Source organism: Streptomyces sp. NBC_00223 (assembly GCF_036199905.1).
Lineage (GTDB): Bacteria > Actinomycetota > Actinomycetes > Streptomycetales > Streptomycetaceae > Actinacidiphila.
The window spans coordinates 1,258,955-1,372,592 of sequence record NZ_CP108109.1 but is presented as its reverse complement, the minus strand read 5'-3'; the positions used below and the strand labels follow the sequence as shown (position 1 = coordinate 1,372,592).

Annotated in this window: 106 protein-coding genes and 1 pseudogene (2 of these 107 cut by a window edge); 63 read left to right on the top strand and 44 right to left on the bottom strand. The window is 72.1% G+C overall.

Annotated features, from left to right (window positions below):
* A protein-coding gene (locus OHA30_RS05800) for a TOMM precursor leader peptide-binding protein (protein ID WP_328912715.1) crosses the window boundary here: on the top strand, positions 1-1,757 show its 3' portion. 175 nt of this gene lie to the left of the window's left edge; only the last 1,757 of its 1,932 coding nucleotides appear in the window; the start codon falls outside the window, past its left edge; it ends in the stop codon at positions 1,755-1,757.
* Between the two features lie 626 nt (positions 1,758-2,383).
* Here the strand turns inward: OHA30_RS05800 and OHA30_RS05795 are convergent.
* A complete protein-coding gene (locus tag OHA30_RS05795) occupies positions 2,384-2,563 on the bottom strand; it encodes a thiazolylpeptide-type bacteriocin (protein ID WP_405786147.1) in 180 nt (59 codons plus the stop codon).
* Between the two features lie 228 nt (positions 2,564-2,791).
* Here OHA30_RS05795 and OHA30_RS05790 point away from each other — a divergent pair, with 228 nt between their 5' ends.
* From OHA30_RS05790 to OHA30_RS05760, 7 genes are all read left to right on the top strand, one after another.
* Complete coding sequence (locus OHA30_RS05790; protein ID WP_328912714.1) at positions 2,792-4,090, top strand: amidohydrolase; 1,299 nt, start codon at positions 2,792-2,794, stop codon at positions 4,088-4,090.
* Positions 4,091-4,339: 249 nt separating this feature from the next.
* Positions 4,340-4,591, top strand: a complete 252-nt coding sequence (locus OHA30_RS05785) for a hypothetical protein (RefSeq protein WP_328912713.1) — start codon at positions 4,340-4,342, stop codon at positions 4,589-4,591.
* Positions 4,592-4,836: 245 nt separating this feature from the next.
* Positions 4,837-5,199, top strand: coding sequence for a helix-turn-helix domain-containing protein (locus tag OHA30_RS05780; RefSeq protein ID WP_328912712.1), 363 nt, complete (start codon positions 4,837-4,839; stop codon positions 5,197-5,199).
* 99 nt (positions 5,200-5,298) lie between these two features.
* Positions 5,299-5,805, top strand: a complete 507-nt coding sequence (uraD, locus tag OHA30_RS05775) for a 2-oxo-4-hydroxy-4-carboxy-5-ureidoimidazoline decarboxylase (protein WP_328912711.1) — start codon at positions 5,299-5,301, stop codon at positions 5,803-5,805.
* Positions 5,802-6,137 carry a hydroxyisourate hydrolase gene (gene uraH / locus OHA30_RS05770; RefSeq protein ID WP_328912710.1) on the top strand — a complete coding sequence of 112 codons (336 nt, stop codon included), beginning with the start codon at positions 5,802-5,804 and terminating at the stop codon, positions 6,135-6,137. Before uraD ends, uraH begins: the two co-directional genes overlap by 4 nt.
* A 5-nt stretch (positions 6,138-6,142) precedes the next feature.
* A complete protein-coding gene (gene pucL, locus OHA30_RS05765; protein WP_328912709.1) occupies positions 6,143-7,033 on the top strand; it encodes a factor-independent urate hydroxylase in 891 nt (296 codons plus the stop codon).
* A gap of 12 nt (positions 7,034-7,045) precedes the next feature.
* Entirely contained in the window at positions 7,046-8,455 is a 1,410-nt protein-coding gene (locus OHA30_RS05760) for an 8-oxoguanine deaminase (RefSeq protein WP_328912708.1), read from the top strand.
* A gap of 258 nt (positions 8,456-8,713) precedes the next feature.
* Here OHA30_RS05760 and OHA30_RS05755 read toward each other — a convergent pair whose 3' ends face one another.
* Complete coding sequence (locus tag OHA30_RS05755; protein ID WP_328912707.1) at positions 8,714-9,352, bottom strand: nucleotidyltransferase family protein; 639 nt, start codon at positions 9,350-9,352, stop codon at positions 8,714-8,716.
* Between the two features lie 117 nt (positions 9,353-9,469).
* On the opposite strand from OHA30_RS05755, the gene OHA30_RS05750 reads away from it, so the two are divergent.
* Together OHA30_RS05750 and OHA30_RS05745 are read left to right on the top strand one after the other, a co-directional pair.
* Positions 9,470-11,587 (top strand): serine/threonine-protein kinase, encoded by a 2,118-nt coding sequence (locus tag OHA30_RS05750; protein ID WP_328912706.1) that lies wholly within the window; start codon positions 9,470-9,472, stop codon positions 11,585-11,587.
* A gap of 202 nt (positions 11,588-11,789) precedes the next feature.
* Positions 11,790-12,131, top strand: coding sequence for a DUF5955 family protein (locus tag OHA30_RS05745; protein ID WP_328912705.1), 342 nt, complete (start codon positions 11,790-11,792; stop codon positions 12,129-12,131).
* A 356-nt stretch (positions 12,132-12,487) separates the two neighbouring features.
* Here the strand turns inward: OHA30_RS05745 and OHA30_RS05740 are convergent, their stop codons facing one another.
* From OHA30_RS05740 to OHA30_RS05725, 4 genes are read right to left on the bottom strand one after another with little or no spacing between them, the layout of a single operon-like run.
* Positions 12,488-13,843, bottom strand: coding sequence for a GH1 family beta-glucosidase (locus OHA30_RS05740; RefSeq protein WP_328912704.1), 1,356 nt, complete (start codon positions 13,841-13,843; stop codon positions 12,488-12,490).
* A 19-nt stretch (positions 13,844-13,862) separates the two neighbouring features.
* A complete protein-coding gene (locus OHA30_RS05735; RefSeq protein WP_328917745.1) occupies positions 13,863-14,702 on the bottom strand; it encodes a carbohydrate ABC transporter permease in 840 nt (279 codons plus the stop codon).
* 22 nt (positions 14,703-14,724) lie between these two features.
* The gene (locus tag OHA30_RS05730; RefSeq protein WP_328912703.1) at positions 14,725-15,726 is read right to left on the bottom strand and encodes a carbohydrate ABC transporter permease; all 1,002 of its coding nucleotides are present in this window, start codon (positions 15,724-15,726) and stop codon (positions 14,725-14,727) included.
* Between the two features lie 16 nt (positions 15,727-15,742).
* Positions 15,743-17,077, bottom strand: coding sequence for an ABC transporter substrate-binding protein (locus tag OHA30_RS05725; RefSeq protein WP_328912702.1), 1,335 nt, complete (start codon positions 17,075-17,077; stop codon positions 15,743-15,745).
* Positions 17,078-17,225: 148 nt separating this feature from the next.
* Between OHA30_RS05725 and OHA30_RS05720 the strand changes: the two genes are divergently transcribed.
* From OHA30_RS05720 to OHA30_RS05700, 5 genes are all read left to right on the top strand, one after another.
* Positions 17,226-18,527 carry an ROK family transcriptional regulator gene (locus tag OHA30_RS05720; RefSeq protein WP_328912701.1) on the top strand — a complete coding sequence of 434 codons (1,302 nt, stop codon included), beginning with the start codon at positions 17,226-17,228 and terminating at the stop codon, positions 18,525-18,527.
* A 77-nt stretch (positions 18,528-18,604) separates the two neighbouring features.
* A complete protein-coding gene (locus OHA30_RS05715; RefSeq protein WP_328912700.1) occupies positions 18,605-19,423 on the top strand; it encodes an AIM24 family protein in 819 nt (272 codons plus the stop codon).
* A 211-nt stretch (positions 19,424-19,634) separates the two neighbouring features.
* A complete protein-coding gene (locus OHA30_RS05710; RefSeq protein WP_328912699.1) occupies positions 19,635-20,261 on the top strand; it encodes a bifunctional 4-hydroxy-2-oxoglutarate aldolase/2-dehydro-3-deoxy-phosphogluconate aldolase in 627 nt (208 codons plus the stop codon).
* Between the two features lie 705 nt (positions 20,262-20,966).
* Positions 20,967-22,202 (top strand): 3-phosphoshikimate 1-carboxyvinyltransferase, encoded by a 1,236-nt coding sequence (aroA, locus tag OHA30_RS05705; RefSeq protein WP_328912698.1) that lies wholly within the window; start codon positions 20,967-20,969, stop codon positions 22,200-22,202.
* 147 nt (positions 22,203-22,349) lie between these two features.
* A complete protein-coding gene (locus OHA30_RS05700; RefSeq protein ID WP_328912697.1) occupies positions 22,350-22,697 on the top strand; it encodes a hypothetical protein in 348 nt (115 codons plus the stop codon).
* A 34-nt stretch (positions 22,698-22,731) separates the two neighbouring features.
* Here the strand turns inward: OHA30_RS05700 and OHA30_RS05695 are convergent, their stop codons facing one another.
* A complete protein-coding gene (locus tag OHA30_RS05695) occupies positions 22,732-23,520 on the bottom strand; it encodes an arylamine N-acetyltransferase family protein (protein ID WP_328912696.1) in 789 nt (262 codons plus the stop codon).
* A 180-nt stretch (positions 23,521-23,700) separates the two neighbouring features.
* Between OHA30_RS05695 and OHA30_RS05690 the strand changes: the two genes are divergently transcribed.
* The gene (locus tag OHA30_RS05690; RefSeq protein ID WP_328912695.1) at positions 23,701-24,462 is read left to right on the top strand and encodes an SDR family oxidoreductase; all 762 of its coding nucleotides are present in this window, start codon (positions 23,701-23,703) and stop codon (positions 24,460-24,462) included.
* A 43-nt stretch (positions 24,463-24,505) separates the two neighbouring features.
* Here the strand turns inward: OHA30_RS05690 and OHA30_RS05685 are convergent, their stop codons facing one another.
* Together OHA30_RS05685 and OHA30_RS05680 are read right to left on the bottom strand one after the other, a co-directional pair.
* Positions 24,506-24,979 (bottom strand): hypothetical protein, encoded by a 474-nt coding sequence (locus OHA30_RS05685; RefSeq protein ID WP_328912694.1) that lies wholly within the window; start codon positions 24,977-24,979, stop codon positions 24,506-24,508.
* Positions 24,980-25,045: 66 nt separating this feature from the next.
* On the bottom strand, positions 25,046-25,270 hold the full coding sequence (locus tag OHA30_RS05680) for a hypothetical protein (RefSeq protein ID WP_328912693.1): 225 nt from the start codon (positions 25,268-25,270) through the stop codon (positions 25,046-25,048).
* A 903-nt stretch (positions 25,271-26,173) separates the two neighbouring features.
* Between OHA30_RS05680 and OHA30_RS05675 the strand changes: the two genes are divergently transcribed.
* Positions 26,174-27,565 carry an IS4 family transposase gene (locus OHA30_RS05675; RefSeq protein WP_328912530.1) on the top strand — a complete coding sequence of 464 codons (1,392 nt, stop codon included), beginning with the start codon at positions 26,174-26,176 and terminating at the stop codon, positions 27,563-27,565.
* Between the two features lie 172 nt (positions 27,566-27,737).
* On the opposite strand, the gene OHA30_RS05670 is transcribed toward OHA30_RS05675, so the two are convergent.
* On the bottom strand, positions 27,738-28,616 hold the full coding sequence (locus OHA30_RS05670; RefSeq protein WP_328912692.1) for a LysR family transcriptional regulator: 879 nt from the start codon (positions 28,614-28,616) through the stop codon (positions 27,738-27,740).
* Between the two features lie 169 nt (positions 28,617-28,785).
* Here OHA30_RS05670 and OHA30_RS05665 point away from each other — a divergent pair, with 169 nt between their 5' ends.
* The 6 genes from OHA30_RS05665 to OHA30_RS05640 all read left to right on the top strand — a co-directional run bounded on the left by OHA30_RS05665 (position 28,786) and on the right by OHA30_RS05640 (position 36,535).
* Positions 28,786-30,018 (top strand): MFS transporter, encoded by a 1,233-nt coding sequence (locus tag OHA30_RS05665; RefSeq protein ID WP_328912691.1) that lies wholly within the window; start codon positions 28,786-28,788, stop codon positions 30,016-30,018.
* A gap of 491 nt (positions 30,019-30,509) precedes the next feature.
* On the top strand, positions 30,510-32,318 hold the full coding sequence (locus tag OHA30_RS05660) for a GH3 auxin-responsive promoter family protein (protein WP_405786149.1): 1,809 nt from the start codon (positions 30,510-30,512) through the stop codon (positions 32,316-32,318).
* Positions 32,315-33,178 (top strand): alpha/beta hydrolase, encoded by an 864-nt coding sequence (locus tag OHA30_RS05655; protein WP_328912690.1) that lies wholly within the window; start codon positions 32,315-32,317, stop codon positions 33,176-33,178. Before OHA30_RS05660 ends, OHA30_RS05655 begins: the two co-directional genes overlap by 4 nt.
* Positions 33,175-34,419, top strand: a complete 1,245-nt coding sequence (locus tag OHA30_RS05650) for an enolase C-terminal domain-like protein (RefSeq protein WP_328912689.1) — start codon at positions 33,175-33,177, stop codon at positions 34,417-34,419. The genes OHA30_RS05655 and OHA30_RS05650 overlap by 4 nt, the downstream gene beginning before the upstream one ends.
* Positions 34,416-35,678 (top strand): aminotransferase-like domain-containing protein, encoded by a 1,263-nt coding sequence (locus OHA30_RS05645; RefSeq protein WP_328912688.1) that lies wholly within the window; start codon positions 34,416-34,418, stop codon positions 35,676-35,678. Before OHA30_RS05650 ends, OHA30_RS05645 begins: the two co-directional genes overlap by 4 nt.
* A gap of 56 nt (positions 35,679-35,734) precedes the next feature.
* On the top strand, positions 35,735-36,535 hold the full coding sequence (locus OHA30_RS05640) for a carbon-nitrogen hydrolase family protein (RefSeq protein ID WP_328917743.1): 801 nt from the start codon (positions 35,735-35,737) through the stop codon (positions 36,533-36,535).
* Positions 36,536-37,030: 495 nt separating this feature from the next.
* Here OHA30_RS05640 and iolD read toward each other — a convergent pair whose 3' ends face one another.
* From iolD to OHA30_RS05615, 5 genes are all read right to left on the bottom strand, one after another.
* Complete coding sequence (gene iolD / locus OHA30_RS05635; protein WP_328912687.1) at positions 37,031-38,878, bottom strand: 3D-(3,5/4)-trihydroxycyclohexane-1,2-dione acylhydrolase (decyclizing); 1,848 nt, start codon at positions 38,876-38,878, stop codon at positions 37,031-37,033.
* Complete coding sequence (gene iolB / locus OHA30_RS05630) at positions 38,875-39,750, bottom strand: 5-deoxy-glucuronate isomerase (protein ID WP_328912686.1); 876 nt, start codon at positions 39,748-39,750, stop codon at positions 38,875-38,877. Before iolB ends, iolD begins: the two co-directional genes overlap by 4 nt.
* 1 nt (position 39,751) lies before the next feature.
* Positions 39,752-40,750 carry a 5-dehydro-2-deoxygluconokinase gene (gene iolC, locus OHA30_RS05625; protein WP_328912685.1) on the bottom strand — a complete coding sequence of 333 codons (999 nt, stop codon included), beginning with the start codon at positions 40,748-40,750 and terminating at the stop codon, positions 39,752-39,754.
* Between the two features lie 110 nt (positions 40,751-40,860).
* Positions 40,861-41,709 carry a TIM barrel protein gene (locus tag OHA30_RS05620; protein ID WP_328912684.1) on the bottom strand — a complete coding sequence of 283 codons (849 nt, stop codon included), beginning with the start codon at positions 41,707-41,709 and terminating at the stop codon, positions 40,861-40,863.
* On the bottom strand, positions 41,706-42,833 hold the full coding sequence (locus tag OHA30_RS05615; RefSeq protein WP_328912683.1) for a Gfo/Idh/MocA family protein: 1,128 nt from the start codon (positions 42,831-42,833) through the stop codon (positions 41,706-41,708). Before OHA30_RS05615 ends, OHA30_RS05620 begins: the two co-directional genes overlap by 4 nt.
* Before the next feature lie 105 nt (positions 42,834-42,938).
* Between OHA30_RS05615 and OHA30_RS05610 the strand changes: the two genes are divergently transcribed.
* The 11 genes from OHA30_RS05610 (at position 42,939) to ligD (OHA30_RS05560) (ending at position 53,509) form a co-directional block, all read left to right on the top strand.
* On the top strand, positions 42,939-43,718 hold the full coding sequence (locus OHA30_RS05610) for a GntR family transcriptional regulator (RefSeq protein WP_405786151.1): 780 nt from the start codon (positions 42,939-42,941) through the stop codon (positions 43,716-43,718).
* 362 nt (positions 43,719-44,080) lie between these two features.
* On the top strand, positions 44,081-45,229 hold the full coding sequence (locus OHA30_RS05605) for an ROK family glucokinase (RefSeq protein WP_328912682.1): 1,149 nt from the start codon (positions 44,081-44,083) through the stop codon (positions 45,227-45,229).
* Positions 45,226-45,849 (top strand): hypothetical protein, encoded by a 624-nt coding sequence (locus OHA30_RS05600; RefSeq protein WP_328912681.1) that lies wholly within the window; start codon positions 45,226-45,228, stop codon positions 45,847-45,849. The genes OHA30_RS05605 and OHA30_RS05600 overlap by 4 nt, the downstream gene beginning before the upstream one ends.
* 242 nt (positions 45,850-46,091) lie before the next feature.
* Positions 46,092-47,315: a bifunctional 3-oxoadipate enol-lactonase/4-carboxymuconolactone decarboxylase PcaDC gene (gene pcaDC / locus OHA30_RS05595; RefSeq protein ID WP_328917741.1), complete on the top strand. Its 1,224-nt coding sequence runs from the start codon at positions 46,092-46,094 to the stop codon at positions 47,313-47,315.
* Positions 47,316-47,352: 37 nt separating this feature from the next.
* Complete coding sequence (locus OHA30_RS05590) at positions 47,353-47,985, top strand: MBL fold metallo-hydrolase (RefSeq protein WP_328912680.1); 633 nt, start codon at positions 47,353-47,355, stop codon at positions 47,983-47,985.
* A 42-nt stretch (positions 47,986-48,027) separates the two neighbouring features.
* The gene (locus OHA30_RS05585) at positions 48,028-48,807 is read left to right on the top strand and encodes an exodeoxyribonuclease III (RefSeq protein ID WP_328912679.1); all 780 of its coding nucleotides are present in this window, start codon (positions 48,028-48,030) and stop codon (positions 48,805-48,807) included.
* Between the two features lie 190 nt (positions 48,808-48,997).
* Entirely contained in the window at positions 48,998-49,249 is a 252-nt protein-coding gene (locus OHA30_RS05580) for a TfoX/Sxy family DNA transformation protein (protein ID WP_328912678.1), read from the top strand.
* Between the two features lie 70 nt (positions 49,250-49,319).
* The gene (locus tag OHA30_RS05575) at positions 49,320-50,048 is read left to right on the top strand and encodes an amino acid ABC transporter ATP-binding protein (protein ID WP_328917740.1); all 729 of its coding nucleotides are present in this window, start codon (positions 49,320-49,322) and stop codon (positions 50,046-50,048) included.
* Between the two features lie 598 nt (positions 50,049-50,646).
* Positions 50,647-52,509, top strand: coding sequence for a transketolase (locus tag OHA30_RS05570; RefSeq protein WP_328912677.1), 1,863 nt, complete (start codon positions 50,647-50,649; stop codon positions 52,507-52,509).
* Between the two features lie 41 nt (positions 52,510-52,550).
* The gene (ligD, locus tag OHA30_RS05565; protein ID WP_328912676.1) at positions 52,551-52,913 is read left to right on the top strand and encodes a non-homologous end-joining DNA ligase LigD; all 363 of its coding nucleotides are present in this window, start codon (positions 52,551-52,553) and stop codon (positions 52,911-52,913) included.
* Between the two features lie 251 nt (positions 52,914-53,164).
* Positions 53,165-53,509, top strand: a complete 345-nt coding sequence (ligD, locus tag OHA30_RS05560; protein ID WP_328912675.1) for a non-homologous end-joining DNA ligase LigD — start codon at positions 53,165-53,167, stop codon at positions 53,507-53,509.
* A gap of 137 nt (positions 53,510-53,646) precedes the next feature.
* On the opposite strand, the gene OHA30_RS05555 is transcribed toward ligD (OHA30_RS05560), so the two are convergent.
* A complete protein-coding gene (locus OHA30_RS05555; protein ID WP_328912674.1) occupies positions 53,647-54,048 on the bottom strand; it encodes a DUF6479 family protein in 402 nt (133 codons plus the stop codon).
* Between the two features lie 329 nt (positions 54,049-54,377).
* Between OHA30_RS05555 and OHA30_RS05550 the strand changes: the two genes are divergently transcribed.
* A complete protein-coding gene (locus OHA30_RS05550) occupies positions 54,378-55,298 on the top strand; it encodes an SGNH/GDSL hydrolase family protein (RefSeq protein ID WP_328912673.1) in 921 nt (306 codons plus the stop codon).
* Positions 55,299-55,377: 79 nt separating this feature from the next.
* A complete protein-coding gene (locus OHA30_RS05545; protein WP_328912672.1) occupies positions 55,378-56,130 on the top strand; it encodes a ZIP family metal transporter in 753 nt (250 codons plus the stop codon).
* On the opposite strand, the gene OHA30_RS05540 is transcribed toward OHA30_RS05545, so the two are convergent.
* A complete protein-coding gene (locus tag OHA30_RS05540; RefSeq protein WP_328912671.1) occupies positions 56,099-56,854 on the bottom strand; it encodes a hypothetical protein in 756 nt (251 codons plus the stop codon). The two genes, OHA30_RS05545 and OHA30_RS05540, sit on opposite strands and share 32 nt — an antisense overlap.
* Positions 56,855-57,103: 249 nt before the next feature.
* Between OHA30_RS05540 and ggt the strand changes: the two genes are divergently transcribed.
* Positions 57,104-58,972, top strand: a complete 1,869-nt coding sequence (gene ggt / locus OHA30_RS05535; RefSeq protein WP_328912670.1) for a gamma-glutamyltransferase — start codon at positions 57,104-57,106, stop codon at positions 58,970-58,972.
* Positions 58,973-59,114: 142 nt separating this feature from the next.
* A complete protein-coding gene (locus OHA30_RS05530) occupies positions 59,115-60,209 on the top strand; it encodes a transcriptional regulator (RefSeq protein WP_328912669.1) in 1,095 nt (364 codons plus the stop codon).
* A 34-nt stretch (positions 60,210-60,243) separates the two neighbouring features.
* Here OHA30_RS05530 and OHA30_RS05525 read toward each other — a convergent pair whose 3' ends face one another.
* The 4 genes from OHA30_RS05525 to OHA30_RS05510 form a co-directional block, all read right to left on the bottom strand.
* Positions 60,244-60,915: a hypothetical protein gene (locus tag OHA30_RS05525; RefSeq protein WP_328912668.1), complete on the bottom strand. Its 672-nt coding sequence runs from the start codon at positions 60,913-60,915 to the stop codon at positions 60,244-60,246.
* A 91-nt stretch (positions 60,916-61,006) separates the two neighbouring features.
* The gene (locus OHA30_RS05520) at positions 61,007-61,276 is read right to left on the bottom strand and encodes a hypothetical protein (RefSeq protein WP_328912667.1); all 270 of its coding nucleotides are present in this window, start codon (positions 61,274-61,276) and stop codon (positions 61,007-61,009) included.
* Positions 61,273-62,094, bottom strand: coding sequence for an ATP-binding protein (locus tag OHA30_RS05515; RefSeq protein WP_328912666.1), 822 nt, complete (start codon positions 62,092-62,094; stop codon positions 61,273-61,275). Before OHA30_RS05515 ends, OHA30_RS05520 begins: the two co-directional genes overlap by 4 nt.
* 26 nt (positions 62,095-62,120) lie before the next feature.
* Entirely contained in the window at positions 62,121-62,534 is a 414-nt protein-coding gene (locus tag OHA30_RS05510) for a hypothetical protein (RefSeq protein ID WP_328912665.1), read from the bottom strand.
* Between the two features lie 251 nt (positions 62,535-62,785).
* On the opposite strand from OHA30_RS05510, the gene OHA30_RS05505 reads away from it, so the two are divergent.
* The 5 genes and pseudogenes from OHA30_RS05505 (at position 62,786) to OHA30_RS05485 (ending at position 65,269) form a co-directional block, all read left to right on the top strand.
* Complete coding sequence (locus OHA30_RS05505) at positions 62,786-63,673, top strand: helix-turn-helix domain-containing protein (protein ID WP_328912664.1); 888 nt, start codon at positions 62,786-62,788, stop codon at positions 63,671-63,673.
* Positions 63,666-63,872: a DUF397 domain-containing protein gene (locus tag OHA30_RS05500; protein ID WP_328912663.1), complete on the top strand. Its 207-nt coding sequence runs from the start codon at positions 63,666-63,668 to the stop codon at positions 63,870-63,872. Before OHA30_RS05505 ends, OHA30_RS05500 begins: the two co-directional genes overlap by 8 nt.
* Positions 63,873-63,997: 125 nt before the next feature.
* Positions 63,998-64,739 (top strand): annotated as a pseudogene (locus tag OHA30_RS05495) (5-formyltetrahydrofolate cyclo-ligase).
* A 49-nt stretch (positions 64,740-64,788) separates the two neighbouring features.
* Positions 64,789-64,995, top strand: coding sequence for a DUF397 domain-containing protein (locus OHA30_RS05490; protein ID WP_328912662.1), 207 nt, complete (start codon positions 64,789-64,791; stop codon positions 64,993-64,995).
* Between the two features lie 64 nt (positions 64,996-65,059).
* Positions 65,060-65,269 (top strand): DUF397 domain-containing protein, encoded by a 210-nt coding sequence (locus OHA30_RS05485; RefSeq protein ID WP_328912661.1) that lies wholly within the window; start codon positions 65,060-65,062, stop codon positions 65,267-65,269.
* Between the two features lie 345 nt (positions 65,270-65,614).
* Here OHA30_RS05485 and OHA30_RS05480 read toward each other — a convergent pair whose 3' ends face one another.
* The 4 genes from OHA30_RS05480 to OHA30_RS05465 all read right to left on the bottom strand — a co-directional run bounded on the left by OHA30_RS05480 (position 65,615) and on the right by OHA30_RS05465 (position 68,767).
* Positions 65,615-66,271, bottom strand: a complete 657-nt coding sequence (locus tag OHA30_RS05480) for an O-methyltransferase (RefSeq protein WP_328912660.1) — start codon at positions 66,269-66,271, stop codon at positions 65,615-65,617.
* Positions 66,272-66,365: 94 nt separating this feature from the next.
* Positions 66,366-67,025 (bottom strand): NADPH-dependent F420 reductase, encoded by a 660-nt coding sequence (locus OHA30_RS05475; RefSeq protein WP_328917739.1) that lies wholly within the window; start codon positions 67,023-67,025, stop codon positions 66,366-66,368.
* 78 nt (positions 67,026-67,103) lie between these two features.
* Positions 67,104-68,042: an SDR family oxidoreductase gene (locus OHA30_RS05470; protein ID WP_328912659.1), complete on the bottom strand. Its 939-nt coding sequence runs from the start codon at positions 68,040-68,042 to the stop codon at positions 67,104-67,106.
* 92 nt (positions 68,043-68,134) lie between these two features.
* Positions 68,135-68,767, bottom strand: a complete 633-nt coding sequence (locus OHA30_RS05465) for an NADPH-dependent F420 reductase (protein WP_328917738.1) — start codon at positions 68,765-68,767, stop codon at positions 68,135-68,137.
* Between the two features lie 267 nt (positions 68,768-69,034).
* On the opposite strand from OHA30_RS05465, the gene OHA30_RS05460 reads away from it, so the two are divergent.
* From OHA30_RS05460 to OHA30_RS05445, 4 genes are all read left to right on the top strand, one after another.
* A complete protein-coding gene (locus tag OHA30_RS05460) occupies positions 69,035-69,946 on the top strand; it encodes a LysR family transcriptional regulator (protein ID WP_328912658.1) in 912 nt (303 codons plus the stop codon).
* A 328-nt stretch (positions 69,947-70,274) separates the two neighbouring features.
* Entirely contained in the window at positions 70,275-70,820 is a 546-nt protein-coding gene (locus OHA30_RS05455) for a Uma2 family endonuclease (protein ID WP_328912657.1), read from the top strand.
* Positions 70,821-71,149: 329 nt separating this feature from the next.
* Complete coding sequence (locus OHA30_RS05450) at positions 71,150-71,785, top strand: hypothetical protein (RefSeq protein ID WP_328912656.1); 636 nt, start codon at positions 71,150-71,152, stop codon at positions 71,783-71,785.
* Between the two features lie 102 nt (positions 71,786-71,887).
* The gene (locus OHA30_RS05445; protein WP_328912655.1) at positions 71,888-72,271 is read left to right on the top strand and encodes a hypothetical protein; all 384 of its coding nucleotides are present in this window, start codon (positions 71,888-71,890) and stop codon (positions 72,269-72,271) included.
* Positions 72,272-72,805: 534 nt separating this feature from the next.
* On the opposite strand, the gene OHA30_RS05440 is transcribed toward OHA30_RS05445, so the two are convergent.
* The gene (locus OHA30_RS05440; RefSeq protein WP_328912654.1) at positions 72,806-75,037 is read right to left on the bottom strand and encodes an ATP-binding protein; all 2,232 of its coding nucleotides are present in this window, start codon (positions 75,035-75,037) and stop codon (positions 72,806-72,808) included.
* A gap of 458 nt (positions 75,038-75,495) precedes the next feature.
* Between OHA30_RS05440 and OHA30_RS05435 the strand changes: the two genes are divergently transcribed.
* The 4 genes from OHA30_RS05435 to OHA30_RS05420 all read left to right on the top strand — a co-directional run bounded on the left by OHA30_RS05435 (position 75,496) and on the right by OHA30_RS05420 (position 77,509).
* Positions 75,496-75,711, top strand: coding sequence for a hypothetical protein (locus OHA30_RS05435; RefSeq protein ID WP_328912653.1), 216 nt, complete (start codon positions 75,496-75,498; stop codon positions 75,709-75,711).
* Entirely contained in the window at positions 75,698-76,225 is a 528-nt protein-coding gene (locus OHA30_RS05430) for a DUF6879 family protein (RefSeq protein ID WP_328912652.1), read from the top strand. The genes OHA30_RS05435 and OHA30_RS05430 overlap by 14 nt, the downstream gene beginning before the upstream one ends.
* A gap of 62 nt (positions 76,226-76,287) precedes the next feature.
* Positions 76,288-77,169 carry a methionyl-tRNA formyltransferase gene (locus tag OHA30_RS05425; RefSeq protein WP_328912651.1) on the top strand — a complete coding sequence of 294 codons (882 nt, stop codon included), beginning with the start codon at positions 76,288-76,290 and terminating at the stop codon, positions 77,167-77,169.
* A 103-nt stretch (positions 77,170-77,272) separates the two neighbouring features.
* On the top strand, positions 77,273-77,509 hold the full coding sequence (locus tag OHA30_RS05420; protein WP_328917737.1) for a DUF4253 domain-containing protein: 237 nt from the start codon (positions 77,273-77,275) through the stop codon (positions 77,507-77,509).
* Between the two features lie 171 nt (positions 77,510-77,680).
* On the opposite strand, the gene OHA30_RS05415 is transcribed toward OHA30_RS05420, so the two are convergent.
* Positions 77,681-78,307, bottom strand: a complete 627-nt coding sequence (locus OHA30_RS05415) for an NAD(P)-dependent oxidoreductase (RefSeq protein WP_328912650.1) — start codon at positions 78,305-78,307, stop codon at positions 77,681-77,683.
* Between the two features lie 129 nt (positions 78,308-78,436).
* Positions 78,437-79,276 carry an inositol monophosphatase family protein gene (locus tag OHA30_RS05410; protein ID WP_328912649.1) on the bottom strand — a complete coding sequence of 280 codons (840 nt, stop codon included), beginning with the start codon at positions 79,274-79,276 and terminating at the stop codon, positions 78,437-78,439.
* A gap of 112 nt (positions 79,277-79,388) precedes the next feature.
* On the opposite strand from OHA30_RS05410, the gene OHA30_RS05405 reads away from it, so the two are divergent.
* The 7 genes from OHA30_RS05405 to OHA30_RS05375 all read left to right on the top strand — a co-directional run bounded on the left by OHA30_RS05405 (position 79,389) and on the right by OHA30_RS05375 (position 88,479).
* Entirely contained in the window at positions 79,389-80,315 is a 927-nt protein-coding gene (locus tag OHA30_RS05405; RefSeq protein ID WP_328912648.1) for a LysR family transcriptional regulator, read from the top strand.
* Between the two features lie 908 nt (positions 80,316-81,223).
* Positions 81,224-82,066, top strand: coding sequence for a nitrilase-related carbon-nitrogen hydrolase (locus OHA30_RS05400; RefSeq protein ID WP_328912647.1), 843 nt, complete (start codon positions 81,224-81,226; stop codon positions 82,064-82,066).
* A 4-nt stretch (positions 82,067-82,070) separates the two neighbouring features.
* Positions 82,071-83,408, top strand: a complete 1,338-nt coding sequence (locus OHA30_RS05395; protein ID WP_328912646.1) for an aspartate aminotransferase family protein — start codon at positions 82,071-82,073, stop codon at positions 83,406-83,408.
* Positions 83,405-84,811, top strand: a complete 1,407-nt coding sequence (hydA, locus tag OHA30_RS05390) for a dihydropyrimidinase (protein ID WP_328917736.1) — start codon at positions 83,405-83,407, stop codon at positions 84,809-84,811. Before OHA30_RS05395 ends, hydA begins: the two co-directional genes overlap by 4 nt.
* Positions 84,812-84,935: 124 nt before the next feature.
* Positions 84,936-85,949: a TIGR03842 family LLM class F420-dependent oxidoreductase gene (locus OHA30_RS05385; protein WP_328912645.1), complete on the top strand. Its 1,014-nt coding sequence runs from the start codon at positions 84,936-84,938 to the stop codon at positions 85,947-85,949.
* 224 nt (positions 85,950-86,173) lie between these two features.
* Complete coding sequence (locus OHA30_RS05380) at positions 86,174-87,049, top strand: inositol monophosphatase family protein (RefSeq protein ID WP_328912644.1); 876 nt, start codon at positions 86,174-86,176, stop codon at positions 87,047-87,049.
* A gap of 11 nt (positions 87,050-87,060) precedes the next feature.
* Positions 87,061-88,479, top strand: a complete 1,419-nt coding sequence (locus OHA30_RS05375) for a phytoene desaturase family protein (RefSeq protein ID WP_328917735.1) — start codon at positions 87,061-87,063, stop codon at positions 88,477-88,479.
* Between the two features lie 22 nt (positions 88,480-88,501).
* Here OHA30_RS05375 and OHA30_RS05370 read toward each other — a convergent pair whose 3' ends face one another.
* Both OHA30_RS05370 and OHA30_RS05365 read right to left on the bottom strand, forming a co-directional pair.
* Positions 88,502-89,245 carry an SIR2 family NAD-dependent protein deacylase gene (locus OHA30_RS05370; protein WP_328912643.1) on the bottom strand — a complete coding sequence of 248 codons (744 nt, stop codon included), beginning with the start codon at positions 89,243-89,245 and terminating at the stop codon, positions 88,502-88,504.
* Positions 89,246-89,377: 132 nt separating this feature from the next.
* Positions 89,378-89,656, bottom strand: coding sequence for a hypothetical protein (locus OHA30_RS05365; RefSeq protein ID WP_328912642.1), 279 nt, complete (start codon positions 89,654-89,656; stop codon positions 89,378-89,380).
* A gap of 349 nt (positions 89,657-90,005) precedes the next feature.
* Between OHA30_RS05365 and OHA30_RS05360 the strand changes: the two genes are divergently transcribed.
* Entirely contained in the window at positions 90,006-90,530 is a 525-nt protein-coding gene (locus tag OHA30_RS05360; RefSeq protein WP_328912641.1) for an NUDIX hydrolase, read from the top strand.
* 7 nt (positions 90,531-90,537) lie between these two features.
* On the opposite strand, the gene OHA30_RS05355 is transcribed toward OHA30_RS05360, so the two are convergent.
* A complete protein-coding gene (locus tag OHA30_RS05355) occupies positions 90,538-91,068 on the bottom strand; it encodes an NUDIX hydrolase (RefSeq protein WP_328912640.1) in 531 nt (176 codons plus the stop codon).
* Between the two features lie 201 nt (positions 91,069-91,269).
* Here OHA30_RS05355 and OHA30_RS05350 point away from each other — a divergent pair, with 201 nt between their 5' ends.
* Positions 91,270-92,421, top strand: a complete 1,152-nt coding sequence (locus tag OHA30_RS05350) for a glycerate kinase (RefSeq protein ID WP_328912639.1) — start codon at positions 91,270-91,272, stop codon at positions 92,419-92,421.
* Positions 92,422-93,043: 622 nt separating this feature from the next.
* Here OHA30_RS05350 and OHA30_RS05345 read toward each other — a convergent pair.
* The 11 genes from OHA30_RS05345 to OHA30_RS05295 form a co-directional block, all read right to left on the bottom strand.
* Complete coding sequence (locus OHA30_RS05345) at positions 93,044-94,279, bottom strand: IS30 family transposase (protein WP_443045125.1); 1,236 nt, start codon at positions 94,277-94,279, stop codon at positions 93,044-93,046.
* Positions 94,280-94,516: 237 nt separating this feature from the next.
* Positions 94,517-95,371, bottom strand: a complete 855-nt coding sequence (gene pssA, locus OHA30_RS05340; protein WP_328912638.1) for a CDP-diacylglycerol--serine O-phosphatidyltransferase — start codon at positions 95,369-95,371, stop codon at positions 94,517-94,519.
* Positions 95,358-96,005: a phosphatidylserine decarboxylase gene (locus OHA30_RS05335; RefSeq protein WP_328912637.1), complete on the bottom strand. Its 648-nt coding sequence runs from the start codon at positions 96,003-96,005 to the stop codon at positions 95,358-95,360. Before OHA30_RS05335 ends, pssA begins: the two co-directional genes overlap by 14 nt.
* A gap of 181 nt (positions 96,006-96,186) precedes the next feature.
* Positions 96,187-97,401, bottom strand: a complete 1,215-nt coding sequence (locus OHA30_RS05330) for an acyl-CoA dehydrogenase family protein (RefSeq protein WP_328912636.1) — start codon at positions 97,399-97,401, stop codon at positions 96,187-96,189.
* A 1-nt stretch (position 97,402) separates the two neighbouring features.
* Positions 97,403-97,924, bottom strand: a complete 522-nt coding sequence (locus OHA30_RS05325) for a MaoC family dehydratase (RefSeq protein WP_328912635.1) — start codon at positions 97,922-97,924, stop codon at positions 97,403-97,405.
* A gap of 1 nt (position 97,925) precedes the next feature.
* Complete coding sequence (locus tag OHA30_RS05320) at positions 97,926-99,926, bottom strand: protein meaA (RefSeq protein ID WP_328912634.1); 2,001 nt, start codon at positions 99,924-99,926, stop codon at positions 97,926-97,928.
* Positions 99,923-101,275, bottom strand: a complete 1,353-nt coding sequence (gene ccrA / locus OHA30_RS05315) for a crotonyl-CoA carboxylase/reductase (protein ID WP_328912633.1) — start codon at positions 101,273-101,275, stop codon at positions 99,923-99,925. The genes OHA30_RS05320 and ccrA overlap by 4 nt, the downstream gene beginning before the upstream one ends.
* Before the next feature lie 395 nt (positions 101,276-101,670).
* Positions 101,671-102,462 (bottom strand): TetR family transcriptional regulator, encoded by a 792-nt coding sequence (locus OHA30_RS05310; RefSeq protein WP_328912632.1) that lies wholly within the window; start codon positions 102,460-102,462, stop codon positions 101,671-101,673.
* Between the two features lie 97 nt (positions 102,463-102,559).
* A complete protein-coding gene (locus tag OHA30_RS05305) occupies positions 102,560-104,377 on the bottom strand; it encodes a 3-hydroxyacyl-CoA dehydrogenase family protein (protein ID WP_328912631.1) in 1,818 nt (605 codons plus the stop codon).
* A 977-nt stretch (positions 104,378-105,354) separates the two neighbouring features.
* Positions 105,355-105,870: a GNAT family N-acetyltransferase gene (locus OHA30_RS05300; RefSeq protein WP_328912630.1), complete on the bottom strand. Its 516-nt coding sequence runs from the start codon at positions 105,868-105,870 to the stop codon at positions 105,355-105,357.
* A gap of 19 nt (positions 105,871-105,889) precedes the next feature.
* Positions 105,890-106,960 carry an Rv2578c family radical SAM protein gene (locus OHA30_RS05295; RefSeq protein ID WP_328912629.1) on the bottom strand — a complete coding sequence of 357 codons (1,071 nt, stop codon included), beginning with the start codon at positions 106,958-106,960 and terminating at the stop codon, positions 105,890-105,892.
* Positions 106,961-107,087: 127 nt separating this feature from the next.
* Here OHA30_RS05295 and OHA30_RS05290 point away from each other — a divergent pair, with 127 nt between their 5' ends.
* Together OHA30_RS05290 and OHA30_RS05285 are read left to right on the top strand one after the other, a co-directional pair.
* Entirely contained in the window at positions 107,088-107,546 is a 459-nt protein-coding gene (locus tag OHA30_RS05290) for an SRPBCC family protein (RefSeq protein ID WP_328912628.1), read from the top strand.
* Between the two features lie 159 nt (positions 107,547-107,705).
* Positions 107,706-110,198, top strand: coding sequence for an MFS transporter (locus tag OHA30_RS05285; protein WP_405785787.1), 2,493 nt, complete (start codon positions 107,706-107,708; stop codon positions 110,196-110,198).
* Positions 110,199-110,306: 108 nt separating this feature from the next.
* Here OHA30_RS05285 and OHA30_RS05280 read toward each other — a convergent pair whose 3' ends face one another.
* Both OHA30_RS05280 and OHA30_RS05275 read right to left on the bottom strand, forming a co-directional pair.
* The gene (locus OHA30_RS05280; protein ID WP_328912627.1) at positions 110,307-112,028 is read right to left on the bottom strand and encodes an MFS transporter; all 1,722 of its coding nucleotides are present in this window, start codon (positions 112,026-112,028) and stop codon (positions 110,307-110,309) included.
* A 671-nt stretch (positions 112,029-112,699) separates the two neighbouring features.
* Positions 112,700-112,843: a hypothetical protein gene (locus tag OHA30_RS05275; RefSeq protein ID WP_328912626.1), complete on the bottom strand. Its 144-nt coding sequence runs from the start codon at positions 112,841-112,843 to the stop codon at positions 112,700-112,702.
* Between the two features lie 55 nt (positions 112,844-112,898).
* Here OHA30_RS05275 and OHA30_RS05270 point away from each other — a divergent pair, with 55 nt between their 5' ends.
* Positions 112,899-113,638, top strand: partial view of a M55 family metallopeptidase gene (locus OHA30_RS05270; RefSeq protein ID WP_328912625.1) — the 5' portion only. It continues 94 nt past the right edge of the window; 740 of the gene's 834 nt are visible here — the first part of the coding sequence; its start codon is at positions 112,899-112,901; its stop codon lies off the right edge, out of view.

The following is a 113,638-nucleotide window of genomic DNA, read 5'->3' as shown; positions in this document are numbered from 1 at the left end:
GGGCCGCGGCGACCGTGCACCTGACACCGGACGCCGTGCTGATCGGCCCCTGGGGAGGCGAGGAGGCCGACTCCGCCGACCTGGCGTGCGGCGGCTGCCTGGCCGTCCGCTGGCAGCGGCTGCGCACCCGTACCGAGCGCGAGGCGCTGGAGACCGGCCTCACCGTGACCGCCGCGGGCGCCTGGCCGGTGCTGCCCGACTACGCCGTGGACGCCGTATGGGCCCTGTACGCCCGGGCGTTCGGCCCCGGCGCCCCGCGTACCACCGGCCCCGCCCGGGTCACCCGCCACGACCCCGAGACCGGCCGGTCGTACACCGTTCCGCTGCTCGCCGAACCGCTCTGCGACCGGCACCCCCGGCCGGCCCCCGCCGACTTCCGGCTCACCGCGCGCCCGAAGCCCGCCGCCGACCGCTACCGGCTGCGCGGCCCCGCCTCCTACGCCCTGCCGACCGACGCCCTCGCCAACCCGGTGTGCGGGGCGCTCGGCGCCGGGACCTGGAACGACGTCACCTCGCCGACCACCGCCCCCGTCGCGGGCAGCGTCTTCATGCGCGGCTACGCAGGACTGACCGACGTCACCTGGAGCGGCCAGGCCAACTCCTTTGCCGCGAGCCGCGATCTGGCCTTCCTCGAAGGGCTCGAACGCTACGCGGGCACCCACCGCCGCGACCCGGGCGCGCTGCCGGTCGAGTCGTACGACGCCCTCGTACGGTCCGGCGTCGCCGCCCTCGACCCGCGCGAGTGCGGGCTGTACGCGCCCGAGACCTACCGCGACGACCCGATGGTCACCCCCTTCGACCCCGCGCGCCCGATCCCCTGGGTGCGCGGCCACTCGCTGCGCGACGACCGGCCGGTGCTGGTCCCGGCCCGCCTCGCGTACTACAGCGCGGGCACCGCGGCCGACGACTTCGTCTACGAGTGCTCCAACGGCTGTGCGATCGGAAGCTGTCTGGAGGAGGCGATCCTCTTCGGCCTGCTCGAACTCATCGAGCGGGACGCCTTCCTGCTCGCCTGGTACGGCAACGCGCGGCTGACCGAGATCGACCTCGATTCCTGCGACAGGACGGTCGTACGGGCGATGACCGACCGCGCCGCGCTCTGCGGCTACGACGTGCACGTCTACGACAACCGGATCGACCTGCCGGTACCGGTCGTCACCGGTCTCGCCGTACGCCGCGACGAGGGGCCCGGCACGCTCGCCTTCGCCGCCGGGGCCGCCTTCGACCCGCTGACCGCCGTGGAGTCGGCGCTCTCCGAGATCCTCACGTATCTCCCGCACCTGCCCCGGCAGGTCGCCGAGCGGCCGGACGAACTCGCCGCCATGGCCGAGGACTTCGGCCTCGTCCGCCGACTCCCCGACCACGCGGCGCTGTTCGGGCTTCCGAGGATGCGCGAGCACGTGGGCGGCTATCTGGAACCGGCCGCCGTACGGTCGTTCGCGGACACCTACGACGACTGGTCGCGGCGGCGGCCGCGCGGACTCGATCTGCGCGACGACGTGCTGTGGTGCACGGGAGAGCTGGCCGCCGCCGGGTTCGATGTCGTCGTGGTCGACCAGACCACCCCGGAACAGCGGCGGTTGGGCCTGAGCACGGTCGCCACGATCGTGCCGGGACTGCTGCCGATCGACTTCGGCTGGTCGCGGCAGCGGGCGCTGACCATGCCCCGGCTGCGCACCGCGCTGCGCCGCGGCGGCCTGCGGGCGGACGACCTGCCCGAGGAGGAGGTGCGCCGGGTGCCGCACCCCTTCCCGTGAGCGCGCGAAGCCCCTCCGGGGCGGACACACGAAAGGCCCGTGCGGGCCAGGGTGAACCGGCCGCGCGGCACGCGGCGGCCAGTGCGGGTCGGGGGAGTGGTCACCGGCCGGTGCTCCTGCCGGGCGGGGGCCGTTGCCCGGGGTTCCGGCGGGCGGGGGCGCGCGGGGCTGGCCTTACAGGTCGGCGGGTGTGGGGCCGTGCGAAAGGCCCGTGCGGGCCGGGGAACCGGCCGCGCGGCACGCGGCGGCCCGTGCGGGCGGGGGGAGTGGTCACCGGCCGGTGCTTCCGCTGGGCGCGGGGCCGTTGCCCGGGGTTCCGGCGGGCGGGGGCGCGCGGGGCTGGCCTTACAGGTCGGCGGGTGTGGGGCCGTGCGAAAGGCCCGTGCGGGCCGGGGAACCGGCCGCGCGGCACGCGGCGGCCCGTGCGGGCGGGGGGAGTGGTCACCGGCCGGTGCTTCCGCTGGGCGCGGGTCCGTTGCCCGGGCTTCCGGCGGGCGTGGGCACACGAGGACGCGGGGTACGGGCCGCCGGCCGGTGCGCCCGGCGGAGCTTCCGGCGGGCGTGGGTCCATGCGAAAGGCCCGCGCGGACGGGAAGGACCGGCCGCGCGGGCCCCGACCGGGGAGGTCAGGCGGTGCAGCTGGTGGTGCTGGTGGTGCTTGAACACGTGCTGGTGCTGGAGCAGCTGGTCGACGAGCCGAGCATGACCTCGCTCGCGTCGGAGTAGTCGGTGATCTCGAACGTCTCGGACTCCAGCTCCAGGATTTCCTGGGCCAGGGAGGCGAGCGGCGTGTCCAGCTTGGAGATGTCAGCCACGGTGACTCCTTCTCGGCATGGTCGGGAACGGGCTTCGCGGGCACGGCCCGCTCGGGGCCGCGTCATCCTTTCTACGCGCGTCCACTGGCGAATCCGCTGCCCGACCGCTGTCACCCCGCTGTCACGCCGGCCCGCCGTCTGTCGCGCACGCCACTGAACTCCCCGAACTCCCCGGCCCACTTACCTGAACGTCCAGAACTCCCGTGAACGGAGAAGCCGTTGACCGCCCAGCCGGCCCCGACCGCCGCCGATGTGCTCGGCCCCGTCGCCGAGTTCTATCTCGATCTGCACCAGCACCCGGAGCTGTCCGGCGCCGAGGAGCGCACCGCCGGGCGGCTGGCCGACCGGCTGGCCGCCGACGGCTACCGCGTCGAGCGCGGTGTCGGCGGCCACGGTGTCGTCGGCGAACTGCGCAACGGCCCCGGCCCCGTCGTCCTGCTCCGCGCCGAACTCGACGCGCTGCCGGTCCGCGAGCGGACGGGCGTCCCGTACGCGAGCACGGTCACCGCGCCCGGGCCCGACGGCTCGCCCGTCCCCGTCATGCACGCCTGCGGCCACGACGCGCACCTGGCGTGCGCGGCGGGCGCCGCGACCCTGCTCGCCCGGACGGCCGAACGGTGGCGCGGCACCGTGCTGGTGGTCGGACAGCCCGCCGAGGAGACCCTCAGCGGTGCCGAGGCGATGCTCGCCGACGGGCTCTACCGGCGCTTCCCGGCCCCCGAGGTCGTGCTCGCGCAGCACGCCGTACCGCTGCCCGCGGGCATGGTCGCGCACACCGAGGGGCCGCTGCTGGCGTGCAGTGCCCTCGTGGAGGTGGTGCTGCACGGCCGCGGCGGGCACGCCTCCTCCCCGCAGCTCGCCGTCGACCCCGTGGTCACGGCCGCCGCCACCGTTCTGCGGCTCCAGACGATCGTGTCCCGCGAGACCGTCCCCGGCGAACCGCTCGTGGTCACGGTCGGCGCGCTGCGGGCCGGCGCCACCGGCAATGTCATCGCGGACCGGGCGACCCTGGAGGTGACCGTACGGGCCTTCTCGGAGACCACGCTGGAGCGCGCCCTGACGGCCGTACGGCGGATCGTACGGGCCGAGTCGGCCGCGTCCGGCGGGGACCGCGAGCCGGAGATCCGCGTGCTGCGCAGGTCCGGGGTCACCGTGAACGACCCCGGGGTCACGGAGGCCGTACGGCGGGCGCACGAGGGGGAGTTCGGGCCGCACCGGGTGGCCCGCTGGCAGCCGTCGACGGCCACGGAGGACTTCCCGCTGTTCGGGGAGGCGGGTGTCGGTCTGCACGGGGTCACCGGGATCAGGACGGGGTACTGGATGCTCGGCATGGTCGGCCCGGAGGAGTGGGCGGCGGCCGGGAAGAACACGGCGGAACGGCTCGCCGCGCTCCCGGGCAACCACTCGCCCCGCTTCCGGCCGCATGTGCGGCTGACCCTGGAGACCGGGGTGACGGCGCTGACGGCGGCGGCCCGCGCGCATCTCGCGCCCGCGCCGGGGCCGGCCGGGGTCGGCTAGTGCCGTGGCCGGAAAGGTGTGCCTGGTTCGCGGCGTCCGGTGCGGTGCATCGCAAGGCGGTGGGGGCGCCTCCCGGCCCCCAGGCTGGTGGAGCCCTCGTGCCGGGCGTACTCGGGCGACTTCGACAACGCCGGGGGCGCCTCCCGCCGAAGGCAGGAGGAGAGGTGCCGCGCTAGGGTCGCGTCGTCGGAGCCGCCCTCCGCGGGGGAGGGCTGACGGTTACCGCCGCTTGCCGCCGTGGGGGCCCTGGTGAGACTGAGGCTGGAGTTCACGACCGAGCCGTTCGACCTGGACGAGCCGCCCGCGCACGCGGTGGTGGCCCGCGAGGTGGTGGAGCGCGGAGCGCTGGAGGCGGTGGACGTCGGGCCCTTCGGCAACACGGCGGAGGGGTCGGCGGACGCGGTGGTGGAGGCGGTGGGCACGCTTCTCCGCGAGACGCTCGCCGCCGGGGCCACGCGGGTCTCCCTCCAGGTCAACGTCCTCCCGGAGCGCCCCCGATGACGGCCCCTGACCCCCGGCTCCCGCCTCCGGCACCGGGCCCATCGGCGGGTCCCGCTTCGGGGACCGGCGAGCCTGCGGGGCCCGTCTCCGGGACGAGTGAGCCCGAGGGGGTCTCCCGACCCGGCCCGGCGGCCGGCGAAACCGCGCTGCCCGGTCCCGCGCCGGGTGCGCCCGAGGGACCGGCCCCGGGGGCAGGCCGGTCCGCGCGCCTCGCCCGCCCGGGATCCGGGGCAGGCGAGCATGCGTTGGTCGGCGCTGTGGGGCCGCTGGTCGAGGCGATCGGGGCGCGGGTCGTCGCGCCCGGCGAGGCGCGCGCGGACGACATCGTGCTCAGCTGGGAGGGCGCGCCCGTGCTCGCCGTCCGGCTGCCGCGGCTCGCGGACTCCCTCGATCACCTCCTCGCCGACCTGCGCCGCCGCCACGGCCCCCTGGCGGAGCTGAGCCGCAAGGAGAAGCAGACCGTCGTCCGCGTCCTGGAGGAACGCGGCGCGTTCGAGGTCCGGCACGGCGTGGAGACCGTCGCCGCGGCGCTCGGCGTCAGCCGCTTCACCGTTTACAACTACCTGAACAGGGAGAACGCCTCCCGCGCGCCCGAAGGAACCGGCTGACCCCCACCCGTACGCCCGGGGCCGCGGGCCCACTCGCCCACCCGGGCGAACCTTCAACAAACTGTTGACGTCCCCTTCGACGGCTCCTAGCGTGCGAGTGTGACTCCCCGCGTCCCGCCGGGTCTGGCCCGGCTCAACGCGGCCCCGGCCCCCGCCGCGGCCGCCACGCTGCACGCGGTGTGCGGCAGCCGGACGTGGAGCGCCGCAGTGGCCGCCGGCCGCCCGTACGCCCGGCTCGGAGACCTGCTCGCGGCGAGCGACACTGCCACCGCCGCACTGACCCCCGCCGACCTCCGCGAAGCACTGGCGGGCCACCCCCCGATCGGCCGCCCGACCCCCGGCGACCCGGCGTCGGCACGCGAACAGGCCGGCGTCGAGGCGTCCGCCCGCGCGGAGTTGCTGCGCCTCAACCGCGCGTACGAGGCCGCCCACGGCCAGGTCTTCCTGATCCGCGCCACGGGCCGTACGGGGGCCGAGATGCTGGCCGCCCTCAAGGAGCGCGCCGGCAACGACGCGGACACCGAACGCGCGCTCGTCCGCGCCGAGTTGGCCGGGATCAACCGCCTGCGGCTCACCCGGCTGGCCGAGGAGGAGGACCCCGGATGACCACCGTGTCCACGCATGTCCTCGACACCGGCGCCGGCCGCCCCGCCGCCGGGGTGCCCGTGACGCTCGCCGTCCGCGCGGGCGCGGACAGCCCCTGGACCGGCCACGGCACGTCCACCACCGACGCCGACGGCCGCTGCGCCGACCTGCCCGCGCTGCCGCCGGACGCCACCCACGCGCGGCTGCTCTTCGACGTCGAGCCTTACCTCGGGCGGGAGTCGGGGGCCTTCTTCCCCGAAGTGGCCGTCGTCTTCGCCGTCGTGTCGGGCGGGCACCTCCATGTCCCGCTGCTGCTCAGCGCGTTCGGCTACTCCGTCTACCGAGGGAGCTGACCCGTATGCCCCGGCTCGGCCAGAACCAGTACGGCAAGGCGGAGACCCGCGTCGTGCGGGTCGTGCGCGAGGGCGCCGTCCACCGACTCAGGGATCTGAACGTCTCGGTCGCGCTGTCCGGCGACATGGACGAGGTCCACCTGTCCGGTTCCAACACCCGTGTCCTGCCGACCGACACCGTCAAGAACACCGTCTACGCCTTCGCGCGGACCCACGGCATCGAGTCCGCCGAGGAGTTCGGCACCCTGCTGGCCCGGCACTTCGTCGACAGCCGCCCGGCCGTCCACCGGGCGCGGGTCCGGATCGAGGAGTACGCCTGGGACCGGATCGGCGACCGGGACACCGGCGCGAGCGACGGCACGGGCGGCCACTCCTTCGTGCGCGGCGGCCGCGAGACCCGTACCGCCGAGGTCACCTACGACGGCGGGCGGCCGCGGGTGATATCCGGGCTCAAGGACCTGGTCGTGCTCAACTCCACCGACTCGGAGTTCCGCGGCTTCGACCGGGACCCGTACACCACCCTCCAGGAGACCGGCGACCGCGTCCTGGCCACCGAGGTCACCGCGCGCTGGCGGTTCGGCGGGGCGAGCGCACCGGACTGGGAGGCGGCCTACGGGCAGGTGCGCGGACATCTGCTCACGGCGTTCGCGGACACGTACTCGCGGTCGTTGCAGCAGACGCTCTACGCGATGGGCGCGCGGGTCGTCGAATGGGTGCCCGGGGTGGAGGAGATCCGGCTGTCGCTGCCCAACAAGCACCATTTCCTGGTGGACTTGACGCCCTTCGGCCTCACCAACGACAACGAGGTCTATCTCGCCGCCGACCGCCCGTACGGACTGATCGAGGGCACGGTGCTGCGCGACGGCGCCGAGGCCGCCATCGCCGTCACCGACTGAGAGGCCGACCCCATGACACAGCCGGTCGCGCGCAAGGTCATCGAGCACTGCGCGGTCGCCACGGTCGACGCGCACGGCACCGAGTACGACCACGGGCATGTCGTCGTCGCGGGCAACCTCATCGAGGCGGTCGGCGCCGGGCCCGCGCCCGCCGGGCTGGAAGGCGTCACCCGCCGGATCGATGGCACCGGCCATCTCGTCACGCCGGGCCTGGTCAACACCCACCACCACTTCTACCAGTGGCTCACCCGCGGCCTCGCCCAGGACAGCGACCTCTTCCACTGGCTCACCGAGCTGTACCCGACCTGGGCGCGCATCGACGAACCGATGGTGTACGCCGCCGCGTCCGGCTCGCTGGCGATGATGGCCCGCGGCGGGGTCACCACGGCGATGGACCACCACTATGTCTTCCCGCGCGGCGCGGGCGACCTGCTCGGCGCGGGCATCCGGGCCGCCGCCGGGATCGGGGTGCGCTTCACCGCCGCGCGCGGCTCGATGGACCTCGGCGAGAGCGACGGCGGGCTGCCGCCCGACTTCGCGGTGGAGAGCACCGAGGACGCGCTGACCGCGACCGAGGCGGCCGTCGACCGGTACCACGACGCCTCCTTCGGCTCGATGCTGCGGATCGCCGTCGCGCCCTGCTCACCGTTCTCAGTCTCCACCGAACTCCTGCGGGAGGCCGCGCTGTTGGCCCGGCGCAAGGGCGTACGGCTGCACACGCACGGCAGCGAGACACGGGAGGAGGAGGCGTTCTGCCGCGAGCGGTTCGGGGCCGGGCCGACGGACTACCTCGCGTCCACCGGGTGGCTCGGCGAGGACGTGTGGATGGCGCACTGCGTCCACATGAGCGACGCCGACATCGCGGCCTTCGCCCGTACGGGTACGGGCGTCGCGCACTGCCCGTCCTCCAACGCCCGGTTGGCCGCCGGGATCGCCCGGGTGCCGGACCTGCTGGCCGCCGGGGTGCCGGTCGGGCTCGGGGTGGACGGCACGGCGTCCAACGAATCGGGCGAGCTGCACACGGAGTTGCGGAACGCGCTGCTCATCAGCCGACTGGGCAGCGGGCGTTCGGCGGGTTCCGATGGTTCCGGTGGCGCGAAGGCGCTCACCGTCCGTCAGGCCCTGCGCCTCGGCACCTACGGAGGTGCCCAAGTCCTGGGCCGGGGCGCGGAGATCGGCTCCCTGGAGGCGGGCAAGCTCGCCGACCTCGTGCTGTGGAAGCTCGACGGCCTCGGGCACGCGTCCATCGCCGACCCGGTCGCCGCGCTCGTGCTCGGCGCCCCGGCCCCCGTGACGCTCTCGCTGGTCAACGGCGTCCCCGTGGTCGAGAACGGCCGTCTCACCCGCGCCGACGAGGACGCCGTCGCCCGCCTCACCCGTACCGAGGCCCGCCGGCTCGCCCGTCTCGCCGGCCTGGCGTGAGCGAACCCGGCCTGAGCGGGACGGACTTACGGCGTCCGCCGTGCGGAACCGCCTGTCGGCCGTCCAGTTGGTCGTCGGCGTAGGCGTATGGGGGCGGGGTGAGGGCCGTGCGCGGCAGCGGCTCGTACGCCTTCGCCCGCCGCGTGTGCTGCCGGGCGGTCGCCTCCTGGCGTATGCCGGTGGCACTGGATGCCATCCGGCGGTGCCGGGGCTCGGGCGCTTGCACGGTGTGGAGTACAGTTCCCCCCTCGCGGGACCTCAGCATTCCGCGGAAGGCCGCCCGGTCCCGTCGAGCAGCCCGAGGTCGGCGGGCGTGTCGATGTCGGCCGGGTCGCCGACGTCCCCGCACTCCACGAGTACGGTCCGCCGCGCGTGCTCCCGCAGATACACGCGGGCCCCGCGGTCGTCCGTCGCGCCGGCCGCGACCCCCGCCCAGTGGCTCGCGCCGAGCAGCACGGGGTGGCCGCGGACCCCGTCGTACGCGGCCGCGACCAGGGCCGCGCGCGGGTCACCGGCCGCGGCCGCGAGCACCCGGGCGACCGCCGCCGGGCCGACGCCCGGCTGGTCGACCAGGCCGATCACCGCGGCGGCGGTCGTACGCGGGTCGAGGGAGGCCAGCCCGGCCCGCAGCGAGGTGCCCATGCCGTCCGCCCAGCGCGGGTTGTCCACCAGTGCGCAGCCCCTCAGATCCGCGCGCTCGCGCACCTCGGCCGCCGCCGCGCCCAGCACGACGTGCACGTGGTCGCAGCCGCCCGCGCGCAGCGCCCGTACCGCGTGCTCCACCAGGGGGCGGCCGCGGTACGGCAGCAGCGCCTTCGGCCGGCCGCCCAGCCGCCGTCCGCCACCGGCCGCGAGCAGCACCGCGGCCACTTCGCCCGTCGTACCCGCTGAGTCCATAGCCCCTGCATACCGCGTGCGTCGTGACTCTGGAACAGGCCGCTTTCGGCGTGGCGTGTTCCGGTATCGTCGGGCCGTGTCCCGGGAGGGGCGGTGTCAGGGGAGGTACGGGGACTGATGGGCGTACCGCACACCGGTCCGGTCTTCGGGGGGCCGGCCTTCCTGCCGACGTCCGGCGACGATCCGGCGACGGTGTCCGGGCACCGGGTCGCCGCGCGGCTCGTGGGACGTTTCGAGGGGACGCCGGACGAGGCTTCCGGGGCGGCTTCGGGTACGTCTACGGCTTTTGGCGGGCGCTCCGGTACGGCTTCCGGCGGCGGGGCGCTGGGCCGGGTGTACCTCGCGTACGCGCCCGGCGGGCAGCCGGTCGCGCTCACCGTGATCCGCGAGGAGGCGGCCGGGCGGCCGGACTTCGGGCCGCGCTTCCACCAGGACGCGGAGGCCGCGGGGCGGGTGCGGGGACCGTACGTCGTGCCGGTCGTCGGCAGCGGCAAGGAGGGCTCCCGGTACTGGTTCGCCACCGCGTACGTGGCCTCCGTCTCGCTGCGGGACGCGGTCGCCGGCGGCGGGCCGCTGCCCACGGGCGTCGTACTGCGGCTGGTCGCCGGGCTGGCGGAGGGCCTTCAGTCGCTGCACCACGCGGGCGTCGTGCACGGGGACCTGCGGCCCTCGCATGTGCTGCTGGCCGCGGACGGGCCGCGGCTGAAGCAGTACGGGTTCGCGGGGCTGGGGGAGGGGCCGACCGGTGCGTTTCTCGGGCCCGAGCAGGCCGCGGGGCGGGCGGCCGTCGCCGCGACGGATGTCTTCGCGCTCGGGCAGATCGCCGCGTACGCCGCGATCGGGGCGGCGCCCTTCGGGGACGGGGCGAAGGTGCGGCAGGACGAGCCGGATCTGTCCGAACTCCCGGGGGAGTTGCGGGAGATCGTCACGCGGTGTCTGATCAAGGATCCGGCGTTGCGGCCGTCGCTGGCGCAGATCACGACGATGTGCGCGCAGATCGCTCCCGCGTCGACCCAGCCACTCGCCCTCCCCTGGCTCCCACCCCACCTCCTCTCCGCCCTCGCATCCGCGCCGGGCTTCCCTGCAGGACCCGGGGCGGCCGGCGAGTCCGCGCAGGGGACGCCTCCCTCGACAACACCTTTGCCCGGCACACCAGTTGCGCCACCGCCGCCGTCCTTCGCCCCCGCCCCGGGAACGCCGGGCGCGCCTCTGCTTCCGCAGGCGCCGACCGCATCCGTACCCGGCCCGGGTGGGTACTTCGCGCCGCCGGTACCGGGCGTATCCGGGCCGGGACCAGGCCCGGCTGCCACCGGCCCGGCATCGGTGCCGGGCTTCCCTGCCGGCTCCGGCCCCGGCGCGGCCGCGATGCCGCAGGCGCCCATCACCGGCTCAGGCGGTGGGACTTTCGGGAGCTCGCAGGGGTTGGCCGGGGCGTCCGAGGCGGGGGCGGGGGGCGCGGCCGCGATGGCGCAGGGGCCCGTCACCGGCTCAGGCGGTGGGACTTTCGGAGGCCCGCGGGCGCCGGGGGCCGGGTCCGGTGGGGCGTTTGCCGGGGCGGAGTCGGCGTATCCGCATCCGGCCGGGGGGAAGGCGCGGCGGCGGGGCGGCGTCGTGGGTCTGGCCGTCGTTGCCGCAGGCGTGATCGCGGGGGTCGCGCTCGCCGGGGGGTTCGACGGCGGTGGCCGTGACGTGCGGGGTCGGGTGCCCAGCGGCGCACCGACCGCCGCACACCCCGCGCCCGTCAGGCCGCCCGCAGGGCGACCGCCGGGCGGCGGCGGAGGAGGCGCCGGAGCCACCGGATCGGCGGAGACCCCGGGCGAGACGGTCTACCGGGACGTCCGGCTGCCCGCCGGATACGGGCTGTCGCTGCGCGACGACCCGCCCACCGCGCTGTCCGGCACGTACAGCGGTGACCTCGGCTTCACCGACCAGGCCGACGCCTTCGCCGTGGACGCCCACCACGGCACCCTGGCGCTCGCGGCCCCGGCCGACCCGGCCGATCCCACCGGCCCGGCCGCGCCGGAGATCTGCACGTCCGCCGCCACCGCCCAAGTCGCCTCGGTGCCAAGGCGGTCGGTCACCACCGGCACCCGGCTGTGCGTACGTTCGATCGACGGCACCGTCGCACTCGTGACGTTCCGTCAGCTCACGCCGCCCGGCGCACCGCAGGAGTACGCCACGGTCGATCTGACCGTCTGGCGGCTGACCGGCCGCAGCGCCGAGAGCGACCAGTAGACCACACGCGAAACCCTCCGCCGAATCGGCCCCCACAGCGTCAACTCGCCGTCAAGAAGGCAAAGTCAGCGCAATTTTCGGCGCCGATGTGGCGCGAACGTCACTGAGTGCCGTTTACTGATCGGCCCCGGGCGCCGTGGGCCGGCAACCCGCCCGGGCCAAGCACGAACGACGAGCATGAGGCAGGGGTGGGCTGTTGTACATGGTGGGGGAGACACAGGTGCTCGAAGAGGACCGAGGGAGAACGGCCGACGCGGGGACGGGGCTGCGCGAGGCCATAGGGCGCTTGGAGTGCGAACTGACCGCCTACCGGCGGCAGTTACCGGATCGTGCGGTCGCCGAGGACGAACTGCGTGAACTTGCCCGCCTCGCGGCGGACACCGACCGGGTGCTGGAGCGCCCGGACACCGAGAATCTGCGGCACTCCCTGTTGCTGGTGACCGGCGCCCTGGGCTCGGTCAGCGCGCTCAGGGCCCCGCTCGACGCCCTGCGCGAGGCGGTGGAACGGCTGGCCCCGACTCCGTTTCCGCGGCCGTACCGATAGCGGCGGCCCGCCCCCGGGACACGGCTGCCCCCACCGGCCGCCCCGGACGGCGGAGCCCGCCACACAGTAAGGTTCGCCACACAGCAAGGTCCGCCGGTCAGGAAAAGTCCGGCGGCACGAAAACCTTCCGACCCGAAAGACCCCGCCGACCGGCTCAACCAACGGCCGGCCGACGGAAGATGGACGGGCGCCCCCGAGGGCCCTCCCGGCCGGGCGTCCCTGACAACGCCCCGGGAGGGCCCCCGGGAGCGCCCCGACAAGGCGCCCCCGAAGGAGCGGGAGAAACGCCCCCCGAAAAAAAGGGGGACAAGAGGGGTGCCGCATCCCCCGAGCGGCACCCCGGCTCACGGCGGCGGTCAGGCCGCGCGGCTCGCCCTGCGACGGTGTGCCTCGATGATCTCCGCGTAACGGCGACCACTGGTCTTCATCGTGCGCTTCTGCGTGTCGTAGTCGACGTGCACAAGCCCGAAGCGCTTGTCGTAGCCGTACGCCCACTCGAAGTTGTCCAGCAGCGACCAGGCGAAGTACCCGGCCAGCGGGACCCCTCGGCCGACCGCGCGGGCGCAGGCGGCCAGGTGCTCCTCCAGGTACGTGGCCCGCTCGGGGTCGTGGACCTCGCCCTCGGGGGTCACGGTGTCGCGGTAGGCGGAACCGTTCTCCGTGACGTACACGCGCTGGGCGCCGTAGTCCTCGGAGAGCCGGACCAGCAGCTGCTCCAGGCCGTCGGCGTTGACCTCCCAGTCCATCGCGGTGCGGCGCACGTCCGGCAGGTAGACCGCCTTGGCGTGCGGCACGGGACCCGTGGGGTCGTCCGTGATGACATTGCGGAAGTAGTAGTTCAGGCCCAGCCAGTCCAGCGGAGCCGCGATGGACTCCAGGTCGCCGTCCTTGATCGGCAGGTCGACCCCGTACAGCTCCACCATGTCCTGCGGGTAGCCGCGGCCGTGGATCGGGTCCAGCCACCAGCGGTTGGTGTGGCCGTCGGCGCGCCGGGCGGCCGCGACATCGGCGTCGCTGTCGGAGGCGGGCTCGCACGGGCTGAGGTTGTTGACGATGCCGATCCGCAGGTCGGAGTGGGCCGCCCGCAGCGCCTGCACGGCCAGGCCGTGTCCGACGTGCAGATGGTACGAGGCCCGTACGGCGGCGTTCAGATCGGTCCAGCCGGGGGCCATGGTGCCTTCGAGGTGGCCGATCCACGCTGAGCACAGCGGCTCGTTGAGGGTCGCCCAGTCCTTGACGCGGTCGCCGAGCGCCTCCGCGACGACGGCCGCGTACTCGCCGAACCGCTCGGCGGTCTCCCGCTCGGGCCAGCCGCCGCGGTCCTGCTGGGCCTGCGGGAGGTCCCAGTGGTACAGCGTGGCGTTGGGGGTGATGCCCGCTTCGAGCACCGCGTCGACCAGCCGGTCGTAGAAGGCGAGCCCGGAGGCGTTGACCGCGCCCGAACCCTCGGGGATGATGCGGGGCCAGGCTATGGAGAAGCGGTAGGCGTCCAGGTTGAGGGACTTGGCCAGCTCCAGGTCCTCGGGCCAGCGGTGGTAGTGGTCGCAGGCGACGTCGCCGGTGTCGCCGCCGTCGACCTTGCCGGGGGTGTGGGAAAAGGTGTCCCAGATGGACGGGGCCCGGCCGTCCTCGTCCACCGCGCCCTCGATCTGGTAGGCGGCGGTAGCCGCTCCCCAGAGGAAATCGGCGGGAAGAGCGCTCAGGTCGTTCACAAGCAGCCTTTCGATGGGGTTACTTGACGGCGCCGGCTGTCAGCCCGGCGACGAGGTAACGCTGGAGAAGCAGGAATCCGGCGACCACAGGCACGCTCACGACGAGCGAGGCGGCCATGACCTGGTTCCAGTAGACGTCGTTCTGGGTGGCGTACCCGCGTAGACCGACGGCGAGCGTACGGGTGCTGTCATTGGTCATGACGGAGGCGAAGAGGACCTCGCCCCAGGCCGTCATGAACGCGTAGACGCACACCGCGACGATGCCGGGGATGGCGGCCGGCACGACGACGCGGAACAGCGCTCCGAACGGACCGCAGCCGTCGACCTTCGCGGCCTCGTCGAGGTCGCGCGGGATGGAGTCGAAATACCCCACCAGCATCCAGATGGAGAACGGAAGCGAGAAGGTGAGGTAGGTGATGATCAGACCCAGCCGGCTGCCGTACAGCTGGATGCCGGTGGTGTTCCCGATGTTCACGAAGATCAGGAACAGCGGCAGCAGGAAGAGGATGCCGGGGAACATCTGGGTGGACAGCACCGTGACGGTGAAGAACCGGCGGCCGGCGAAGCGGTACCGGCTCACGCCGTACGCGGCGAAGATCGCCACCGCCACCGACAGCAGGGTCGCGCTCACCGACACGATGAGCGAGTTCATGAAGTAGTGCGCGAGCGGGACGGTCTTCCAGATGTCGATGTACGGCCGGAAGGTGATCCCGCTCGGGATCCACCTGAACGAACCCTGTACGTCCTGGAGCTTCTTCAGCGACGAGCTGAGCATCACGTACACGGGGGTGAGCACGAAGAGCAGCAGCAGGGTCAGGATGACCCGCCGGGTCCACAGAAAGGACTTCGGCGAGGCCATGGGTGACGGCTGCACGGGCATCTTAGGCATCCGGCTCCCCCTTCCTGGACGTGAACAGCAGGTAGATCGCCGTCACCAGCAGCAGGAAGAGCAGCAGGAGTACGGACATGGCCGAGCCCGAGCCGAAGTTCCAGGTGATGAACGACGACTGGTAGATGTGGATCGAGATCAGGTCGGCCGCGTGCGGCGCCGACTGCCCGAACATCACGTACGGCGTGTTGAAGTCGTTGAACGTCCACAGGAAGAGCACCAGGACGAGCACCTGGTTCACCGGCCGCAGCGACGGCATGGTGATCTTCCTGATCTGCTGCCAGACTCCGGCGCCGTCCATCGCGGCGGCCTCGTACAGCTCGCGCGGGATGTTCTGCAGACCGGCCATCAGGCACAGGAACGCGAACGGCCAGGACTTCCAGACCGAGACGATGACCAGCGCCCAGAAGCTGTTGGGGCCGATCAGCCAGAACGGCTTGTCCGAGGTCAGATGCAGCTGGTCGTGCAGGACGTGGTTCACCAGACCCGTGTCCTGCTGGAACATGAAGGTCCAGGTGATCACGGCCGCGTAGACCGGCAGCGCGTACGGCACCAGGAAGATGGCGCGCAGCACCGCCCGGCCGCGGAAGGTGTCCTGCATCAGGATCGCCGCGGCCGTGCCGATCAGCCAGGAGAAGCCGACCGACAGAATGGTGAAGAACACGGTCACCCAGAACGAGTGCAGCAGCGCCTCGCCGACGGGCTGGTTGAACTTGACCGCGAGGCGGTAGTTGCCCAGCCCGGTCCAGGGCGCGCTGCCCCAGTCACGGATGAAGAACTGGGTCAGGCCCTTGAAGCTGATCACGACGCCGACCACCATCGGGATCAGGTGGATCAGCAGTTCGAGTATCAGGGCGGGGAACAGCAGAAGGTACGGCAGGCCGATCCGGCGCAGCCGGTCGGGGACACGCGGCCGGAGCCGGCCCCTTCCAGCGGACTTGCCGCTGGAGGGGCCGGCCTCGGGGGTGCTCCGGGGAGGGGCGGTGGCAGTCATGGATGAGAGCCGATCCTTACGATGCGGGCATCTGCTGCTGCGCCTTGGTCAGCGCGGCCTTGACGGAGTCGGTCGTGATGCTCTTGCCCGCGGCGGCGTCGGCGAACAGGTCCTTGATCGCGGTGCCGACCAGCGTCTCGAACTGGCTCTCGTTGGCGACCTGCGGCAGCGGGGCGGCCGAGGTGCTGAGCACCTGCGCCAGGACCTTCAGGTCCGGGGTCTGGAAGGCCGGGTCGCTCTGGGCCTCCTTGACCGGCGGCAGGGAGCCGTAGGTGGAGTTGAGGATCTTCTGCTCGTCCGTGCTCGTCATGAACTTGACGAACTTCAGGGCGGCGTCCTGGTGCTTGGTGTTCTTGAACACCGCCAGGTTGATGCCGGCCACCATGGAGGTGACGCCCGCGTCGCCGGTGGCGCCCGCGGTCAGCGTCGGAACCGGCGCGACACCGTACTGGTCGGGGTTCATCCCGTGCGCCTTGATGGAGGTCGCGGCGGACTGCCACATCATCATCGCGGCCTTGCCGGTGGCGAAGTCGGTGATGGTCTGGTTCTGCGCGTACTCCGCGTCGCCCTTGGCGGCGATCTTGTCCTTGGCGATGAAGTCGACGTAGCTCTTGACGGCCTCGACGTTCGCCGGGGTGTCGAAGGTCGCCTTGCCGGAGGCGTCGAACCAGTCCGAACCCCGCTGCTTGGCCAGCACGAAGGCGTGGTGGATGCTCTCGGTGCCGTTGCCGCCCTCGACCGCGAGGCCGTACTTGCCGCCCGTGGTGAGCTTCTTGGCGTCGGCGACCAGCTCGTCCCACGTGGCCGGCGGGTTGGCGATCCCGGCGTCCTTGAACATCTGCTTGTTGTAGTACAGGCCGTAGGCCATGGAGTAGATCGGCACCGCGGCCGGGTCCTGGCCGGCCGCGCCGGCGGAGGCGATGGCGGCGGGCGCGAAGCGGTCCTTGCCGCCGATGGCGGTGAAGTTCGCGTCGTTGAACGGCAGCAGCGCGCCGGTGGCCTGGAGCGAGGCGGACCAGGTGTTGCCGATGTTCAGGATGTCCGGGCCCTGGCCCGAGGTGGTGGCCGCGAGGATACGGTTCAGCAGGTCGGGCCAGCCGATGACCTCCAGCTTGACCTTGATGCCGGTCTGCTGCTCGAACTTCTTGAGCTCCGGGGTGAGCACCTGCTTGTCGTTGTCCAGGCTGGTGCCCTGGTTGCTCGCCCAGTACGTCAGAGTGACGCCCTTGTCGCTGCCGCCGGTGCTGCCACCGCTGCCGCTGCTCTTGTTGTCGGAGCCGCCACAAGCGGCGACGGTGAGGCCGAGCGCGGCCACGAGGGCGGTGGCCGCGAAGACTCTGTTGGTGCGCATACGGGTTCCCTCTCAGGGGTGGGATCGCTTCAGGAAGTGAACAGCGCCTGTACCTTAATTCAGGCCGTGATTTAACTTGTGAGAAAAGGTGGCGTCAAGACCTTGCGCAGCGATAGATTCACGGCGGACGGGCTGAGAGGGAGATCCGATGGCTGAGCGGGGCAAGCGGACCGTGCGTGACCTGCGGCGCGGCAACCGTGCATCGCTTCTGCGTCATTTGTATTTCGAAGGGCCCCTGAGCCGCCAGGAGCTGGGCCGGGACACCGGCCTGAGCGCCGGGTCCATCAGCAACGTCGTCGGCGAGCTGATCGCCGACGGCATGGTCGAGGAGGCCGGAGCCGTCGAGTCCGACGGCGGCCGCCCGCGCATCCTGCTCCAGGTCTCGGCCGGGTACGGGTACGTCGTCGGCGTCGACGTCGGCGAAACCCGGGTCAGGGTCGAGCTGTTCGACCTCGCGCTGACCGAACGGGCCTCGGCCGACCTGCCGCTGTCCGACAGCGGCCACGACGTCGACCATGTCGTACGGCTCGCCCTCGAAGGCATCGCGACCGTGGTCCGCGAGGCCGGCGTGGACGACAGCGAGGTGCTGGGCGTCGGCATCGGCGTACCCGGCATCGTCGAGCAGGGCGACACCGCGCCCGGCGAGGGCGACGGCGTCGTCGTGCACGGCCAGACCATCGGCTGGGAGGCGGTGCCGCTGGGCCGGCTGCTGCGCGCGGGCACCGCCCTCCCGCTCTACATCGACAACGGCGCGAAGACCCTGGGCCAGGCCGAGATGTGGTTCGGCGGCGGCCGCGGCTCCGGCAATGTCGTCATCGCGCTCATTGGCTCCGGCGTCGGCGCCTGCGTGGTCGCCGACGGGACCCCGTACCGCGGCGCCAGCAGCAGCGCGGGGGAGTGGGGGCACACCACGCTGCGGGTCGGCGGGCGCACCTGCCGCTGCGGCTCGCGCGGCTGCCTGGAGGCGTACGTCGGCGCCGAGGCGCTGCTCGGCCGCTGGCCCGGCGCGCCCGAGGGGGTCAGCGAGGAGACCGGGCTCGCCGCGCTGCTCGCCGCCGCCGACGACGACCCGGAGGCCGCCGCCCTGCTCGCGGAGGCCGCGGAGTACCTGGGCGCGGGCATCGCCGACCTGATCAACCTCTTCAACCCGCAGCGCATCGTGATCGGCGGCTGGGCCGGGCTCCAGCTCGGCCCCCGGCTGCTGCCCGCGGTCCGCGAGGTCGCCGCCGCGTACGCCCTGCACCACCCCTGCGCCCAGACCTCCATCGAGCTGGGACGGCTCGGCGCCGACGCGGTCACCGTCGGCGCGGCCACCCTGCCGCTGGCCCGCTTCCTCGACGCGGGCGGCGAGCGCACGGTACGGCTCCCGGCCCAGGACGCGGGTCCGGGCGGCGCTCCGAACGGCGGACGGGAATCGGTACGGAACCGCATCGCGCGGGCGGTACGTTGAGCGGGTGGCGCACCGCCTGAGCGGGCGGCGCGCCGCGCCCACCGTCTCGCACCTCCGCATGCCCTGAGGAGCCCGCTGTGACCCTGCGGCAGCAGATCGTCGGCAACGCCATGCAGATGGCCGTCTGCACCCTGGACCCGGGCCAGACGGTGTACTGCGAGGCGGGCAAGTTCCTGTTCAAGACCGCCAATGTCTCCATGCAGACCCGGCTCGGCGGCCCCGGCAACCAGAGCGGCGGTCAGCAGGGCGGCCAACAGGCGGGCGGAATGGGCGGGTTGCTGCGGCAGGCCGTGGGCACGGCCATGCAGGTCGGCCAACGCGCCCTGGCCGGCGAGTCGCTGGCCTTCCAGTACTTCACCGCTTCCGGCGGCGAGGGTACGGTCGGCTTCGCCGGAGTCCTGCCCGGCGAGATGCGCGCTCTCGAACTCAACGGCTCCCGGGCCTGGTTCGCCGAGAAGGACGCGTTCGTGGCCGCGGAGGAGTCGGTGCGGTTCGGCATCGCCTTCGCGGGCGCCCGGCAGGGCATGAGCGGCGGCGAGGGCTTCATCCTGGAGAAGTTCACCGGCCAGGGCACCGTCATCATCGCGGGCGCGGGCAACTTCATCGACCTCAACCCCGCGGACTTCGGCGGCCGGATCGAGGTCGACACCGGCTGCATCGTGGCCTTCGAGGAGGGCATCCAGTACGGTGTCCAGCGTATCGGCGGCCTCAACCGGCAGGGCCTGATGAACGCGGTCTTCGGCGGCGAGGGCCTGTCGCTCGCCACACTGGAGGGCAACGGGCAGGTCATCCTCCAGTCGATGACCATCGAGGGCCTGGCCAACGCGCTCAAGAAGTCCCAGGGCGGCGACAAACAGGGCCCCACCGGCGGGCTGTTCTCCACCCACGCCGGCTGAGCGCCGCGCCTCGGGCCCGACCTGCCGGGGCACCGGGACCGGACCGGTCCCGCGCCCCTCGGGTCTCATGCTCCTCCCATGTCACGTTGCGGTGACAGCTGACCCCGGCCCGGGCGATTCGGCCCCGCACAGCCGGTAGCGTCTGATCACGTGTACCCCGCACCGCCGCTCGAACCGCGCGCGGCACCCTCAGGAAGGTGGACGATCCGCCGTGTACCGCTGGGAGACCACCCGGGCCGCACTGGCCCAGCGGGTATTCGCCACCATCCGCGGTGAGAGCTACGACCAGGCCGCCGCCACCGCCGACACGCTGCTGTCGGCCGGGCTCACCACCCTGGAGATTTCCCTCACCACGCCCTTCGCGCTGGAAGCCGTCACCACACTGGTCCGAGAGGTCGGCGACGACGCGGTGATCGGGGCCGGTACGGTGCTGGACCACGTGTCCGCGCGGATGGCGATCGAGGCGGGCGCGAAGTTCCTGCTCTCGCCGAACCTCGACGAACAGGTGCTGCGCACCGGGCACCGCTACGGGATTCCCGTCTTCCCCGGCGTCGCCACCCCGACCGAGGCCGTACGCGCCCTGGAACTCGGCGCCGACGCGCTGACGCTCTACCCCGCCACCGCGTACTCGCCCGACTGGATCGCCGACGTCCGCGCGATCATCCCGCAGGCGCCGCTGCTGCCGATCGGCGGCATCACGGTGGCCGAGGCGCCCGACTGGGTGGACGCGGGCGCGGTCGCGGTCGGCATGGGCTCGGCCCTCACCGACGGCGACCGCGCGACGGTCACCAAACGCCTCACCGATCTCCTCGACCGGCTCTCGGCCTCCCTCACCTGAGACGGCCGGGCGGCGCAGGAGCCGCCCGAACGAAGGGGGACGCGCGATGAGCGGCCCGGAGACCGTCGATCTGACCGTGTACGGGGAGGAGTTCACCACCGACCCGACGGGCGTCGGCCGCCGGACTTCCGGGCCGGAGGCCAAGGGTGCCGCTTGGGCACCTTCTTTCCGCCGCGACGGCGGGACGCGGGGTGGACCGGTCCGGCGGTGCCGAACTGCTCCTGGCTGGGGGCGAAGGGGCGCCGTGCGGTGTGCCCATTCTTTCCGCCGCGACGGCGGGACGCGGGGTGGACCGGTTCGGCGGTGCCATACCCGCTTGCGTGGCGCCGGTGCGTGTGTCCGGGCCGGAGGCCGAAGGTACCGGCGCCTGGCCACCTTCTCCCCGCCGCCGTGGCGGGACGCGGGGTGGACGTGTTCGGCGGTGCCGAACTGCCCCTGGCCGGGGCGAAGGGGCGCCGGTGCGGCATGCCCATTCTTCTCGCCGCAGCAGCGGGGAGCGGGATGGACCGGTTCGGCGGTGCCGAACTGCCCCTGCGCGGCGCCCGTGCGTGGGTCCGGGCCGGAGGCCGAGGGCGCGGCCGCCTCGGCACCCCCTTTCCGCCGCCGTCGCGGGACCCGGCCCCGGGTCGGGTCGGCGGGTGCGGCGCCTAGACTCGGCGGGGGCCGCGCGGGCCCGAAGTCGAAGAACCTGCCAGGAGGCACCCCGTGACCGTCGTCGCCGTCCCCGGCTCCAAATCCGTGACCGCGAGAGCCCTCTTCCTCGCCGCCGCGGCCGAGGGGACCACCGTCCTGCGGCGCCCCCTCCTCTCGGACGACACCGACGGCTTCGCCGAGGGCCTGACCCGCCTCGGCTACTCCGTCGAGCGCGCCGCAGGCGAATGGCGGATCACCGGCCGCCCCTCCGGCCCCGCCGTCACCGAAGCCGACGTCTACGCCCGCGACGCGGCCACCGCCGCCCGTTTCCTGCCCGCCCTCGCCGCCGCCGGCCACGGCGTCTTCCGCTTCGACGCCTCCCCCCAGATGCGCCGCCGCCCGGTCGCCCCCCTCACCCAGGCGCTCCGCACCCTGGGCGTCGACCTCACCCACGAGGAGGCCGACGGCCACCTCCCCCTGCGGATCGTCGCCGACGGCATCAAGGGCGGCGCGATCGACCTCGACGCGAGCCTGTCCTCCCAGTTCCTCACCGCGCTCCTGCTGGCCGGCCCGCTGATGACCGAGGGACTGCGCATCCGCGTCACCGGCATCGTCTCCGTGCCGTACGTCGAGATCACCCTCGCGATGATGCGCCGCTTCGGCGTCGACGTCGGCCGCGACGGCGACACCTTCGTCGTCCCGGCCGGCGGCTACCGCGCCGTCGACTACCCGATCGAGCCCGACGCCTCCACGGCCAGCTACTTCTTCGCCGCCGCCGCGCTGAGCGGCCGCAGCGCGACCGTGCCCGGCCTCGGCGCCGACGCCCTCCAGGGCGACCTCCGTTTCGTGGACGTGCTGCGCCGGATGGGCGCCGACGTCGAGACCGACCCCGACGCCACCACCGTCACCGGCACCGGCCGCCTGCACGGCCTCACCGTCAACATGCGGGACATCTCGGACACGATGCCCACGCTCGCGGCGATCGCCCCCTTCGCCGACGGCCCGGTCCGGATCGAGGACGTCTACAACACCCGGGTCAAGGAGTGCGACCGGCTCGAAGCGTGCGCCGACAACCTGCGCCGGCAGGGCATCCGGGTCGAGACCGGCCGCGACTGGATCGAGATCCACCCGGGCACGCCCGCGCCCGTCGAGATCGCCTGCCACGGCGACCACCGGATCGCGATGAGCTTCGCGGTGGCCGGGCTGCGTACACCGGGCACGACCTTCGACGACCCGGGGTGCGTGAAGAAGACGTTCCCCGGGTTCCACGAGTTCTTCGCGGAGGTCCGCGCGGACTGGGGTGTGTGACCCGGCCCGCGGACGCCCGGGCCGCTGAGCCCCCGACACGCACGACGCGCCCGGCGAACCGTCTCGTCACGAAGAAGCGTTTCGCCGGTTTCGCCCCGCCCTAGTGTGATCCGCGTTCGCCTTATCCGAACGTGAAAGGTCTCACCCGTGCGTTACCGCAACACCGTCGCCGCCGTCGCCTGCGCCCTGGCGGCCGCGTTCTGCTTCCCCGCCTCCGCCCACGCGGCCGAGGGCGACTTCATCTACCGCTACGTGGGCGAGTACGGCTCCCACGAGATCGGCGGGCTCGTCGACCCGCCCAGCCGTGAGTGCATCACGCTCCCGGAGGTGTCCGACCCGGACGAGACCGAGCCCGCGTTCGCCCCGTTGAACGACACGAACGCCACGGCCACGGTCTTCACCGGCGTGGGCTGCGACGGCGACTACTACACCCTGCGTCCCAACGGAGGCCACGCCTCGGAGCGGCTGAAGCTGCGGTCCGTCGTCTTCTCCTGAAGTCCCGCTCCGCCCGGGGCCCGGCCCCCTTCCGTCAGGCCCCGGGCGGGGCGACCACCACCGGTTCGCGGTCCAGCGTGATCCCGAAGTGCTCGCGGTAGGCGGGCAGCACCTCGGCCTCGTTCAGCTCCCGCTCCTCGCGCCGCTCGCCCTCGGTCGTGACGAGAGTGCGGCCGCTGAGCGTCACCCGGCCGTCCTCGGTGAGCCGCGAGCACACCAGTGACAGCCGGAAGTGCGACGTCGGATACGTCCGCTGGAACCAGCAGGTCGCCTCGAAGTCCCGCAGTTCGCACGGCCGTTGCTCCAGCCGGTACTGGGGTGCGCCGTCCCGGAGGACGTCCAGGTCGCCGTCGGGCGTCTCCACGATCCGGAAGACACCGCCGGGGTCCTGCTGCTCGGCCCGGTCGTCGTACCGCAGCGGGTAGTCGCTGTGCCGCCCGAAGCCCACGTCCACCAGCCACGGTCCGCTGCCGTCCGCCGCGTCGACCCGCAGCGCCATGTGGTCGTACGGCGGCCCGATCTCGCCGGTCTCGGTGAAGACGCGCGCGGAGAGCATCGTCACCTCGTAGCCGAGGGAACGGAGCAGACCGGTGAAGGCGCCGTTCAACTCGTAGCAGAAGCCGCCGCGCCCGGCGTCGACGATCTTCGCGACGAGCGCGTCCTCGTCGAGGACGATGTCCTGGCCGAGGTGGATGGAGAGGTTCTCGAAGGGGACGGCGCGCTGGTGCAGCAGATGCAGGGTGCGCAGCGCGTCCGCGTCGGCGGTGGGCGGCCGCTCGGCGCCGATGTGCTTGAGGTAGGCGTCGGCCCGGAAGTTGTCCATGCGCCATTTTCGCCCGTTCGGCCCGGCCGGTGTCACGGCGGGTACGCCCGGGGCGCCGGCCAGGTGCTCTCGGCCATGCGGTCACATTTCCCGCTCGCGGGGTGTCAGAGAGACAGACCCCCGAAACGCTGGTGAGGTGACGGGGGACGAGGACCCGGTCCGAACGAGTTTGGAGCAACCATGACGTCATCCATCCTGGTCACCGGTGGCACGGGCAGCCTGGGGCGCCTCGTCACCCCGCTGCTGCTGGAGGCCGGAGCCGAGGTACGGGTGCTCAGCAGGAAACCGCACCAGTCCGGGGGCGGCGTCACGTATGTGACCGGTGACCTGCTCAAGGACGAGGGGACCGAAGCCGCGGTGGCCGGAGCCGGCACCGTACTGCACCTCGCGGGCGCCCCCACGGGTGACGACGAGGCGGCGCGCAATCTCGTGCGGGCCGCCTCGGCCGCGGGGGTACGGCACCTGGTGTTCATCTCGGTCATCGCGGCGGACCGGGTCCCGCTGGGCTACTTCCGGGCCAAGCAGGGCGCGGAGCGGGCGGTGGCCGAGTCCGGGGTGCCGTGGACGACGCTGCGCGCCGCCCAGTTCCACGACCTGTGCCTGACCGTGCTGTCGAAGCTGACCAAGCTGCCGGTGATTCCGGTCCCGGGCGCACCGCGGTTCCAGCCGGTCGACGCGCGGGAGGTGGCGGCCCGGCTGGTGGAACTGACCCTCGGTGAGCCGGCCGGCCGGGTGCCGGACCTGGCCGGACCGAAGGTCTACCCGATGGCCGAGCTGGTCCGCGGCTATCTGAAGGCGAGCGGCAGGCGGCGGCTGCTGGTGCCGGTCCCGATGCCGGGGAAGGCCGGCCGCGCCTACCGGGCGGGCGACAACCTGGCCCCGGCGGGCTCGGACAAGGGGTCGCGGACCTGGGAGGACTTCCTGGCCGAGCGGCTGCGGTAGGCGCGGGCGGCCTCCCGCCGGGTCACACGGAACCGGCGTCGGGTCACGCGGAACCGGTGTCCGCGGCGATCCAGGCGGACAGCTGCTCGGGCGTGGCCGTCGGGTCGGCGATCAGGGTGCCGAGTTCGTCGTGGGTGTAGACGGAGGTGGAGACGGCCGGGCAGCGGTAGCACGCGTCCACGCCCGTTTGGTTCCACCACTTGCACTGGGGACGAAGGTGGCACCGCGGGACCGCCCGGGTGTCGTCCGGCGGCGGAACGGCCAGCACCCGCTGGACGAGGCCGCAGTCGTTCCCCTTCCGGTGCGCGCACGCGGACACGCAGTGCGAGGCGAACCGCAGCACCCGCGTCGGCTCGATGCCCTCGGGGATGGAGCCGAGGACCTCCGACGCGGGTACGGGGTCGGCGAGGTACGTCACACGGCCGTTGTCGCCCGAGCGCACACCGAGGACGACGGACTCGGGTGAGTTCGCCTGGCCGCTCGGGCACCAGGTGAGGGCGGAATCGTCAGTTCCCACAGTGCTCACTCCTTCGTCAGTCGCGGTGGGGGCCGGTCGGGTCGGGCGGGTCGGTCGGGCGTCGGGTCAGTCGATGGCCTTGCCGGCCGGGCCCGTGCCGAGGGCGCCCACCTGGGCCTGTTCGAGGGTGATCGCCTGCTGGAGGTTCGCCTGCAGCTGCACGGCGGAGGTGATGCGGGTGGTGGACGAGGCGGGGTTGGCCTCGGCGTGGGCCACGCCGGTGCTACCGAGGGCGACGATCGCCGCGGCCGCGGCGGTGGCCGCGGTGGCGGCGAGGCGGTGCTGCTTCATGGGGCCTCCTGGGGTGGGTGGACGTTCCGTCCCTTGACGTCCACGCACACTACGAGGCCGGCCCTGGCGGGACCGGCACTCGCACCGGCACATTGGCGGCACTTTGGCCGCGCGTAGCGTTGGGGGTTTTTCGTCCCCGCCCGCCCACCCGTGCGGGTGCGTCGTCGTCTGCGGGTGCAACCTGTGGTCGGGTCGGGGCCAGTCCGGAGGCGACTCCTCGAACTGCGCATGTGGCGTTTTCCCAGGTTGCGTAACCAGGGATTTGCGCATTTCTGCGGGGACACCTCCTCCCCGTCCCCTCCGGCCCGGTTGGCGGCGAACGGTCGCGGGGTGGTGGGGGAAAAGACAGGGTCCGACCGAGTGACCGTCCAAGATCACCTCACCGTGCGGGTGGCCACCACATACGAACGGACAGCCGCCGATGGCGAGGTCGCCACCCACTGGAGGACAGAAAGCCGACATCCCACCCGCACGGGTGGTGCGGGTGGGGAACACTCCCACCACGGACGGGCACGTTGCGGGGGACGTCGGGGCAGGTCCCCGTCACCCCCCCGCGGCCGGATGCCGCCAACCGGAGCGGAGGGGACGGGGAGGAGGTGTCCCCGCAGAAATGCGCAGACCGCAGGTTACGCAACCTGGGAGGACGTCACATGCGCATTTCGTGGGGGCACCTCCCAGCGGTAGCTGGGGGAGAGATACGTCCGGACTGGCCCCGACCCGCCCACGGGTTGCACGTGCAGACGAAGACGCACCCGCACGGGCGAGCGAAGCGAGATGGGGGTACCCCCAATGCCGTCAAGTTTGGGGGTTGGGTTGTTGGGGTTGGGGTGTTTGTGGGACAGCGGGGGCAGGGCCCCGCTACGGATATGGGTGTCGAGTCCGGATCCGTGGAGGGGCCCTGCTGTGTCTGAGTCTGTCATTACTCGTTCGGTGGCCGCAGGTGCCGGGTGTTTCGCGCCGGGGCATCTGGGGCCGTTGACGTGGCTGCTGCCGTTCTCCGTGGTCGATGAGGTTTTGGCGCGGACGGGCCGGGTGCAGCGGCGGGTGCGTGATCTGCCGGCCCGGGTGGTGGTCTATCTGCTGGTCGCGCAGGGGTTGTGCGGGTCGGTGTCCCTGGGGGCGGTGTACCGGATGGCGGGTGCCGCGCTCGGTGGCGCGGGGTTGCCGGACCCGACCCGGCAGGGCCTGCACGCGGCGCGGGTGCGGCTGGGGTCGCGTCCGCTGCAGTTGCTGTTGCGCGAGTTGTGCCGTCACCCGGCCGCGGTGCCGCAGCCGTGGCGGGGCCTTGAGGTCTGCGCGGTCGACGGCACGGTCCTGGCCGTCCCGGACAGTGCGGCCACCCGGGCCTGGCTGGGCAAGCACAAGCACCGCTACGGCACGGCGGGCTATCCGCTGGTGCAGGTGATCGCCTTGGTCTACTGCTCCACCCGCACCCTGGCCGATGCGGTCTTCGGCCCGGTCTCAGGCCGGGAGTTCGTTCCGGCCCGGCGGCTGCTGCGCAGCCTGCACACGGGAATGCTGGTCCTGCTCGACGCGGGGTTCGACGCGGCCGGGTTCCTGTCGGATCTGGTCGCCACCGGGGCCGACTTCACGGTGCGGCTGCCCCGCACCGCCCGCCTGCCGGCCCTTCAGCGCTACCCCGACGGCTCATGGCTGACGCTGCGGGCCGGCCGCGAAGTCCGCGCGATCGCCGTCACCGTCCAGGTCACCACCGACCAGGGCACCCGCACCAGCACATGGCTGCTGGCCACCAGCCTGCTCAACTGGCGCACCCATCCCGCCGACGCGATCGCCGCCTGTTACCACGACCGGTGGGAAGTCGAGGAGACGTTCTGCTCGGTCAAGTCCACGATGCTCGGCGGCCGGGTCCTGCACTGCACTACCCCAGCCGGCCTGGCCCAGGAGATCCATGCCCTGCTGATCAGCTACCAGCTCCTGCGCCTGGTCATGGCCCGCGCCGGGACCGCCGCAGGGCTGCCCTGCACCGCGATGGGCTTCGCCCTGGCCCTGCGTGAAACCGTCAACGGCATCACCACCGCCACCGAGATCGACGGTCCCCCAGACGCCCGACTGCTCGGCGCGGTCGGCACCTACCTCCGCGACCACCCACTACCCCCACGCCGCCTGCGGATATACAACCGCCTCGTCAAACGATCCCTGTCCAAATACGCCGCCGGCAAGATCGGCAACGGCAAGAAACGCCAGACCGTCCCCACCGGCACCGCCCACATCACCGCAACCATCAACCACAACAGCCCAAACTCCCACCCCCACCAGCCCAAACGCCAAACTTGACGGCATTGGGGGTACCCCCAGGCGAAGCTCTGGGGGAGGGTGGGAGCAGAGGCCCGCACCCGGACGAACCCGCACCCGCCGGACCGGGCGAACCGTAGACGGAGTCGGCACCGCACGGGTGGGCGGGCGGGAAAAACAAACCCTTCACCGGGGTGAGCGCCAGCTCACTGCGTCAGCCGCCGACGACACACCGAACGTGAGAGACAAAGCGCGCCACCACCGGGCTCCCCTCCCGCCACGCCAGTGACACCGCATACGCGGGCGGCGTCCCGCCGAAGCGGCGGATGGCGACCCCGGGCGGACACAACTTGCGGGCCCGCCGCAGATCCATCACCGAGACCCCCACCCCCGCCCCCACCGCGGCGATCACCTGCTCGAAGTCCGGTTCCTCCGCCGCGATGTCCGGCGGCTTGTCCGGCCAGACGTCGCCGACGAGTTCGTCGTAGAGGCTCGGCCCGGCCTCCCGGGGCCACAGCACGACCGGCAGCCCGCACAGATCCTGACGGTCAATGAGTTCGCGCGCGGCCAGCGGATGGTCGGCCGGGAGCACCGCGGCCGCCTCCTCCTCGCTCACCACGACCGTCTCGATCCCCTCCTCGCGCACCACTCCCCGTACGAACACCGCGTCGAGCCCGCCGTCCCGCAGCAGCCGCAGGCTCCACGCGGACATCGCGGTGGTGACCGTCACCCGGAGGTTGCGGTGCTCACGGCGGAATCCGTCGATCAGCTCCGAGATCCGCTCGTCCGCGCCGGAACGGGAGTACGCCAGCCGCAGTCGCCCGTCCGTGCCGTCGGCCACCGCCCTTACCCGCTCGCCGAGTTCGTCGGCGGCGGCCAGTACGGGACCGGCGCCGGCCAGCAGCGCCTCGCCGGCCGCCGTGAGGGAGACGCCCTGCGGGCCGCGGTCCAGCAGGACCACCTTGAGTTCCTTCTCCAGCACCTTGATCTGCTGGCTCAACCCGGGCTGCGCGATCCGGAGTTCGGCCGCCGCCCGGCCGAAGTGCAGATGCCGGGCCAGCACCACGAAGTACCTCAGACGGCGCAACTCCATGTGGTCAGCCTAACGCTCCGCGCAGCCGGGGCCGACGGGCGATAAAGAGGCGTGATCGGCCGGGAAACAAAGGCTATTGGACCGGTCCCGAAACCCGCCCGCAGACTCGGCAGTGCGCACGCCGCGGCGCTCGGGCCCGGCGGCCGCGAGCACGTCGGAGAGGGTGGGAATGCGCTCAGCCAGGGCCGGGGCGATCTCCACGGCCGAATACCTCATGCTGTGCGGTGTCTTCTTCCTGATGGGCGCGGAGACCTACCTCGTCTCCCCGCTGCTGCCGACCCTCTCGCACGACCTGGGCTCGTCCACCTCGGCCACCGCGCTGGTGGTGACCGCCTTCGTGGTCGCGTACGGGGTCGCGGGACCGCCACTTGGCGTGCTGGCCGACCGGGCGCCGCGCTGGATCTTCATCGTGGCCGGCGGCGGTCTCTTCGCCGCGGGCAATGTCCTGTCCGCGCTCGCCCAGGGCCTGCCGTTGCTGGTGGCGGCCCGGGCGCTGAGCGGGCTGGGCGCGGCGATGGCCGCCCCCTCCTGCTGGGCCTATCTCGCCGAGCGCACCGAACCGGCCCGCCGCGGCCGGGCCGTCTCGGTCGCCGTCGCCATCTACGGCCTGGGGCAGGTGCTCGGCGTCCCGCTGGGCACGGTGTGCGCCCAACTGCTGGGCTGGCGGGTGGCGTTCGCCGGTATCGGGGTGGGCTTCGCGCTGATGGTGCCGCTGCTGGCCCGGCGGCTGGTACGGACCCCGCCCGCCGCGGCCCCCGGCGGTCTGCGCGCGCTGATACTGCCGTGGCGGGCGCCCAGGATCAGCCTGGGACTGACGGCGACGCTGCTGTTCCAGGCGGGACGGCTCGGCGCGTACACCTATGCCGGCGCGCTGCTGGCGCAGCGCTTCGGGTTCTCCCTGGCCCAACAGGGCGTGGCCGGGCTGCTGGTCGGGGTGAGTTCGATGCTGGGGTCGCTGGCCAGTGGCCCGGCGATCGACCGGCTGCGAGCGTCTGGGAGAAGCGAGATCTGGCTGTCCGTGGGCAGCGCGGCGGTGTTCGCGCTGTCGGCGCCGATCGCACTGACGACTCGTCATCTCGCCCTGTGTCTGGGCGCGTTGTTCGTCTGGTGTGTCGCCGGGAGCGCCTTCTACTCCACCCAGCAGGCGTATCTGGCGAGCGCGGACCCCCGTCAGCGCGCGTCGGTCCTGGCCTGGAACAGCTCCATGATGAACGTGGGCATCGCGGCGGGCACCACCGTGCTGGGCATGACGGCGGTGGGCTCCACGGCCTTCGCCGTCATCGCGGCCGTGCTCGGTCTGTGCGGCGGCGCGGTGTCGCTGGCGCTGACCCGCCATCAGCGCGGGCCGGCGGCGGAGAGGGACGGGCTCCCGGCCCCGCGGTACGTACGCCCCCGCGCGTAGCGGCACCCCGCCGTACGCCCGGCCCCAGGACCACCCGTCCCACGCCCCCGTACGCCCCCGCGCGCGACCGCGCACAAGCCCCGCGCCGGGCGGAAATTCCGCCTTCTCCAACGGGCCCACCTGCCCTTACACATGGAATTCGAAATCCTGAAACAATTCAACTCCTCCTATTTTCGAAAATCCTTGACTCCCGCGCATCAAGTGGTCCAGACTCAAGAGCATGCGAGAGCTTCAAGACCAATCGAGCGCCCCGGCGGCCGATTACGGCCCCTTCCGCGCCGACGCCTCGTGTCACTCTTCCGACCGGGCCCGCTGACTTTCCTCGATCCCCGCTGGTCCACCGCGCCTCCGGGCCCGGAACGCCATCACTCGTTGAATCAGCAACCTACCTCGATCCCTGCCCGCACCCCTGCCACCAGCACCCGGGTTCCTTCGGCCACAAGCCGTGAATTCGGTGATCCGGCACGCGTGAATTCAACCTGAGGGAAATGATGGAAGCCGTTACGGAATCCGCACAGAATCTGTACGACACTCCGCGCGCTCCCCGGCGCACGGCACCTTTCAGCTGCTCCTGCCATGCCTTCGCCGGGCGGGTGCGCGGTGCTCTCGAACTCCAGCGACGGATTTACGCGGAACCGCGGGAGACCACCCGCCGGGTATTCGAAGACATGCTCGACCAGTGCGCCGACACGGAGTTCGGACGGGCACATTCCCTGCACACCGTCCGCACGATGGACGACTGGCGGAAAGCCGTCCCCATTCAGCAGTACGAGGACGTCGAACCGTATGTGCGGCGGGCGCGGGAGGGCCGCGCGGGCGTCCTCACCACGAGCCAGCCGTACGCGTACCTGAAGACCTCCGGCTCCAGCGGCGTGCCCAAGCACATCCCGACCACCCGCCACTGGCGGGACCGTTACCGGGGCCCGGCCCTGTACGCCCAGTGGGGGCTGTACTTCGAGGCCCTCGCCGCCTCCGATCCGGCCGCGGCGGCGGACCGGCACACCCCCGACGTACTCGACCTGTCCTGGGAGCGCGCCCCCGGCAGGATCGCCCCGGGCGGCTCCCGGCCGGTCTACAGCATCTCCAACCGGCCGGCCGCCGTCAGCTCCCACGACTGGCTGCCGCCCTGGTACGACGAGCCGTGGTTCGTCGCCGACCCGGACGAGAGCTGGGAGGCGACGATGTACCGCAAGCTGCGCCTGCTGGCCGGCCGGGACGTACGGGCGATCGTCGCGCTCAACCCGTCCAAGATCATCAGCCTGGCGCATACCCTGGTCACCCATGGCGAGCGGCTGGTGGCGGACCTCCACGACGGGACGCTCGACGGCCGGCGCGGCGCCGAGGTCGGCGTGGACCGGGAGAGCGCCGAGCGGCTGCGCGCGGTCCTCGACGCGACCGGCGGCGCGCCCACGCTGGTGGACCTGTGGCCGCGCCTGACGCTGGCGGTCGCCTGGAACTCGGCCTCCGCCGCCCTCTACCGGGACTGGCTCGAAGAAGTGTTACCCGGTGTGCCCCGGCTGCCGTTCAGCACCACGGGCACCGAAGGCATCGTCACGCTCCCCGTGGACGGCCACCCGTCGGCCGGCCCGCTGGCGGTCGACCAGGGCGTCTACGAGTTCGTCCCCGCCGACGACCGCGATCTGCTCGCCCCCGACACCGCGACCCTGGACTTCCATGAGCTGGCGGTCGGGCGGGAGTACCGGCTGGTGATGAGCCAGGCCAACGGGCTGCTGCGCTACGACGTCGGTGACGTCTACCGGGTCGCCGGGTACTACGGGGCCGTGCCGCGGCTGGAGTTCACCGGCCGGGCCGGCTTCCGCAGCTCCTTCACGGGCGAGAAGCTGACCGAGACCCATGTGCACCAGGCCGTGGTGGGGGCGCTGCCCACGGACTTCGGCGGCCGCCCGCTGTTCACCTGCGTACCCGTCTGGGGGACCCCGCCCGGCTACCGCGTCGTCATCGAGGGCGCCGCCGCGCTGGGCCGGGCCGGACTCGATCGGTTCCGGGAGGCCGTCGACACCGAACTGCGCCGGATCAACATCGAGTACGGCGAGAAGCGCCGCTCCCGGCGCCTGGGCCGGCTTGAGGTGACCGCCGTGCCGGTCGGCGCCTTCGCCGCGGCCGAGGAGCGGCTGCGCGCCCGAGGCGCCTCGGCCAACCAGGTCAAGCACCACTGGCTGCAACGCGACGCCGAACTGCTGACCGTCTTCCGCGACCGCGGCCTGCTGGCCGCGAGCACCGACGAGCGGACCCTGACAGCCGCCGTCTCCCGTACCGCCGGCCGGGACGGTGACCGGTGACCGCCGCGACGGCCCGGCACGGCGGCCGCACCACGCTCCCGCTCACCGCGGACGACGGCACGACACTCGCCCTGCACCACTGGCGGCCGCACACCGCCCCCACCGCCGCGGTGTTCTACCTCCACGGCATCCAGAGCCACGCGGGCTGGCTGTACGAGACCGGCCCGGCGCTCGCGGCCCGGGGTATCGCGGTGTTCGCGCTCGACCGGCGCGGCAGCGGGCTCAGCCGGGGCCCGCGCGGCCATCTGCCCTCGGCCGGGCAGGTGTTGCGCGACTACGTACTCGCGCTGGCCAGGACCCGGGAGCTGGCGCCGGGGCTCGCGCTCACCGCCGTCGGGCAGAGCTTCGGCGGGAGCGTACTGGCGGCGCTGGTGACCGAGGGGCAAGTGCCGGACGCCCGGCTGGTGTTCTGCGCGCCCGCGCTCGGCCAGCAGCGGGCCCGGCTCGGCTCGGGCGAGACACTGGCCGCGGTCCGTGACGGCGGCGGTCCGCACACCTCACCGCTGGCGCTGGCGGACGCGGACTACACCGAGGTCACCGGCTATCTGGACTTCATGGCCAACGACCTGCTGATGGTCCGTCAAGTCACCGCCGGCACAAGGTCGGTGATGGTCGGCCTGGAGGACATCTATCTGCGCGGCGGCCCCTGGGACGAATCGACCGGCGCCGGGATCCACTTCGTCCGTCCCGAGCACGACGCGATCATCGATCTGCGGACCTCCTGGCAGGTGCTCTCCGGCCTCACCCGCCGGGCGCGGGCGGTGGACTTCGCGGGGGCCGGGCACTACATCGAGTTCTCGGCGGCCCGGCACCGCTACTGGGACTGGCTGGGCGCGGTGGCCACCGGGGGGACACCGTGACCGCGCTCGGGCCGATCGAGGTCTTCACCGCGCGGGTGCCCATGAACCGGCCCTTCGCGCACGCCGCCAAGTCCCGTACCACCGCCCAGTCGGTGCTGGTCCGCTGCTCCTTCGCGGGCGCCACCGGCTGGGGCGAGGGGGCGCCGCGCTCGTACGTCACCGGCGAGACACTGACGTCGGCGGTGGCCGCGCTGCGGCGGGCCGACCCCCGGGTGCTCGGCCAGGTCCTCGCGGACGCCGACGGTTTCGAGGCCGGCGTACGGGCGCTGGCCGACCTCGACCTGCCGCGGACGCTCGGCGCCCCCGGCGGGCCGGCCCCCGCCGCCGCGGCGGCGCTGGAGACGGCGCTGCTGGACGTCTGGTGCCGGGCGCACGGGCGGGACGCCGCCGACGCCCTGCGGGTGGCAGCCGCGGGCTCCGGCGTCCTGCGCGACGCTCCCCGCGTACCGGTCTCCGCGCTGGTGCTCGATTCCAGCCGCACCCCGGCCGAACTGCTCGGCGGCATGCCGCCTGGGGCCCTGGCGAATCTGCGGCACGTCAAGGTCAAGGGACTTGCCGACCCCTTCGCGACCCGGCGTGTGGTGCTGGCGGTACGCGGCTTCCTCGACACGGCGACGACCACCGTCTCGGTGGACGCCAACGGCTCCTGGGAGCCGGCGGTCGCGCTGCGGGCCGCCGGGCTGCTGGCGGACGCCGTCGACTGGATCGAGGAGCCCACCCGGCGGCGCGACTGGGCGACCCTGGGCCGGATCCAGCGGGAGACCGGGTGCCCGGTGATGCTGGACGAGTCCGGGGCGACGCCCGCCGACCTCGACGCGGCGGCCGGACCCGGCGCTGCCTCGTACGTCAATGTACGGGTCTCCAAGTGCGGCGGTCCGCTGCGGTCGCTGCGGATGATCGAGCGGGCCCGCGCGCTGGGGCTCGGTTATCAACTCGGCGTCCAGGTCGCGGAGATCGGCCCGCTGTGGGCGGCCGGGCGGCTGCTCGCCGCCTGGGCCGAGGGGCCGGTGGCCGTCGAGTCGGGGCGCCAGGACGAGTGGTTCGGACCGGGGCTGACCGTGCCCGGCTACGCGATCGACCGCACCCGGCATCTGGCCCCGCCGCTGCCGGGCCCCGGCTTCGGCCTGACGCCCTCCCCCACCCTGATCCACACCCATCTGCGGACCGCGGACCCCGTGCCGGGGCGGCCGGCCGCGCACACCGACGAGCAGTTTTCCCCAGAGACGAGGACTTCGGCATGACCACGACCACGCGTTCCGCCGACATCACGGCCGCCGCTACCGCCTCCGATCCGGCCGCTTACGCCGACGGGGCCGCGCGTCCGGCCGCCTCCCTGGTCTCAGCCAGGGTCGCCGGGCTGTCGCTGTCCGCCCCCTACGCCGTACCGGCCCGGCGGCCCGGACCCGACTTCGTCAACCTGGTCAGCGGCGCCCCGGCGGTCGAGGCGCTGCCGCTGCGGGAGATCGGGGAGGTCACCAACGAGCTTTTCTCACAAGCCCGTTCGGGCGGCCAGGCGCTCGCCTACGGGCCCAACGCCGGTGAACTCCGGCTCCGCGAACTGATCGCGGCGCGCGAGGGCGTACCCGTCGACCGCGTCCTGATCACCAACGGCGCGCTGCACGGCATCGCCCTGACCCTCCAGGTGATCGCCGAGCCGGGCGATGTCATCGTCGTGGACGATCCGGTCTTCCCCGACACCATCCGCATCGTGGAGAGCACCGGGGCCGACATCCACACCGTGCCCGTCGGGCCCAACGGCTTCGAGGTGGAGGTGCTGGCCGAACGGCTGCGGGCGGGGCTGCGCCCCAAGGCCGTCTACACCGTGCCGGACTTCCACAACCCCGGCGGCGGACTGCTGCCGTACGAGCGGCGGTTGCGGCTGGTCGAACTCGCCGAGCACTACGGCTTCGTGATCGTCTCGGACAACCCCTACCGGCAGTTCTCCTTCGACGGCGGGCAGGAGCCCGACTTCCCGCTGGACAGCGACCGGGTGGTGATCGCCCACACCTTCGCCAAGACGCTCGGCCCGGGGCTGCGGCTCGGCTGGCTGGTCGTCCCGGAGTGGCCGGCGCCGCACGTGGTCAACCTGCGGCGCCGCTACGACTTCCAGAGCTCCACGCTCTCCCAGGCCATCGCCCGTTCGCTGCTGGAACGGCCCGGCTGGTTCGACGGCCTGCTGCACCGCGGCCGGACGCTGTACCGCACCCGCGCCCAACTCGCCGTACGGGCCCTGCGGGAGGCGGGCGACCGGCTCGAATTCACGGCTCCGGAGGGCGGGTTCTTCATCTGGGCCAGGGTCGTCGACGGGACCGCGACGGCCGAACTGCTCGCCGAACGCGCCCTGGAGGCCGGGGTGGTGTACTCCAAGGGCACGTTCTACGACCCGCACCAGAGCGGGCGTTACGCCGACCATCTGCGGCTGGCGTACTCGGCGGCCGAGCACGATCACCTCGTCGCCGGGCTGGAGCGCCTGACGGCCGTGGTCAAGTCCCTGCCGTGAGCGCCGACGGTTCGCCCGCACCGGGCCGCACACGTACGGTCCGGGCCCCGCGTGTGCTGCGGGTGGCCGCCGCCCAGATCCGCAGCGGGACCGACCCCGAGGCCAATCTCGCGCTGATCGCGGCGGGGGCCGAGCGGGCGGCTGCGGCCGGGGCGGACCTGGTGGTGTTCCCCGAAGCGGCCATGTGCCGCTTCGGGGTGCCGCTGGCGCCCGTCGCCCAGCCGCTGGACGGGCCGTGGGCCCGACGGGTCCGTACGATCGCGGCGGCGACCGGCGTGACCGTGATCGCCGGCATGTTCACCCCCGCCGACGGGGGCCGGGTGCGTAACACCCTGCTGATCGCCGGACCCGGGCGCCGGGTCGGGCACTACGACAAGATCCACCTCTACGACGCGTTCGGGTACCGGGAGTCGGACACGGTCGCGCCCGGCGCGGCGCTGCTCACCGTGGACGTCGCCGGGGTCCGGATCGGTGTGGCCACGTGCTACGACATACGGTTCCCCGGCCTCTTCACCGAACTCGCCGCGCGGGGCGCGCAGGTGATGGTCGTGCCCGCGTCCTGGGGGGCGGGGCCGGGGAAGCTGGAGCAGTGGACGCTGCTGGCGAGGGCGCGGGCGCTGGATACGGGGGCGTACGTGGTCGGCTGCGGCCAGGCGGCCGAGCCGACGCCCGCTGTGTCCGGCGTGGCGGTCGGCTTGGCGCCGACCGGGGTCGGGGGGAGTTTGGCGGTGTCACCGCGGGGGGAATTGCTCGGGCAGCTCGGGGTGGGCCAGGACTTCGCGTCCTGGGATCTCGACCTTCGTGAAGTCGCTGACGCGCGGGCGAGTCTGGGCGTGCCGGCCAATCGCCGCTGGTAGCCCCTATGCGGGACGCGCCCCCACTGCGTGGGAGCTTGTCTCCCCCACCCCGCCCACCCGTGCGAGTGCGTCTCCGTCTGCGGGTCTTCTTGTGGGGCCGGGTCACCGTCGGCGGCGGTCGGTTCGTACGGGGTGGCCAACTGGCAGGTCGAGACAACCTGCGCGCTTCTCCGGTCGGACGTTTTCCATCACCCCCCGCGACCGTTCGCCGCCAACCGGGCCGGAGGGGACGGGGAGGAGGTGTCCCCGCAGAAATGCGCAGACCAAGCGTTACGCAACCTCAAAGAAGGTCACTTGCGCATTTCGAGGAGATACCTCCGGACTGGCCCCGACCCGACCACAGGTTGCACCCGCAGACGGAAACGCACCCGCACGGGTGGGCGGGCGGGGACGAAAAAGCCCGCACCCGGACGAACCCGCACCCGGCGGACCGGGCGAACCGCAGACGGAGTCGACACCGCACGGGTGGGCGGGCGGGGGAAAAGGAAACCTGGATTACGCGCGCAAGCGCGACGCCTCGTACGCCAACCTGGCCACCCGCGCAGCGGGCCTCGTGGACGTCCCCGCGACCGGTACGTCCCACCACGCCTCCGCCGAAAGCCCCGCGCGAGCGGAATCCGTTTCGACGTGGACCGCCGTCGCCCGCGGCGAAACGCGGGCCGCCGCGAGGGCTTCCCGCAGTTCGGGGGCCGTACGGGCCCGGAAGACCTCCAGCCCCAGGCTCGCCGCGTTCGCCGCGAGATCGACGGGCAGGGGCGCCCCCGTGTAACCGCCGCCGGGCCCGCGGAAGCGGTACCCCGTGGCGAAACCCTCCGCCCCCACCTGCTCGGAGAGCCCAGCGATCGACGCGTACCCAAAGTTCTGCACGATCACCACATTGATCGGGATGCCCTCCTGCACGGCGGTGACGACCTCCGTCGGCAGCATCAGATACGTCCCGTCGCCGACGAGGGCGAACACCTCCCGGTCGGGCGCGGCCAGCTTCACGCCGATCGCCGCGGGGATCTCGTAACCCATGCACGAGTAGCCGTACTCGACGTGGTACTGCTCCGGGTCCCGGCAGCGCCACAGCCGGTGGAGGTCGCCCGGCAGCGAGCCCGCCGCGTTGACCAGTACGTCCCGGTCACCCAGCACCGCGTCCAGCGCGCCGATCACCTCGCCCTGCGAGAGCGCCCCTCCTGAGCTGTCGCCGGGACCGCCGTACGTCCCGGCGAAGACCGCGTCGGTCCGGGCCCGCCACTCGTCCACCGCGTGGACCCTCTCAGGAGCGCGATACCCTCTCACTTCCGCGAGGAGTACTCCCAGACCCGCCCGCGCGTCCCCGCACAGCGCCAGCCCGTCCAGCTTGGCCGCGTCGAAGCCCCCGACATTCAGATTCACCACCCGCGCGTCCGCCGCGAACAGCGTGCCCGACGCCGTCGTGAAGTCGGTCCACCGCGTGCCGATCCCCAGCACCACATCGGCCGCCCTCGCCGCCGCGTCCGCCGGCGTCGTCCCCGTGTGCCCGATCCCGCCCAGCGCCTGCGGATGGTCCCACCGCAGCGACCCCTTCCCCGCCTGCGTCTCGGCCACCGGAATGCCCGTCGCCGCCGCGAACTCGGCCAGCGCGTCCGCCGCTTCGGAGTGCCGTACCCCGCCGCCCGCCACGATCAGCGGCCGCCGCGCACCCCGCAGCAGCTCCGCCGCCTCCGCCACCGCCGCCGCGTCCGGCACCGGCCGCCGTACCTTCCACACCCGCTCGCGGAACAGTTCGTCCGGCCAGTCGTACGCCTCCACCTGCACGTCCTGCGGCAGCGCCAGCGTCACCGCCCCCGTCTCCACCGGATCGGTCAGCACCCGCATCGCCCGGAGCAGCGACGCCGGCAGCATCTCGGGCCGCCAGATCCGGTCGAAGTAGCGGGAGACCGGCCGCAGCGCGTCATTGACCGTGATGTCGTACGCCCACGGCACTTCGAGCTGCTGGAGCACCGGATCGGCCGGCCGCGTCGCGAACACGTCGCCGGGCAGCAGCAGTACGGGCACCCGGTTGACGGTGGCCAGCGCCGCGCCCGTCACGAGATTGGTGGCGCCCGGCCCGATGGAGGTCGTGCACGCCATGGTGGACAGCCGGTGCTTCATCCGCGCGTAGCCGACGGCCGCGTGGACCATCGCCTGTTCATTGCGCCCCTGGTGGAACGGCATCGCCTCCGGCCCCGCCTCCAGCAGCGCCTGCCCGACCCCGGCGACATTGCCGTGCCCGAAGATGCCCCACATACCGGCGACCGTACGGTGCCGTACGCCGTCCCGTTCGGTGAACTGCGCGGCCAGGAACCGTACCAGCGCCTGTGCGACGGTCAGTCTCATGTGCCCTCCCGGTCCGGGGCCTCGTACAACGGCAGGCGCACGTCGGGGAGTTGGCCCGCCCAGGTGTCGCGTACCCAGGCGTGCGCCGGATCGTCGCTGATCAGCCAGGCGCGCGCGGGGTCGGGGCCGGCCATCACATTGAGGTAGTACATGTCGTAGCCGGGTACGGCCATGCTCGGGCCGTGCCAGCCGTCCGGGATCAACACCGCGTCGCCGGACCGCACTTCGGCCAGCACGTCCGAGGTGCCGGCGGGGGAGGGATAGACCCGCTGATAGCCCAGCGCGGCCGGTCCGCCGCCCAGTTCGTAGTAGTAGACCTCCTCAAGGCGCGACTCGTGAGGCCCGGCCTCGTCGTGCTTGTGCGGCGGATAGGAGGACCAGTTGCCGCCGGGGGTCAGCACCTCGACCGCGATCAGCCGGTCGCAGACGAAGACATCCGCGGCGGCGAAGTTGTTGACCTGGCGGCTCGCGCTGCCCGCGCCGCGCAGTTCGACCGGGACACCGGACGCGGGACCGTAGCGCGCGGGAAGGCGGCGCTCGCACCTGGCGCCCGCGAGAGCGAACCGGCCGCCGCCCGAACTGGCCAGCACCGTACGGGAGTCGCGCGGCAGATAGGCGAAGTCGCTGACGCCGGAAAAGACATCGCGGCGCCCGTGCAGCGTGAAGGACTCCCCGTCCACCGTCACCGCGCAGCCGCCCGCGAGCGGCAGCACGATCCACTCGCTGTCCCCGGCCGTCAACTCCCTTGATCCACCCGGCTCCAGGGTCAGCACCCGCAGCGCGGAGTACCCCCAGCCCGCCGTGTCCGGGTCGATCCACAGGTCGTAGCAGTCCCGGGCGCAGGACCCGGCGGGCACATGCGCGGCCGTCATCTCAACTCACCGCTTCAGCGGTCGGGTTGCGATCGAGCAGCAGCGCGTCGATCTCCGCCCGGGTCGGCATCGCGTCCGCGCAGGCCAGCCGGGAGGCGACGATCGCGCCCGCCGCGTTGGCCGCCCGCAACACCTCCGGCAGCGGGTCCCCGGCGAGCAGCCCCGCGCACAGGGCGCCCCCGAACGCGTCGCCCGCGCCGAGCCCGTTGACCACCTCGACCGGCAACGGCGGTACGCAGTACCGCTCGTGCGCCGTACGGGCCAGTACCCCGGCCGGGCCCTGCTTGACCACGGCGGTCCGCACACCCCGGTCCAGCAGCAGCCCCGCCGCCGTCTCCGGGTCACGGCTGCCGACCGCGATCTCCGCCTCGTCGAGATTGCCGACGGCGAGCGTGGCGTACGCCAGCGCGCGGGCGTACAGCGCGGGCGCCTCGGCCGGGTCGGCCCAGAAGCCGGGCCGCCAGTCGAGGTCGAACCAGACGTCGCCGCCCTCGCGGGCCTCCAGCGCGGCGAAGAGCGCGGAACGGGTGGGCTCCACGGCGAGGGCCGAGCCGGTGATCCACAGCACGCGTGCCGCGCGCACGGCCGTACGGTCCAGGCCGTCCGGGGTCAGGCACTGGTCCGGTGCGAACGGGCGGCGGTAGAAGTAGATCGGGAAGTCGTCCGGGGGGAAGAGCTCGCAGAAGACCACCGGGGTCTGGACGCCGGGGACGGTCGTGACGAGGGCGTCGTCCACGCCGAACTCCCGCAGGGCGCCGCGGGCGTACGTGCCGAAGGGGTCGTCGCCGACGCCGGTGAGGACTGCTGTGCGCAGGCCGAGGCGGGCGGCGGCGACCGCGACGTTGGCGGCGGTGCCGCCGAGGGATTTGCGGAAGGTGCGGGTTGCGGCGAGGGTGACGCCGCTCTGCTCCGGGTAGAGGTCGACGCCGATGCGGCCGAGGGTGATCACGTCGTGGGCGGCGTTCCCTGCGCTCAGTCGCCGCGCGGGCTCTGCGCTCAAACGCCGCGCGGGCTCAGGGGAGTTGTGCCGCGCGGGCACGTCACCTGCGCTCAAACGCCGCGCGGGCTTGTCGGGTTCGCCCGGCGCGGGCTCGGGGACATCGGGCGCGGTCATTGGGACGCCAGCCAGGTCAGGGACGTGCGGACGTCGGTGACCGGGCCGAGGTCCGGCGGGGGCTCGGCGGTCAGGATCGTGTCCTGCTCCATGACGTACCAGCCGTCGTACCCCACCGACTCCAGCGACGCGACCAGCTCCGCCAGGGCGAGGTCACCGTTGCCGAGCGGCCGGTAGAGGCCGTCCCCGACCGCGGCCGTGTACGTCGTGTGCCCGGCCCGGACGGCCTCGGCGGCCGCGCCGTCGACGTCCTTGAGGTGGACATGGGCCACCCGGGACGCGGCGGCGCGGGCCAGCGCCACCGGGTCCGTACCGCCGATCAGCAGATGGCCGGTGTCGAGGCAGAGCCCGATCGCGCTGCCGTCCAGCACGCGGTCGACCTCGTCCGGGCCCTCGACGACCGTCCCGATGTGCGGATGCAGCGCCGCCGTCACCCCGAGGGAGTCCGCCAGCGCCGCGACGGCGTCCAGGCGCGCGAGCAGCGTCCGCCAGCCCTCGGCGGAGACCTCGGGCCGGCCGTCGTAGCCGTCCCGCCCGGTCGCCGCGGCCAGCACGAGCGTACGGGCGCCCGCCGCGGTGAAGCGGTCGAGCGCCGCCCGTACGTCCGGCAGCGGGTCGTGCCCCGGCTCGTGCAGCACCGCCGGGACGAAGCCGCCGACGGCCGTCACCCCGCGGGCGGCGAGCAGCGGGCCCGGCAGGAAGCCGTCGGGCCCGAACTCGCTCGCCGTGATGCCCAGCCCGGTCAGCTCGTCCAGTACCCGTTCCGGGCTCAACTGGTGCCCCCAGCCGGGCACTTCGCACACACCCCAGGAGATCGGCGCCGCCGCGATCCGCCGCTGCCTCACGCCACCACCCCGTTCACCCCGTTCACCGCGCTGGGACCGTTCAGGCCGCCCTCGTACGTCCGCGCCACCGCTTCGGCCTCGGCCATCGTCACCGGGCGCCGCTCGCGCCGCGACAGCTCGCACGCCTCGGCCACCAGCAGCGCCCGCAGCGCCTCCCGACCCTCGCAGGGGTTGGGCCGCTCGCCGCGCGCGACGCGCAGGAAGACATCGAGTTCGGCCCGGTAGGCGGAGGCGAAGCGTTCGAGGAAGCCCGGCCAGCGCAAGGGCGGTACGGCCACCGAGCCGAGCGGCGGCGCGTCCGGCTCCACCGAGGTCAGCGGGGTGCGCGGTCCCGATCCCACCGAGAACTGGTCGTCGGTCCCGGCCAGCTCCATCCGTACGTCGTACCCGGCCGCGTGGTAGCGCGTCGCGGTCGCGGTGACCAGGACACCGCCCTCCAGGGTGAGCAGCGCGGCCGCGGTGTCGGCGTCGCCCGCCGCCCGGAAGAAGTCCTCGCCCACGTTCGCGCCCGCCGCGTACACCTCGGTGACCTCGCGGCCGGTGACCCAGCGCAGGATGTCGAAGTCGTGGATCAGACAGTCCCGGTACAGCCCGCCGGACAGCGGTATGTACGCCGCCGGCGGCGGCGCGGCATCCGAGCTGACCGTACGCACGGTGTGCAGCCTGCCCATTCTCCCGGCCTTCACCGCCTCGCGCGCGGCCCGGTAGCCCGGGTCGAAGCGTCGCTGGAAGCCGATCTGGAGCACCGCCCCGGCCTCCTCGACCGCGCGCAGCGCCGCCACCGTGCCCGCGAGGTCCCGCGCGACGGGCTTCTCGCAGAACGCGGGGATGCCCGCCCCGGCGGCCCAGGTGATCAGCCGGGGATGCGCCTCCGTCGCCGAGGCGATCACCACCGCGTCCGGACGGCTGTCGAAGAGCGCGTCCACCGAGACCGCGCGTACCGACGCCTGGCGTGCGGCCGCCGTGCCGAAGCCCGTCCAGCCGCCGCCGTACGCGTCCGCGACCTGCCGGGCCCGCGGCAGATCCGCGTCGGCGATCACCAGCTCGCCCACGCCGGGGTGCGCCGCGAGTGTCGCGGCGTGGAAGGCCCCGATCCGCCCGGCGCCGAGAAGCCCGATCCGCATACCCACTCCTGCTCCTTCCGAAGAGGAGACGTCAGGCGCTCCCAACCTCCCGCGCCGCCCGGCCCCTGTCAACGCATTGTCCGGACAACAGGACTTCCCGTCATGATGCCCTGCCGATACGCTCCGCAGGTGCCCAAGCGCGAGCCCCAGCACCTGCGGCTCGCCGTGGACCGCGCGAGCCCGGTACCGCTCTACTTCCAGCTCGCCCGGCAGCTCGAAACGGCGATCGAGGAGGGTGCGCTCAGCCCAGGCAGCCTGCTCGGCAACGAGATCGAGCTGGCCGCCCGCCTCGGCCTGTCCCGCCCCACCGTCCGCCAGGCCATTCAGTCACTGGTCGACAAGGGCCTGCTGGTCCGCCGCCGGGGCATCGGCACCCAGGTGGTACGCGGCAGCGGCGCCCACCCCCTGGTGTTGAGCAGTCTGTACGACGATCTGCTCGCGGCCGGTCTTCAGCCCACCACCCGGGTGCTGCACCACACCCGGGTGCCCGCCTCCGCCGAGGTGGCCGCCGCGCTCGACCTGCCCGAGTCCTGTCCGGTGGTCGAGATGCGCCGGCTGCGGCTGACCCGCGGCGAGCCGATGGCGTATCTGTGCAACTACCTGCCGTGCGATCTGCTCGAACCGCTCGACGGGGAACTGGAGTCCACCGGCCTCTACGCGCTGATGCGGCACTGCGGCGTCACCTTCCACAGCGCCCGGCAGAGCGTGGGCGCCCGCGCGGCGACCGGCGAGGAGAGCCGGCTGCTCGCGGAACCCGTGGGCGCGGCGCTGCTGACCATGCGGCGCACGGCGTACGACGACCGGGGCCGGCCGGTCGAGTTCGGCAGTCATCTGTACCGGGCCTCGCGGTATGCCTTCGAATTCCGTCTGCTGTCCCGGGCTTGAGGACCCGGCGGTTCCGGGGCCCGCATCTGCTCGAACACACGGCCGACTTCGGCCGCCCGAACACCCACTTGCCGCGCGTGACAACGCTCTCGGCGTGGCGCTCCTCACACACCATCCGCACCACGCCCACCTGCTGAGTGACCGATTCGTCCCCCTCGCGCGCGGCACGGTGCAGGCCGACCACCCAGGGAAGGACATTACGCTGGACCCGCCCGGCCACGGACCGGGCCGATCCACCGACCGAGCCGGAGCACGACAACCAGGACCCGCCCACCCGCAGATCCGCCGCCGACCGGGCAGAGACCGCCCGTCGGCCGGCCGCCCGCCACCGATCCACCGGCCACCGACCCGGAGACCCCCGCTTGAGTGCCAATCGTGAACGTGTTTACCGCGGCAGTGCCGCCCGGGCCACGGTGTGGCAGAACGTGGGCCGGCGCGACCTGCGCGAGCGGCGCTCGCATCTGACCGCACCCCGCGTCCCCACCGTCGGCATCGACATCGGCGGCACCAAGGTGATGGCCGGGGTCGTGGACCCGGACGGGAAGATCCTGGAGCAGTTGCGCGCCGAGACCCCGGACCGGTCCAAGAGCCCCAAGGTGGTCGAGGACACCATCGTGGACCTGGTCCTCGACCTGTCCGAGCGGCACGACGTGCACGCCGTGGGCATCGGCGCCGCCGGGTGGGTGGACAGCGACCGCTCCCGCATCCTGTTCGCCCCTCATCTGTCGTGGCGTGACGAACCGCTGCGCGACAAGCTCGCCGACCGCCTGCTGGTCCCGGTCGTGATCGACAACGACGCCAACGCCGCGGCCTGGGCCGAGTGGCGGTTCGGCGCCGCGCGCGGCGAGGACGACCTGGTGATGATCACCCTCGGCACCGGCATCGGCGGCGCGATCCTGGAGGACGGCCGGGTCAAGCGCGGACGCTACGGCGTCGCGGGCGAGTTCGGTCACATGCAGGTGGTGCCGGGCGGCCACCGCTGCCCGTGCGGCAACCGCGGCTGCTGGGAGCAGTACAGCTCGGGCAACGCCCTGGTCAGGGAGGCCCGCGAACTGGCCGCCGCCGACTCCCCGGTGGCGTACGGGATCATCGACCGGGTCGGCGGCAGCGTCCGGGACATCACCGGGCCGCTCATCACCGAACTGGCCCGGCAGGGCGACGCGATGTGCATCGAGCTCTTCCAGGACATCGGCCAGTGGCTCGGCGTCGGCATCGCCAACCTGGCCGCCGCGCTCGACCCTTCGTGCTTCGTCATCGGCGGCGGGGTCAGCGCCGCCGACGATCTGCTGATCGGACCGGCAAGGGACGCCTTCCGCCGTACGCTCACCGGCCGCGGCTACCGGCCCGAGGCGCGGATCGTCAAGGCCGAACTCGGCCCGGAGGCGGGCATGGTGGGCGCCGCCGACCTGGCCCGGCTGGTCGCCCGCCGCTTCCGCCGCGCCAACCGGCGCCGGGTGGAACGCTACGAGCGCTACGGGCGGGTCTACGGACGGCAGGCGGACGGCTCATGACGACAACCCCGGAACGCGCCCCCGAACACGCCCAGGACGGGGAGGCCGCCGACGACGGGACGGCGCAGCTCCCGCCCGCGCGCGACCTCCCGCGCTGGGTGCGCTGGACGGTCGTACCGCTGCTCGTCCTCGTCCCGATCGGCTATGTGATCATCTCCGCCGAGCAGAGCCGCGGCGACGGCGACGACGAGGCCGCGCAGGCGCAGACCTCGCCCGGCCACCGCATCGCCGACTTCTACCCCACCAAGCTCCAGCGCCGGATCTACCAGGTGCCCATCCCGCCCATGGCCCACCATGTGCGCAGTATGGAGACCAACTCCTGGGAAACCAGCGAGCTGTACGTGGAGTTCACCACCACCCCCGGCGGCCTCGACACCTTCCTGGCCCAGGTCGGCACCAGCCGCGCCGAACTGCGCGACGGGCAGGTCGCCATGAGCGCCGCCCAGTGCGCGCTGGCCGGCTGGGACTTCAGCATCCCCCGCCAATGGGGCGGGGCGACACTCCACCAGGCCGGCGACAAGCCGGACCACGACATCACGGTGAGCCTGTCCGACCCCGACTGGCCGCGGGTCTACGTGGTCTCCACCGTCAACTTCCAGCACGGGTTCAGCGGCGGATGACCGCCGTGCCCTTCACTCGATAGCGTGAGGCGATGAGCGAGGTAACCGACCAGGCGGCCGACGAGCGCGGCGGGTACGCCGCCGCGTACAAGCCGTACGACACGGTCTACGACGAAGAGGACGACGACACGGACGAGCGCGACCACGGGGACGAGCGCGACCACCGGCCCGCCGCCGGACCGGGAACCGCCCCCGCGGGGGACGACGACGAGCGGGACGACCTGGCGCTGCCGCCCCCGCTGATGTACCGCTTCGACGGCCCCGACACCGCCCCCGTACTGGTCCTCGGCCCCGCGCTCGGCGCGACCTGGCACATGTGGGACCGCCAGCTGCCCGTACTGACCGACACCTGGCGGGTGCTGCGCTACGAGCTGCCCGGCCACGGCGGCGCCCCCGCCGAACCCGCCTCCTCGGTCGACGACCTGGCCAGACGGCTGCTCGCCGTCCTGGACGACGAGAGCGTCGACGTCTTCGCCTACGCGGGCTGCTCGCTCGGCGCGGCCGTCGGCGCCCGGCTGGCGCTGCTGCGGCCCGACCGGGTGGCCGCGCTCGCCCTGGTCTCGGCCGCCGCCCGCTTCGGCAGCGCCGACATCTGGCGGCAGCGCGGGGTGGTGGTTCGCGCCAACGGCCTGGACCGCACCGCGGGCACCACCCCCGAGCGCTGGTTCACCGCGCCCTTCCTCGCCACTCAGCCCGCGATCACGGACTGGGCCGTGCAGATGGTCAGGACCACCGACGCCGCCTGCTACGTCGCGGCCTGCGAGGCGCTGGCCGCGTTCGACATCCGTGACGTGCTCGGCAGCATCACCGTGCCGACGCTGGTGGTCGCGGGCGCCGACGACACCGAGACCCCGCCCGCCGACGCCCGGCTGCTGGTCGCGGGCATCCCCGACGCGCGGCTGGCCGTCGTCCCCGGCACCGGGCACCTGGCCCCCGTCGAGGAGCCGGGCGCCGTCGGCGACCTGCTGGCCCGGCACTTCGAGGGCGCCTGGGCCGAGCGCGCCCCGGCCGCCCTCACCCCCTTCGCGCCCACGCCGCCGCCTGTAACGCCCCGGGCCCCCGCGCCCGCCGGCGCGCCCCCGCAGCCCGACCGCTACGCCGAGGGGCTGCGGATCAGGCGCGAGCTGATCGGCGACGCGGAGGTCGAGGCGGCCGTCGCCCGCGCCGAGACCTTCGGCGCGGAGTTCGACTCCTTCGCCACCCGCTACGCCTGGGGCGAGATATGGACCAGGCCAGGACTCGACCGGCGCACCCGCAGCTTCGTCGCCCTCACCGCGCTGACCGCCACCGGACAGCTCGCCGAACTGGCCGACCACACCAGGGCGGCGCTGCGCGGCGGGCTGACCCCCGCCGAGATAGAGGAGGCACTGCTGCAGACGGCGGTGTACTGCGGCCTGCCCGCCGCCCGGGCCGCCGTCGACACGGCCAGAACGGTCATCGAGCAGGAGACCGGCGGCCGGGCGTGACCGCGGGAACACGGTGTGCCGTAGCAAGATGGGTGCCATGAAGCTGACGAAGAAACGGCATGCCTGCGTGACGCTCCAGAAGGACGGGCGGACGCTGGTCATCGACCCGGGCACCTTCAGCGAGGAGGACGCGGCGGTCGGCGCCGACGTCATCCTCGTCACCCACGAGCACCTGGACCACTTCAACGAGGACCGGCTGCGGGCGGGGCTGGAGTCCAACCTCGCCGCCGAGCTGTGGACGCTGCGCAGCGTCGCCGACCGGCTCTCCGCCGCCTTTCCCGGCCGGGTGCACACCGTCGGGCAGGGCGACGCCTTCACCTCGGCCGGCTTCGACGTCCAGGTGCACGGCGAGCTGCACGCCGTGATCCACCCGGACATCCCGCGGATCACCAACGTCGGCTTCCTGATCGACGGTTCGGTCTTCCACCCCGGCGACGCGCTGACCCATCCGAACCACCCGGTCGACACGCTGCTGCTGCCCGTACAGGCACCCTGGAGCAAGATCTCCGAGATCATCGACTACGTCCGCGAGATCAAGCCGCGCCGCGCGGTGGACGTCCACGACGCCCTGCTCACCGACCTCGCCCGGCCCATCTACGACCAGCAGATCGGCAATCTGGGCGGCGCCGACCACCTGCGGTTCGCCCCCGGCGACGGCGCCGAGGTCTGAGCCCGCCGGTCACTGTCGTACCCACCCGCTAGGTTGGCAGACATGCGCATCGCGACCTGGAACATCAACTCGATCACCGTTCGCCTCCCCCGGCTGCTCGCCTGGCTGGAGAGCAGCGGCACGGACGTCCTGTGCGTCCAGGAGACCAAGTGCACCGCCGAGCAGTTCCCCCGCGAGGAGCTGCGCGAGCTGGGGTACGAGGCGGCCGTGCACGCCACCGGCAGGTGGAACGGGGTGGCGCTGATCTCCCGGGTGGGTCTGGAGGACGTGGTCCAGGGGCTCCCGGACGGCCCGGAGTACGAGGGCGTCCAGGAGCCCCGCGCGGTCGCCGCGACCTGCGGCCCGGTCCGCCTGTGGTCGGTGTACGTGCCGAACGGGCGCGAGGTCGACCACCCGCACTTCGCGTACAAGCTGCGCTGGCTGGAGTCGCTCAAGGCCGCGGTCGCCGGGGACGCGGGCGGGACGCGGCCGTTCGCGGTGCTCGGCGACTTCAATGTCGCGCCCGCCGACGAGGACGTCTGGGACCGCTCAGTCTTCGAGGGCAGCACCCATGTCACGCCAGCCGAGCGGGCCGCGCTCACCGAGCTGCGCGGGACCGGCCTCAGCGACGTGGTGCCGCGCCCGCTGAAGTACGACCACCCGTACACGTACTGGGACTACCGCCAGCTCGCCTTCCCGAAGAACCGCGGGATGCGGATCGACCTGGTGTACGGCAACGCGCCCTTCGCCAAGGCGGTCGGCGACGCGTACGTGGACCGAGAGGAGCGCAAGGGCAAGGGGGCCTCGGACCATGCGCCGGTCGTGCTCGACCTGGACGTCTGAGCCGGCCCGGCGGGTGCGGCGGATGCGCGGCGGGGTGACCCGCTGTCACCACGGCGGGGGACGGCCACGGGCGTGTCAGGCCGGAACGCCCGGCAGGCGCCCGCGCGCGGTGCATGATGGCGCCACGGAAATCCGTTCTGACGCACCCTCACCTCACCTTCACCCACCAGCTCGTCACCGGAGGCACGACGTGGACTCCCTTCAACAGCTGCCGAACATCGGGGCGGTGCTCGCCGACCGACTGCGCCGCGCGGGCGTCGGTGACGCGGGCGAACTGCGCCGCCTGGGTTCGGGCCGCGCCTTCGAGAAGCTCCGCCCCGAGCTGCCCGAGGACGCCTGTACGCACACCCTGCTGGCCCTGGAAGGCGCACTGCGCGGCATGCGGTGGACGGCGATCCCGCAGACCGAGCGGGACACGCTGGTCCATCGCGTGCTGGGGTGAGCGGTCCGCCGTGGCCGCCGATCCCATAGCCCCGGTGGTGCGGGGCCCGTCCGCCGGGCCCGGCGAGCCGCTGATCGTCCTGCGCGGGGTCAACAAGCACTTCGGGGCGCTGCACGTCCTCAAGGACATCGACCTGTCCGTCGGCCGCGGCGAGGTCGTGGTGGTCATCGGGCCGTCCGGCTCCGGCAAGTCCACGCTGTGCCGGGCCGTGAACCGGCTGGAGACCGTGGACTCCGGCACGATCACCATCGACGGCGAGCCGCTGCCCGCCGGCGGCCGTGAGCTGGCCCGGCTGCGGGCCGAGGTGGGGATGGTCTTCCAGGGCTTCCACCTCTTCGCCCACCGCACGGTGCTGGAGAACGTCACGCTCGCGCCGGTGCGGATACGGGGGCGGCAGCCGGCCGAGGCCGAGCGCCGCGCGCGTGAGCTGCTGGAACGGGTGGGGGTGGGGGAGCACGCCGCGAAGTTCCCCCCGCAGCTGTCCGGGGGACAGCAGCAGCGGGTCGCGATCGCGCGGGCGCTGGCGATGGAGCCCAAGGCGATGCTTTTCGACGAGCCGACGTCGGCGCTGGATCCCGAGATGATCAATGAGGTGCTGGATGTCATGCGGGGGCTGGTGGAGGAGGGGATGACGATGGTGGTCGTCACCCACGAGATGGGCTTCGCCCGGTCGGCCGCCGACCGCGTCGTCTTCATGGCAGACGGCCGCATCGTCGAGGACCGTCCGCCGGCCGACTTCTTCACGTCCCCCCACACCCCCCGCGCCCGCGACTTCCTCGCGAAAATCCTCCCTCACTAGCCCCTGACGGGGGGTCGTCGCGAGATTTCCCCGGGGCGGGTGGCCCCCGCAGGGGTGCGAGGAACTGCGCGCTCAGCCCGCCGCGGGCGGGTGGTCCGGTGCGGACCGTGGGGGGCTGGGCGTGCGGGCTCGCGGCAGCGCCGTCGTGGCTGGTCGCGCAGTTCCCCGCGCCCCTGGTAGGGCGACCGTTTCGTCTTCACCTGCCGGTGTGCGGCCTGTTTAGGGGCGCGAGGAACTGCGCGACCAGCCGTCCACCGGCTGGTGGTCCGGAGCGGACCGCAAGGGGCTGGGCGTGCGGGCCTGGGCCAGCGTCGTCGTGGCTGGTCGCGCAGTTCCCCGCGCCCCTGCGGGGCGACTGCTTCGTCTTTACCCGCCGTGTGCGGCCTGTTTAGGGGCGCGAGGAACTGCGCGCTCAGCCCTTCACCGGCTGGTGGTCCGGTGCGGACCGTGGGGGGCTGGGCGTGCGGGCTCGCGGCAGCGCCGTCGTGGCTGGTCGCGCAGTTCCCCGCGCCCCTGCGGGGCCCGCGGCCCGTTTGTCCTCGCGGGGGCCGGGCAGCCGCACGGGGGAAGACTGCCCGCCCGAAGGGAGACCCCGCCCATGCCCCCCACCGTCACCCAATCCCCCACCCTCAGCGGAGCGCAACTCGCCGAACTCGGCCAACAACTCCGCGTGGACTCCGTACGCGCCGCGGACGCCGCCGGCTCCGGCCACCCCACCTCCTCGATGTCCGCCGCGGACCTCGTCGCCGTCCTGCTCGCCCGCCATCTGCGCTACGACTTCGACCACCCCGACCTCCCCGGCAACGACCACCTCATCTTCTCCAAGGGCCACGCCTCCCCGCTGCTGTACTCCGCGTACAAAGCGGCCGGCGCGATCACCGACGAGGAGCTGCTGACCTTCCGCAAGCTCGGCAGCCGTCTGGAGGGCCACCCCACCCCCAAGCTGCCGTGGGTCGACGTGGCCACCGGCTCCCTCGGCCAGGGCCTGCCCATCGGCGTCGGCGTGGCACTCGCCGGCAAGCGCCTGGACCACCTGCCGTACCGCACCTGGGTGCTGTGCGGGGACAGCGAGCTGGCCGAGGGCTCGGTGTGGGAGGCGTTCGAGCACGCCGGGATCGAGGGGCTGGACAACCTCACCGTGATCCTCGACATCAACCGCCTCGGCCAGCGCGGCCCCACCCGCCACGGCTGGGACCTGGACGCCTACGCCCGCCGTATCCGCGCCTTCGGCTGGCACACCGTGCAGATCGACGGCCACGACATCGACGCCGTGGACGCCGCGATGACCACCGCCCGCACCACCCGCGGCGCGCCCACCGCGATCATCGCCAGGACCCGCAAGGGCCGGGGCGTGGCCGCCGTGGAGGACCGCGAGGGCATGCACGGCAAGCCGCTGCCCGATGCTCAGGCGGCGATCCGCGAGCTCGGCGGCCTGCGAGACCTGCGGGTCGAGGTGCAGCGCCCGCCCGCCGCCGAGCGCTCCCCGCGCGGCGGCCGGCCGCACGCCCCGCTGCCGCGCTACGCGCCGGGCGACAGCGTCGCCACCCGTACCGCCTTCGGCGAGACACTGGCCGTACTGGGCACGCTGCGCGAGGACGTGGTCACCCTCGACGGCGAGGTCGGCGACTCCACCAAGGCACAGCTCTTCGCCAAGGACCACCCCGAGCGCTACATCGAGTGCTACATCGCGGAGCAGCAGCTGATCGCCGCCGCGGTCGGGGTCGGTGTGTGCGGCTGGAAGCCGTACGCCGCCACCTTCGCGGCCTTCCTCACCCGCGCCCACGACTTCCTGCGGATGGCCGCGATCAGCCGCTCCGACCTCAATGTGGTCGGCTCGCACGCCGGCGTCTCCATCGGTGAGGACGGCCCCTCGCAGATGGCCCTGGAGGACCTGGCGATGCTGCGGGCGATCCACGGCAGCACCGTCCTGTACCCGTGCGACGCCAATCAGGCCGTCCAGCTGGTGACGGCCATGGCCGAGCGCCCCGGCATCACCTATCTGCGTACGACTCGCGGCAACACCCCGGTGATCTACGGTCCCGAGGACGCCTTCCCGATCGGCGGCAGCAAGCTGCTGCGCTCGCACCCCGACGACCAGGTCACCCTGATCGGCGCGGGTGTCACCGTGCACGAGGCGCTGGCCGCCGCCGATCGGCTCGCCGCCGACGGCATCCACGCCCGGGTGATCGATCTGTACTCGCTCAAGCCGGTCGACACCCCGACCCTGCGCGAGGCCGCCGCGCTGACCGGGCGGTTCGTGACCGTCGAGGACCACCACCCCGAGGGCGGTCTCGCCGACGCCGTGCTGGAGGCATTCGGCAACGGTCTGCCCATGCCGCGGCTGACCCGGCTCGCGGTCCACGCCATGCCCGGCTCGGCCACCCCGGCGCAGCAGCTCGACGCGGCGGGCATCAGCTCCTCCTCGATCGAGGCCGCGGCCCGCAAACTCATCGCGTCCTGAACACCCCCGGCGGCGACCGGCCGCCACCGGGTGGAGGCGGCATGCGCAGGGAAGGTGCTGTTCCCGGCCACCGCGGCCGTCACCAAGGCGGACCGGGCCGCGTACGCCCGGGAGATCGCGCCTGCGCGCTGCCGTATCCGCAGGACCGGCCGCTGATGCTGGGGCTTCACCCGGACGGGATCGACGGGCGGCGTTTCATGCGGAAGAACGTGCCCGCGCACTGTCCGGAGTGGATCCGGCGGACCGAGCTGCCCAAGGAGGACGGCACGGTCACGCATGTGCCGGTCGACACCGCCGGCACGCTCGTCCACCTGGCCTGGCCAGGGCTGCCCCACGCTTCACCGCTGGCTGTCCCGGGACCGGCCGGTGTTCGAGGCGTACGGCGGCCCACCGGACCGGCGTGAAGTCCGGCGGGCCACCAGGAGCGCCCTCCGAGGGGTCCAGGTCGGTGAGCTACTGGACGAGCTGCGGCTGCCCTGGGCGCCCATGACCACCGGCTCGCGCGGCCTGCATCTCGTCGTGCCGCCGGACCGCCGCGCGGACGTGGACGACATACGGGACTTCGCCGCGTGCTCGGCGCCGCCGTCCCCGGGAGCTGACCACCGGGCCGGGCAAGAGCGACCGCGGCGACCGGCCGCCGGACCGCCGCGCGGACGTGGAGGACGTACGGGGCTTCGCCCGCGAGGGCGCCGGCACGCTCGCCGACCGCCGTCCCCGGGAGCTGAGCACCGAGCCGCGCAAGGGCGACCGCGCCGACCGGCCCTGTCTGGACGTCCTGCGCAATGGCTGCGCGTGGACCGCCGTCGCGCCGTATGCCGTACGGGCCCGGCGCCCCCGTGGCTGTGCCGGTCGCCCGGGACGCGCTGGACGGCCCCGGGCTGACCGCCCGCCGCTGGACGAACACCGACGCGGCCGGGCCGAGGGTCCGGCCGCAGGTCGGCAGCCCGGCCCAGGCCCGGTACGGGCCTGCGCGGCCCGGCTGCGCCAGCCGGCGGACTGAGCCACCGTGTCCCGGTGCGGCCCGCCCGCCAGCGCCGGAAGCGTCGGGCCGGGCCGCCCCGGAAAGCCGAACAAGGAAGCGGGCGCCACCTGCGAGAGGTGGCGCCCGCTCCCGGTCTGTGGCCGCGGGGGGAGGTGTCAGTCCGTGTTCGGCCCGCTGTGCCGCCGCGGCTTCGTACGGAACGGGCCCTCGCGGACGCCGGAGCTGTGCAGCTCGTGCGGAAGGCGGCGCCTGCCGTCCCTGGGCACCTCCTCCGGCTGGGGCTCGTGCGACTCGTGGCTGCGCGGGGTCTTCCCCTGGTGGCCGGGCCCGTGGTCGGGCGGCGCCCCGGCGTCGTGCTCCTGCCGGGTCTGCCAGGCGCCGGAACGCGGCCGGGTGCCCTCCGGCGGGCCCGGTTGGTGCCGGCTGCGGCGGCGGCCGAACCACACCGCGGTGATCAGCAGGCCGACGATGCAGAGACCGATGACCAGCGGACCGATGCCGACCAGAAAGTCGTTGGTGACCGCGAGCTGCACGGCGTGGTGCGCGTAAAGGGACATTCTCGGCACCTCCTCTGTACTGCGCGTGCCCGGGATTCGGCGGGGAACACGAAAAGGGCGCCCGGAAAGCGCGCGGCGCCGGAAACCGTACGGTTCGTGGGCCCGGCGACAGCCGAACCGCGGTACACAGGAACGCCGCGCCCATTGACACCCGAACTCCGGGCGGTCGAGCCTTGGTCCTCTCGACATCAACACAACGGGGACGCCGGGGAGGGGGCCCGATGGCCTTAGGCACGGGCACGGGTGCGCGCGGGGACGACGGCGGGGCCGGACCGGGGAGAGCCACCGGGCGGGCGCCGAAGCCGACGTCGGGCCGACGGGCCGCAGTCATGGGGGCTGCGGCACTCGGCGGGGCCCTCGCGCTCACCGCGGCGGCGGTCCTCCCGGCCGCGGCCCTCTCCGGTCCGCCGGGTCACCACGGCGGCGCCGGGCACCACGCGCCCGAGGCCCACCGCCCGGCCGCCGTCCGTTACGCGGCGCTCGGTGACTCGTACACCGCGGGCCCCGCCATTCCCACCCAGGTCGACGCCAACTGCGCCCGTTCCGGCCGTAATTACCCCTCGCTGCTGGCCACCGCCGACCGGATCGGCCACCTCACCGACGTCAGCTGTTCCGGCGCCACCACCGCCGAGATGTGGCAGCCGCAGGGCACCAACCCGCCGCAGCTCGACGCCCTCGACCGCCGGACCACCCTGGTCACCGTGCAGATCGGCGGCAACGACATCGGCTTCGGCTCGATCATCGCCACCTGCGCCGGGCTCGGCGCCACCGACCCGGCGGGCAGCCCCTGCCGTGACCACTACGGCGCCGGCGGCACCGATCAGCTCACCGGCGCCGTTGCCAAGGCCGCGCCCAAAATCGCCGAGGTGCTGCGGGCCGTGCGCCACCGCGCCCCGCACGCCCGGGTCCTCGTGGTCGGCTACCCCGCGCTGCTGCCCGACGACGCCGTGCCCTGCACCTCCCCGGTGGTGCCCTTCGCGGCCGGCGACTTCCGCTATCTGCGGGACACCGAGAAGAAGCTCAACGCGATGCTGCGGACCCAGGCCCTGCTCGGGGGCGCCGGTTACGTCGACACCTACCGGCCGACCGTCGGCCACGACATGTGCCGGGCGCCCGCCGACCGGTGGATCGAACCGCTGGTGCCCGCCTCCCCGGCCGCGCCCGCGCACCCCAACGCCAAGGGCGAGCAGGCCATGGCCCGGGCCGTCGCGGCCGAGGCGGGCCGCCGGACCGGTGGTCACCGCCGGTAACAGGCGCGGAAGGGGCCTGCGCCGCAGGTAAGGGCACCCTTGATTCGCGGGCGTACACGGCGTCATGGATCATGACGTCATGCCGGTCCTGATTGCCGCGTGCGCCTTCGCGATGACCCTCGTCGGCGGCATCGTCGCACATCGCATCGGTGACCGCCGCCATCTCGTGCTGGGCCTCGCCGCCGGGCTGATGCTCGGCGTGGTCGGATTCGACCTGCTGCCCGAGGCGTTGAAGACCCAGCCGCGCGAGATCTTCGGGGTGCCCGCGGCGCTGCTGATGTTCGTCACCGGCTTTCTCGCCCTGCACATCGTCGAACGCTCGGTCGCCATCCACCGCGCCCACGAGGGCGAGTACGCCTCCCACACCCACGGCCACTCCCACGCGCACGACCCGGTCAAGGGCATCGGCGTCACCGCCGCCGTCGCGCTCGTCGGCCACAGTGTGATGGACGGCTTCGCGATCGGCGCCGCGTTCCAGGCGGGCAGTACGGTCGGCATCGTGGTGGCCATCGCCGTCATCTCGCACGACTTCGCCGACGGCTTCAACACGTACACGATCACCCGGCTGTACGGGAACGGGCAGCGCCGGGCGCAGGTGCTGCTCGGGGCCGACGCGCTGGCCCCGGTGGCGGGGGCCGCGATCACGCTCGGCTTCACCATCCCGCCCGGGGCGCTCGGGCTCTACCTCGGTTTCTTCGCCGGATTCCTGCTCTACCTGGCCACGTCCGACATCCTGCCGGAGGCGCACAGCCCGCATCCGTCGAGCAGCACGCTGATGTGCACGGTCGGCGGCGCGGGTGTCATGTGGCTGGTGATCGGTCTCGCCGGCTGACCGGGGCGCCGGTCGCCGCCCGGGTGACATCGCCGACCAGCTCCACCACGTCGGGGCCGTACGCCTGGGAGTTGACCACTTTCAGCAGGAGGCAGAAGGTGGCGTCCACCCCGTGCTTGCGGGCCAGCCGGACATGGTGGCGGGCCAGATAGCGGATCGCGGCCTGGTTGGCGATACCGCGCTGGCCCGAGGACAGGAAGACCGGCCGGTCGTTGCCCGAGTCGCCCACAGCGGCCAGCCGGGCCAGCAGCACGTACTCCACCGTGCCCTTCTCCATCCGGTATGTCTCCCCGCCGACGCTGATCGCGCCCTGGTCGGGGCCGGGCGCGGAATCGGTGTCGATCTCGACGCCCGGCAGCATCGAGCGCAGATGGGCGGCGAGCCGGTGATTGGCCACCGGACCGCCGATGCAGAATTCGGTACGGGCACCGAAGCCCTGCCACGCCGTGTCGTGCGCCAGCACCTCCGCGTGGGCGCCGCACTCCTTGATGACCGCGGCCAGTTCCAGCAGCGCGAAGGCGTCGTGCCTGGCCAGGCTCCAGCCGCGCGACCCGGGGTCGCGCGGCACCACCAGCAGGCACTCCGACTCCTTGGGCAGCCCGAAGAACCGCCGCCTGCGGCGGAGTCTGCGGCGCAGCAGAAGACCACTGGCCAGCCAGCCGAGCAGGATGCCGAGGGTCAGGACCGCCACGACCAGGACGAGGAAGCGGGCGTCGTCGCTCATGGCGGGGCATCGTAGCGGTGTTCGAGCCCCGGGGTCAGGGGGTGCGGCGGCCTCAAGTGGGGCCGGTCCGAGCGGTGTCCGCTCGGCGGGGGTCCGTCGTGAGGTCCGTTCGGTGGGGTCCGTTCGGTGGGGGCGGACATGACAGGTGCGTGAACTGGGCCCGGCGGGGGAGCCTGTGGTGCAGGCTTCGCATGGGCACCAACAACCGCAGGGACACCACCACCCGCACGGAAAGGACCCTCATCCCGTATGAAGATCACCCGCACGGTCCGCACGCGCACCGGTACCCGTAGACAGGGCGGGCTCCGGCCGGTCCTCGGCCGCGCCCCGCGTACGGTCGCCGTACTCGCCGCCGCCGCGACGATCGGCACTCTCGCCGCGGCCGCGCCCGCTCCCGCCGGCCACGGCGGCGCCCCCGCCACGGCGAAGAGCCCGCTGGCCGTCGGGTACGGGGGAGCCGTCGCCAGCGTGGACGCCGACGCCACCGCCGCCGGGATCGAGGTCTTACGGCGCGGCGGCAACGCCGTCGACGCCGCCGTGGCCACCGCCGCGGCCCTCGGCGTCACCGAGCCGTACTCCTCCGGCATCGGCGGAGGCGGCTACTTCGTCTACTACAGCGCCCGGCAGCACCAGGTCTTCACCATCGACGGCCGCGAGACCGCCCCGCGCAGCGCCACCGACCAGCTCTTCGTCGAGAACGGCCAGCCGCTCGCCTTCGCCGACGCGGTCACCAGCGGCCGCAGCATCGGGGTGCCCGGCACCGCCGCGACCTGGCAGACCGCCCTCGACTCCTGGGGCAGCCGACCACTGCGGCAGGTGCTGCAACCGGCCGAGAAGCTCGCCCGCGACGGCTTCACCGTGGACGCGACCTTCAACGCGCAGACGCAGGCGAACCAGGACCGTTTCAAGGACTTCCCGGCCACCGCGCAGCTCTTCCTGCCCGGCGGACAGCCGCCCGCCGTCGGCTCGACCCTGCGCAACCCCCAACTTCTGCGGACCTACCAGGAGCTGGGCAGCAAGGGGGTCGGCGCGGTCTACCACGGAGACATCGGCGCCGACATCGTCCGTACGGTGCGCAAGCCGCCCGTCGACCCGGCCGCGACCCGGGTCGTGCGCAGCGGTGACCTGACGACCGCGGACCTGGCGGCGTACCGGGCGAAGAAGCAGGCGCCCACCCACACGACGTACCGCGGACTCGACGTGTACGGGCCCGCGCCCTCGTCCTCCGGCGGGACCACGGTGGCCGAGGCGCTGAACATCCTGGAGCACACCGACCTCGCCCACGCGAGCGAGACGCAGTATCTGCACCACTACATCGAGGCCAGCAGGATCGCCTTCGCCGACCGGGGGCGGTGGGTGGGCGACCCGGCGTTCGAGCAGGTGCCGACCGCCGGGCTGACGTCCAAGGGGTTCGCGGCCTCGCGGGCCTGCCTGATCCGGCCCGACGCGGTGCTCACCAGCCCGCTCGCGCCCGGCGACCCCGCGCACCCGGCGGCCTGCGGCGCGACGGGCAAGGCGGCGCCGACCACGTACGAGGGCGAGAACACCACGCATCTCACCGTCGCCGACAAGTGGGGGAACGTCGTCGCGTACACCCTCACCATCGAGCAGACCGGCGGCAGCGCGATCGCGGTACCCGGGCGGGGCTTCCTGCTCAACAACGAGCTGACGGACTTCTCGTTCGTGCCCGCGAGCCCGGCCGTGCCCGACCCGAACCTGCCCGGCCCCGGCAAGCGGCCGCGCTCCTCGATCTCGCCGACGATCGTGCTCAGGAACGGGCAGCCGGACTTCGCGATCGGTTCGCCGGGCGGCGCGACGATCATCACGACGGTCCTCCAGGTGCTGACCGAGCACGTGGACCGGGGGCTGCCGCTGGTCGACGCGATCGCGGCGCCGCGGGCGAGTCAGCGGAACGCGGCGGCGACGGAGCTGGAACCGGCGCTGTGGGACAGCCCGCTCAAGGCTCAACTGGAGGCGATCGGCCACCACTTCACGCAGAACCCGGAGATCGGGGCGGCGACGGGCGTCCAACGCCTGCCGGACGGCCGCTGGCAGGCGGCCGCCGAGCCGGTCCGCCGCGGCGGCGGCTCGGCCGCGGTCATCACCCCGTCCCACTGACCCACCCTTCGCGGGCCGGGCGGCCCGGCGACACACCCCGCCGCGCCGCCCGGCCCTACGGCCGCTGGACTCTGTCTGTCTCCCGGGCGCTGATCCTCTGTCCATTTCCGCCAGCACCTGAACTCCCACACCGCCGAATTCAATGCCCGGACCCGACGTCCTGGCCCCGTTCACCCCGGAGGTCACGCTGTCCGCCCTCGACGCCCTGGCCGCCGACCCCTCCCGCGCCGACAGCTCGGACATCCCCCTCCTGCCGCCGTCCGTCCTCGAAGCACTCACCACCAAGTGGACCGAGCACGTCCAGGAATCCATCGCCCGCGGCCTCGCGGGCGGCTACGTCGGCGTCGAAGTCTCCACCGCGATCCACGCCCGGCTCACCGCGCTGTGGCATCTGGACGATTCCCTCGGCGGCACCGCCTGCACCACCAGCGCCCGCACCGACCTGAAGATGGTCACCAAGCTCCTGCGGCACGCCCGCCACAGCGGACAGCTCACCACCGACCTCCACTTCCTCGCCGCCGAGTACGCCCGTTTTCTCGGTTGGGCGGAATTCGACGCCGGCAACACCCCCGGCGCCCAACGCGCCTGGCACACCGCCCTGCGCGCCTCCGTCGAGGCCGCCGACCCCGCGCACAGCGCCTACCTCCTCGCCAACCTCGCCCTGGCCTGCGTCTACGACGACCAGCCGACCACCGGCTCCGATTTACTCACCAGCGCCCGGGACATCGCCGGAACTCGCACCACCCCGCTCGTCGCGGCAATGATCGACACCTGGCGGGTCCGCGCCGCAGCCGCCACCGGAGACGCCAAGCAGGCGGCCCGCCTTCTGGCCCGCGCCGAGACCGAATACGAGCACGCCCGCACAGGCGACGACAACCCGGCCTGGTCGTACTGGATGTGCCGCCCCAGCCGCATGGCCGAGACCGGCAGAGCCTTCCTCGACCTCGGTGACCCGGCCACCGCCGAGAACCTGCTGACCGACGGTCTGGCAGCCCTCGAACCTGGCGCAATGCGCGACCGGGTGCTCTACCTCGTGTGGATCGCCACCGCGCAGGCCCGCCGTCACAACCTCGACGCCGCAGCCGACACCGCCACCACCGCCATGGACATCGCCATCATGGTCGAATCCGGCCGCTGCACCACTCTGCTCAGCAACCTTTCCACCGAACTCACACCCCACCGCACTGCCGCCCCCGTCAGCGCCGTCCTCGACCGCCTGAACAGCGACCACCGCTGACCGCGTCGGCTGCGTGCGGGGAGGGGGCTCGGGTTCAGGTTGCGGTGATGTGGCCTCGGGCGTTGGCAAGTTCGGTGTTGAGGTCGACGGGTTGGCAGTCGAGGAGTTGGCGGACGAGTTGGTGGGCGATGGTGTAGCGGATGTTGGGGTGGTGGTAGCCGACGACTTCGTCGATGACGGGTCCCTGGTCGGGGTTGCGGGGGTCGTGGATGCCGCCGTAGACGCCGACGACGGGGTACTGCTTCACGCGTACGGCGGCGAAGCCGGTGGTGAGGTGGGGGCAGGCGCGGGTGGACTTCCACGCGCACGGGAGGCAGACGGGCGGGTGGGGGGTGGCCATGCCGTCGGGCCAGTTGGGCCAGTCCTGGGAGTAGTCGCCCAGGAGCCAGAGCATGCCGTGTTCGTTGAGGTCGGCGGGGCCGGCGCAGACCTGGCACAGCAGGCGTCGCATGGCGCGGCGCTGCCGCAGGGAGTGGACCTTGCCCAGCTGAGGCGTTCCCTGGCCGGGCCTGAGCGTGATGCGGTTCCACAGGGCGCCGTGGCTGTCGCGGTCGGCGGGTACCTCGTCGGCGTAGGCGATACGGCCGTGCCGGGGGTCGAAGACGACGGTGGGCTTGAGGACCTGCTCGGCGCTCCAGGTGGCGATGTAGGGGACCCCGAGGGTGGGCTTGTGCGGGGCCGGGTGGTCGGGGATGTGGGTGGTCATACGGTTCGTGTCTCCGTTTTCGGGTCGGTGGGCCGTGAGTGAGGTGGGCAAGGGAGAGTGGTCATCCGGAGAAGGTCCCGGCGATACGTGATCAGCCGGTGGTTTCCGGGTCGATGCCGTGTGCGCGGGCGAGGGCGGTCAGGGCGTCGGTGATCGTGCTGAGTCGCTGCTCGATCGTGTCGAGCCGCGCGGCGATCGTGCGCTCCTGCGGCTCTCCGATGGCGTTCCCGGGCGCGGTGTGCTGCTGCGCGCGTATGGCGGCCAGTTGTTCGCTGTGCCCGGCGAGGGTGCGGCCGGTGCGGAACGCTTCCGCCTCCAGGTCCCGCAACCGCCCGCCGTACGTCACCGTCCCGGCCGTCATGCCGTTCTCCTGGCATGTACGTGTTTGCGTTCCAGGACGACGATGGGGCAGTTGAGCGCTTCCGCGATCTTCGCGAGGTTGGCGGGGGTGGCGTTACGCCAGCCGGACTCGATCTCCCCCATCAACACCGCGGAAATCCCCACTTGCAGGGCGAGAGCCCGCTTGGTCAGACCGGCCTTCTCGCGTGCCCAGGTCACCGCCGCCGGTTCCTGATGAAGCACCCGGGGACGCCTGCGGGTTCCGACGGTCATACGGCGACCACCCCGCTCCCCGGTACGTGACGCCGAGCGCAGTTCGTCCACCACGGGTTCCATGAACGCTTGGCCGACCCGCTCCACCGTGCCGCCGGCCCCGGGGCCGTGACTGCCGGGATCATGCTGCGGCAGCTCTTTCGCGAGAGGGGGAGGGTTCACCGGGCCGGGGAGCGCAAGCTCGGACCAGACGACCTTGCCGCCTTGAGCGGGCCGGTAGGTGGCCCATCGTCTGCTGAGGGAGTTCACCAGGAACAGGCCCCGGCCCCCTTCCGCGTCCGGGGACTGCGGTGACACGACCGGTGAACCGTTGGCCCGGTCCCAGACCTCCACGTACAGGCGCCGGTGCACCACCCGCAGCCGCACCCCGACGACATGATGCGCCTCGACCATCTCCCACGTCGGGGACGGATCGGTGATCCCCGTCGCCTCGACCGCGTTGGTCACCAGCTCACTGACAATCAGCTCCGCGCTGTCGACCAGATCCGGAAGCTGCCAGCCGGCCAGCGTCTGCCGCACGAACGCCCGCGACAGGCCCACCGCCGTTACCACCGCCACCAGCCGCACCGAGGCGATACGGATGCCCGCCGCCGTCACCGGACCCCCACCGCCTGGTAAATCTCAGCGTCCGCGCAGTGCACGACATACGCCCACAGGTGGTCCTGGAGCACCCGGCCCGAACCGAAGTGCTCCATGGACGGCACGACCACGGCACGGTCACCCGTGCGCCGCAACTCCTCCACCAGCTCGGTCAACTCGGCAACGCTGCCCTCGTCGACCTCCTTGTAAATGAGCGTCAGGTCGTAGCCCCCGGCCTGCGCCCACTGGAACAGCACCAGCTCGTCCCGCAGCAGTTGGGACTCCGGCGTGCTGTCGTACGCCCGCATGTACCCGTAGATGGGCGGCTTCTTGTCGGTGCCTGCGTGCAGTAACTCGGGCCGAGGGCTTGCCGGCGGCTCGCGAAGGGACGCCGCGTTGGCGCTCGGCGCCGCCGCGGGGCAGCTCACGTGTACGTCTCCGAAGGTGCGCGATTGCATGGCGAAGCCGCCTTTCCTGGTGTCGGCATGGTGGGCGAACGACGGGCGGGCGAGGGGCTTGCGCCACCGACCCGGCGTGAAATGAGCCAAGCACCGGGGCCTTCGAATGTGCAAGGTTTCATTGTGCGATGACCCCTTGAGAGTGAATAGCATTGCAAGTTAAGTCATCGTGTACTTGCATAGCGAGTGAGAACGTGCCAGCAAAATGAAGGAGGTACCGGATGGCCGAGAGCGTGACCGGTTCGACCGTTCCCCGGCGTCAGCTGGGTCGCTACTTGCGCGAGTTGCGTAACAAGGCGCGGATGACGGTCAAGGCGGCAGCGGAAACCCTGGAGTGGTCGGAGGCAAAAATCTGGCGCATCGAGACGGGTCAAACGTCCCTTCGCAGCCACGACGTCGAGACCATGGGCCGTGTCTACGGGGCGGGCAGCGACCTGACGACCGCGCTCATGGCGCTGGCCAAGGAGACCAAGGCGAAGGGATGGTGGCACAGCTACGGCGATGTCATCCCGGCGTGGTTGGACGTGTACATCAGCCTGGAGGAGGCAGCCACAGCGCTGTCCATCTACGAGTCGGAGCTGGTGCCGGGGCTTCTTCAGACGGACGAGTACGTCCGGACGTTGATCACAACAGCTGCCTCCGGCGCTAGTGAAGAGGAGGTGGAACGGCGCGTTCAGCTCCGAATCGAGCGTCAGGCGCTGCTCACCCGCGTGACCGATCCCCCCGGCGTGGGAGTGGTACTGAACGAGGCCGTGCTTCGGCGTCCGATCGGCAACCCGAAGATCATGACCGACCAACTTACCCACCTCTTGGAGGTGGGCGAACTGCCCAACCTGGCGGTGCGGGTGGTGCCGTTTGTGCAGGGCATGCACTACGGAGTCATGTCCGGGCCCTTCACTATGCTGGAGTTCCCGATCAACGGCACGGGGATGCCGGTCGAGCCGACCACCATCTACATCGAGGGCTTCGCCGGAGCGCTCTACCTCGACAAGCCGCACGAGGTGGACCGCTATGAGCAGGCGTTCAACAACATCAAGAGTTCGTCGCTGAACGAAGCTGCAAGCAGGAAGTTCATCGCCGACGCTGTAAAGGAGTGGCGGAGTGAGTAACGGCGATCTGGCCAACGCAAGCTGGTTCAAGTCGAGCTACAGCAACGACCAAGGAGCATGCGTGGAGGTGGCGTTCGTGAGCGGCGCCGTCGCCATGCGCGACAGCAAGGACCCCGACGGCCCTGCCCTGCTGTTCGCCCCCCAGGAGTTCAGCGCGTTCGTTCGCAGCGTCGGTGACGGCGAGTTCAACGCGTCGTAACCACGCACAGGCTAGGCCGTACCAGCAGCGCCCGACCGGTGAGCGGGGTCGGGCGCTGTCGGACTCGAAAACGGGTCGTCTTGGGCGAGTTCTCCTGATGGCCGTGCTCCGGAACGGGTGGGTACGTGAGCGATATCGACCGGGCCAAGCAGGCTGTCCGTGACCGCGTGTGGCGGTCGCCTCATCGACGGTGGCGGGGCGCCGGAGGACTCGTACGTCAAGATTCCCGGCTTCTACGGCAACGGGCGGACGGCGGGGCGGCTGGTCGAACTGCCCGTGTGGCAACGGGCGAAGACCGTCAAGGCCAATCCGGACTGGGCGCAGCTTCCGGTGCGCGTCCGTGCTCTGGAGGACGGTAAGTTCCTCTACGTCGCTGTGCCCAGGATGGCGAGCCTCGAACCGTTCCTCGCCCTCGATCCGGCGACTCTCACGGTTCCGCCGGTGGATGCTGCCGAGAAGAGAGGGGCCGTCCAGCACGGCCGCCGGCTCGGGGTCGAGTCCATGCGACCTATCGACATCGTGGTGTGCGGCAGTGTCGCGGTGAACCGGTCGGGCGCGCGCATCGGCAAGGGCGCGGGGTACTCCGACCTCGAAGTCGCGCTGCTGATTGAGGCGGGTCTCGTCACCGACGAGACGGTGATCGTCGCGCCGGTTCACGGTCTCCAGGTGATCGGGGAAGACATCCCGGAGACGGAGCACGACTTCAGCGTGGACTACATCGTCACACCGGAAGAGGTGATCACCTGCACCAACCGGCGCCGACCGCGCGGACTCGTCTGGACGGACCTGACCGCGGAGAAGATCGCGGCAATCCCGGCATTGGCAGCCGCGGCACGCACAGCTGTAAAGAACTGCGGGCCGGACTAGGCTTGTTGCAGCGGCAGAAACGCTGCGCTGAGCGGGAGGGGGTACGGGCATGAGTGCACCGGATCTGTCCGGGGCGGCCTGGCGCAAGAGTAGGTACAGCCAGCAAAACGGCGCGTGCGTCGAGGTGGCGTTCATGGGTGAAGCCGTCGCCATGCGCGACAGCAAGAACCAGGGCGGCACCGTGCTGTTCTTCGATGCTGACAAGTGGACAGAGTTCGTGGCGGGCGTCCAGGCAGAGGCGTTCAACGTGCAGTAGCGGCAAGCACGCTGCGCACAACCGGCGGCGGAGACACTGCGCTGCGCGGGGGGGAGGTACGGGGATGAGTGCATCGGATCTGTTCGGGGCGGCCTGGCGCAAGAGTAGGTACAGCGGGCAAAACGGCGAATGCGTCGAAGTAGCGGACAACCTGCCGGGAGTCGTGGCGGTACGTGACTCCAAGCATCCCGCCGGCCCGTCCCTCATCTTCTCCCACCGCGATTTCAGCTTCTTCGTCAAGAGCCTGGCCGATGGCGAGTTCAACGCGTCGTAACCATGCGCAGACCACGCACCACCACCAGCGCCCGACCGGCAATCCAGGTCGGGCGCTGCTGTGTCCAAACATCGGTCGCACTGCGGACCGCCCTGGTGGGCATGACCCGGAACGAGTAGGTGCGTGAGCGATATCGACCGGGCCAAGCAGGCGGTCCAGGACCGCGTGTGGCGTCGCCTCGTCGACGGCGGCGGGGCGCCGGAGGAGATCGGTTCAGGGGACTCGGCGTAGGGGTTCAGGCCGACCGGTCCTCGCCTCCGCGCTCCGGTCCGCGCCGAACGGCCGCTGCCGCATGGGCAGGTTGAGTGTGTCTTCTGGTTCGGCGGGTCGGCTCACGTGGGAGGACTATTTCTTGCGGGCGAGGGTGAGTCCGTCGGCGATGGCGATCATGGTCGCCTCGACACGATCGTCGGTGCGGATGCGTTCGTTGAGTTCCCGTACCGCTCGGGTGGTGTCGGCGGTGTCGTCCGGGTCGATCACCCGGGCGTGGTAGAGGACGTTGTCGACCAGGATGGCGCCACCGGACCTGACCCGGGGTACGACTTCCTCCCAATAGGCGGTGTAGTTCAGGTAGTCGGCGTCGATGAACGCCAGGTCGTAGGCGGGCTCGGCGGGCATGGACCGCAGCGTGTCCAGTGCCGGGCCCAGCCGCAGGTCGATCCGGTCGCCGACGCCGGCGGCGTCCCAGTACCGGCGGGCGATCCGGGTCCATTCTTCGCTGATGTCACAGCAGGTCAACCGCCCACCCGCTGCCAGGCCCCGGACGATGGCCAGGGCGGAGTATCCGGTGAAGGTACCGACCTCCAGCGCCGTCCTGGCTCCCATCAGCTTGGTCAGCAAGGTCAGGAACGTGCCCTCGTCCGGTGAGATCTGCAGGCGTGCTTCGTGCCCGAGGGTGGCGGTCTCGGCGATCAGCCCGGCCTGTACCGCATCGGGCGAAGATCCCTGCGCGACGAGGTAGTCGAAGAGTTCGTCCGACAACGGAGTAGGTCGCAACGTCATACCCAAGATCCTATCGGCCCGCCGACGGCGGTCGAATGTGCCCTGGCGGCGCCCTTCCGGCATCTGCCAGGGCCGGTCGCCCAACTGCCGACGGTTACCGCGTCGCGGTGCCCAGTGCCGCGCGAATGGCGTCCTCGCCGGCCGGCTGGCCCTTCTCGTTCGAGTACGGCCCGTACGGGGTTCCCCACACCGGCGTGCCCGTCGCCTGCCGCCAGCTGTCGCCCAGCGTTCCCGCGTCTACCACGCTGTAGCCGGTGGAGTCGATGAATTCGGTCACCGCCGCCTTCGCCGAAGCGGAGTCTCCGGCGATCGGCAGGTAGGAGCGGTCGGCCACCCCTGCCGGGCGGGCGAGTGACAGCAGGTGCTTGAAGAAGATGTTGTTGAACGCCTTTACGAGCAGGGCGTCGGGGACGTACCGCAGGAGCAGCTCGCTTGAGGTGAGGGAATTGCTGTCGAGCTCGGGGATGTGCCCGTCACGCTCGGGGCCGTAGTTGCAGGTGTCGATGACCGTCTTCCCGGCCAGTGGCGCGGCGGGCACGTGGGGGAAGGCGCTGACCGGCACCGTGACCACGACGATGTCACCGGCCGCCGCGGCCTCTTCGCTCGTCGCCGCGGACGCCCGCGCCCCCAGTTCCTTGGCCGTGTCCACGAGCGTCTCGGGACCGCGCGAGTTGCTGAGCACCACCTGGTGCCCGGCCTCGACAGCGAGCCGCGCGAGGGTCCTGCCGATGCTTCCGCTTCCGATGAATCCCACAGTCGTCACTATCTCAACGTCCTTCAGAAGAGCCGGACTTGCCGTTTGCCGGGCTCGTTTCGATCCCGGTTCCCGCCGTCAGCCGGCGGGGAAATAGTGGCCGTTGTCCATATCGGCGAGCAGGCCGGGCTGGGCGGGTTCCCAACCGAGGGTCCGGCGGGTGATGAGGTTGGACGCCGGGTAGCTCTGCGTGACGATATTCGTGAGGAACCCGAAGTACCCCGGCGTCAGCAGGGAATCGTTGGGAACGCTCACGGCGGGCAGGCCCAGACGGCCGGCGATGGCCCCGGCGATCTCGCGGAACGGGATAGCCCCGTCCCCGACCGCGTGCCAGTATCTGCCGGCTGACCCCTTCTCCAGCGCCAGGCGGAACAAGGTGGCGGCATCGCGGATGTGCACGGCGTTCCAGAGGTTCGCGCCGTCGCCGTGGTAGCCGACGAACCCCTTTTCCTTCGCGAGCGCGATCAGCGTGGGGAGGAAGCCGGCACGATCGGTCGTGCTGTGCGCGATGTTGGCGACCCGCACGACCGAAGACCGCACCCCCTGCTCGGCGAGGTCGACCACGGCCCTTTCCACGACGTTGCGGACCCGCAGGGTGCCTTGGTGCTCCTCGCCGGCGGGGAGGGCCGGGTCCTCCTCGGTGGCCGGCCGGCCCAGGTGCTGCCCGGGCGAGCCAATGCTCCCCGCCGTGACCAGCGGCTTTCCCGTTCCCGCCAGTGCCTCGCCGTACGCGAGCATGATCGGCAACTCCGCGGCGGCCACGGCGTCCATCCCACCGGAGGGCAGCAGATCCTGCCTGTGGGCCACGTGGATGACGCCATCGGAGGCCGAGGCTGCCTCCTTGAGCCCGTCGAGATCCTGGATGTCGCCGCGACGTACCTTCGCGCCGAGCGCGGACAGGGCCGCTGCGGAAGCGTCCGACCGGGCCAGGCCGGTGACCTCGTGTCCGGCGGCGATGAGCTCGGGGATGATGTACGAACCGGAATGGCCGGTCCCTCCAGCGACGAATACGTGCATCTGACTGTCCTTGTGAGGGTAGGTGCGGGGCCTTTTCCTGCCGCGAGTGAACTGGCGTGACGCGGCACGAAAGGCAGGGGTAAGGGGTGTGCTCAGCCGAGAAGGGTGATGCCGAGGGAGAAATCGGTGTGCCTGACGGAGTGGTTCATGAGGCCCAGCTCCAGCAGGCCGACGTTCTCCAGTGCCCGCGCCATGAACAGTTCCCCGGTGTCCCAGGGGCGCAGCCCCAGGCTCTCGACGAACGCCGACACGCGTGCCTTCGCCTGCGCGTCGTCGCCGGCGATGAACACGTCCAGAGGGCGATCCTCGGCCGGGCCGGCCGCCAGAACGTGGGAGAACACAGTGTTGAACGCCTTGACGACATGCGCGTCATCCGGAGCCGCCTTGGCGATCTCCTGTGCGCCGGAACTGTCGTCGGGGACGACGAAGCCCTGCAAGTCGGGGGCTACGGGGTTGGTGATGTCAACGATGATCTTGCCTCGCAGCGCGTCCCCGTACTCCCTCACCACCGCCGTCGCGCCGGAGTACGGCACGGCGAGGACGACGATGTCCCCGGCCGGGGCGGTGCCGGCCGTCCCGACAGTGGCGCCACCGAGCGCGGCGGCCAATTCCTTGGCCTTGGCCGGGTCGCGGCCGATGATCTCGACTGCGTTGCCGCCGGCGAGCGCCCGGGCGGCCAGGGCGCGGGCCACGTTCCCCAGGCCGATAATGCTGATGCTGCTCATGGAGTTCCTGCTTTCTGGAGCTGGACAGGACGACATGCCCGCCTCGTCGTTGTTAACGGTTGTGTCGTCGACGCCGTCGAATGACGCGATGGGGGCGTTCAACTCCTGATGCGCCAATTCTGGTCCTGGGCCCTCCGATGTCGAATTCTTGTGCCGAATTCGCTCGGACCATCAGGTACATATTCAGATTGCCATTGGCCTGAGTGGGCGTCCAATACTTCTTTCAGCCGTGGTGATACTCTGGAGGCATCACCAACTGGGGGCGCCATGGATCTGGACCTGCGCAAACTGCGTTATTTCGTCGCTGTGGCCGACCAGTTGCACTTCGGCCGCGCCGCCGATGAGCTGCACATCGCGCAGCCGGTGCTCAGCCGGCAGATCCGTGCGCTCGAGCAGGATCTCGGCGCCTCGCTGTTCACCAGGGATCGCCACGGCGTGGAGCTGACGGATGCGGGCCGGCAACTGCTGGCCGACGCCGGTCCGCTGCTCGCCTCGACCCACGCGATCCGCCGCCGGGTGTCCGCGGCCGCCGGCGGCAAGCGGCGGCTGATGGTCGGTTTCCGGGCCGGCGTTGCCGTCACCCCGGCGGCCCGTGCGTTCGAGGACCGGCACCCGGACGTGGTCGTGGACATGCAGCGGATCGAAGGGGACGACCAGGCTGCGATGCTGCTCGACGGCCGTATCGACGTCGGCTACGTGCGGCTGCCCATCGACGAGGCCGGCCTGCGCGTCACCCCGCTGTACACCGAGCCGCGGGTAGCGGTACTGCCCGCCGGACACCGGTTCGCCGGCAAGAAGGAGGTCACCGAGGCCGACCTGGCCGGCGAACCGCTGGTCTGGCACGGTGACCCGAGCACACAGCCCACCAAGCGCCCGCTCCCCAATGCCGGGTACCCGGTGCGCGGGGTGGACGAGACGCTCGAGCATGTCGCGGCCGGCCGGGGCATCTCCTTCCTGGCCCGTTCGGCGTCCGTGTTCTACTCGCATCCGGACGTCGTCTATGTGCCCATCCCGGATCTGGCGCCCGACCAGGTGTGCCTTGCGGTGGCGGCATCTCACACCTCGCCGGTAGTAGACGACTTCGTCACTGCGGCTCGGTCGGCGGCCGAGATCACGGCAGAATGTGGGAACTACGAGATGTGGCAGCTCGGAGGCGATGCCGTCTCAAGGCGCGCTTGAGCAGTTCGACCGACCCCCGTTCATCATGCGCTGGCGGAGTGAAGTGGCCTGATGGGGTGGTGCTGTTGCGGCTGACCTCTGAGCCGGTTCCGTTCTTCGGCCGGCAGTTGCTCTGAGGGGCCCCGAAGCACCTGAGACCGACCGGAAGTACGTGCTGCGGACGCGGCTCGTCGCCTGCCGCCGGCGTCGACACCACAGAGCACCGGCCCGCAGGGATGGTGCCGTGGGAGGTGGGTCGACTGCCTGCATCACGGCTGACACTCACAGTGTCCGCCCTGCGCGGGGCCCGGGGCACCATATGCTGAGGGGCGACGGGAAGGAGCTGATGATGAGTATTGACGCGGTCATGCACACCGAGTTCCCCACGGGGTACGTGGTCTTCTTCGGTACCGACGGGAAGGTGGTCATGACTCCGCAGAGCGAAGAGCACTCCAGCACCATCAGGTCGATGCAGATCGACTCCCTGGCCCTCGGCCGGCACGCGAAGGTCATCTCCGACGTCTACATCGACTTCCCGGCCGACGAGAACTCCGCTCCCGATTTCGCGATCATGCGGGAGGACGCCGAGCGGCAGGGCAAGCGCTACGGCTTCGAGGACGTGTTGCTCATCGCCGAGGTGGTGTCGGTCTCCTCCGCGCGCAAGGACTACGACGACTGCACAGGGAAGTACGGCCGCTACGGCATTCCGGTCTACGTGGTGGTGGATCCGTACGTCGGGGAGGTCGTCGTCCACACCCAGCCCACCGGCTCCGGCTACATCGCGGCGCACACGCACAAGTACGGTTCGGGCAAGCTGCCCATCGAGCTGGCCGACGGGCGGACCTACACGCTCGACCTGGACGAGCTGCCCTGGCCCAACGCGGACGCCCACTGACGCACGGCGCCGGCTCGTCCATTGCCCTCAAACTGAGGGACCGGCGGCGTGAAGCGTAGTGTCGGCCCAACTGCGCGGAGGAGAGGTGACTGCGCGGCCGGGACACCGCGCTGAAGAGCTGATCCCGCGCCCTGAGCGGACCGTCACTGCTCTCAAGACCGCCCTTGCCGGCATAGCTTCGGATCGTCTACCGCCGGAGACGCAGGTCGAGAAGGCTGAGGCGATTGTCAAGGCTATCGATCGCGCATCCGCAGGGTGGCGCCACCTCCGGCTCTGGCTTACTCGCTGAACGGGGAAGAGAAATCATACGCTTGACGTGTGTTCGTTTCGTGCCGGTCGCTGTGGCCCTCGGGGCGGGTTTGTTACTTGGCCTGGTGGGCCCCGTTTTCGAGAAATGGGACAATCCCGCCTGTGTCGCCGTTGGTATTGTGTTTTCCAGCGGTTGGCCGTGGGCCTGTTATGCATTCTTGGTGGGTTGTTTCCGCCGATCCAAAATCGAATCAGCGTTGCTGTCGTCTTTTGGGCTGGCCGTCGGCGTAGTCACGTACTACCTTTTTAAGGATATGTATCCCACCGTTCCGGCTGGAATGGAAGCTGCCACCTCCGTTCCGGCCGGAATAGAATATCATGGCTCCGGCGAGGGGAAAGTTCTCGTGTGGGGATCAGCGGCTTTCGTTTTCGGCGCGCCTGTGGGGCTCGTGGGGAACGTAGCGCGAACGCCCTGCGTGGGCGGCCTTCTGTTCCGTCTGCTTGTTCCATTGATCGCCTTCTTCGAGGCCACGCAGCGATTGAACACAGAGGCTGACGCGCAAGGGATGACGTTCTCCATGACCTGGAACGCGATTCGCGTTGTTGCCGTCATTTCCGCTGTCGCTCTCGTCGGGCACACAGCGTGGGGCTGGCGCACCCGGCGGAGCCGGACCGAGGAGCGCGCGGAAGCCGGCGTGTCAGGGAAGCGACTCTGAGAAGTCCTGGCGGATCTTCCGAAGATCCCGGATCAGCCGAACCGCATGACGCGAGTCGGCATGGTCGTGCCGACATCGGAGGGAAGGGCGAGGAGAAGCGAGATGACCGGCTGGGAGCCTCCTGAGGTGTTTGACACCTTGAAGCCGGCCCGCCGGTTGGTGCCGGGGATGGACAGCTACCGGCTCGGCAGCTTGGTTGAGGCGTTCAACCTGGCCGATGGCCTGCCGGAGGGCCTCCGGCCGCACCGGGCGACGTATGACGCGCTGGTCGCCGCCCGGCTGTTCGTGCTGCTCGCCACCAAAGCGGCCAGCCTGGATGAACTGCGCGGCCAGAGACAGGGAGGGGGCGACACGATGAGCCTCCGACCCTTTTCTGACCGCCAACGGGGCCTGTTCGCCGGCGTCGACGGGCCGAGCGGCGCCGCGAAGTCCACGATCGTGCAGCACCTGGCGCAACTGCTCGTCGCCGCTGCGCCGATACGGTGACACATCTACCGTGGCCATAGTCGGGCGGGCCAGGGACAACCCCAAGGAGCCTTGACGTAAGCCGAATTGACGGACTGTTCCTGCGGCGAGGCAGCGCAACGCAGGAGGACACAAATCATGTCGAGGCCGAGAGGGAATCGGAACGCCGGGACGTGACAGCGGCACGGGATGAAGGCGACCCGACGATGATCGCCGACCTTGAGGCGGTCTGGCGGATCAGGCTGCGTCAGCTGCTTCGCGAGGACCCTCCGCGTCGGCCGCGCTCCGGGAGCTCATCGCGGAGGGCAGTCAGACTGCGGGCCCAGTCCATAACACTATTAACGGCGGGAAGTTCCGGCAGGTGGTCATTCAGGCGGGCAACATCCACGGGGATGTGCATCCGGGTTGACCCCGTCGGCCCCTCTGTCCGCCATCATCCGGGTGGCCGCCGGCAGGCCCGGCGAAGTCGATCTCCGGCGAAGGATGGCGCCTGCGGCTCCTCGTGCGGGTACCCGCCGATTCCCCGCGGGATCGGTGCCACGAGGGAAAGGAGCGCTATTCCGGGTGGATTCCTGCTTCCAGGTGGGTGCGTTTGGCTTCGGCCTCGGGTCCGGTGAAGTCCGCAAGGAGTTGGACTGCCTCGCGGCGGTGCTCCTGCGCTTCGAGGAGGTTTCCCTCCTGGACCAGAGCGTCTGCGAGGTGGGCGAGGGCGGTTGCGAGCGACCACCGGTCGCCGCGGCTGCGATGTGCGGTGGCGGCCTGGCGGTGAAAGCCGGCGGCGTCCTCGGTACGCCCGAGCCGGAAGTATGCCTCGCCGGTTACGTCCCACGTGGTGGCTTGGAGATCGGGGCGGCCGACTCGTTGGAAGAGGGCTGCTGCCTGTTGGAGGTGGCTCAACGCTTCGCCGGCTTCCGGCCGTGCCACGGCGTTGCGGCCGAGTTCGAGCAGGGCGAGCGCTTCGAAGAGGGTGGCATCGGATTCGCCGGCGATGGCCAACGCCTGCTCGGCCGCTGCGTCGGCCGCGTCGAAACGGTGCGAGCGCCTGTACACCGCGGCGAGGAGGGTGAGCGCCTCCGCCTGTTCCAGGGACTCCCCGGCTCCGGACAGCATGTCTGCTGCTTGGCGCAGCACTGTTTCCGCCCGGTCGACGTCACCTCGCTCCAGGAGCGCCCAGCCTAAGTTGCGCGTGAAGGCGCCGGTGTAGAGCTGGTTGCCGAGTTCGCGCACCAGGTGCAGGGCCTCCTCGAAGCGGACCGCGGCCCGGTCGGGGTGGTGCGCGAACATGTGCGTGACGCCGAGGCCGTTCGCGGCCCGCGCCTTGCCGAACGTGTCGCCAAGGCCGTGGAATACCGTCAGAGCCCCGCTGAAGTGTTCTTCTGCCTGTGGGAGCTGGAACAGATGGCGGTAGGCGATGCCCAGATTGTCGAGCGTGATCGCTTCTCCGTATCGGTCATCTGCCCGCCGTGCCGCTTCAAGCGCCATCTGCTGAGCGGGGAGCCATGCGTCGGCGGGCTCACGATCGGCGATGATCATGGTGAGGGCGGCGGGAATCTGCCAGGCGATGCGGTCCATTCCGCTGGTCCACGCCGCCTGGACTGCGGCAACGAGGTTGGTTCGTTCGGTCTCGTACCAGGCGATGGCCGCTCTGCCGTCTTCGAAGGTGGCTGCGTTCACGTTGTCGGGCAGGTGCTGCAGTGTGACGGGCAGCGTGTAGGCGCTTGATCCGACCTGGGCGGCTGCCGCCGCGGCGTGCAGGTACCAGCCGAGGAGGCGTTCCAGGGCGGCGTGCCGGTCTTCCGCGGGTTCCTCGGTCTGGGCCTGGTCGAGAGCGTACGCGCGCAGGAGGTCGTGGAATTGGTAGCGGTGGTGTCCGCTCTCTTCCAGAAGGTGTGCGCCGGCCAGGGTGTCGAGCTGTCGCCGTGCCGTGACGGGAGGAACCGCCGCGAGGGCGGCAGCCGCGTCGAGGCTGAAGTCCGGTCCGGGATGGAGCCCCAGCAGCCGGAACATGCGTGCTGCCTGGGGAGCGAGCGAACGGTAGGACCATGCGAATACGGTTCGAACCGCGTCTGTTTGTTCTGGGCCCTGTTCGTCTTCGGACGACAGTGCGTCCCAGAGGCCGGACTCGTCGCGCAGGTCCGTGATGAGGTCGCGCAGAGGCATCCGTGGCCGGGCGGCGGCGCGCTCCGCCACGATGCGTAACGCCAGTGGCAGCCGGGCGCACAGGCGGGCCAACTCGGCGAGTTCCTCGTCATCGTCGCTGGTGCGGTATGCGGCGAGGACGGTGCGGAGCAACTGAACCGAGGCGTTCTGTGAGAGAGTCTCCAGGCTCACGCGATGTGCCCCTTCCCGTGCCACCAGTCCCGACATGCGGGTGCGACTGGTAATGACCACCAGGCAGTTCGGGGCCCCGGGCAGCAGCGGACGGATCTGTCCTGCCGTGGCGGCGTTGTCCAAGAGCATGAGGATACGACGTTCGGCCATGGACGAGCGAAAGAGCTCCGCCCGCGGCTCCTCGCCGTTGGGAATGCGTTCCAGCGGGATGTCCAGGGCGCGCAGGAACCGTACGAGTACATCCGTTGCGGCGACCGGCGGTCCTGGATCGTAACCGTGAAGGTTGACATACAACTGACCATCAGGAAAGCGGTCCCTGACCTGGTGCGCCCAGCGGACCGCCAGCGATGTCTTGCCCACGCCGGCCGTGCCGACGATCAATGCGAGCCGCAGCGGGCCCGCTTCCCCGCCGACGGGACTCGCTACCGCGGCGTCGAGACTCTCCAGTTCCTGCACGCGGTTGACGAATCCCCGCGCCTCTCCCGGAAGCTGCCCCGGGCGGGGCCCGGCAGCGAGGTGGGAGGAGTGGAAGTGGACGCCCCCGCCAATGTCCCGGGCCTGCACCACGCTGCCCGCGGAACCGGACATGTCGGAATGTGTCACGTGATACCCCGGTGGCACCGGCGCGCCGCTCCGACCGTTCGGTTCCCCCGTCAAGTGACCTTCTCCCCATTGGCGCGAACCTGAGGCGGACACCCCGACATCCTCCGAACGGGGTTTTCCGGGTCAGCTCACTGGCTAACATCGCTCTTGGCGATAGCAACACACCTCCTCCGTCTCTGCAATACCGGATCAAGCCGCAGCAGTCGGTGGACGAGTGCGGTGCTCGATGCGCCCAATGCGCCATCGCAGCGCCGTCAGGCGTTCTGCGCCATGTTCCTGCCCGGAGTGACGTCGAGACGCGAGGTTCGATCATGAAGATAGAGTTCGTCGGCGGTTCCACAGGTCAGGGCGGTTCCCCGCGGCTGTACAGGGACGCGGAGAGCGGCGACTTCATCGTGCAGGGCTACGTCATCGACGAACCGTCCGACCTGGAACAGATGAAGATTCCTGCCGGCGAGACGGTCGTACGCGTCCCCGCGTCCCTGTTCGACTACTTACCGAAGGACGGTGCACGTGGAGTCTCTTGACGCAGATGGCTGGGCGCGGTTGTTCAACGCCTGCCGCGAGTCCGCCAGCCACCTGGAAATGCGCGACAGTTACGCGGTACAGGAAGAGCAGTCCGACATCGAGAAATGGCGGGCCGGTGACTGGGGACCCGCGCAGGACGCCGAGAGCAAAGCCGGCTGGCTCGACCTCATGAGGGCCACCGCGGCACGGGGCGTGAAGCTGCGCAGAGCGCGCATCGTCTCCGAGCCCGTTACCGAGTACATCCGATTCGAGCATGACGGGACGCCGCAGAACATTGCCGCGGGCGAAGACGTGCGCTGGCTGCCGCGCACTCGGGCCTCCACGCTGTCGCTGCCCGGCAACGACTGCTGGATCTTCGATGGCCGGACAGTGCTGTTCAACCACTTCACCGGAGACGGGGGCTGGGTCGGCAACGAGCTGAACACAGATCCCGACGTGGCAACACGCTGCGCTGACGCGTTCGAAGAGGCATGGAAGCTGGGCATTCCCCACAGCGAGTACAAGCTGACCTGAGCGGACCGGGGTGTAGCCGCCCGCCATCGTGAATCCAGACCACCCAAGATGAGGATGGGAGCTTGCCACAAGCCCTGAGGATCGGCGTGATCTCCTCCGGTCCCGCCGAATTCGCCACGATCCACGCAGCCTGCACAGACGCCGGACATCTCCCGGTCGCCTACTTCTACGGCCGGTCCCTCCGATCCGGCGGCCCGAATCTCAGCGATGCCCCAGAGACAACCGCGGAGATCCTCGACGCCGTCCCACCGGGGATGGACCTGCTGCTGCCCGGGAGCATGGACGGACTCGCCGGCGCCTTGGAGAGCTACCACCTCGACCTGGTGATCGTGTTCGGTTTCGCATGGAAGATCCCGCGGGCCGTCCTGGCGATCCCACGGCTCGGCATGATGAACATCCACGTCTCCATGCTGCCGAAATACCGCGGACCCGCCCCAATGCTCTGGGCGATCCGCAACGGCGACACGACCGGTGGGGTAACAGTGCACTGGATGGACGAAGAGTTCGACACAGGAAACATCCTCGCGCAGCGGGACGGCATCCCCCTCGCTGACGACATCACTTGGAAGAACTACTGCGACGACGCGTTGCCCGTCATCCACGACCTGCTGAGGAAGTCCCTCGACCTGGCCGCCGACGGCTACGCCGGTGAGACACAGGATGCTGATGCGGCTACCTACGCGGGATTCATGGAAGACGACTTCTCCGTGGTCAACTGGTCCGACAGCGCACGCGATATCCACAATCAGGTCAGAACGCACCGCTACATGCGATCCACCACCCACCCGCTCGCACGGGTTGAGGGCGGCGAATGGCTGCACATCATCCGCACGAGTCTCGAAGCTGCCGACGGGCCCCGGATTGTTTGTGGCGACGGACGCCCTCTCTGGCTACTCGAATCCGAACCCGGGCAGCCGCCGGCGTACGAAGACTCAACTCGATAGCCCCCGAGGCCGAGATGTGGAGGTCGAGCACATAGGCGCACCACGCGGTGTCGGCCGGTATGCCGATCGGGGGGCGCCTTGAGCTGTCAGGCCCCGCGCTCAACTGTCCGCCGTACTGCGTTCCTGGGAGGAGCGGTTCGGTGCCCGGCTTGTCGGCCTCGGCCACGCCAGGGCCTTCGTCTCGGTCGCCGCCCGGCCGGACAGCAAAGGCGAGGCGCGGCGGCTCGCCCTGGAGCACTGTCTCGTCTGCCCGGACGCCGTCGAGCAGAGCCCGGACACGTTCGAGGAGTACGCCGACGGTCTGCTCCACCGGACGGTGTGGAGCTTCTGGTGGGACTGACCCCCCAGGGGGCCTCCCGTCGCGCGTCAAGGGCGTCGCCCCGAGGCGGGAGAACACGTAGGCGCAGGTCGTCCCGCCAGACGCGGGCGGGGGTTTAAGAGCGTTAAGCGGTCCGGTCGGGCCGGGGCCGACGGTCGGGCCGCCGTACCCCCGCACCCGCCGCGCGGAGCGCTACCCGCGGCGGTCGAACAGCGCCACCGCCGCCGCGGCCCCGATCCACGGCTCCTCCGCCTCGCCCAGCATGAGCGCGGCGACCCCCGCCCGCGGCGCCGCCGGCGGGATCAGCCGCGGCGCGAACTCCCCGGCGGGCACGAGCCGCCCGCCGCCCGCGTAGGGCCGGTTGGTCAGCGGCCCGGCGTACACGACCGTCCCCCCGGCCGCGCGGACCGCCTCCCCGGACACCCCCTTCGCGTCCCACTCGTGGCGCAGCAGCCGCTTGAGCAGCGCGCCGTTCACCCTGCCCAGCGCGCCCTGGGTCTCGCCCATGCCGAGCGAGCTGAGCCAGATCACCCGGGGGGCCGCCGAGGCGATCAGGCGGGCCCCCTCGACGAGGACGCTCGGGTCCTGCTTCTTGGTGATGCCCAGGCCGCTGACGACGACGTCGGCGCCTTCGACGGCGGCCAGGACGGTGGACGGTTCGGCCACGTCCGCACGGACCGTACGCAGGGCGTCACCGGTGAGTCCGGTGAGCCGGTCGGGCGTACGGGCCAGGGCGGTGACCTCGTGGCCCCTCGCGAGGGCCTGGGCGACCAGCAGGCGGCCGGTCTGTCCGGTGGAACCGAGTACGGCGATCTTCACGGTGTTCTCCAGAGGTAGGTAGAGGTGGCGCCGGCGGGCGTCGAACCCGCCGGCGAGCGGCGAGCGGCGAGCGGCGCGCGGCCACCCGGACGCGCGAGAGCGGGAGAGCGGGGAAGCGGGGGAGCGGCCTCAGCCCAGCGCGGACAGGACGTCGACGGCCTCGGCGTGGACCCCGGGCGCGGCGGCCAGGAAGTCCCGGCTGGTGAGGCTCCACGGCTCCCCGTGCGTGTCCGTGACCGTCCCGCCCGACTCCGCGACCAGCAGCGCCCCGGCCAGCAGCCCCGACCGCACGTCGGAGAACTGCCAGAAGACGTCCGTCCGCCCGGCCGCGACCTGGATGAGCTGCAAGGTGGCCGGCACCGAGACCCGTACGACCAGGGCGCCGATCAGCATCGCGGTGACGGACGCGCCGATCCGGCGGAAGGTCGCCTCGTCCTCGCCCGGCCGGGCCTGGCCGGTGCCCACGAGGGCCGCCTTCAGCGTCGTCTTCGCCGAGGGCCGCAGCGGCCGCCCGTTCAGGTGGGCGCCCCGGCCGGCCAGCGCGGTGTACGTGTCGCCGGTCAGCGGGAGGTGGACGACGGTCAGTACGGGCACGTTGTCGCGGACGAGGGTGGCGGTCACCGCCCACTCGTTCATGCCGTGGATGTGGTTGATGTTGCCCTCGGCGGGGTCGGTGATCCACCACTCGCCCGGCGGCAGCGCCCCGCTCGCCAGCTCGTCCTCGACCCATCCGGAACCCGGCCGGGCCGCGAGCAGCGGCGCCTTGAGGACGTCCAGCACGGCGTCGTCGTTGGCGTGGATCTCGGTGACGATCTCGCCGGGGTCGCCAGGGCGGGCGTCGCGGGAGAAGCGCTCGCGCAGGAGCGCGCCGGCCGTGCGGACGGCGTCGACGGTCAGGACCAGCAGCGCGTCGTCCCCGGCGGAGGCCGCGGGAAGGCCGGCGGAGGTGTTCAGGTACGTCTCGGACATGGCGTGCTCCTTCGGACTGCGGATTCGCGTGGCGTTTCACCACCCGCTTTCGAAGGTAGGTCGACGGGCAGATAACGACAAGTGCAGGCTTGTTACGCCTAGGATTACCTGTATGCAACTGGATCTGAATCTGCTGACCGCGCTCGACGCGTTGCTGGAGGAGGGCAGCGTGACAGGCGCCGCCGCCCGGCTGCATGTGTCCGCGCCCGCGATGAGCCGGACCCTGGGCCGTATCCGGCGGACGACAGGCGACCAGATTCTGGTGCGCACCGGGCGGACGATGACGCCGACGCCGCACGCCGTCGCCATCCGCGAGGAGGTGCACGGCCTTGTGCACCAGGCCCAGTCGGTGCTGTCCCGGGACCGGGACGTCGACCTGGCGACCCTGGAGCGCACCTTCACCCTCAAATGGCACGACTCCCTGGCGAACGCGTGCGGCCCCGCACTGCTCACCGCCGTCCACGCGCAGGCGCCCGGGGTCCAGCTGCGTTTCATGGCCGAGTCGAGCACGGACACCCAGGATCTGCGGCGCGGTGAGGCCGACCTCGAAGCCGGTTCCGCGGAGCCGGCGCTGCCCGAGATCCGCCACGAGACGGTCGGCCACGACCGGCTGGTCGTCGTGGTCCGCGCCGGTCATCCGCTGACGGAGGGGCCGCTCACCCTGGACCGGTACGCGGCCGCCGAGCACGTCACCGTCTCGCGCCGAGGCCGGCTGAGCGACCCCCTCGACGACGCGCTGCACGCCCGGGGCCTGCGGCGACGTGTCATCGCCGCGGCGCCCACCGGGGCCACGGCGCTGCAACTCGTCCGCGGCAGCGACCTGGTGGTCGCGGTCCCCGAAGCCGTCAGCCGGCCCGCGTTCGGCGATCTCGGCCTGCGCGCGCTGCCGTTGCCCCTCGACCTGCCCGCCATCCCGATCAACCTGGTGTGGCACCAGCGCTACGACGGCGATCGCGCGCACCTCTGGCTGCGCGACCAGGCCCGTACGGTCCTGCGAGCGGTCTGCCGCCCCCCGGCGGACGAGCCCGGAAACCGCTGACCCCGCCCACGGCGGGAACGGTCACCCCGAGCCCGGGCCTGAGCCCGGACCGCCACCGCGGCCACGTGCGGGGGCTCGTGAACAAACGTCTCGGTGGCCCCACCCGCGCTCACCAGGCCCAATCCCCGTAAGTCGAGGCAGGGGTAGGGGCTTTACGTCATGAAGCGTGGGAAATATGGTGCAACGTGGATGAGTTCGGGGATTCGGCAGGTGGCAGCGCCGAGTCGCACAGCAGATCGTATGACAGCACGCTCGTCCGCGCGGCCGCGATCGTCTCCCCTAGGGGTGGCGCGCGCGGTCGTAACGGGCACGGGGGAGTGGGCCGGTCGGGATCGGGGCATATTCGCCCGGTACTTGGCGGGGCGTCAGCCGTTGTACTCGGCGGGCGGACACCCCGTCCGGGACCTGAGCGGCTGTCATGTCGACCGCCGCTGAACCGGGTTCGCATCAGCTCCTCGCCCGGCGGGAAAGGGTTCGCCCCGCCGGCCGTGAGGAGGGCCCGCTCCGGCTTGACGCGACGGTTCCCTCGGGAGCCGGCGTGCGGACGGGCCCAGGGCGCCGCACCTTCCGGGGTGCGGCGCCCGTTGTCCGCCGGGCGGTACGACGGCCGCGCACGTCCCGGGGCCAAGCGCCAAGCGCCAAGCGCACAAGCGCGCGTCGCGCCCCCCGCGTCGCCCGAATGGGTCACCCTTGGCCCGAAAAGGGGCGTGGGACACGGGGAACCCCGCCCCGCTTGCCACAGTGGACCTGCGCCCCCGGACCCGGACGTCCGCGGTACGCCCCCGGCCCGTCCCCGGCCTCACCCCGGACCCCCGGACGTCGGCACCGGGCGTACCCCGACGTACCCCCGGCCGTACCCCCGGCCGTACCCCCGGGCCGGAGGCGCCCACGGGAGAGAGGAACCGTTCATGAGCAAGGTCGTGCGAGCCGCGCTCGTCCAGGCCACCTGGACCGGCGACACCGAGTCGATGATCGTCAAGCACGAGGAACACGCCCGCGCCGCCGCCGCACAGGGCGCGAAGGTGATCGGCTTCCAGGAGGTCTTCAACGCCCCCTACTTCTGCCAGGTCCAGGACGCCACGCACTACCGCTGGGCGGAACCCGTGCCCGACGGCCCCACCGTGCGGCGGATGCGCGACCTCGCCCGGGAGACCGGCCTGGTGATCGTGGTCCCCGTCTTCGAGCGGGAGCAGCCCGGCGTCTACTACAACACCGCCGCCGTGATCGACGCCGACGGCAGCTACCTCGGCAAGTACCGCAAGCACCACATCCCGCAACTGGAGGGCTTCTGGGAGAAGTACTACTTCCGGCCGGGCAACGTGGGATGGCCGGTGTTCGAGACCGCGGCCGGCCGGATCGGCGTGTACATCTGCTACGACCGGCACTTCCCCGAGGGCTGGCGCGCGCTCGGCCTGCGCGGCGCCCAGCTCGTCTACAACCCGTCGGCCACCAGCCGCGGTCTGTCCAGCCATCTGTGGCGGCTCGAACAGCCCGCCGCCGCTGTCGCCAACGAGTACTTCATCGCGGCGATCAACCGCGTCGGCCGCGAACCGTACGGCGACAACGACTTCTACGGCGGCAGCTACTTCGTGGACCCGCGCGGACAGCTCGTCGGCGCCGCCGCCTCCGACCACGACGACGAACTCATCGTGCGCGACCTGGACTTCGGCCTCATCGACGAGGTACGCCAGACCTGGGCCTTCTACCGGGACCGCAGGCCGGACGCCTACGGCGAACTGACGGAGGGGTGAGCCAATGGCCACCGAGACCGAGAATCCGCACACCGCGCTCCACCACCGCCACCAGGCGGTGCTGCCCGACTGGCTGACCACGTACTACGAGCGGCCGATCGAACTGACCCACGGCGAGGGCCGGCACGTCTGGGACGCCGAGGGCACCCGCTATCTGGACTTCTTCGGCGGCATCCTCACCACGATGACCGCGCACGCGCTGCCCGAGGTCGCGTACGCGGTCGCCGAGCAGTCCCGGAAGATCCTGCACTCCTCGACGCTCTACCTCAGCCGGCACACCGTGGAGCTGGCAGAACGCGTCGCCCGGCTGTCCGGCATCCCCGACGCCCGGGTCTTCTTCACCACCTCCGGCACCGAGGCCAACGACACCGCGCTGCTGCTCGCGACCGCCTACCGCCGCTCCAACCAGATCCTCGCGCTGCGCAACAGCTACCACGGCCGTTCCTTCGCCTCGATCGGCATCACCGGCAACTCGGCCTGGTCGCCGACGAGTCTGTCGCCGCTCCAGACGCTGTACGTGCACGGCGGGGTACGCACCCGCGGGCCGTACGCGCAGCTGTCGGACGCCGACTTCACCGCCGCGTGCGTCGAGGACCTGGAGGACGTACTCGGCCAGGTGGGCGGCCCGGTCGCCGCGCTGATCGCCGAACCGATCCAGGGCGTCGGCGGTTTCACCTCCGGGCCCGACGGGCTGCTCGCCGCGTTCAAGCGGGTGCTCGACCGGCACGGCATCCTGTGGATCAGCGACGAGGTGCAGACCGGCTGGGGCCGTACCGGTGAGCACTTCTGGGGCTGGCAGGCGCACTCCGAGGCCGGGCCGCCGGACATCCTCACCTTCGCCAAGGGCGTCGGCAACGGCCTGTCCATGGGCGGGGTGGTGGCCCGCGCCGAGGTGATGAACTGCCTGACCGCCAACTCCATTTCCACCTTCGGCGGCAGCCCGGTCACCGCCGCGGGCGCGCTCGCCAACCTCGCCTACCTCATCGAGCACGACCTCCAGGGCAACGCCCGCCGCGTCGGCGGCCTGCTCAAGGCCCGGCTGGACGCCGTGGTGGCGGGGGTGGGCATCGTCCGCGAAGTACGCGGCCGCGGGCTGATGCTGGGCATCGAACTCATCGAGCCCGGCACCGACACACCGTCGCCGGCCGCCGCCGTACTCGTACTCGAAGCCGCCCGCGAGCACGGTCTGCTCATCGGCAAGGGCGGCCGGGAGGGGAACGTGCTGCGGATCGCGCCCCCGCTGTCGCTGACCGTCGGCGAGGCGGAGGAGGGCGCGGAAGCGCTCCAGGCGGCCCTGAAACTCGCCCAGGCCGCGCGCGAGGAAGGGCGGGACCGGTGGTGAGCCAGGCCCGCACCCTCGTACGCGGCGGCCTGGTCGTCACCGCCTCCGACGAGACGCACGCCGACGTGCTCATCGAGGGCGGCCGGATCGCCGCCCTCGCCGCGCACGACAGCGACACCGCGGCGGGCTGGACCGCCGAGACCGTCATCGACGCCACCGACAGGTACGTCATCCCGGGCGGGGTCGACGCCCACACCCATATGGAGATGCCGTTCGGCGGCACCACGGCGTCCGACACCTTCGAGACCGGCACCCGGGCGGCCGCCTGGGGCGGGACCACGACGATCGTGGACTTCGCGGTCCAGACCGCGGGCCGCTCACTGCGCGCCGGGCTCGACAGCTGGCACGCCAAGGCCGACGCGCAGTGCGCGATCGACTACGCCTTCCACATGATCGTCTCCGACGTCAACGACCGCTCGCTCAAGGAGATGGACCTTCTCGTGGAGGAGGGGTGTACCAGTTTCAAGCTCTTCATGGCCTACCCCGGCGTCCTCTACAGCGACGACGGGCAGATCCTCCAGGCCATGCAGCGCGCGGCGGACAACGGCGGCCTGATCATGGCGCACGCCGAGAACGGCATCGCCATCGACGTCCTGGTCCGCCAGGCCCTCGCCGCGGGCCGGACCGACCCCCGGTACCACGGCGAGGTCCGGCACGCCCTGCTGGAGGCCGAGGCCACCCACCGCGCGATCCAGCTCGCCCGCGTCGCCGGGTCACCGCTCTACGTCGTGCACGTCTCCGCCGAGCAGGCCGTCGCCGAACTCGCCGCCGCCCGTGACCAGGGCCTGCCGGTCTTCGGCGAGACCTGCCCGCAGTACCTCTTCCTGTCCACCGACCAGCTCGCCGAGCCGGACTTCGAGGGCGCCAAGTACGTGTGCAGCACCCCGCTGCGCCCGCGCGAGCACCAGGCCGCGCTCTGGCGGGGGCTGCGCACGAACGACCTCCAGGTGGTCTCCACCGACCACTGCCCCTTCTGCTTCACCGGACAGAAGGACATCGGCCGCGGCGACTTCTCCAAGATCCCCAACGGGCTGCCCGGTGTGGAGAACCGGATGGACCTGCTCCACCAGGCCGTCGTGGAGGGCCGGTTGACCCGCCGCCGCTGGATCGAGGTCGCCTGCGCCACGCCGGCCCGGATGTTCGGCCTCTATCCGCGCAAGGGCACGCTCGCCCCCGGCGCCGACGCGGACGTGGTGGTCTACGACCCGCACACCGAGCAGATCGTCTCGGCGCAGACCCACCACATGAACGTCGACTACAGCGCGTACGAGGGCCGGCGGCTCACCGGCCGGGTCGAGACCGTGCTGTCCAGGGGCGTACCGGTGATCGACAACCGCCGCTGGACCGGCCGGGCCGGACACGGCCAGTACACCCCGCGCGGCCTCTGCCAGTACCTCGACTGAGACCGGGACCGGACCGCCTCGACCGGACCGCCAGGACCGGACCGCCACGACCGGGACGTCACGACCGGACCGCCTCGACCGGGACGTCACGCCCACTTCACGGAACCACCAAGGAACGGTGCCCATGGACTTCGGCCTCGTGCTCCAGACCGACCCGCCCGCCGCGGAGGTCGTCGCCCTAATGCGGCGCGCCGAGCGCAACGGCTTCACCCACGGCTGGACCTTCGACTCCGCCGTGCTGTGGCAGGAACCCTTCGTCATCCACAGCCGCGTCCTGGACCACACCGACCACCTCACCGTCGGCACGATGGTCACCAACCCCGGCACCCGCACCTGGGAGGTGACCGCCTCCACCTTCGCCACCCTCAACTCGATGTACGGCAACCGCACGGTCTGCGGCATCGGCCGCGGCGACTCCGCGATGCGGGTGGCCGGCCGCCCGCCCAACACGCTGGCCAGGCTCGGCGAGGCGATCACCGTCATCCGCGACCTCGCCGAAGGCCGCGAGGCCGTCGTGGACGGCACCGCGCTGCGGCTGCCCTGGGTCGAGGACGGACGGCTGCCCGTGTGGATGGCCGCCTACGGACCCAAGGCGCTGGCACTCGCGGGCGAGAAGGCCGACGGCTTCATCCTCCAGCTCGCCGACCCCTACCTCACCAAGCTGATGGTCGCCTCGGTGCGCGAGGCCGCCGAGAAGGCCGGCCGCGACCCGGCCGGAATCACCGTGTGCGTCGCCGCGCCCGCCTACGTCACCTCCGACGACTCGCCCGCCGCCCTCGCGCACGCCCGCGAGCAGTGCCGGTGGTTCGGCGGGATGGTCGGCAACCACGTCGCCGAACTCGTCGGCCGCTACGGCGAGCACTCCGCGCTGGTCCCCGACGAACTCACCGCGTACATCAAGCGGCGCCAGGGTTACGACTACGCCCACCACGGCCACGCCGACCACCCCGACACCGCCTTCGTGCCCGACGACATCGTGGACCGCTTCTGCCTGCTCGGCCCGCAGGAGGCGCACGTGGCCCGGCTGGCCGAACTGCGGGACCTGGGCGTCGACCAGTTCGCGGTCTACGACATGCACGACGCGAAGGAGGCCACCATCGACGCGTACGGCGAGCACGTCATCCCCGTACTGCGCTGAACCCGGTGCCGTACCCCGGGCCGGGCCCTGTGCCGGTTCCGCGCGGGTGCCTGCGCCGACCCTCGCGCCTGTGCCTGCGCCGAACCCCGCAACGGACCCGCGCCGGGCCCTGCGCTGAGTCCAGTGCCGGACCCTGCACGCCGGCCCCGGGCCGAACTCCGCATATCACCCGCTGCCCGGAACCCGGGAGCAACAGCGCCGCCCGGTCTGGTTGGATGGCGGGTATGGGCGACGAGGTCGGTACGGTGGCCGGTGAACCGGCAGACACGGACGGTGTCGGTGACGCGCTGCTCGCCGACGTGGAGGACACGATCCGGTCGGTCGTCGCCGCCGAGGTCGTCCCCCGCTGGCGACGCCTCGCCGAGGGCGACATCGCCCAGAAGACCGGCCCCTACGACCTGGTGACCACCGCCGACCGGCTCGCCGAGGAACGGCTCACCGAACGCCTCACCGCGCTGCTGCCCGGCTCGGTCGTGGTCGGCGAGGAAGCGGTCGGCGCGGACCCGTCGGTCCTGCACCGGCTGCACGGCGAAGAACCGGTGTGGGTGATCGACCCGGTCGACGGCACCGCCGCCTTCGTCCGCGGCGAGGACGGCTTCGCCACACTGGTCGCGCTGGTCCGCGGCGGCGAACCGCTGGCCTCCTGGACCTACGCGCCCCGGCTCGGCCTGTTCGCCACCGCCCGCCGGGGACGCGGCGCCCATCTCGATGGGGTGCCGCTGCGCACCCGCGGGCCCGTCGAACCGATCGCCCTGTGGACCTCCAACCCGGTCTACCGCAGCGCCCGCGAGCGCGAGGTGCTGACCCGGCTGGAGGCGGCCGGCGCCCGCTGCGCGCCCTGCACCTGCGCCGGGCTCGCCTATCTCGACGTGGCGCGGGGTACGACCGACGGCGTGGCCTTCTTCTGGGAGTCGCCGTGGGACCACGCCGCCGGGCTGCTGCTCGTCCAGGAGGCGGGCGGCGCGAGCCTGACGGCGGCGGACGAGCCCTTCCGTATCCCCGGCGGCAACACGCTGCCGTTCACCGTCGCCCGTGACGCCGCCACCGCCCGGCGGATCGTCGACCTGATGGCGGCCGAGCCGGCCGGAGCGGCACGGTGAGCCGGGCGGTGGTGGCCGACGCGGTCGTCGTCGGCGCGGGACCCAACGGGCTGACGGCCGCCGTCGAACTCGCCCGCGCGGGCCTGACCGTGCAGATCTACGAGGCCCAGGACACCGTCGGCGGCGGCGCCCGTACCGAAGAGCTGACGCTGCCCGGATTCCGGCACGACCCCTGTTCCGCGGTGCACCCCTTCGGCGTCGGCTCGCCCGCCTTCCGCGCGCTGCCGCTGGACCGGCACGGCCTGGAGTGGGTGCAGCCCGAAGTGCCGATGGCCCACCCCTTCCCCGACGGCACCGCCGCCGTGCTCGGCCGCACGGTGGGGGAGACCGCCGCGTCGCTCGGGCCCCGCGACGCGGGCACGTACCGCAGGCTGCTCGCGCCCTACATCGGGCACTGGGACGCCGTGGCCGCCGACTTCTTCCGGCCGCCGTGGGCCGGGCTGCCGCGCGACCCGTACCGCTTCGTGCGGTTCGGGCTCACCGGCACCCCGCCGGTCGCCGTGCTGGCGCGGCTCTTCCGCGACCCCAAGGGGCGCGCGCTGCTCGCGGGGCTCGCCGGGCACGCGATCTGCAAGCTGACCGAGCCCTTCACCGGGGCGATGGCGCTGATGTTCGCGCTGGCCGGGCACGAGCGGGGCTGGCCGGTCGCGCGCGGCGGTTCCCAGGCGATCTCCGACGCGCTGGCCGCACACCTCACCGAACTCGGCGGGGTGATCCGCACCGGGGTGACCGTACGCAAGCTGGACGAGCTGCCGCCCGCGCGCGCCTATGTCTTCGACACCTCGCCGACCGCGCTCGCGCGCATCGCCGCGCTCGGGGACGCCTACCGGCGCTACCGCTACGGGCCCGCCGTGTTCAAGATCGACTACGCGCTCGACGGTCCGGTGCCGTGGACCGCGCCCGACGCGCGGCGGGCCGGGACCGTGCACATCGGGCCCTCGTACACCGAGATCGGCGAGGCGCTGGGCCGGGCGGTCACCGGGCGGCCGCCGCAGACGCCGTTCCTGATCACCTCGCAGCCCACAGTGGTGGACCCGTCCCGGGCGCCCGAGGGCAAGCATGTCTTCTGGGCCTACGCGCATGTGCCGCACGGCTGGCACGGCGACGCGACGGACGCCGTGGAGCGGCAGATCGAGCGCTTCGCACCGGGCTTCCGCGACCTCGTACTGGCCCGCGCGGTCACCGGCCCCGCCGGTCTTGCCGCCCGCAACGCCAACTACGTCGGCGGCGACATCGCCTGCGGCGCCTTCTCGGGACTCCAGACCGTGCTGCGGCCGCGACTGGCCGCGATCCCATACGCGACCCGGCGGCCGGGGGTCTTCCTCTGCTCGTCCGCGACCCCGCCCGGACCCGGAGTGCACGGCATGAGCGGGCACAACGCGGCGCGGGCGGTGCTGCGGCACCTGCGGCGGGCGGCGGAACGGCACTGAGAGACACCGGCCCGGCCTCGGGTCAGCCCGCCGCCTCCCGGACGAGCGCGTCGAGCAGCGCCGGCAGGGCCGTACCGATCGGCTCGCGGATCACCTCGGCGGCCAGCGGGTCGTACGGTGTCGGCCCGGCGTTGACGATCACCAGCCGGGCGCCGTGCTCGGCGGCGATTCCCGCGAGCGAGGCCGCGGGCCGCACCTGGAGGGTCGTACCGACCGCGAGGAAGAGGTCGCTGCCCTTGGCGACGGCCATCGCCTCCGCGAGCACCACCGGGTCGAGCCGCTGACCGAACATCACCGTCGCGGACTTGAGGATCCCGCCGCACGCCCGGCACGCGGGGTCCGGCTCGCCCGCCGCCACCCGGGCCAGGGCATCGGCCATCGTGCCGCGGTCGCCGCAGGCCGTGCAGACCACCGCCCGCGCGGTGCCGTGCAGTTCGAGCACCTTGCGCGGGGTCACCCCGGCCGACTGGTGCAGCCCGTCGACGTTCTGGGTGATGACCCGCACGGGGACGCCCGCGCGCTCCAGCCGGGCGATCGCCTCGTGCGCCGCGTTCGGCCGGGCTTGCCAGGTCTCGCTGTCCCGCCGCATCAGCCACGCCCGGCGCCGGATCTCCGGATCGGCCATGTACGTGTCGTACGTGACGAGCTTTTCGGCCGCCGGGTCGCGCCGCCAGAGGCCGTTGGGGCCGCGGTAGTCGGGGATGCCGGAGTCCGTGGAGATCCCGGCGCCGGTCAGCAGCGCCACGAGCGGCTTACGGGTGGTCATGGGCCGAGGGTAGGCGGCGAACAGGGCGCGGGCGAACGGCTTTTGACCTCGCCCACCGCCGGGTGCGGAAGCGGCCCGGCCACCGGTGCTCCCGGTGGCCGGGCCGCGGACGCGTGCCGCCCGGGTGTGCGGTCAGCCCGCGTGCGTGGGCGCGGCACCGACCGAAGGCACCTCGGACAGCGCCTTCTTGATGACGACCTTCGAGAGGTAACCGCTGCCGCCGAGGATGCACAGCACGACGTACCAGCCCTTCTCCGCACCCGTCATCTCGACCAGGCCGTACTCGCTGAGCGCCTTCTTGACCGGTACCTTCTGGAGGTACGCCACGCCGAAGTAGATGCAGCCGAGTACGTACCAGAACTTCTCCCAGGACGTGTTGGTGCCCTGACCGAGTATCTGACGCTCTGCCATGTGTCGCTGCCTTTCGCTTGTTCACGGAGTCGGGGAAACGCGCCGATCCGGACCCTCGCGGACAGCGCCGCAGCAGCCGTCGTCGTGACACGTGTGACGACAGCTGTCGGGCAGGCCGAAGCATGGGATGAGATGGCGTGGTCGCGCGATCGCCAAGTTGCCGGCCACTGATGGCCGACCGCCCCCCGGATGCGCAGGCTCGCATCATAGGGGCGACCACGCTCCCCTGTCCCCTGGTTGGACAGACCTCGGGACGAAGACGCTCGAAGCGCTTCACATGGTGCCGGAGACGGTCCGCCCGGCGCCCGCTGCCGTAGGGTCGGGCCACCCGCCGACGAAGGGGAACCCCATGCACGCGGCCACACCACCCGACCCGGCGCAGCCGCTCATACGCGTCCCGCGGCGGGCGGCACGGGTCGCCGTCCTCGCCCCGGACTGGTCGGTCCTGCTGCTGCGGTACGACAATCCGGAGGTCGGTGTCCACTGGGCGATGCCCGGGGGCGGGCTCGACCCCGGTGAGACCCCCCGCGAGGGCGCGCGGCGCGAGGTGCGCGAGGAGACCGGCTGGACGGACATCGAGCCCGGACCCCTGCTGTGCACCTGGGAGCACGACTTCACCCGGGGGACCGTGCCCGTACGGCAGCACGAGCACATCTACGTCGCGCACGCGCCGCGCCGCCCGCTGACCGGCGACCTCGCCGAGGCGCACGCGGCGGACGGCATCCAGCTCGGGCGCTGGTGGACACCGGCCGAACTCGGCGCCGCCGAGGAGGCGTTGTGGCCGCCGAATCTGCACGCGCTCCTCGGCGACCTGCGGGTGCACGGGCCGCGCGACCCGGCACCCGACCTGGGGTACGTCCCGAACGGGCCCTGAACCGGCGTCAGTTCGGCAGAGCGCCGTCGGCCGCGTCCGCCGCGGCGTCGGCGGGCCGGCCGTTCACCAGCTCGGCCGGGCCCGTGCCCGCGAGCAGCGCGGCCAGGCCCGCGCGGATCCGGCGGGCGGCGCTCGGGTACAGATAGCCGTCGAGATCGTCGGGCGCGACCAGCCGCCAGGAGTCCAGCTCCTCCGTCTGGAGCCGGATCGCCCCGAGCCGCTGCTCGGTCAGGACCCCGCCGTCGTACAGATAGAGCGACAGCGGCGGGCGCCCAGGGCCGGTCACCCAGTCCACCGCGATCAGCGCGCCCGGCGCCACGTCGAGGCCGATCTCCTCGACCGTCTCCCGGCGGGCACCCTGCCGAGGCGACTCGCCGCGGTCCGACTCGATCGTGCCGCCGGGCAGCGTCCAGGTGCCGTCGTCACGGTAGTTCGGCTCCACGAGGAGGACCCGGCCGTCGGCCGAACGGAACAGGGTGTTGGCGCTTGCCAGGATCCTCGGCAGGCCCGCGATGTAGCTGGCGAAGTCAGTGCTCATGCCGACAACCTACGTGGCGGGCCGGGGTCCGGGGCCGGGCGTTGCGGTACGGCCGCCCGGGCCGGGCGTTGCGGTACGGCTGCCCGGGCCGCGCGTTGCGGTACGGCCGCCCGGTGGCTCGGCGGACACATCCCCGCGTGGGCGCCCGAACCGGGCGGGGAGGCCGGGATAGGGTCGAACGGCCCGAAGTGCCGATTGCGGATGGGGAGTGCCCGAGTGTCCGACGTACCGACTCGATCGACGGCCCGCGTGCTGATCGCCGCGGACAAGTTCAAGGGTTCGCTGACCGCGGTCCAGGTGGCCGCGCATGTCGAGGCCGGGCTGCGCTCGGTCGTGCCCGCGGTGGTGGTCGAGTCGCTGCCCGTCGCGGACGGCGGTGACGGCACGGTCGACGCCGCGGTCGCGAGCGGCTTCGAGCGCCGTACGGTACGGGTCACCGGGCCCCTCGGCGAGACGGTCGAGGCGGCGTACGCGCTGCGGGACGGCACGGCGGTGGTCGAGATGGCCGAGGCGTCCGGGCTGCGGCTGCTGCCGCCCGGGGTCTTCGCGCCGCTGACCGCGACGACGTACGGCACCGGTGAGGTGCTGCGGGCCGCGCTGGACGCGGGGGCGCGCACGATCGTGCTCGGGGTGGGCGGAAGCGCGACGACCGACGGCGGGGCGGGGATGCTGCACGCGCTCGGCATGCGGCTGCTCGACATGGACGGGGTGCCCGTCGGGCCGGGCGGCGGGCCGCTGGCCGGGCTGACGTCCGTGGATCTGTCCGGGCTCGACGCACGGCTGGCCGACACGGAGATCGTGCTGGCCAGTGACGTGGACAATCCGCTGCTCGGGGCGAAGGGCGCGGCGGCGGTCTACGGGCCGCAGAAGGGGGCGTCCGAGGCGGACGTGGCCCTGCTGGACGCGGCGCTCGGGCGGTTCGTGGAGGTGCTGGGCGCGGAGTCGGCCGCGCGGGCGGCGGGCGCGGGCGCGGCGGGCGGCGTCGGGTTCGGGGCGCTGGTCGGGCTCGGGGCGACGTTCCGGGCGGGGATCGACGTGCTGCTCGACGTCCTCGGCTTCGAGGACGCGCTGTCGCGGGCGGACCTGGTCATCACGGGGGAGGGGTCGCTGGACGAGCAGACGCTGCACGGGAAGGCGCCGGTCGGGGTCGCGCAGGCGGCGCGGGCGCGGGGGATCGACGTGGTGGCCGTCTGCGGGCGGCTCACGCTGCCGCCGCCGGCGCTGGGCGCGGCGGGGATCCGCCGCGCGTACGCCCTCACGGACCTGGAGCCGGACACGTCCCGCTGCATCGCTGACGCGGGCCCCCTCCTCGAACGCCTGGCCGCGACCCTGGCGTCAGATTTCCTCTCCTGAGACGCCCCGCAATCGGGGGCGCAGCCCCCTTCTTTTCCGCCGCACCCCCAGCTCGGGGGTTAGGTCCCGGGCCCCGCGCGCGGAGGCGTCGCCCGAACCCCGGGCCCCTGCGGGGCGGCTTGCGGGGCGCAGCCCGCTCTTTTCCGCCGCAGCGGTGCTCGGCCGCATCCTGGCTGTCCGGCGGTGCCATGCCGGGGCGCGCCTGCGCCGGGCACCGCCGGTCCGCGCAGTCCCGCGTCCCGCCGTCGCGGCGGTTTCCGGGGGGTACGTGCGCCGTACCCCCCGGCCCCCGGCTGGGGGTGAGGCCCCGGCCTCGGCGGGGGCGCGTCGCCCGAACCCCGGGCCCCTGCGGGGCGGCTTGCGGGGCGCAGCCCGCTCTTTTCCGCCGCAGCGGTGCTCGGCCGCATCCTGGCTGTCCGGCGGTGCCATGCCGGGGCGCGCCTGTGCCGGGCACCGCCGACCTGCGCCGTCCCGCGTCCCGCCGTCGCGGCGGTTCCGGGGGTACGTCCGCCGTACCCCGGCCCGCCCGCTGCGCGGGGGTGCGTGCCCGGGTACGCGGAAGGGCCCCGCTCCCCCCTGGCGGGGGCTTGGGTTCATGGGGTCGTCGCAACACCGCCTGGTTTCAGGTGGTGAGTAGATCACGTAGGCGCTCGGCTGGGGTATCCCAGTCGAGTGTCTTGCGTGGGCGGCCGTTGAGTTGCTGGGCGACGTGTTCGAGGTCTTCGGGGCTGTGGATGCTGAGGTCGGTTCCCTTCGGGAAGTACTGGCGGAGCAGGCCGTTGGTGTTTTCGTTGGAGCCGCGTTGCCAGGGTGAGGCGGGGTCGCAGAAGTAGACGGGCATGCCTGTGGCCATGGTGAACTGCTGGTGGCGTGCCATCTCGCTGCCCTGGTCCCAGGTGAGGGAGCCGCGCAGGTGGGCGGGCAGGGTCTGGATCGTGGCGACGAGGCCGTCGCGGACGGTTTCGGCGTCGTGGGCTGCGCCGGGCAGGTGGACCAGCATGGTGTAGCGGGTGGTCCGCTCGACCAGGGTGGCGATCGCGGAGCGCCCGCCCGCGCCGATGATCAGATCGCCTTCCCAGTGGCCGGGCACCGCCCGGTCCTCGATATCGGCGGGGCGGTCGCTGATCATCACCATCGGGTCGGTGAACCGTGGTGTGCGCCGCTGCGGGTCGCGGCGTGGTTTGCGGCGGGTCCGGCCGGAACGGACGGCGGCCTGCACTTCCCGCCTCAGGCCGCCACGGGCCTGGAAGTACAGTGCCTGGTAGATCGTTTCCACGCTCACCCGCATGCTCCGGTCGTCGGGATGCTCCTTGAACAGAGCGTGGCAGATCTGCTCCGGTGACCACCGCCTGCGCAGTCCGTCCTGGACGAAGCGGCGCAGCCGTCCCTCGCGCAGTAGTTTGCGGTCCTTGGGCCGGGGCCTGCGCGCGGCAGCGGCGCGGTGGGCGGCGTAGGGCTGGTAGCCCCCGGTGCCGGAGTTCGTGTCGATCTCCCGCTTGACCGTGCTCGCCGGCCGCCCCAGGGCACGCCCGATCGCCCGCAGCGACCAGCCCAGCGCACGCAGATCGCGGATCTGTTCGCGCTCGGCCAGTGTCAGAAATCGCGGATGCAGTTGCTTTTCCAGGGCTGGCAGGCCCACCGGTACTGTGGTCACACCGCCCATCGTGACGGTCCCGGTGGTGTAGTCGACACGGCGGCCGTCGGCATAGGTGCGTGTGGTGCCGCTCTTCTTGACGCCCCAGTCCCAGTCCTTGGCCGTGCGCTCGTTCACACCGACCTGCCGGGCCGCCACCCGGCGTGCGACACCGGCGGCCCGAAGCCGCTCGTACTCATCCCGCCCGGGATGCCGCCGCGGCAGGCGCACCGAGCCCTGTCCGGCCTTCCGGGCCCAGCCGAAAGCAGTGTTCCGGTTCACCCCCAGCTCACGGGCCACCACCGTCACGTTCCCCACAGCATCCAGCCGCGCAAGGAAACGCTCCCGCAACCCCACACGATCCCCACACTCAACGCCCACAGTCCCCGCAACTCCCACAGATCGCAGGTGTTGCGAGGACCGTTAGAACCCAAGGGGGAGCGGGGCCCTTGGGGCGCGGGGTCAGCGGGCCGCTTCGGCCCGCGCCTCGCGCCGATTGGCGCGAAACGTGTTGACGCGACGCGTAGTCGCAAAGCACGGAATGACCGCCGCCGCCACACACTGCAACGCCGCCCCGGTCTGGAGCAACGTATGCCCACCGGGAACGTCCAGCGTCCAAGCGGCCAAGCACCCCATGCTGATCAGCGTCCAGCAGAACGTCATCAGCGCCAGCCGCCCCCGCGGCTTGGGGTACTCGACCCGGCTCACCATCAGCCACGCGACCCCCACGATCGCGAGGACCGTCGGAACGAACGGCAGCTCCAGCAGGATCAGCGACACCACCGTCATCGCCCCGAAGGGACTCGGCATGCCCTGGAAGACCCCGTCCCGCAGCGTCGTGCACGAGAACCGGGCCAGCCGCAGCACCACCGCCAGCACGAGCAGTACGGCCGCCAGCGCGGCCACCTTCCCGTGCGCGTCGTCGGAGACGATCCCCCACACGACCACGAAGTACGCGGGCGCCAGCCCGAAGCTGATCAGGTCGGAGAGATTGTCCAGCTCCGCCCCCATCGCGGAGCTCCGCAGCTTGCGCGCCACGAGCCCGTCGAAGAGGTCGAAGACCGACGCCATCAGCATCAACGTGACCGCGTTCGCCGCGCTGTGCTTGGACATGGCGCCGTCGTTCGTACCCATGAGATGCGGCACGAGCACGCCGGTGGTCGTGAAGTACACGGCCATGAATCCGCAGATCGCGTTACCGAGCGTGAGCGCGTCCGCGATGGAGAGCCGGGTGGACAGCGGGAGGTCGGCGACTTCCTCCCGTTCCTGCAGCTCCTTCACCCAGGTCGACTCGGTGTCCGGTTCAATCACGGTCAAGGCGAGTCACCCCAGCCGTGGTGGTCTGGCCGACCTCGACCGCGGGCTCGACGCCCTCGGGGAGGTAGACGTCCACCCGGGAGCCGAACCTGATCAGCCCGATCCGGTCACCCTGCTCGACCTTGCAGCCGCGCGGCACGTACGGCACGATCCGCCGCGCCACCGCGCCGGCGATCTGCACCACCTCGATGTCACCGAGCTCGGTGTCGAAGTGCCAGATCACCCGCTCGTTGAACTCGCTCTCCTTGTTGAACGCCGGTACATAACCGCCCGGGATGTGCTCGACGGAGGTGACCGTGCCCGCCAGCGGGGCCCGGTTGACGTGCACGTTCAGCGGGCTCATGAAGATCGCGACGCGGGTGCGCCCGTCCTTCCACGGCATGATGCTCTGCACCACACCGTCGGCCGGGGAGATCACTCGACCGTCGGTGATCTCGCGCTCGGGGTCGCGGAAGAACCACAGCATGCCGGCGGCGAGCGCCGTGGTGGGTACGGCCACGGCGGCCCAGCGTCCGGAGCGGCGGGAACGCGCCAGACTGACGGCCGCGGTGGCCAGGGTCGGGAGGAGCCACGGCGACGCTCCGCGCGCGAGGCGGACCCTGCCGCGTGGTGCAGAGGAATGGCTGTGGGGCATGGAAGACCTTCGTAGCGGAGGATGCCGCGAATTGCTTCAGGGGACGGCGGCTTTGGTCGATGGTATCGGCTGACACCGGCAACTCGGCAAGCTGAAGGGCGAGTCGATGGCTGGTTCCCGCGTCGTCATCGTTGACTCAGCGTGACCTCAACCTCGTAGAATTCCCGCCACATGGGGACAATCATCCCTGGATACCGTACTCCTCCAGCAGTCGGCGGCCAATGATCATTTTCTGGATCTCGGCGGTGCCCTCCCCGATGAGCAGCATCGGAGCCTCCCGGTACAGCCGCTCGATCTCGTACTCCTTGGAGAATCCGTAGCCGCCGTGGATACGGAAGGAGTCCTCGACGACCTCCTTGCAGAACTCGGCGGCCAGGTACTTCGCCATGCCCGCCTCCAGGTCGTTGCGCCGCCCGGAGTCCTTCTTGCGGGCCGCGTTCACCATCATCTGGTGCGCGGCCTCGACTTTCGTGGCCATTTCGGCCAGCTTGAACTGAATCGCCTGGTGCTCGGCGATCGGCTTGCCGAAAGTGTGCCGCTGCTGCGCGTAGGCGATGCCCAGCTCGAATGCCCGCTGTGCCACCCCGCAGCCGCGCGCGGCCACATTGACCCGGCCGACCTCGACCCCGTCCATCATCTGGTAGAAACCGCGGCCGCTCGCGCCCCCGAGCACGCGGTCCGCGGGGACCCGTACGTCCTCCAGGATCAGCTCGGTGGTGTCGACGCCCTTGTAGCCCATCTTCTCGATCTTGCCGGGCACGGTCAGCCCGGCGACCTTCGGGTTGGGGCCGAAGCCGGGCTCCTTCTCGATGAGGAAGGTCGTCATCGACCGGTGCGGGGGCGCGTCGGCCGGCTGCCCCTCGTCGGTCCTGCACAGCACGGCCACCAGATGGGACGTGCCGCCGTTGGTCAGCCACATCTTCTGGCCGTTGACGACGTACGCGTCCCCGTCCCGCACCCCCTTGGTGCGGATCGCGGAGACGTCCGAGCCCGTCCCGGGCTCCGACATCGAGAAGGCCCCGCGCACCTCGCCGGTCGCCATCCGCGGCAGGAAGTGCTCCTTCTGCTCCGGCGTCCCGTGCTGCCCGATCATGTAGGCCACGATGAAATGCGTGTTGATGATCCCCGACACACTCATCCAGCCGCGGGCGATCTCCTCCACGGTGAGCGCGTACGTCAGCAGCGACTCGCCGAGCCCGCCGTACTCCTCGGGAATCATCAGGCCGAAGATGCCGAGTTCCTTGAGGCCCTCGACGATCTCCGACGGGTATTCGTCACGGTGTTCGAGTTCGGTCGCGAACGGCAGGATCTCCTTGTCCACGAAACGGCGGACGGTGGCGAGGATTTCCCGCTGGACGTCGGTCAGGCCGTCGGTCTGCGCGAGACGGTTGCCCATGTCAGTTCCCTCCCCGGGAGTCGGCGGCCGGGCGCGGCCGGCCCGGCTGTTCGCCGCCGCGCTGCTCGACGTACGCGGCGGTCGGGACCATCACCTTGCGGCGGAACACGCACACCAGCGTGCCGTCCTGCTTGTAGCCCCTGGTCTCCACCTGCACGATCCCGCGGTCGTCCCTGGACTTCGACGGCCGCTTGTCCAGCACGGTCGTCTCGCCGTAGATCGTGTCGCCGTGGAAGGTCGGCGCCACGTGCCGCAGCGACTCGACCTCCAGGTTGGCGATCGCCTTTCCCGACACGTCGGGCACCGACATGCCCAGCAGCAGCGAGTACACGTAGTTGCCGACCACCACATTCCGCCCGAAGTCCGTGCTCTGCTCGGCGTAGTTGGCGTCGAGGTGCAGCGGGTGGTGATTCATGGTGAGGAGGCAGAAGAGATGGTCGTCGTATTCCGTGACCGTCTTTCCGGGCCAGTGCTTGTAGAGCGCACCGATTTCGAACTCCTCATAGGTGCGGCCGAACTGCACGTCATACCTCCAACTGGTTCGCTCGCCGGATCTCGTCCACGATCCGGCCGATGATTGCGGTGATACCGAAGTCCTTCGGCGTGAAGACGGCGGCCACACCCGCCGAGCGCAGCTCCTTGGCGTCCGCGGCCGGGATGATCCCGCCGACCACCACCGGCACATCGTCCACCCCCGCCCGGCGCAGCCTTGTCAGCACGTCCGGCACGAGCGCGGCGTGCGAGCCGGACAGGATCGACAGGCCCACACAGTGCACGTCCTCGGCTACGGCCGCGGCGACGATCTGCTCGGGGGTGAGCCTGATCCCCTGGTAGACCACCTCGAAACCGGCGTCCCTGGCCCGTACGGCGATCTGCTCGGCGCCGTTGGAGTGCCCGTCCAGACCCGGCTTGCCGACCAGCAGCCGCAGCCGGCCGTCGCCGAGTTCGGCGGCGGTGTCGGCGACCCGGCGGCGGACCTCGGCCAGTTCGCCGCCCGCCTCGGCGGCCACCGTGACCGGCGCGCCGCTCACCCCGGTCGGCGCGCGGAACTCGCCGAACACCTCCCGCAGCGCCCCCGACCACTCCCCGGTGGTCACGCCCGCGCGGGCGCACTCCAGGGTGGGGCCCATCAGGTTCCCGGTGCCCGCGGCGGCCGACCGCAGCGCGGCCAACGACTCCCGCGCCCGCCGCTCGTCGCGCGCCGCCCGCCATTCGCGCAGCGCGGCCACCACCCGGGCCTCACCGGCCGGGTCGACGGTCATGATCGCGGTGTCCAGGTCGGCCGTCAGCGGACTGGGCTCGGTGGACTCGTAGACATTGACCCCGACGATCTTCTCCTCGCCCGACTCGATCCTGGCCCGCCGCTCGGCGTGCGAGGACACCAGCCGCGACTTGAGGTAACCGGACTCCACCGCGGCCATGGCGCCGCCCAGTTCCTCGATGTGCGCCATCTCCGCGGTGGCCGCCCCGACCAGTTCGGCGACCTTCGCCTCGACGACATGGCTGCCGGCGAAGAGGTCCTCGTACTCCAGCAGATCGCTCTCGTGCGCCAGCACCTGCTGGATGCGCAGGCTCCACTGCTGGTCCCACGGCCGGGGCAGGCCCAGCGCCTCGTTCCACGCCGGGAGCTGGACCGCGCGGGCGCGGGCGTCCTTGGACAGCGTGACGGCCAGCATCTCCAGCACGATCCGCTGGACGTTGTTCTCCGGCTGCGCCTCGGTCAGGCCGAGCGAGTTGACCTGCACGCCGTAGCGGAAGCGGCGCTGCCGGGCGTCCCGGACGCCGTACCGCTCACGGGTGACGGTGTCCCAGATACGGCCGAAGGCGCGCATCTTGCACATCTCCTCGACGAACCGCACGCCCGCGTTCACGAAGAACGAGATCCGCCCGACCACGTCCCCGCGCCGCTCCTCGGGCACCTGCCCGGAGGCGAACACCGCGTCCAGCACGGCGATCGCGGTGGACATCGCGTAGGCGATCTCCTGCACGGGCGTGGCCCCGGCCTCCTGGAGGTGGTAGCTGCAGATGTTGATCGGGTTCCACCGGGGGACGCGGTGGACGGCGTACGTGATCATGTCGGTGGTCAGCCGCAGCGAGGGGACCGGCGGGAAGACATGGGTGCCCCGCGACAGGTACTCCTTGACGATGTCGTTCTGCGTCGTGCCCTGGAGGGCCGCGATGTCGAGCCCCTGCTCCTCGGCGACCACCTGGTAGAGCGCGAGCATCCACATGGCGGTGGCGTTGATGGTCATCGAGGTGTTCATCCGGTCCAGCGGGATGTCCTGGAACAGCCGCCGCATGTCGCCGAGATGGGACACCGGCACGCCGACCCGGCCGACCTCGCCGCGGGCCAGCACGTGGTCCGGGTCGTAGCCGGTCTGCGTCGGCAGGTCGAAGGCGACGGACAGACCGGTCTGGCCCTTGGCGAGGTTGCGCCGGTACAGCGCGTTGGACGCCTCGGCGGTGGAGTGCCCGGCGTAGGTCCGCATCAGCCAGGGGCGGTCCTTCGGACGGGCGGCCGTCATGGCGTGTCCTTGAAACGATTAATGGCCGGGAGGTGGCGCTCGCGGAGCTCCGGGTCCGTCACGCCCAGGCCCTCGTCCGGGGCCAGTGCGAGGACGCCGACCTTGCCCTGGTGGAGGTTGCGGTGGACGTCGTACGCGGCCTGGCCGGTGTCCTCCAGGCGGTACGTGCGCGACAGGGTGGGGTGGATCTTCCCCTTGGCGACCAGGCGGTTGGCCTCCCACGCCTCGCGGTAGTTGGCGAAGTGCGAGCCGACGATCCGCTTGAGGCTCATCCACAGATACCGGTTGTCGTACTCGTGGGTGTAGCCGCTGGTCGAGGCGCAGGTGACGATCGTGCCGCCCTTGCGGGTGACGTAGACCGAGGCGCCGAAGGTCTCGCGTCCGGGGTGCTCGAAGACGATGTCCACGTCCTCGCCGCCGGTCAGTTCGCGGATCCTGCCGCCCAGCCGCTTCCATTCACGCGGGTCCTGGTGGTGCTCGTCCTTCCAGAACCGGTACTCCTCCGCGCCGCGGTCGATGATCGCCTCGGCGCCCATCCGCCGGCAGATCTCGGCCTTGCGCGGGCTGGAGACCACACAGATCGGGTTGGCGCCGCCGGCCAGCGCGAACTGGGTGGCGTACGAGCCGAGTCCGCCGCTCGCGCCCCAGATCAGCACGTTGTCGCCCTGCTTCATACCGGCGCCGTTGCGCGAGACGAGCTGACGGTAGGCGGTGGAGTTGACCAGGCCGGGCGCGGCGGCCTCCTCCCAGCTGAGGTGCGCGGGCTTGGGCATCAGCTGGTTGGACTTGACCAGCGCGATCTCCGCGAGGCCGCCGAAGTTGGTCTCGAAGCCCCAGATCCGCTGCTCGGGGTCGAGCATCGTGTCGTTGTGCCCGTCGGCGGACTCCAGCTCCACGCTCAGACAGTGCGCGACGACCCGGTCGCCGGGCCGCCACTTGTTCACCCCGGGCCCGGTGCGCAGCACGACACCCGACAGGTCCGAGCCGAGGACGTGGTACGGCAGGTCGTGGCGCTTGCCCAGGGGCGACAGCCGGCCGTAGCGCTCAAGGAACGCGAAGGTGGAGACAGGCTCGAAGATCGAGGACCAGACCGAGTTGTAGTTGACCGAGCTGGCCATCACGGCGACGAGGGCTTCGCCGGGGCCGAGTTCGGGCACCGGCACGTCGTCCACGTGCAGTGAGGTGCGCGGGTCCTTGTCGCGGCTGGACATTCCGTCGAACATCCCGGCCTCGTCCTTGTGCACGGTGACCGCGCGGTACGACTCGGGAAGCGGCAGTGCCGCGAAGTCGGCGGCCGAACTGTCCGGCGCGAGGATCGCGTCCAGGATTTCCTTCGTATGACTCGTCATATGACTCGCCTCCGGCGAAGCGTTCTGCGATGACGCTTGAGGGAACGCGGGGGTGAATGGGGTGGCGGTGCCGTCGTCGGTTCGGCGTGTGCGTGACGGTGAAGGAGCCGCGCGGTGGCGCGGGGATGCCTGGTGACGCAGGCGGTCCGGACGCTTGCGGGACAGTCGGCGTACGTGAGGGTCCGCGCACGCCGCCCGTCCGGACTAGGGAAGACAATATGGCACCCCGTGCCACTCGTAAAGACACTGCGTGCCAACAATTTCTCTCAAGTGTCACCCCATGGCCACAAACGAGCAACAGCGGCCGTCCGGAGGGGTCCGGACGGCCGCTGTGGGCCGGTTGGGGGGTGCGCCGGGCGCACCCGGGCAGCGGGGGCGCCTGTGTGCGGCGGGGCTCAGGCCTTGCGGAGCGCCTCTTCTATGCTGCGCAGGATCTGGGCCGGGGAGGCGTCCGTACGCGCGACCGCGACGACCACCTCGCCCTGCCGGGACACCGTGGCCGGGCTCTCCGTCCCGGCCCGCGAGGGTATCCGGCCGGCTCCGATGCCGGTTCCGAAGGTCGCCTTGATCACGTCGAAGGCGTGGTCGAGCTGCGCCTCCACGTCGCCCTTGCCGCCCGCGCGCAGCCAGCGCCGCAGCACATGGTTGTGCGCCGCGACCACCGCGGAGGCGGCCACCTCGGCGAGCAGCGGGTCGTCGTTGCCGTCGCGGTGCGCGTCCTCGTCGAAGTGGCCCAGCAGATAGCGGGTGAACAGCCGCTCGTAGCGGGCCACCGAGGCAATCTCGCGCTCCCGCAGCGTCGGCACCTCACGGGTCAGCCGATAGCGCTCGACCGACACCTCGGGCATGTACGCGTACATCCGCAGGACCTCGGTGATGCCCCGGCACACGGTGTCCAGGGGGTGTTCGTGAGGGTCGGCGGAGTCCAGTACGGCCTGCACCCGGACCAGGGTGTCGTCGTGGTCCGGGAAGATCGCCTCTTCCTTGGAGCGGAAGTGCCGGAAGAACGTACGACGGGCCACCCCCGCCGTCGCCGCGATCTCGTCGACGGTCGTGGCCTCGTAGCCCTGGGACGCGAACAGGCGCATGGCGGCCGACGCGAGATCCTGGCGCACCCGGTGGCGCTGGGCGGCGGCCCTGCGGCCGCTGACGGTCTCGGAGGCGTCGGGCTTCACGGACTGGGGCATGTGGGGAACGTAACACGCCCGGGCGTCCCGCCCGGCGGCCGGTGGGAATCCGTCCCGGCCGGCCGGACGGGAGACCCGGTCCTGGCCATCCGCGTGGTCAGCGCCCGGCGTGCTCACGGAAGCCGCGGCCGGTCTTGCGGCCCAGGCAGCCCGCGGACACCAGGTGCTCCAGCAGCGGCGCCGGGGCCAGGCCGGGGTCGCGGAACTCCTCGTGCAGCACCTGTTCGATCGCCAGCGACACATCCAGGCCCACCACGTCCAGCAGCTCGAACGGGCCCATCGGATAGCCGCCGCCGAGCTTCATCGCCGCGTCGATCGCGTCCACGCTCGCGTAGTGGTCCTGGAGCATCTTCACGGCGTTGTTCAGATACGGGAAGAGCAGCGCGTTGACGATGAAGCCCGCCCGGTCGCCGCAGTCCACGGCCTGCTTGCCGAGGGCGCCGCACACCTCGTGGACGGTGGCGATCACCTCCTCGCCGGTCAGCACCGTCCGCACGACCTCGACCAGCCGCATCGCGGGGGCCGGGTTGAAGAAGTGCATCCCGACGACGTCCCACGGGCGGCCGGTGGCCCGGGCGACGGCCACCACCGGCAGCGAGGAGGTCGTGGTGGCCAGCACCGCACCCGGCCGGCACACCTTGTCCAGCACCCGGAAGAGCTCCTGCTTCACGAGCAGATCCTCCGCGACCGCCTCCACCACCAGATCGGCGTCCGCGAGGATGTCGTACGACCCGGCGGCCGTCACCCGGGCCACGGCCTCGTCCCGCCGCAACTGGGTCAGCCGTCCCTTGGCGACCGAGCGGTCGAGCGACGCGGCCATCCGGGCGACGGCGGCCTCGGCCTTCTCCGGGGTGCGGGCGGCCAGCGCGACGGCGAAACCGGCCTTGGCGAAGACCTCGGCCATGCCCGTCGCCATGGTGCCGGAGCCGGCCACACCCACCGTGCGCACGGGCCGCCCGGCGCCGCGCGAGTGGCGCTCGCCCGGCGTCTGCGCGTCCGGCACCACGGCCGCGCCGCCCGGCGCCCGATAGGTGTAGAAGCCGCGCCCCGACTTGCGGCCCAGCAGCCCGGCCGCCGTCAGCTGCCGCAGCACGGGGGCGGGCGCGTGCAGCCGGTCCCCGCTGGCCTCGTACATCGCGTCCAGCACGGTCGTGGCCGTGTCGATCCCGATCAGGTCGAGCAGCGCCAGCGGGCCCATCGGCAGACCGCAGCCCAGCCGCATCGCCGCGTCGATGTCCTCGCGGGTGGCGTACTTGGCCTCGTACATCGCGGCGGCCTGGTTGAGATAGCCGAAGAGCAGTCCGTCGGCGATGAAGCCCGGCCGGTCGCCGACCGGGACCGGCTCCTTGCCGAGGCCGCGGACCAGCGCGGTGACGGTCGCGGTGGCCTCCGGCGAGGTCAGCACGGTCGAGACCACCTCGACCAGCTTCATGACCGGCGCGGGCGCGAAGAAGTGCAGGCCGAGCACGCGGTCCGGGCGGGAGGTCTCGGCGGCCAGGCGGGTCACCGACAGCGCGTTGGTGCCGGTGGCCAGGATCGCGCCGGGCCGCAGGATCCGGTCGAGCGCGGTGAAGACCTCGCGCTTGGTGTCGTAGCGCTCGTCGACCACCTCGATGACGAGGTCGGCCTCGGCGGCGGCCCGCAGCTCGGGGAAGGTGCGGAAGCGGCCGAGCGCGGCCGTGCGCTCGGCCGCGGAGAGCCTGCCGCGCTCCACGGCCCGGGCGGTGGAACGCTCCAGGGCGGTCACGGCCCGGCGGGCGGCCGCGGGGCTGAGGTCGATGCCGACGACCTCGTGCCCGGCGCGGGCCAGGACCTCGGCGATGCCGGTGCCCATGGTGCCGAGGCCGACCACGGCGATCAGGGAAGGGGAGGCGGTGGGAGAGGGTGACGCTGACGGGGTGGACGGACGGTCCATCGCGGGACTCCAGGGGCAGAGGGCAGCGCGGGCGCGGATACGCGCGCACGGCGCTGGTGGAGTGGGGGTGGAGTCGCGGGCCGGGCGCGAAAGGTGTGCGCGCCCGCCCGAACTGCCGGCGCGCCCTGTCCCGGGGCCGCGCCGCGATGATGCCGAACCGACTGTGTTTCTTACGGGTCCTACGGGTTCTCACGGGTGCGCGGCGGCTGCGTCACCAGACCGCCGTGCACGTCTCCGAGCGTAAACCGACGGGTAACCTGCGCGCTACCCTTCCGCGCATGTGATCTCGACGCCTCACATCTGAGCGGATTGGCCTGCGGCCGGCCATGGGAGAACCGCCCGCGCCCGGGCGCGGCGATTGCGGCCTGCGGCCGCGGGGCGGGCAGTCGTGCGGCCCCGACGGGGGGTGCCCCTGCGGGGGCGGGCCCAGCGCGCGGGTGGGCGGGCCTGCGATCCTTGGCGCTCGCGCGCGGCCGTGCGGCCTGCGGCTGGGCGTGGGCGGGGAGTTGCGGGGCCTCGCGCCCGGGCGCGGCGGTGCGGCTTGCGGTCGGGCATGGGGGAGCTGTCGGGCCCGCGCCCGGGCGCGGCCGTGCGGCCTGCGGCTACCAGTGGGTGGGCGGTCGTGCGCGGGCTCAGCCGCGCGGCTGGCTGGGCGCGACCCTTGCGGTCGCGCGGGCGGGGAACTGCGGGGCCTTGCGCCCGCGCGCGGCGGCTGCGGCCGTGAGTGGGCAGTCATGTGGGGCTCCGACAGGGGCGCCCCCGCGGTGGCGGGCTCAGCCGCGCGGCTGGCGGGGCGCGATCCTTGGCGCTCGCGCGTGGCCGTGCGGCCTGCGGCCGGGCGTGGGGGAAACCGCCGGGCTCGCGGCCGCGCGCGGCGGGGCGCGGTGGTGGGCCCCCGTCCGGGCGGGGAGCCGTACGGCCCCGACGGGGTGCCCCTGCGGGGGCGCGTGGCCCGGCGGTGGCGGAGGCCCGCGGGGTCAGGGGAGGGGGATGGTGTAGCGGAGTTCGCGGAGGGGGACGCCGTCGTATGTGTCGGTCATCTCCGCGCCGTCCGGGGCGAATCCCGCCGCCGCGTAGAAACGCCGGGCCCGCGCGTTGTCGGCGAGCACCCACAACGCCACGGTCCGCCGCCCGAGTTCGGCCGACTGTTCCAGCACCGCGGCGGTCAGCGCCCGCCCGATCCCCGTACCGATCGACTCGGGCCGCACATAGAGGGCGTACAGCTCACCGTTCTCGGCGCCCGTGTCCTCCCCGCGGTACGGGCCGAAGGCCGCCCAGCCGACGACCTCGTCCGCCTCCACGGCGACGAGATCGCGCACCCGGCCCGCCGAGTGCGCGAGGAACTCCCGACGCCTGGCCGCGTCCTCGTCCGCGTCCATGGCGTCGAGATAGCTCCGCGGCACGATCCCTCCGTACGCGGCCCGCCAGCCCCGTACCCGTATCCTGGACACGGCCGGGACATCGGCCTCGGTCATCAACCGTATGAGCGCCATGGACCGACTCTAGGAGAGATCACATCAGCGTGAGCTGGGTATTCTCCGGCTCCGGCGGGGAGCCCGGCGCGGACCGCGCCTCGGACCCGTACCCGGGGTCCGCCGCCGGCGGTTCGTCGGGGTCCGCCGGCCGCCGGGCCTGGCCGCGCCGGGTGGGACCGCAGCCGAACTCGGCGGCGAACTCGTGCACCTGGCGGGTGACCTGCCGCTGATACCACTTCGGCGCATAGGAGCCGTCCGCGTACATCGTCTCGTAGCGCCGTACGAGACGCGGATGGTTGCGGGCCAGCCAGGCCATGTACCACTCACGCGCGCCCGGCCGCAGATGCAGCACCAGCGGCGTGATCGACGTGGCGCCCGCGGCGGCGATCTCCCGTACCGTCGCCCGCAGTTGCTCCGGCGAGTCGCTGAGGAAGGGCAGCACGGGGGCCATCAGGACGGCCGAGGAGATGCCGTTCTCGTTGAGGGTGCGGCAGACCGCCAGCCGTGTCTGCGGCGACGGCGTGCCCGGTTCCACGCTGCGCCACAGCCCGTTGTCGAGGAAGCCGACGGACAGCGCGACGGACACCTCGGTGACGCGTGCGGCCTGCCGCAGCACGTCGAGGTCCCGCAGCACCAGCGACCCCTTGGTCAGGATCGAGAACGGGTTGGCCCGGTCCCGCAGGGCCGCGAGGATGCCCGGCATCAGCCGGTACCGGCCCTCCGCCCGCTGGTAGCAGTCGACATTCGTACCCATGGCGACGTGCTCGCCCTTCCAGCGCGGCGAGGCGAGTTCGCGCCCAAGGAGATCAGGCGCGTTCGTCTTCACCACGATCTGCGTGTCGAAGTCCAGCCCGGTGTCGAGGTCCAGATAGCTGTGGGTGCGCCGCGCGAAGCAGTAGACGCACGCGTGGCTGCACCCCCGGTACGGGTTGATCGTCCATTCGAACGGCATCCGCGAGGCGCCCGGCACCCGGTTGAGGATCGTCCGGGCCCGTATCTCGTGGAAGGTGATGCCGCGGAACTCCGGGGTGTCGAAGGTCCGGGTCACCGCGCCCGTCCCGAAGAGCGCCCCCGTGGAGTCGTCACCGCTCAGCTGTTGCCAGCGCATCGCGGCCTCCTTCCGTGTCAGCCCCCGCAACCTTGCCCCCATAATAGAACACAGATTCGAAAAGCGGATGTGGTTGGCTTGTGCGGCGCGTGCGGAACGCGTGCGGACACAGAACCGAGGAGACGTCATGGCGCAGGTCGAGGCCACCACGGAGCGGATCGTCGCAGCGGAGCCGGAGCGGGTGTACGACGCCCTCGCCGACTACGCCGGCACCCGCGGCGAGGTACTTCCCGGGCAGTTCAGCGAGTACGAGGTGCGCGAGGGCGGCCAGGGCGCGGGCACCCTCGTGCACTGGAGGCTCCAGGCCACGAGCAAGCGTGTCCGCGACTGCCTGTTCGACGTCACCGCGCCCACCCCAGGCCAACTGGTCGAGACCGACCGCAACTCCACCCTGGTGACCACCTGGACCGTCACCCCGGCGGGCGAGGGCCGCAGCCGGGTCGTCGTGGCCACCTCCTGGCAGGGTGCGACCGGCGTGGGCGGCTTCTTCGAGCGCACGTTCGCACCCAAGGGTCTCAACCGGATCTACGACGAGGTGCTCGCCGCCCTCGCCGCCAAGGTGGAACAGCCCGCGACCAGCGGCTGACCGCCGCCGGGGCCGGTAACGGCCCCGGAGTCGATCGGTCACGCGCCCGTTCACTGATACGGGTGGTTCTGCCTACTTCCTGAGAATCGCCGCGCCTGTCCGTCGTTGTCGCCTCATGCGGGCAACGGTGGCGAGGCAGGCGTGACGAGGGGAGCGGCAGTGAGCGGCAGCACGCTGATCGAGCGTACGGCGGCGGTGACCGGTGAGGCGGACGGACCGCCCCGGGACCCGGTCCCGGACGCGGTCCGGCCCCCCGCGGAGCTGCCCCCGCGCCGGGTCCGCCTGGTCTTCCTCGGCCTGATGCTGGCCCTGCTGCTGGCCGCCCTCGACCAGATGATCGTGGCCACGGCCCTGCCGAAGATCGTCGGCGAACTGCACGGCCTGGACCGGATGTCCTGGGTCGTCACGGCCTATCTGCTGGCCTCCACCATCGGCCTGCCCGTCTACGGCAAGCTCGGCGACCTCTTCGGCCGCAAGATCGTCTTCCAGTTCGCGATCCTGGTGTTCGTCGCGGGCTCCGCGCTGGCCGCCTGGTCCCGCACGATGGACGAGCTGATCGCCTTCCGCGCCATCCAGGGCGTCGGAGGCGGCGGTCTGATGATCGGCGTACAGGCGATCATGGCCGACATCGTCCCGCCCCGGCAGCGCGGCCGCTACATGGGCCTGATCGGCGCCGCCTTCGGTGTCGCGTCGGTGGCGGGACCGCTGCTCGGCGGCTTCTTCACCGACCACGCCTCCTGGCGCTGGTGCTTCTCGATCAATGTGCCCTTCGGCCTGGTCACCCTCGTGGTGATCACCCTGGTGCTCAAGCTCCCCAAGCCCGAGACCCGCCCCAAGCTCGACGTCCTGGGCGCGCTGCTGCTGGCGGCCGGGTCCACCTGCCTGGTGCTGCTGACCACCTGGGGCGGTTCGACGTACGGCTGGCGGTCCCGGGAGATCCTGGCGCTCGCCGCGGGGGCGGTGGTCTGCGCCCTGCTCTTCGTCCTCGTCGAACACTTCGCCGAAGAACCGGTCATTCCGCTAAGGCTCTTTCGCGACGGCGTCTTCAACGTCACCGCGCTGATCGGCGGGGTCGTCGGCGTCGCCCTCTTCGGCGCGGCCAGCTATCTGCCGACCTTCCTCCAGATGGTCGAAGGCGCGAGCGCCACCGGCTCCGGGCTGCTCATGCTGCCGATGATGCTCGGCGTGGTGGTCGCCTCGATCGCCGGCGGCCAGCTGATCAGCCGCACCGGCCGGTACAAGGTCTTCCCCGTCGTCGGCGGCGCCCTGTCGGCGGCCGGCATGTATCTGCTGTCCCTGCTGGACGCGGGGACCGGCCGCGCCCAGTACAGCGTCTACATGGCGGTGCTCGGCCTGGGCATCGGTCTGATCCTGCCGGTGCTGGTGCTCGCCGTGCAGAACTCGGTGCGGCCGTCCGACATCGGCTCCGCCACCAGCGCCAACAACTACTTCCGCCAGATCGGCGGCTCGGTGGGCGCGGCCGTCTTCGGCACCCTCTTCGCCGACCGCCTCACCAAACGTCTCGCCGTCGAACTTCCGCACGGCGTGCGGCTGCCCGACCCCCAGTCGGTCACCCCACAGCTGGTCCGCACCCTGCCCGGACCGGTACGCGACGGCTACATCGCCGCGTACGCCGACGCCATGCCCCGGATCTTCCTCTATCTGGTGCCGGTGCTCGTGCTCGGCTTCCTCTTCGCCTTCCTGCTCAAGGAGAAACCCCTGGTGTCCCAGCACGGCCCCGCCGCCCAGACGGCGTACGACCCCGCGTACGAATCCGGATACGAACCCGGCTACGACCTCGGCGGGACGCCCGGCGGCGGGTACACGGCCCCCGCCGCGACGGACACCTTCCCCACCGGGGCCGAGGTCCCCGGGGCCCGGCGCGCCCCGGGCGGGGGAGTGCCCGTCTGCGGGACCGTCCGGCACTCCGACGGCACCAGCGTGGGCCGCGCCGCGCTCACCCTGATCGACGGCATCGGACGCCAGATCGGGCGGGGTGCCACCGCCCAGGACGGCAGGTACGCGCTGAGCACGCCGGGCAGCGGGAGCTATGTGCTGATCGCCGCCGCGGGCGGCCACCAGCCGCAGGCCGTGAGCGTCACCGTCGGGGACCATCCGGTCGAACTCGACGTGGTGCTCGGCGGCGCCGGCCGGCTCGCCGGGACCGTGCACACCGCGGACGGCACCCCGGTCAGGGACGCGATCGTCACCCTCACCGACGTGCGCGGCGATGTCGTCGCCACCTCCCGCAGCGGCCGTGAGGGGCTCTACGCGCTCACCGAGCTGGTCGCGGGCGAATACACCCTGGCCGCCAGCGCGCCCGCCTTCCGGCCCGCCGCGCTGCCGGTGTCCGTGCAGGCGTCCCGCGAGACCCGGCAGGACGTCGAGCTGGCGGGCGGCGCGTCGCTGCGCGGCATCGTACGGGCGCCGGGCGGCCGGCTGGTCGAGGACGCCCGGGTCACCCTGCTGGACGCGGCGGGCAATGTGGTGGACTCGGTCACCACGGCCGCCGACGGCCACTTCCGCTTCGTGGACCTGGCGGCCGGCGAGTACACGGTGATCGCCGCCGGCTACCCGCCGGTGGCCACCGTCCTCCAGGTCGCGGGCGGCGGGCGGACCGAGCGCGACCTCCAGCTCGGCCACGCGGACTGAGGGGCGCGGCCGGCAGGCCGACCGGTCAGCCGAGCAGGTATCGGCCGGGCCGGAAAGCGCGGGTCAGCCGGGCCGGGCGGCCGTTTGCCGCCCGGCCCGGCCGCGTGTTCAGCCCGCGTCCGGGCCGATGTCGGCCGGGCTGCCGTCCCCGCCCGGCCGGCCGTGCTCCTTGATCTCGTCCTTGTCGCACTGCGTGCCGCGGATCAGCGCGTAGCTCCCGCCGATCCGGTAGGTGCCGGGCGAGGGCGCGTAGAGCCGGGTCCAGTCGCCGTCGGGGGCCAGACAGCCGTGCTTGGTGTCGGTGGCGCCCTCGATGCCCAGCACCGGCGACCAGGGGATGCGCAGCACCACGGAGCCGGGCCTCGGCATCGTCACGGTCAGCTCGGCGGGGCCCGCCTGGTTCACGATCGCGGGCGGGTCGGCCATCGGGTCCGCGCCGGTGACCTCGTACAGCTTCCAGTGCGCGTCCTGCCAGACCGGGTGCAGCCACTCCTGGCCCGCCGCCACGATCTTCGCCTCGGCGACGGCGGCACCGTCCGGCTTGGCCGAGGGCAGCACCACGTAGTTGACGCTCCAGCGGCGCAGCCAGTCACGGTAGGTCTCGGCGCTCAGCGTGCCGTCGTAGAAGAGCGGATTGCGCTCCACATCGGCCTGCCGGTTCCAGCCGCGGGCCAGGTTGACGTACGGCGACAGGCCGGACGCCTCCCAGTGCGAGCGCAGCGGGACGACCTCGACCCGGCCACGGTCGGCCCGCACCTCGCGCAGCTCGGCGATGAGCGGGGCCGCGTGCCGGACGGTGGAGGTCACCGCCGAGGTGGTCACCTGGTCGACTATCGGCTTGACGATCTGCCACGACGCGGCCCCGGCGAAGGCCAGCCACAGCGCGAGGGTGCGCCGGGTGCCCCAGGCGCTGCCCATGGCGACGATCAGCAGCACGGTGCCGCCGAAGAGCAGCGCGAGCCGTTCCACATTGCTGCCGATGGGCGAGGGGATCACCCAGGTCAGCACGATGCCGATCGAGTACACCCAGGCGCCCACCAGGACCGTCCGCCAGGCCCGGGGAACGACCAGGCCGATCACCACGGAGATGGCCAGCGGGATGATGGCGAAGTACCAGGCGAAGGGCTGCACCCCGTAGAAGGGGAAGAGCAGCGAGGTGGCTGCGACCACCAGCGGCGGGGCGGCGGCCAGTATGTAGGCGTCCTTGCGGCGCCCGATGAGGAACATCGAGCCGGCCACCACCAGCAGGAACAGCCCCGCCACCGGGCTGCACATGGTGGCCAGGGCGGCCATCGCGGTGGCCGTCGCCAGCCGGGGCGAGCGGCCGCGCACCGAGCGCTCTGCCGGGAAGAGCAGCGCGGTCGCCACCAGGGCGAAGAGAATGCCCAGGGCGAACGTCACCCGGCCGGACACCACATCACACCAAAGAGCGAACGTGGTCCACAGCACCGGCCACATCGGCCGTCTGACCGGCAGCCGGGTCAGCAGCACCGCCGAGACCGTCGCCGACAGCGTCCCCGCGATCACCGCGGTCATCCGCACCCCGAGCGCGGCCATGATGTACGGCGACAGGATGCTGTAGGAGGCGGGGTGCATGCCGCCGTACCAGGACAGGTTGTACGAGGCCGACGGGTGTGCCCGTATGAAGTCCGTCCAGGCGTACTGCGCGGCCATGTCGCCGGAGTCCTTGGCGAGGAAGAACGCCCACAGCACATGCAGCACGGCGGCCAGCGCGGTGGCGATCCACACCGGGTGGCGCAGGTCCACCCGCCGGAGGAGTGCCACCGGTCTCCGTACGGCGGCCGTGCGTGCGGGCTGCCAGGTGGTCACGAGGCCTCTTCCGGAAACAGTGCGGAGTGTCCCGTCCGGACCCCCTGTCCGGCGGGATCGAACTCCTACCGAGGAGCAGAGTTCGAACAGAGAGTTTGGACGCTAGCACGGCCCGTTCGGTTGCCCGCGCGGGGGCGGGCGCGCGAATCGGCGCGCGCTCTCCCTCTCGGCGGGACCCGGTCGTACGGTGGCGGCGGCGGTGTGAAGCGTGGGTCGGGGAGTGCCGGAGAAGTACCGCCGCCGGCCCGGGCACGGCTCGTGGATGCCGGGAGAACGAGCCCAACGAACCATGGACAGCGGTGATCCGCCACCTTTTTACGGTCGGTTCCCCCTTGCGGTGGGGTTCGTGGGCACGGTGGGGCCACTGTCGTACAGGAGTACGGGCGCGCGTCGGCCGTTCGGCCGTTCGAGGGACGAATCGGGCGGCGGTGAGCGGGGGTGCGGCCGCCGCGGGGAGTCGTCGGACGGTCCGCGGGGGCGCTGGTCGGCGGGCTCGTGCCGGGTCGCGCGGCGGCCAGGCGGGGTGTGGTCCCGGTTCGGCGGGGGCGGACCGGCTGCCGTGTTCGAATGAATCACGCCAAATTTCGGGCCGGGGGGCGGGTGGACCTGTTTTCGCGCGGTCGTTGGCGGCGGAGGGTGGCGGGCGCAGGGCCGGCTGTCCGGCCGTCGGGTCACGGCTCGTCGCGGAGGGTGAACGGGCGCCCGTGGCGGCCGAGTTCACGGCGCCGCTGGGTGCGCCGCCGGGCGGCGCGGAACGCGCTGGTGACGGGCGCGCGGGCCGACTTCAGCAGGTATAGACCATTGAAGTTATCCACAGGCTGCCCGAAGCCCCTGGTGGGGTGCTCCCGCCGCCGCGTAACGTGACGTGACATGAAGATCCTGATCTCGGCGGACATGGAAGGCGCGACCGGTGTGACCTGGCCGGCCGACGTGCTGCCCGGCAGCGAGCAGTGGCAGCGCTGCCGCCATATGTTCACCTCCGACGTCAACGCCGCCGTCGCGGGCTTCTTCGACGGCGGCGCCGACGACGTGCTCGTCAACGAGGCGCACTGGACCATGCGCAATCTGCTGCTGGAGCAGCTGGACGAGCGCGCCCAGATGCTCACCGGCCGGCACAAGGACCTGTCCATGGTCGAGGGCGTCCAGCACGGCGACGTGGACGGCATCGCGTTCGTCGGCTATCACACCGGCGCCGGGACCGAGGGCGTCCTCGCCCACACCTACCTCGCCAACTCCATCACGGGCGTGTGGGTCAACGGAGCGCCGGCCAGCGAGGGGTACCTCAACGCGCTGGTCGTCGCCGAGTACGGGGTCCCCGTCGTGCTGGTGACCGGCGACGACCGCACGGGGATCGACGCGCGGAGCTACGCCCCCCGGGCCCGTACGGTCGCGGTGAAGGACTACGTGTCCCGGTACGCGGCCGTGTGCCGCCCGCCCGCGCGCACCGCCGCCGACATCCGGGCCGCGGCCAAGGAGGCGGCCGCGCTCGCCGTGCGCCACGAACCGGCCGCGGCCGGACCCTTCACGGTGGAACTGGAGTTCGACGCCGTGCACCTGGCCGGAGCCGCCACCGTGGTGCCCGGCGTGGAGCGCGCGGGGGAGCGGCGGGT

Bases quoted from the DNA above. Each gene is read 5' to 3' on its own strand.
- uraH (WP_328912710.1), top strand. From the start codon at position 5,802: ATGACCACCGTGTCCACGCATGTCCTCGACACCGGCGCCGGCCGCCCC.
- pucL (WP_328912709.1), top strand. From the start codon at position 6,143: ATGCCCCGGCTCGGCCAGAACCAGTACGGCAAGGCGGAGACCCGCGTC.
- OHA30_RS05760 (WP_328912708.1), top strand. From the start codon at position 7,046: ATGACACAGCCGGTCGCGCGCAAGGTCATCGAGCACTGCGCGGTCGCC.
- OHA30_RS05755 (WP_328912707.1), bottom strand. From the start codon at position 9,352: ATGGACTCAGCGGGTACGACGGGCGAAGTGGCCGCGGTGCTGCTCGCG.
- OHA30_RS05750 (WP_328912706.1), top strand. From the start codon at position 9,470: ATGGGCGTACCGCACACCGGTCCGGTCTTCGGGGGGCCGGCCTTCCTG.
- OHA30_RS05745 (WP_328912705.1), top strand. From the start codon at position 11,790: ATGGTGGGGGAGACACAGGTGCTCGAAGAGGACCGAGGGAGAACGGCC.
- OHA30_RS05735 (WP_328917745.1), bottom strand. From the start codon at position 14,702: ATGGCCTCGCCGAAGTCCTTTCTGTGGACCCGGCGGGTCATCCTGACC.
- OHA30_RS05730 (WP_328912703.1), bottom strand. From the start codon at position 15,726: ATGACTGCCACCGCCCCTCCCCGGAGCACCCCCGAGGCCGGCCCCTCC.
- OHA30_RS05725 (WP_328912702.1), bottom strand. From the start codon at position 17,077: ATGCGCACCAACAGAGTCTTCGCGGCCACCGCCCTCGTGGCCGCGCTC.
- OHA30_RS05720 (WP_328912701.1), top strand. From the start codon at position 17,226: ATGGCTGAGCGGGGCAAGCGGACCGTGCGTGACCTGCGGCGCGGCAAC.
- OHA30_RS05695 (WP_328912696.1), bottom strand. From the start codon at position 23,520: ATGGACAACTTCCGGGCCGACGCCTACCTCAAGCACATCGGCGCCGAG.
- OHA30_RS05690 (WP_328912695.1), top strand. From the start codon at position 23,701: ATGACGTCATCCATCCTGGTCACCGGTGGCACGGGCAGCCTGGGGCGC.
- OHA30_RS05680 (WP_328912693.1), bottom strand. From the start codon at position 25,270: ATGAAGCAGCACCGCCTCGCCGCCACCGCGGCCACCGCCGCGGCCGCG.
- OHA30_RS05670 (WP_328912692.1), bottom strand. From the start codon at position 28,616: ATGGAGTTGCGCCGTCTGAGGTACTTCGTGGTGCTGGCCCGGCATCTG.
- OHA30_RS05665 (WP_328912691.1), top strand. From the start codon at position 28,786: ATGCGCTCAGCCAGGGCCGGGGCGATCTCCACGGCCGAATACCTCATG.
- OHA30_RS05660 (WP_405786149.1), top strand. From the start codon at position 30,510: ATGGAAGCCGTTACGGAATCCGCACAGAATCTGTACGACACTCCGCGC.
- OHA30_RS05645 (WP_328912688.1), top strand. From the start codon at position 34,416: ATGACCACGACCACGCGTTCCGCCGACATCACGGCCGCCGCTACCGCC.
- iolD (WP_328912687.1), bottom strand. From the start codon at position 38,878: ATGAGACTGACCGTCGCACAGGCGCTGGTACGGTTCCTGGCCGCGCAG.
- iolB (WP_328912686.1), bottom strand. From the start codon at position 39,750: ATGACGGCCGCGCATGTGCCCGCCGGGTCCTGCGCCCGGGACTGCTAC.
- OHA30_RS05615 (WP_328912683.1), bottom strand. From the start codon at position 42,833: ATGCGGATCGGGCTTCTCGGCGCCGGGCGGATCGGGGCCTTCCACGCC.
- OHA30_RS05610 (WP_405786151.1), top strand. From the start codon at position 42,939: ATGCCCTGCCGATACGCTCCGCAGGTGCCCAAGCGCGAGCCCCAGCAC.
- OHA30_RS05600 (WP_328912681.1), top strand. From the start codon at position 45,226: ATGACGACAACCCCGGAACGCGCCCCCGAACACGCCCAGGACGGGGAG.
- pcaDC (WP_328917741.1), top strand. From the start codon at position 46,092: ATGTACCGCTTCGACGGCCCCGACACCGCCCCCGTACTGGTCCTCGGC.
- OHA30_RS05590 (WP_328912680.1), top strand. From the start codon at position 47,353: ATGAAGCTGACGAAGAAACGGCATGCCTGCGTGACGCTCCAGAAGGAC.
- OHA30_RS05585 (WP_328912679.1), top strand. From the start codon at position 48,028: ATGCGCATCGCGACCTGGAACATCAACTCGATCACCGTTCGCCTCCCC.
- OHA30_RS05570 (WP_328912677.1), top strand. From the start codon at position 50,647: ATGCCCCCCACCGTCACCCAATCCCCCACCCTCAGCGGAGCGCAACTC.
- ligD (WP_328912676.1), top strand. From the start codon at position 52,551: ATGCGCAGGGAAGGTGCTGTTCCCGGCCACCGCGGCCGTCACCAAGGC.
- OHA30_RS05555 (WP_328912674.1), bottom strand. From the start codon at position 54,048: ATGTCCCTTTACGCGCACCACGCCGTGCAGCTCGCGGTCACCAACGAC.
- OHA30_RS05550 (WP_328912673.1), top strand. From the start codon at position 54,378: ATGGGGGCTGCGGCACTCGGCGGGGCCCTCGCGCTCACCGCGGCGGCG.
- OHA30_RS05545 (WP_328912672.1), top strand. From the start codon at position 55,378: ATGCCGGTCCTGATTGCCGCGTGCGCCTTCGCGATGACCCTCGTCGGC.
- OHA30_RS05540 (WP_328912671.1), bottom strand. From the start codon at position 56,854: ATGAGCGACGACGCCCGCTTCCTCGTCCTGGTCGTGGCGGTCCTGACC.
- ggt (WP_328912670.1), top strand. From the start codon at position 57,104: ATGAAGATCACCCGCACGGTCCGCACGCGCACCGGTACCCGTAGACAG.
- OHA30_RS05530 (WP_328912669.1), top strand. From the start codon at position 59,115: ATGCCCGGACCCGACGTCCTGGCCCCGTTCACCCCGGAGGTCACGCTG.
- OHA30_RS05525 (WP_328912668.1), bottom strand. From the start codon at position 60,915: ATGACCACCCACATCCCCGACCACCCGGCCCCGCACAAGCCCACCCTC.
- OHA30_RS05520 (WP_328912667.1), bottom strand. From the start codon at position 61,276: ATGACGGCCGGGACGGTGACGTACGGCGGGCGGTTGCGGGACCTGGAG.
- OHA30_RS05505 (WP_328912664.1), top strand. From the start codon at position 62,786: ATGGCCGAGAGCGTGACCGGTTCGACCGTTCCCCGGCGTCAGCTGGGT.
- OHA30_RS05490 (WP_328912662.1), top strand. From the start codon at position 64,789: ATGAGTGCACCGGATCTGTCCGGGGCGGCCTGGCGCAAGAGTAGGTAC.
- OHA30_RS05485 (WP_328912661.1), top strand. From the start codon at position 65,060: ATGAGTGCATCGGATCTGTTCGGGGCGGCCTGGCGCAAGAGTAGGTAC.
- OHA30_RS05480 (WP_328912660.1), bottom strand. From the start codon at position 66,271: ATGACGTTGCGACCTACTCCGTTGTCGGACGAACTCTTCGACTACCTC.
- OHA30_RS05470 (WP_328912659.1), bottom strand. From the start codon at position 68,042: ATGCACGTATTCGTCGCTGGAGGGACCGGCCATTCCGGTTCGTACATC.
- OHA30_RS05465 (WP_328917738.1), bottom strand. From the start codon at position 68,767: ATGAGCAGCATCAGCATTATCGGCCTGGGGAACGTGGCCCGCGCCCTG.
- OHA30_RS05460 (WP_328912658.1), top strand. From the start codon at position 69,035: ATGGATCTGGACCTGCGCAAACTGCGTTATTTCGTCGCTGTGGCCGAC.
- OHA30_RS05455 (WP_328912657.1), top strand. From the start codon at position 70,275: ATGAGTATTGACGCGGTCATGCACACCGAGTTCCCCACGGGGTACGTG.
- OHA30_RS05445 (WP_328912655.1), top strand. From the start codon at position 71,888: ATGACCGGCTGGGAGCCTCCTGAGGTGTTTGACACCTTGAAGCCGGCC.
- OHA30_RS05435 (WP_328912653.1), top strand. From the start codon at position 75,496: ATGAAGATAGAGTTCGTCGGCGGTTCCACAGGTCAGGGCGGTTCCCCG.
- OHA30_RS05410 (WP_328912649.1), bottom strand. From the start codon at position 79,276: ATGTCCGAGACGTACCTGAACACCTCCGCCGGCCTTCCCGCGGCCTCC.
- OHA30_RS05405 (WP_328912648.1), top strand. From the start codon at position 79,389: ATGCAACTGGATCTGAATCTGCTGACCGCGCTCGACGCGTTGCTGGAG.
- OHA30_RS05400 (WP_328912647.1), top strand. From the start codon at position 81,224: ATGAGCAAGGTCGTGCGAGCCGCGCTCGTCCAGGCCACCTGGACCGGC.
- OHA30_RS05395 (WP_328912646.1), top strand. From the start codon at position 82,071: ATGGCCACCGAGACCGAGAATCCGCACACCGCGCTCCACCACCGCCAC.
- OHA30_RS05385 (WP_328912645.1), top strand. From the start codon at position 84,936: ATGGACTTCGGCCTCGTGCTCCAGACCGACCCGCCCGCCGCGGAGGTC.
- OHA30_RS05380 (WP_328912644.1), top strand. From the start codon at position 86,174: ATGGGCGACGAGGTCGGTACGGTGGCCGGTGAACCGGCAGACACGGAC.
- OHA30_RS05370 (WP_328912643.1), bottom strand. From the start codon at position 89,245: ATGACCACCCGTAAGCCGCTCGTGGCGCTGCTGACCGGCGCCGGGATC.
- OHA30_RS05365 (WP_328912642.1), bottom strand. From the start codon at position 89,656: ATGGCAGAGCGTCAGATACTCGGTCAGGGCACCAACACGTCCTGGGAG.
- OHA30_RS05360 (WP_328912641.1), top strand. From the start codon at position 90,006: ATGCACGCGGCCACACCACCCGACCCGGCGCAGCCGCTCATACGCGTC.
- OHA30_RS05355 (WP_328912640.1), bottom strand. From the start codon at position 91,068: ATGAGCACTGACTTCGCCAGCTACATCGCGGGCCTGCCGAGGATCCTG.
- OHA30_RS05350 (WP_328912639.1), top strand. From the start codon at position 91,270: ATGGGGAGTGCCCGAGTGTCCGACGTACCGACTCGATCGACGGCCCGC.
- OHA30_RS05335 (WP_328912637.1), bottom strand. From the start codon at position 96,005: ATGCCCCACAGCCATTCCTCTGCACCACGCGGCAGGGTCCGCCTCGCG.
- OHA30_RS05330 (WP_328912636.1), bottom strand. From the start codon at position 97,401: ATGGGCAACCGTCTCGCGCAGACCGACGGCCTGACCGACGTCCAGCGG.
- OHA30_RS05320 (WP_328912634.1), bottom strand. From the start codon at position 99,926: ATGACGGCCGCCCGTCCGAAGGACCGCCCCTGGCTGATGCGGACCTAC.
- ccrA (WP_328912633.1), bottom strand. From the start codon at position 101,275: ATGACGAGTCATACGAAGGAAATCCTGGACGCGATCCTCGCGCCGGAC.
- OHA30_RS05310 (WP_328912632.1), bottom strand. From the start codon at position 102,462: ATGCCCCAGTCCGTGAAGCCCGACGCCTCCGAGACCGTCAGCGGCCGC.
- OHA30_RS05305 (WP_328912631.1), bottom strand. From the start codon at position 104,377: ATGGACCGTCCGTCCACCCCGTCAGCGTCACCCTCTCCCACCGCCTCC.
- OHA30_RS05300 (WP_328912630.1), bottom strand. From the start codon at position 105,870: ATGGCGCTCATACGGTTGATGACCGAGGCCGATGTCCCGGCCGTGTCC.
- OHA30_RS05295 (WP_328912629.1), bottom strand. From the start codon at position 106,960: ATGCGCTGGCAACAGCTGAGCGGTGACGACTCCACGGGGGCGCTCTTC.
- OHA30_RS05290 (WP_328912628.1), top strand. From the start codon at position 107,088: ATGGCGCAGGTCGAGGCCACCACGGAGCGGATCGTCGCAGCGGAGCCG.